The sequence below is a fragment of the Enterobacter cloacae complex sp. FDA-CDC-AR_0132 genome (assembly GCF_003010695.1).
Taxonomy (GTDB): Bacteria; Pseudomonadota; Gammaproteobacteria; order Enterobacterales; family Enterobacteriaceae; genus Enterobacter; species Enterobacter ludwigii.
Genome location: NZ_CP027618.1, coordinates 114,710 through 230,052, shown reverse-complemented (window position 1 = coordinate 230,052; position 115,343 = coordinate 114,710). Strand labels below are relative to the sequence as shown.

The 115,343-nt window shown below is 55.1% G+C and carries 106 protein-coding genes and 1 tRNA gene (2 of these 107 running past the window's edge); 73 read left to right on the top strand and 34 right to left on the bottom strand.

Annotated features, from left to right (window positions below; genetic code table 11):
• On the top strand, nt 1-69 hold the final stretch of the coding sequence (locus tag AM379_RS01085) for an MFS transporter (RefSeq protein WP_032678620.1). Its footprint begins 1,110 nt before the window's first position; the window shows 69 of its 1,179 coding nt (coding positions 1,111-1,179); its start codon lies off the left edge, out of view; its stop codon occupies nt 67-69.
• A gap of 77 nt (nt 70-146) precedes the next feature.
• On the opposite strand, the gene flk is transcribed toward AM379_RS01085, so the two are convergent.
• Nucleotides 147-1,151 (bottom strand): flagella biosynthesis regulator Flk, encoded by a 1,005-nt coding sequence (flk, locus tag AM379_RS01080; protein ID WP_025203569.1) that lies wholly within the window; start codon nt 1,149-1,151, stop codon nt 147-149.
• A 113-nt stretch (nt 1,152-1,264) separates the two neighbouring features.
• Between flk and pdxB the strand changes: the two genes are divergently transcribed.
• The 15 genes from pdxB (at nt 1,265) to hisP (ending at nt 15,334) form a co-directional block, all read left to right on the top strand.
• Nucleotides 1,265-2,401 (top strand): 4-phosphoerythronate dehydrogenase PdxB, encoded by a 1,137-nt coding sequence (gene pdxB / locus AM379_RS01075; RefSeq protein ID WP_025203570.1) that lies wholly within the window; start codon nt 1,265-1,267, stop codon nt 2,399-2,401.
• Nucleotides 2,402-2,468: 67 nt separating this feature from the next.
• Entirely contained in the window at nt 2,469-3,482 is a 1,014-nt protein-coding gene (locus AM379_RS01070) for an aspartate-semialdehyde dehydrogenase (RefSeq protein WP_014171035.1), read from the top strand.
• Nucleotides 3,482-4,294 carry a tRNA pseudouridine(38-40) synthase TruA gene (gene truA, locus AM379_RS01065; protein ID WP_032678619.1) on the top strand — a complete coding sequence of 271 codons (813 nt, stop codon included), beginning with the start codon at nt 3,482-3,484 and terminating at the stop codon, nt 4,292-4,294. The genes AM379_RS01070 and truA overlap by 1 nt, the downstream gene beginning before the upstream one ends.
• A 28-nt stretch (nt 4,295-4,322) precedes the next feature.
• Nucleotides 4,323-4,982 (top strand): DedA family protein, encoded by a 660-nt coding sequence (locus AM379_RS01060; RefSeq protein ID WP_020883122.1) that lies wholly within the window; start codon nt 4,323-4,325, stop codon nt 4,980-4,982.
• A 154-nt stretch (nt 4,983-5,136) separates the two neighbouring features.
• On the top strand, nt 5,137-6,042 hold the full coding sequence (gene accD, locus AM379_RS01055) for an acetyl-CoA carboxylase, carboxyltransferase subunit beta (protein WP_020883123.1): 906 nt from the start codon (nt 5,137-5,139) through the stop codon (nt 6,040-6,042).
• Between the two features lie 67 nt (nt 6,043-6,109).
• On the top strand, nt 6,110-7,378 hold the full coding sequence (gene folC, locus AM379_RS01050) for a bifunctional tetrahydrofolate synthase/dihydrofolate synthase (RefSeq protein ID WP_032678618.1): 1,269 nt from the start codon (nt 6,110-6,112) through the stop codon (nt 7,376-7,378).
• On the top strand, nt 7,368-8,069 hold the full coding sequence (gene dedD / locus AM379_RS01045; protein ID WP_014171030.1) for a cell division protein DedD: 702 nt from the start codon (nt 7,368-7,370) through the stop codon (nt 8,067-8,069). The genes folC and dedD overlap by 11 nt, the downstream gene beginning before the upstream one ends.
• A gap of 211 nt (nt 8,070-8,280) precedes the next feature.
• Nucleotides 8,281-8,769, top strand: coding sequence for a colicin V production protein (cvpA, locus tag AM379_RS01040; protein WP_000262116.1), 489 nt, complete (start codon nt 8,281-8,283; stop codon nt 8,767-8,769).
• Between the two features lie 36 nt (nt 8,770-8,805).
• On the top strand, nt 8,806-10,323 hold the full coding sequence (gene purF, locus AM379_RS01035) for an amidophosphoribosyltransferase (RefSeq protein ID WP_014171028.1): 1,518 nt from the start codon (nt 8,806-8,808) through the stop codon (nt 10,321-10,323).
• An 89-nt stretch (nt 10,324-10,412) separates the two neighbouring features.
• Nucleotides 10,413-10,982, top strand: a complete 570-nt coding sequence (locus AM379_RS01030; RefSeq protein WP_014171027.1) for a UbiX family flavin prenyltransferase — start codon at nt 10,413-10,415, stop codon at nt 10,980-10,982.
• Between the two features lie 290 nt (nt 10,983-11,272).
• The gene (gene argT, locus AM379_RS01025) at nt 11,273-12,055 is read left to right on the top strand and encodes a lysine/arginine/ornithine ABC transporter substrate-binding protein ArgT (protein WP_014171026.1); all 783 of its coding nucleotides are present in this window, start codon (nt 11,273-11,275) and stop codon (nt 12,053-12,055) included.
• 226 nt (nt 12,056-12,281) lie between these two features.
• Nucleotides 12,282-13,064: a histidine ABC transporter substrate-binding protein HisJ gene (hisJ, locus tag AM379_RS01020; RefSeq protein WP_020883126.1), complete on the top strand. Its 783-nt coding sequence runs from the start codon at nt 12,282-12,284 to the stop codon at nt 13,062-13,064.
• 88 nt (nt 13,065-13,152) lie between these two features.
• Nucleotides 13,153-13,839, top strand: a complete 687-nt coding sequence (locus AM379_RS01015) for a histidine ABC transporter permease HisQ (RefSeq protein ID WP_020883127.1) — start codon at nt 13,153-13,155, stop codon at nt 13,837-13,839.
• Nucleotides 13,836-14,552 carry an ABC transporter permease gene (locus AM379_RS01010; RefSeq protein ID WP_008502590.1) on the top strand — a complete coding sequence of 239 codons (717 nt, stop codon included), beginning with the start codon at nt 13,836-13,838 and terminating at the stop codon, nt 14,550-14,552. Before AM379_RS01015 ends, AM379_RS01010 begins: the two co-directional genes overlap by 4 nt.
• 8 nt (nt 14,553-14,560) lie before the next feature.
• Nucleotides 14,561-15,334, top strand: coding sequence for a histidine ABC transporter ATP-binding protein HisP (hisP, locus tag AM379_RS01005; RefSeq protein ID WP_020883129.1), 774 nt, complete (start codon nt 14,561-14,563; stop codon nt 15,332-15,334).
• Between the two features lie 47 nt (nt 15,335-15,381).
• Here hisP and AM379_RS01000 read toward each other — a convergent pair whose 3' ends face one another.
• From AM379_RS01000 to yfcG, 4 genes are all read right to left on the bottom strand, one after another.
• Nucleotides 15,382-15,891 carry a GNAT family N-acetyltransferase gene (locus tag AM379_RS01000; protein ID WP_032678617.1) on the bottom strand — a complete coding sequence of 170 codons (510 nt, stop codon included), beginning with the start codon at nt 15,889-15,891 and terminating at the stop codon, nt 15,382-15,384.
• A 41-nt stretch (nt 15,892-15,932) separates the two neighbouring features.
• Nucleotides 15,933-16,826 (bottom strand): TIGR01777 family oxidoreductase, encoded by an 894-nt coding sequence (locus AM379_RS00995; RefSeq protein WP_032678616.1) that lies wholly within the window; start codon nt 16,824-16,826, stop codon nt 15,933-15,935.
• A gap of 13 nt (nt 16,827-16,839) precedes the next feature.
• Nucleotides 16,840-17,208, bottom strand: coding sequence for a dihydroneopterin triphosphate 2'-epimerase (gene folX, locus AM379_RS00990; RefSeq protein ID WP_020883131.1), 369 nt, complete (start codon nt 17,206-17,208; stop codon nt 16,840-16,842).
• 74 nt (nt 17,209-17,282) lie between these two features.
• A complete protein-coding gene (gene yfcG / locus AM379_RS00985; RefSeq protein WP_020883132.1) occupies nt 17,283-17,912 on the bottom strand; it encodes a GSH-dependent disulfide bond oxidoreductase in 630 nt (209 codons plus the stop codon).
• Nucleotides 17,913-18,052: 140 nt separating this feature from the next.
• Between yfcG and yfcF the strand changes: the two genes are divergently transcribed.
• Genes yfcF through yfcD form a run of 3 tightly spaced genes read left to right on the top strand, consistent with a single transcriptional unit; the run spans nt 18,053 to nt 19,913 of the window.
• Entirely contained in the window at nt 18,053-18,697 is a 645-nt protein-coding gene (gene yfcF / locus AM379_RS00980) for a glutathione transferase (RefSeq protein ID WP_044857736.1), read from the top strand.
• A 54-nt stretch (nt 18,698-18,751) separates the two neighbouring features.
• Nucleotides 18,752-19,303 carry a phosphodiesterase gene (yfcE, locus tag AM379_RS00975; protein ID WP_020883134.1) on the top strand — a complete coding sequence of 184 codons (552 nt, stop codon included), beginning with the start codon at nt 18,752-18,754 and terminating at the stop codon, nt 19,301-19,303.
• Nucleotides 19,304-19,358: 55 nt separating this feature from the next.
• Nucleotides 19,359-19,913, top strand: a complete 555-nt coding sequence (yfcD, locus tag AM379_RS00970) for an NUDIX hydrolase YfcD (protein ID WP_014171016.1) — start codon at nt 19,359-19,361, stop codon at nt 19,911-19,913.
• Nucleotides 19,914-19,916: 3 nt separating this feature from the next.
• Here yfcD and AM379_RS00965 read toward each other — a convergent pair whose 3' ends face one another.
• Nucleotides 19,917-20,936: a LacI family DNA-binding transcriptional regulator gene (locus tag AM379_RS00965; RefSeq protein WP_014171015.1), complete on the bottom strand. Its 1,020-nt coding sequence runs from the start codon at nt 20,934-20,936 to the stop codon at nt 19,917-19,919.
• Nucleotides 20,937-21,174: 238 nt separating this feature from the next.
• Here AM379_RS00965 and AM379_RS00960 point away from each other — a divergent pair, with 238 nt between their 5' ends.
• From AM379_RS00960 to AM379_RS00940, 5 genes are all read left to right on the top strand, one after another.
• Nucleotides 21,175-21,618, top strand: coding sequence for a PTS sugar transporter subunit IIA (locus tag AM379_RS00960; RefSeq protein WP_032678615.1), 444 nt, complete (start codon nt 21,175-21,177; stop codon nt 21,616-21,618).
• A gap of 79 nt (nt 21,619-21,697) precedes the next feature.
• On the top strand, nt 21,698-21,970 hold the full coding sequence (locus AM379_RS00955; protein ID WP_014171013.1) for a PTS sugar transporter subunit IIB: 273 nt from the start codon (nt 21,698-21,700) through the stop codon (nt 21,968-21,970).
• A 21-nt stretch (nt 21,971-21,991) separates the two neighbouring features.
• On the top strand, nt 21,992-23,383 hold the full coding sequence (locus AM379_RS00950; RefSeq protein ID WP_020883137.1) for a PTS ascorbate transporter subunit IIC: 1,392 nt from the start codon (nt 21,992-21,994) through the stop codon (nt 23,381-23,383).
• Nucleotides 23,380-24,210: a transketolase gene (locus tag AM379_RS00945; RefSeq protein ID WP_073396196.1), complete on the top strand. Its 831-nt coding sequence runs from the start codon at nt 23,380-23,382 to the stop codon at nt 24,208-24,210. Before AM379_RS00950 ends, AM379_RS00945 begins: the two co-directional genes overlap by 4 nt.
• A complete protein-coding gene (locus AM379_RS00940) occupies nt 24,203-25,156 on the top strand; it encodes a transketolase family protein (protein ID WP_025203581.1) in 954 nt (317 codons plus the stop codon). The genes AM379_RS00945 and AM379_RS00940 overlap by 8 nt, the downstream gene beginning before the upstream one ends.
• A gap of 44 nt (nt 25,157-25,200) precedes the next feature.
• Here the strand turns inward: AM379_RS00940 and pta are convergent, their stop codons facing one another.
• Nucleotides 25,201-27,342 carry a phosphate acetyltransferase gene (pta, locus tag AM379_RS00935; RefSeq protein WP_014171009.1) on the bottom strand — a complete coding sequence of 714 codons (2,142 nt, stop codon included), beginning with the start codon at nt 27,340-27,342 and terminating at the stop codon, nt 25,201-25,203.
• A 76-nt stretch (nt 27,343-27,418) separates the two neighbouring features.
• The gene (gene ackA / locus AM379_RS00930; protein WP_040018038.1) at nt 27,419-28,621 is read right to left on the bottom strand and encodes an acetate kinase; all 1,203 of its coding nucleotides are present in this window, start codon (nt 28,619-28,621) and stop codon (nt 27,419-27,421) included.
• A 337-nt stretch (nt 28,622-28,958) separates the two neighbouring features.
• Between ackA and yfbV the strand changes: the two genes are divergently transcribed.
• The 4 genes from yfbV (at nt 28,959) to AM379_RS00910 (ending at nt 32,580) form a co-directional block, all read left to right on the top strand.
• Nucleotides 28,959-29,414, top strand: coding sequence for a terminus macrodomain insulation protein YfbV (gene yfbV, locus AM379_RS00925; protein ID WP_008502875.1), 456 nt, complete (start codon nt 28,959-28,961; stop codon nt 29,412-29,414).
• A gap of 92 nt (nt 29,415-29,506) precedes the next feature.
• On the top strand, nt 29,507-30,001 hold the full coding sequence (locus AM379_RS00920; protein ID WP_020883140.1) for a YfbU family protein: 495 nt from the start codon (nt 29,507-29,509) through the stop codon (nt 29,999-30,001).
• 11 nt (nt 30,002-30,012) lie between these two features.
• Nucleotides 30,013-30,672 carry a sugar phosphatase gene (locus AM379_RS00915; RefSeq protein WP_047356572.1) on the top strand — a complete coding sequence of 220 codons (660 nt, stop codon included), beginning with the start codon at nt 30,013-30,015 and terminating at the stop codon, nt 30,670-30,672.
• Nucleotides 30,673-30,747: 75 nt separating this feature from the next.
• On the top strand, nt 30,748-32,580 hold the full coding sequence (locus AM379_RS00910) for an SLC13 family permease (RefSeq protein WP_106503368.1): 1,833 nt from the start codon (nt 30,748-30,750) through the stop codon (nt 32,578-32,580).
• Nucleotides 32,581-32,620: 40 nt separating this feature from the next.
• On the opposite strand, the gene yfbR is transcribed toward AM379_RS00910, so the two are convergent.
• Both yfbR and alaA read right to left on the bottom strand, forming a co-directional pair.
• Entirely contained in the window at nt 32,621-33,220 is a 600-nt protein-coding gene (gene yfbR, locus AM379_RS00905; protein WP_014171003.1) for a 5'-deoxynucleotidase, read from the bottom strand.
• A 93-nt stretch (nt 33,221-33,313) separates the two neighbouring features.
• Entirely contained in the window at nt 33,314-34,528 is a 1,215-nt protein-coding gene (gene alaA / locus AM379_RS00900; protein WP_014171002.1) for an alanine transaminase AlaA, read from the bottom strand.
• A 941-nt stretch (nt 34,529-35,469) separates the two neighbouring features.
• On the opposite strand from alaA, the gene lrhA reads away from it, so the two are divergent.
• The 14 genes from lrhA (at nt 35,470) to nuoN (ending at nt 51,980) form a co-directional block, all read left to right on the top strand.
• On the top strand, nt 35,470-36,408 hold the full coding sequence (lrhA, locus tag AM379_RS00895; RefSeq protein ID WP_025203584.1) for a transcriptional regulator LrhA: 939 nt from the start codon (nt 35,470-35,472) through the stop codon (nt 36,406-36,408).
• A gap of 630 nt (nt 36,409-37,038) precedes the next feature.
• Entirely contained in the window at nt 37,039-37,479 is a 441-nt protein-coding gene (gene nuoA / locus AM379_RS00890; protein ID WP_014171000.1) for an NADH-quinone oxidoreductase subunit NuoA, read from the top strand.
• A gap of 15 nt (nt 37,480-37,494) precedes the next feature.
• Nucleotides 37,495-38,169 (top strand): NADH-quinone oxidoreductase subunit NuoB, encoded by a 675-nt coding sequence (gene nuoB, locus AM379_RS00885; RefSeq protein ID WP_003861482.1) that lies wholly within the window; start codon nt 37,495-37,497, stop codon nt 38,167-38,169.
• A gap of 89 nt (nt 38,170-38,258) precedes the next feature.
• The gene (gene nuoC / locus AM379_RS00880) at nt 38,259-40,061 is read left to right on the top strand and encodes an NADH-quinone oxidoreductase subunit C/D (RefSeq protein WP_014170999.1); all 1,803 of its coding nucleotides are present in this window, start codon (nt 38,259-38,261) and stop codon (nt 40,059-40,061) included.
• 2 nt (nt 40,062-40,063) lie between these two features.
• Nucleotides 40,064-40,564 (top strand): NADH-quinone oxidoreductase subunit NuoE, encoded by a 501-nt coding sequence (gene nuoE / locus AM379_RS00875; protein WP_014170998.1) that lies wholly within the window; start codon nt 40,064-40,066, stop codon nt 40,562-40,564.
• On the top strand, nt 40,561-41,898 hold the full coding sequence (gene nuoF, locus AM379_RS00870; protein WP_014170996.1) for an NADH-quinone oxidoreductase subunit NuoF: 1,338 nt from the start codon (nt 40,561-40,563) through the stop codon (nt 41,896-41,898). The genes nuoE and nuoF overlap by 4 nt, the downstream gene beginning before the upstream one ends.
• A gap of 53 nt (nt 41,899-41,951) precedes the next feature.
• A complete protein-coding gene (nuoG, locus tag AM379_RS00865) occupies nt 41,952-44,678 on the top strand; it encodes an NADH-quinone oxidoreductase subunit NuoG (RefSeq protein ID WP_032678612.1) in 2,727 nt (908 codons plus the stop codon).
• Nucleotides 44,675-45,652, top strand: a complete 978-nt coding sequence (gene nuoH / locus AM379_RS00860; RefSeq protein WP_014170994.1) for an NADH-quinone oxidoreductase subunit NuoH — start codon at nt 44,675-44,677, stop codon at nt 45,650-45,652. Before nuoG ends, nuoH begins: the two co-directional genes overlap by 4 nt.
• A gap of 13 nt (nt 45,653-45,665) precedes the next feature.
• A complete protein-coding gene (gene nuoI / locus AM379_RS00855) occupies nt 45,666-46,208 on the top strand; it encodes an NADH-quinone oxidoreductase subunit NuoI (RefSeq protein WP_003861491.1) in 543 nt (180 codons plus the stop codon).
• Nucleotides 46,209-46,218: 10 nt separating this feature from the next.
• Nucleotides 46,219-46,773: an NADH-quinone oxidoreductase subunit J gene (nuoJ, locus tag AM379_RS00850; RefSeq protein ID WP_014170993.1), complete on the top strand. Its 555-nt coding sequence runs from the start codon at nt 46,219-46,221 to the stop codon at nt 46,771-46,773.
• Entirely contained in the window at nt 46,770-47,072 is a 303-nt protein-coding gene (gene nuoK, locus AM379_RS00845) for an NADH-quinone oxidoreductase subunit NuoK (RefSeq protein ID WP_003861496.1), read from the top strand. Before nuoJ ends, nuoK begins: the two co-directional genes overlap by 4 nt.
• Nucleotides 47,069-48,910, top strand: a complete 1,842-nt coding sequence (nuoL, locus tag AM379_RS00840; protein WP_014170992.1) for an NADH-quinone oxidoreductase subunit L — start codon at nt 47,069-47,071, stop codon at nt 48,908-48,910. Before nuoK ends, nuoL begins: the two co-directional genes overlap by 4 nt.
• A 76-nt stretch (nt 48,911-48,986) precedes the next feature.
• Entirely contained in the window at nt 48,987-50,516 is a 1,530-nt protein-coding gene (gene nuoM, locus AM379_RS00835; RefSeq protein ID WP_014170991.1) for an NADH-quinone oxidoreductase subunit M, read from the top strand.
• A gap of 6 nt (nt 50,517-50,522) precedes the next feature.
• Nucleotides 50,523-51,980, top strand: coding sequence for an NADH-quinone oxidoreductase subunit NuoN (gene nuoN / locus AM379_RS00830; RefSeq protein WP_014170990.1), 1,458 nt, complete (start codon nt 50,523-50,525; stop codon nt 51,978-51,980).
• 102 nt (nt 51,981-52,082) lie between these two features.
• Here the strand turns inward: nuoN and AM379_RS00825 are convergent, their stop codons facing one another.
• Both AM379_RS00825 and rnz read right to left on the bottom strand, forming a co-directional pair.
• Nucleotides 52,083-53,087: a chemotaxis protein gene (locus AM379_RS00825; protein WP_014170989.1), complete on the bottom strand. Its 1,005-nt coding sequence runs from the start codon at nt 53,085-53,087 to the stop codon at nt 52,083-52,085.
• Nucleotides 53,088-53,151: 64 nt separating this feature from the next.
• On the bottom strand, nt 53,152-54,069 hold the full coding sequence (rnz, locus tag AM379_RS00820) for a ribonuclease Z (protein WP_032678611.1): 918 nt from the start codon (nt 54,067-54,069) through the stop codon (nt 53,152-53,154).
• Nucleotides 54,070-54,139: 70 nt separating this feature from the next.
• Between rnz and AM379_RS00815 the strand changes: the two genes are divergently transcribed.
• The 8 genes from AM379_RS00815 to menE all read left to right on the top strand — a co-directional run bounded on the left by AM379_RS00815 (nt 54,140) and on the right by menE (nt 62,060).
• Nucleotides 54,140-54,601, top strand: coding sequence for a GNAT family N-acetyltransferase (locus tag AM379_RS00815; RefSeq protein ID WP_032678610.1), 462 nt, complete (start codon nt 54,140-54,142; stop codon nt 54,599-54,601).
• A gap of 53 nt (nt 54,602-54,654) precedes the next feature.
• Entirely contained in the window at nt 54,655-54,960 is a 306-nt protein-coding gene (gene elaB / locus AM379_RS00810) for a stress response protein ElaB (RefSeq protein WP_020883147.1), read from the top strand.
• Nucleotides 54,961-55,055: 95 nt separating this feature from the next.
• Nucleotides 55,056-56,351 (top strand): isochorismate synthase MenF, encoded by a 1,296-nt coding sequence (menF, locus tag AM379_RS00805; protein ID WP_032678609.1) that lies wholly within the window; start codon nt 55,056-55,058, stop codon nt 56,349-56,351.
• An 88-nt stretch (nt 56,352-56,439) separates the two neighbouring features.
• Nucleotides 56,440-58,110, top strand: a complete 1,671-nt coding sequence (gene menD / locus AM379_RS00800) for a 2-succinyl-5-enolpyruvyl-6-hydroxy-3-cyclohexene-1-carboxylic-acid synthase (RefSeq protein ID WP_032678608.1) — start codon at nt 56,440-56,442, stop codon at nt 58,108-58,110.
• A complete protein-coding gene (gene menH, locus AM379_RS00795) occupies nt 58,107-58,883 on the top strand; it encodes a 2-succinyl-6-hydroxy-2,4-cyclohexadiene-1-carboxylate synthase (RefSeq protein WP_106503366.1) in 777 nt (258 codons plus the stop codon). Before menD ends, menH begins: the two co-directional genes overlap by 4 nt.
• On the top strand, nt 58,880-59,737 hold the full coding sequence (menB, locus tag AM379_RS00790) for a 1,4-dihydroxy-2-naphthoyl-CoA synthase (RefSeq protein WP_014170982.1): 858 nt from the start codon (nt 58,880-58,882) through the stop codon (nt 59,735-59,737). Before menH ends, menB begins: the two co-directional genes overlap by 4 nt.
• Complete coding sequence (menC, locus tag AM379_RS00785; protein WP_032678606.1) at nt 59,737-60,702, top strand: o-succinylbenzoate synthase; 966 nt, start codon at nt 59,737-59,739, stop codon at nt 60,700-60,702. The genes menB and menC overlap by 1 nt, the downstream gene beginning before the upstream one ends.
• Nucleotides 60,699-62,060: an o-succinylbenzoate--CoA ligase gene (gene menE / locus AM379_RS00780; RefSeq protein WP_106503365.1), complete on the top strand. Its 1,362-nt coding sequence runs from the start codon at nt 60,699-60,701 to the stop codon at nt 62,058-62,060. Before menC ends, menE begins: the two co-directional genes overlap by 4 nt.
• Here menE and AM379_RS00775 read toward each other — a convergent pair whose 3' ends face one another.
• Genes AM379_RS00775 through AM379_RS00765 form a run of 3 tightly spaced genes read right to left on the bottom strand, consistent with a single transcriptional unit; the run spans nt 62,061 to nt 65,010 of the window.
• Entirely contained in the window at nt 62,061-63,575 is a 1,515-nt protein-coding gene (locus tag AM379_RS00775) for a tripartite tricarboxylate transporter permease (protein WP_014170979.1), read from the bottom strand.
• Between the two features lie 11 nt (nt 63,576-63,586).
• Nucleotides 63,587-64,018, bottom strand: coding sequence for a tripartite tricarboxylate transporter TctB family protein (locus tag AM379_RS00770; protein WP_020883153.1), 432 nt, complete (start codon nt 64,016-64,018; stop codon nt 63,587-63,589).
• Between the two features lie 11 nt (nt 64,019-64,029).
• Nucleotides 64,030-65,010: a Bug family tripartite tricarboxylate transporter substrate binding protein gene (locus AM379_RS00765; protein ID WP_014170977.1), complete on the bottom strand. Its 981-nt coding sequence runs from the start codon at nt 65,008-65,010 to the stop codon at nt 64,030-64,032.
• A gap of 150 nt (nt 65,011-65,160) precedes the next feature.
• Here AM379_RS00765 and tctD point away from each other — a divergent pair, with 150 nt between their 5' ends.
• The 4 genes from tctD to AM379_RS00745 all read left to right on the top strand — a co-directional run bounded on the left by tctD (nt 65,161) and on the right by AM379_RS00745 (nt 69,194).
• Nucleotides 65,161-65,835, top strand: coding sequence for a transcriptional regulator TctD (gene tctD / locus AM379_RS00760; protein ID WP_014170976.1), 675 nt, complete (start codon nt 65,161-65,163; stop codon nt 65,833-65,835).
• Nucleotides 65,822-67,231, top strand: a complete 1,410-nt coding sequence (locus tag AM379_RS00755) for a sensor histidine kinase (protein ID WP_106503364.1) — start codon at nt 65,822-65,824, stop codon at nt 67,229-67,231. Before tctD ends, AM379_RS00755 begins: the two co-directional genes overlap by 14 nt.
• 129 nt (nt 67,232-67,360) lie before the next feature.
• Nucleotides 67,361-67,900 carry a YfaZ family outer membrane protein gene (locus AM379_RS00750; protein WP_106503363.1) on the top strand — a complete coding sequence of 180 codons (540 nt, stop codon included), beginning with the start codon at nt 67,361-67,363 and terminating at the stop codon, nt 67,898-67,900.
• Between the two features lie 94 nt (nt 67,901-67,994).
• Nucleotides 67,995-69,194 (top strand): nicotinamide mononucleotide deamidase-related protein YfaY, encoded by a 1,200-nt coding sequence (locus AM379_RS00745; RefSeq protein WP_106503362.1) that lies wholly within the window; start codon nt 67,995-67,997, stop codon nt 69,192-69,194.
• A 33-nt stretch (nt 69,195-69,227) separates the two neighbouring features.
• On the opposite strand, the gene glpC is transcribed toward AM379_RS00745, so the two are convergent.
• Genes glpC through glpA form a run of 3 tightly spaced genes read right to left on the bottom strand, consistent with a single transcriptional unit; the run spans nt 69,228 to nt 73,250 of the window.
• Nucleotides 69,228-70,418 (bottom strand): anaerobic glycerol-3-phosphate dehydrogenase subunit GlpC, encoded by a 1,191-nt coding sequence (gene glpC / locus AM379_RS00740; RefSeq protein ID WP_020883157.1) that lies wholly within the window; start codon nt 70,416-70,418, stop codon nt 69,228-69,230.
• Nucleotides 70,415-71,632 carry a glycerol-3-phosphate dehydrogenase subunit GlpB gene (gene glpB / locus AM379_RS00735; protein WP_032678600.1) on the bottom strand — a complete coding sequence of 406 codons (1,218 nt, stop codon included), beginning with the start codon at nt 71,630-71,632 and terminating at the stop codon, nt 70,415-70,417. Before glpB ends, glpC begins: the two co-directional genes overlap by 4 nt.
• Nucleotides 71,622-73,250: an anaerobic glycerol-3-phosphate dehydrogenase subunit A gene (gene glpA, locus AM379_RS00730; RefSeq protein WP_032678599.1), complete on the bottom strand. Its 1,629-nt coding sequence runs from the start codon at nt 73,248-73,250 to the stop codon at nt 71,622-71,624. The genes glpB and glpA overlap by 11 nt, the downstream gene beginning before the upstream one ends.
• A gap of 255 nt (nt 73,251-73,505) precedes the next feature.
• On the opposite strand from glpA, the gene glpT reads away from it, so the two are divergent.
• Both glpT and glpQ read left to right on the top strand, forming a co-directional pair.
• On the top strand, nt 73,506-74,858 hold the full coding sequence (gene glpT / locus AM379_RS00725; RefSeq protein WP_025203601.1) for a glycerol-3-phosphate transporter: 1,353 nt from the start codon (nt 73,506-73,508) through the stop codon (nt 74,856-74,858).
• A gap of 11 nt (nt 74,859-74,869) precedes the next feature.
• Nucleotides 74,870-75,922: a glycerophosphodiester phosphodiesterase gene (gene glpQ / locus AM379_RS00720; protein ID WP_032678598.1), complete on the top strand. Its 1,053-nt coding sequence runs from the start codon at nt 74,870-74,872 to the stop codon at nt 75,920-75,922.
• 48 nt (nt 75,923-75,970) lie between these two features.
• Here glpQ and yfaE read toward each other — a convergent pair whose 3' ends face one another.
• The 4 genes from yfaE to ubiG all read right to left on the bottom strand — a co-directional run bounded on the left by yfaE (nt 75,971) and on the right by ubiG (nt 80,768).
• Nucleotides 75,971-76,225 (bottom strand): class I ribonucleotide reductase maintenance protein YfaE, encoded by a 255-nt coding sequence (gene yfaE / locus AM379_RS00715; RefSeq protein ID WP_014170967.1) that lies wholly within the window; start codon nt 76,223-76,225, stop codon nt 75,971-75,973.
• Nucleotides 76,225-77,355: a class Ia ribonucleoside-diphosphate reductase subunit beta gene (gene nrdB / locus AM379_RS00710; protein ID WP_014170966.1), complete on the bottom strand. Its 1,131-nt coding sequence runs from the start codon at nt 77,353-77,355 to the stop codon at nt 76,225-76,227. The genes yfaE and nrdB overlap by 1 nt, the downstream gene beginning before the upstream one ends.
• Before the next feature lie 51 nt (nt 77,356-77,406).
• Nucleotides 77,407-79,692: a class 1a ribonucleoside-diphosphate reductase subunit alpha gene (gene nrdA, locus AM379_RS00705; RefSeq protein WP_020883162.1), complete on the bottom strand. Its 2,286-nt coding sequence runs from the start codon at nt 79,690-79,692 to the stop codon at nt 77,407-77,409.
• A gap of 347 nt (nt 79,693-80,039) precedes the next feature.
• A complete protein-coding gene (gene ubiG, locus AM379_RS00700) occupies nt 80,040-80,768 on the bottom strand; it encodes a bifunctional 2-polyprenyl-6-hydroxyphenol methylase/3-demethylubiquinol 3-O-methyltransferase UbiG (RefSeq protein WP_014170964.1) in 729 nt (242 codons plus the stop codon).
• Between the two features lie 146 nt (nt 80,769-80,914).
• Here ubiG and gyrA point away from each other — a divergent pair, with 146 nt between their 5' ends.
• Both gyrA and rcsC read left to right on the top strand, forming a co-directional pair.
• A complete protein-coding gene (gyrA, locus tag AM379_RS00695) occupies nt 80,915-83,551 on the top strand; it encodes a DNA topoisomerase (ATP-hydrolyzing) subunit A (RefSeq protein ID WP_014170963.1) in 2,637 nt (878 codons plus the stop codon).
• Between the two features lie 135 nt (nt 83,552-83,686).
• A complete protein-coding gene (rcsC, locus tag AM379_RS00690; RefSeq protein WP_032678597.1) occupies nt 83,687-86,533 on the top strand; it encodes a two-component system sensor histidine kinase RcsC in 2,847 nt (948 codons plus the stop codon).
• Between the two features lie 90 nt (nt 86,534-86,623).
• Here rcsC and rcsB read toward each other — a convergent pair whose 3' ends face one another.
• The gene (rcsB, locus tag AM379_RS00685) at nt 86,624-87,274 is read right to left on the bottom strand and encodes a response regulator transcription factor RcsB (RefSeq protein WP_006176468.1); all 651 of its coding nucleotides are present in this window, start codon (nt 87,272-87,274) and stop codon (nt 86,624-86,626) included.
• Nucleotides 87,275-87,290: 16 nt separating this feature from the next.
• Nucleotides 87,291-89,963 (bottom strand): phosphotransferase RcsD, encoded by a 2,673-nt coding sequence (gene rcsD, locus AM379_RS00680; RefSeq protein ID WP_032678596.1) that lies wholly within the window; start codon nt 89,961-89,963, stop codon nt 87,291-87,293.
• A gap of 743 nt (nt 89,964-90,706) precedes the next feature.
• Between rcsD and AM379_RS00675 the strand changes: the two genes are divergently transcribed.
• From AM379_RS00675 to mgtE, 6 genes are all read left to right on the top strand, one after another.
• Entirely contained in the window at nt 90,707-91,822 is a 1,116-nt protein-coding gene (locus AM379_RS00675; RefSeq protein WP_014170959.1) for a porin OmpC, read from the top strand.
• 113 nt (nt 91,823-91,935) lie between these two features.
• Nucleotides 91,936-92,991: an FAD:protein FMN transferase ApbE gene (apbE, locus tag AM379_RS00670; RefSeq protein WP_032678595.1), complete on the top strand. Its 1,056-nt coding sequence runs from the start codon at nt 91,936-91,938 to the stop codon at nt 92,989-92,991.
• Nucleotides 92,992-93,063: 72 nt separating this feature from the next.
• Complete coding sequence (ada, locus tag AM379_RS00665) at nt 93,064-94,122, top strand: bifunctional DNA-binding transcriptional regulator/O6-methylguanine-DNA methyltransferase Ada (protein WP_106503361.1); 1,059 nt, start codon at nt 93,064-93,066, stop codon at nt 94,120-94,122.
• Complete coding sequence (gene alkB / locus AM379_RS00660; RefSeq protein WP_020883168.1) at nt 94,122-94,772, top strand: DNA oxidative demethylase AlkB; 651 nt, start codon at nt 94,122-94,124, stop codon at nt 94,770-94,772. The genes ada and alkB overlap by 1 nt, the downstream gene beginning before the upstream one ends.
• A gap of 75 nt (nt 94,773-94,847) precedes the next feature.
• Nucleotides 94,848-96,491, top strand: coding sequence for a multidrug ABC transporter permease/ATP-binding protein (locus tag AM379_RS00655; RefSeq protein WP_014170954.1), 1,644 nt, complete (start codon nt 94,848-94,850; stop codon nt 96,489-96,491).
• 147 nt (nt 96,492-96,638) lie between these two features.
• Complete coding sequence (gene mgtE, locus AM379_RS00650; protein ID WP_032678593.1) at nt 96,639-98,075, top strand: magnesium transporter; 1,437 nt, start codon at nt 96,639-96,641, stop codon at nt 98,073-98,075.
• On the opposite strand, the gene AM379_RS00645 is transcribed toward mgtE, so the two are convergent.
• Entirely contained in the window at nt 98,038-99,327 is a 1,290-nt protein-coding gene (locus AM379_RS00645; protein WP_032669916.1) for a SulP family inorganic anion transporter, read from the bottom strand. The two genes, mgtE and AM379_RS00645, sit on opposite strands and share 38 nt — an antisense overlap.
• Before the next feature lie 187 nt (nt 99,328-99,514).
• Here AM379_RS00645 and mqo point away from each other — a divergent pair, with 187 nt between their 5' ends.
• Complete coding sequence (mqo, locus tag AM379_RS00640) at nt 99,515-101,167, top strand: malate dehydrogenase (quinone) (RefSeq protein WP_032678592.1); 1,653 nt, start codon at nt 99,515-99,517, stop codon at nt 101,165-101,167.
• Nucleotides 101,168-101,260: 93 nt separating this feature from the next.
• Here the strand turns inward: mqo and eco are convergent, their stop codons facing one another.
• Nucleotides 101,261-101,764, bottom strand: a complete 504-nt coding sequence (eco, locus tag AM379_RS00635; protein ID WP_032678591.1) for a serine protease inhibitor ecotin — start codon at nt 101,762-101,764, stop codon at nt 101,261-101,263.
• A gap of 209 nt (nt 101,765-101,973) precedes the next feature.
• Here eco and AM379_RS00630 point away from each other — a divergent pair, with 209 nt between their 5' ends.
• From AM379_RS00630 to AM379_RS24295, 4 genes are all read left to right on the top strand, one after another.
• A complete protein-coding gene (locus AM379_RS00630; RefSeq protein ID WP_010433451.1) occupies nt 101,974-102,234 on the top strand; it encodes a DUF2534 family protein in 261 nt (86 codons plus the stop codon).
• Between the two features lie 136 nt (nt 102,235-102,370).
• Nucleotides 102,371-103,558 (top strand): MFS transporter, encoded by a 1,188-nt coding sequence (locus AM379_RS00625; protein ID WP_106503359.1) that lies wholly within the window; start codon nt 102,371-102,373, stop codon nt 103,556-103,558.
• A 623-nt stretch (nt 103,559-104,181) separates the two neighbouring features.
• The gene (locus AM379_RS00620; protein ID WP_032678589.1) at nt 104,182-105,141 is read left to right on the top strand and encodes a hypothetical protein; all 960 of its coding nucleotides are present in this window, start codon (nt 104,182-104,184) and stop codon (nt 105,139-105,141) included.
• Nucleotides 105,142-105,259: 118 nt separating this feature from the next.
• The gene (locus AM379_RS24295; protein WP_236900321.1) at nt 105,260-105,610 is read left to right on the top strand and encodes a hypothetical protein; all 351 of its coding nucleotides are present in this window, start codon (nt 105,260-105,262) and stop codon (nt 105,608-105,610) included.
• 306 nt (nt 105,611-105,916) lie between these two features.
• On the opposite strand, the gene AM379_RS00610 is transcribed toward AM379_RS24295, so the two are convergent.
• The 5 genes from AM379_RS00610 to AM379_RS00590 all read right to left on the bottom strand — a co-directional run bounded on the left by AM379_RS00610 (nt 105,917) and on the right by AM379_RS00590 (nt 108,950).
• Entirely contained in the window at nt 105,917-106,243 is a 327-nt protein-coding gene (locus tag AM379_RS00610; RefSeq protein ID WP_032679718.1) for an NIPSNAP family containing protein, read from the bottom strand.
• Nucleotides 106,244-106,367: 124 nt separating this feature from the next.
• Nucleotides 106,368-106,607 carry a DinI family protein gene (locus AM379_RS00605; RefSeq protein WP_014170944.1) on the bottom strand — a complete coding sequence of 80 codons (240 nt, stop codon included), beginning with the start codon at nt 106,605-106,607 and terminating at the stop codon, nt 106,368-106,370.
• A 186-nt stretch (nt 106,608-106,793) separates the two neighbouring features.
• Nucleotides 106,794-106,870: transfer RNA gene (locus AM379_RS00600), tRNA-Pro, on the bottom strand.
• A 72-nt stretch (nt 106,871-106,942) separates the two neighbouring features.
• Entirely contained in the window at nt 106,943-108,703 is a 1,761-nt protein-coding gene (gene yejM / locus AM379_RS00595) for an LPS biosynthesis-modulating metalloenzyme YejM (protein WP_020883177.1), read from the bottom strand.
• A 19-nt stretch (nt 108,704-108,722) separates the two neighbouring features.
• Entirely contained in the window at nt 108,723-108,950 is a 228-nt protein-coding gene (locus tag AM379_RS00590) for a YejL family protein (RefSeq protein ID WP_001135586.1), read from the bottom strand.
• A gap of 134 nt (nt 108,951-109,084) precedes the next feature.
• Between AM379_RS00590 and yejK the strand changes: the two genes are divergently transcribed.
• The gene (gene yejK, locus AM379_RS00585) at nt 109,085-110,092 is read left to right on the top strand and encodes a nucleoid-associated protein YejK (protein ID WP_014170942.1); all 1,008 of its coding nucleotides are present in this window, start codon (nt 109,085-109,087) and stop codon (nt 110,090-110,092) included.
• Nucleotides 110,093-110,146: 54 nt separating this feature from the next.
• Here yejK and rplY read toward each other — a convergent pair whose 3' ends face one another.
• Both rplY and AM379_RS00575 read right to left on the bottom strand, forming a co-directional pair.
• Entirely contained in the window at nt 110,147-110,431 is a 285-nt protein-coding gene (gene rplY, locus AM379_RS00580) for a 50S ribosomal protein L25 (RefSeq protein WP_014170941.1), read from the bottom strand.
• Nucleotides 110,432-110,556: 125 nt separating this feature from the next.
• Nucleotides 110,557-112,317 (bottom strand): DEAD/DEAH box helicase, encoded by a 1,761-nt coding sequence (locus tag AM379_RS00575; protein ID WP_020883178.1) that lies wholly within the window; start codon nt 112,315-112,317, stop codon nt 110,557-110,559.
• A 151-nt stretch (nt 112,318-112,468) separates the two neighbouring features.
• Here AM379_RS00575 and rsuA point away from each other — a divergent pair, with 151 nt between their 5' ends.
• The 3 genes from rsuA to AM379_RS00555 all read left to right on the top strand — a co-directional run bounded on the left by rsuA (nt 112,469) and on the right by AM379_RS00555 (nt 115,013).
• A complete protein-coding gene (gene rsuA / locus AM379_RS00570; RefSeq protein ID WP_014170938.1) occupies nt 112,469-113,176 on the top strand; it encodes a 16S rRNA pseudouridine(516) synthase RsuA in 708 nt (235 codons plus the stop codon).
• A 15-nt stretch (nt 113,177-113,191) separates the two neighbouring features.
• Nucleotides 113,192-114,388, top strand: coding sequence for a Bcr/CflA family multidrug efflux MFS transporter (locus tag AM379_RS00565; RefSeq protein ID WP_049023590.1), 1,197 nt, complete (start codon nt 113,192-113,194; stop codon nt 114,386-114,388).
• Nucleotides 114,389-114,668: 280 nt separating this feature from the next.
• Nucleotides 114,669-115,013 (top strand): YejG family protein, encoded by a 345-nt coding sequence (locus AM379_RS00555; RefSeq protein WP_014170936.1) that lies wholly within the window; start codon nt 114,669-114,671, stop codon nt 115,011-115,013.
• 3 nt (nt 115,014-115,016) lie between these two features.
• Here the strand turns inward: AM379_RS00555 and yejF are convergent, their stop codons facing one another.
• A protein-coding gene (gene yejF, locus AM379_RS00550; protein ID WP_106503358.1) for a microcin C ABC transporter ATP-binding protein YejF crosses the window boundary here: on the bottom strand, nt 115,017-115,343 show its end. Its footprint extends 1,263 nt past the window's final position; the window shows 327 of its 1,590 coding nt (coding positions 1,264-1,590); its start codon lies beyond the right edge, outside the window; it ends in the stop codon at nt 115,017-115,019.

Sequence of the window (115,343 nt, the reverse complement as noted above, 5' to 3'; positions counted from 1 at the left end):
TTCCTGGCGGGCGCGGTTGCAGCGGTTGTGGGCATTGTGGTGACGCTGGTGGCTTTTCGGCAGTCTTAGCTAGTTAAGTGCCGGGGCGACATGCCTTCCCCGGTGTGCTGTCGGCCCGGCAGGCGTAGCGCCACCGGGCGAAACCGTTATGCGACCAGCCAGAAAATCGCCAGTGCAATCATTAACGCAATAAACATCAACCCTGGACGGGCAGAGAGGGTTCTGAACGTTTCCACCACCGGCGCAAACAGCGGATTGTAGATTGGCTGAATGTTTCGTGCTTCCGGCACGCCCCCTTCGCGTTCGGCGCGGCGAACGAAAATCTGATTGAGCACATCCTGCACCTGCGCGGTGGTCAGTACCGTTTGCGGTGTGGCCTGCCAGGTTTGCTGGGCGTAATCACGAATGGCGTCAAATTCGTTCGGCTCCAGCGGCTGCTTAAGTGCCGCCTGAACCGTGTGCAGGGTTGGAGCGGTCTGGGTGCTGAGCGTCTGACGCGCCTGTAGCCAGGTCACCAGATGCGTAAACTGTTTCGCCGGGATCAGCTCGCCCGCTTTTACGCCGGAGAGTTCCAGCATTGATTGCCAGATAAGCTTCGTTGGTTCGCCGGTGGCGGCGGCCAGCTTGGTCACCATCTGCTTGAGCGTGTTGTGCTCGGCAGGCAGCAGCGGACGCTCGGTCGCAGGGCGTTGCTGAGGCTGTGGAATTGACAGCTGATTGGTTTGCAGCAGCGTCAGTACGGTTTTGAGCTGTTCCGGGGTCAGCTGGCTCAGGGCGGTCTGACCAAACTGCTGGCGAATAAAATCACTCACCGCCTGGCGGTTATTTCCCTGGCCCAACAGCTCGGTCAGCTGCGAGACAATCTGGCGCGTGCTGTGATTCTGCTGTGCAGTATCAATCCGCTGGTTCAGGTTTTGCTCGGCAGCAGGGAAATGGCGCGACTGCAAAGGTGCGTCGTTCCTGACACCTAAATCGTGCTTTACCCCAGCCCAGACTTCCGCGTTTTGCTGCGACGTCAGCGCGATCAGACGCGTGATCAGTCGCTCCAGCACGGTGCGCTGTTGTGTGGATAGCGGTTGTTCGCCTGCAACGTTTGGCGTGACAGGGCCTTCACCCGGAGGGCGCGGCGGCGTACCTGAAATGGGCTGCATCGTCAAAAATCCTTAAAGTCAAAACTCAGCGTAAACCTGGCAGACGTATATGCCTGGCGGCCAGATTATGGCACACTTGACGGGTTTTCTTCCTCTCAAACAGGTACTCAGACGTGAAAATCCTCGTTGATGAAAATATGCCTTATGCCCGCGAGCTCTTTAGCCGCCTCGGCAACGTTAAGGCTGTCCCGGGTCGGCCGATCCCGGTAAACGAGCTGGATGATGCAGACGCGCTGATGGTGCGCTCGGTAACCAAAGTAAATGAGGCGTTGCTCTCCGGCAAAGCGGTGAAATTTGTCGGGACCGCAACGGCAGGGACGGATCATGTGGATGATAAATGGCTTAAGCAGGCGGGGATCGGTTTTTCAGCCGCGCCGGGCTGCAACGCCATTGCGGTCGTGGAATATGTCTTCTCCTCCCTGCTGATGCTGGCAGAGCGCGACGGTTTTGCGTTGCAGGACCGTACCGTCGGGATTGTTGGTGTGGGCAACGTGGGCGGGCGCCTGCATAAACGTCTTGAGGCGTTAGGCATTCGCACCCTGCTGTGCGATCCGCCGCGTAAAGACAACGGTGATGAAGGCGACTTCCGTTCGCTGGATGAACTGGTTGCACAGTGCGATGTGATCACTTTCCATACGCCACTGTTTAAAGAGGGGCCTTATAAGTCGCTGCACCTTGCTGACGAAGCCCTGATCCGTCGTCTGAAGCCTGGCACTATTCTGATAAATGCCTGCCGGGGCCCGGTGGTCGATAACCTTGCGTTGCTGAAATGTCTGGACGAGGGGCAAGCGCTTAGCGTGGTGCTGGACGTCTGGGAGCCGGAGCCTGAGCTTAACGTTGCGCTGCTTAACAAGGTGGACGTCGCAACGGCGCATATAGCCGGTTATACCCTTGAAGGAAAAGCCCGCGGCACGACGCAGGTCTTTGAGGCCTATAGCGCCTTTATCGGCCATCCACAGCAGGTGGCGCTGGATACCTTACTGCCTGCGCCTGAATTTGGCCGCATTACCCTGCACGGGCCACTCGATCAGGCAACGCTGAAACGACTGGTCCATTTGGTGTATGATGTGCGCCGCGATGACGCGCTGCTGCGTAAAGTGGCGGGTATTCCGGGTGAGTTTGATAAGCTGCGCAAGAACTATGTTGAGCGCCGCGAGTGGTCTTCCCTGTATGTGATTTGCGACGACGCAACGGCTGCGACGCAGCTGCATAAACTGGGTTTTAACGCCGTTCATCACCCGGCACATTAATGTCTTCTTAATGCTCCCTGTTGGATACTCCGACAGGGACGCTTTTTTATTTCTGGAGTAAACCACCATGTCTGAAGGCTGGAACATTGCCATTTTAGGTGCCACGGGTGCCGTGGGTGAAGCCCTGCTCGAAACCCTTGCTGAGCGTCAGTTCCCGGTGGGTGATATCTATGCGCTGGCGCGTACAGATAGCGCGGGTGAACATCTGCGTTTTGGCGGTAAATCTGTCATGGTTCAGGATGCGGCCGGGTTCGACTGGACTCAGGCGCAGCTGGCGTTTTTTGCAGCCGGTGCTGAGGCTACGGCGTCTTACATTGAAGAGGCCACCAACTCGGGTTGTCTGGTGATTGACTTAAGCGGCCTGTTCGCGCTTGAGCCGGATGTGCCGCTGGTGGTGCCGGATGTGAACCCGTTTGTGCTGGCAGACTACCGTAACCGCAACGTTATCGCCGTACCGAACAGCCTGACCAGTCAGCTGCTTACCGCGCTGAAACCGCTGATCGATGAAGGCGGCCTGTCGCGTATCTTCGTCACCAGCCTGCTGTCTGCGTCTGCCAACGGCAAGCAAGCGGTTAACGCGCTAGCCGGGCAGAGCGCGAAATTGCTGAGCGGCGTTCCGATTGATGAAGACGACTATTTTGGTCGCCAGCTGGCGTTTAACATGCTGCCACTGCTGCCGGATCGCGAAGGCAGCGTGCGCGAAGAACGCCGTATTGTCGATGAAGTCCGTAAAATTCTGCAGGATGACGGCCTGATGATCTCTGCCAGCTGCGTGCAGTCTCCTGTCTTCTACGGCCACGCGCAGATGGTTGGTTTTGAAGCGCTGCGCCCGCTCGCCGCAGAAGAAGCGCGTGACGCGTTTGGTCGCGGTGAGGATATCGCCCTCTCCGAAGAGAGTGAGTTCCCGACGCAGGTTGGTGATGCGACCGGTAGCGCACATCTGTCTGTTGGCTGCGTGCGTAACGATTACGGAATGCCTGAGCAGATCCAGTTCTGGTCAGTTGCCGATAACGTTCGCTTTGGCGGTGCGCTGATGGCGGTGAAAATTGCGGAGAAACTCGTGCAGGAGTACCTGTACTGATGTCAGAAGTGGATCACAAGCCCGTTCATAAAATTGCCCTCGGTATTGAGTACGATGGCAGTAAGTATTATGGCTGGCAGCGTCAAAATGAGGTGCGCAGCGTCCAGGAAAAACTGGAAAAAGCGCTCTCACAGGTGGCGAACGAACCGATAAGCGTTTTCTGTGCCGGGCGTACGGATGCCGGCGTTCACGGCACGGGGCAGGTGGTTCATTTTGAAACCACCGCTGTGCGAAAGGACGCTGCATGGACGCTGGGGGTGAATGCGAATTTACCTGGAGACATTGCGGTTCGTTGGGTTAAAGATGTTCCCGAAGATTTTCATGCGCGTTTCAGCGCCACCGCGCGCCGTTACCGCTATGTCATCTACAATCAGCGTCTACGTCCGGCGGTGTTAAGCCAGGGCGTGACGCATTTTTATGAACCGCTTGATGCTGAACGTATGCATCGTGCGGCGCAGTGTCTGATTGGTGAAAATGACTTTACCTCGTTCCGTGCGGTGCAGTGCCAGTCCCGTACGCCGTGGCGTAATGTCATGCACATAAACGTCAGCCGTTATGGCGCGTATGTGGTGGTGGATATCAAAGCCAATGCCTTTGTACATCATATGGTGCGGAACATTGTGGGCAGCCTGATGGAAGTGGGTGCCGGACACCAGCCGGAGAGCTGGATTGCAGAACTGCTGGCAGCGAAGGACAGAACGCTTGCGGCAGCCACGGCGAAAGCGGAAGGGCTGTATCTGGTCTCGGTAGACTATCCGGATCGGTTTGACCTGCCGAAACCGCCAATGGGCCCGCTGTTTTTAGCGGACTAATCAAAGGTGCAATTAAGGCTTAGACAAAATGGACGTAATACGTTTTTTGATTGATTTCATCCTGCATATTGATGTTCACCTGGCGGAGCTGGTCGCGCAGTACGGCGTCTGGGTTTACGCTATTCTGTTCCTCATTCTGTTCTGTGAAACCGGTCTGGTTGTCACCCCGTTCCTGCCGGGGGATTCACTGCTGTTCGTGGCCGGCGCGTTATCCGCGTTACCGACTAACGATTTGAATGTGCATCTGATGGTTGTGTTGATGGTTATCGCCGCGATTATTGGTGATGCGGTGAACTACACGATTGGGCGGGTGTTTGGTGAGCGGCTTTTCAGCAATCCGGACTCGAAAATTTTCCGTCGCAGCTATCTCGATAAAACCCATGCGTTCTATGAACGCCATGGCGGCAAAACCATTATCCTTGCCCGTTTTGTGCCTATTGTGCGTACATTTGCACCGTTTGTGGCGGGAATGGGGCATATGTCCTATCGTCACTTTGCGGCATATAACGTTGTTGGCGCGCTGCTGTGGGTGTTGCTGTTTACCTATGCCGGCTACCTGTTTGGCGATCTCCCGGTGGTCCAGGAAAACCTTAAGTTACTGATTGTAGCGATTATTGTGCTTTCGGTACTGCCTGGGGTTATTGAGATTATTCGTCACCGACGTGCGGCAGCAAAGCAAGCGAAGTAAATGCATACTGGCGGTTCGACCACTTTTTTATCCAAAGTTTCGGGCTGTTATGTTTTAATGTGCAACATTCATGGTCTGTTGGAGGCAAAAATGGCATTATTCGCCTCTTATAGCAAAACTGGCATACGACCAGGTTCAGGCAGAAAGGTTATCAATGAGCTGGATTGAACGAATTAAAAGCAACATAACCCCGACTCGTAAAGCGAGCATTCCTGAAGGGGTATGGACGAAGTGTGATAGCTGCGGCCAGGTTCTGTACCGCGCAGAGCTGGAACGCAATCTTGAGGTGTGTCCGAAATGTGACCACCACATGCGTATGACGGCGCGTAATCGCCTGCATAGCCTGCTGGACGAAGGTTCTCTGGTAGAACTGGGTAGCGAGCTTGAGCCAAAAGACGTGCTGAAGTTCCGTGATTCCAAAAAATACAAAGACCGTCTGGCCTCTGCACAGAAAGAGACCGGCGAGAAAGACGCGCTGATCGTCATGAAAGGCACCCTGCACACGATGCCGGTGGTGGCTGCCGCGTTTGAGTTTTCCTTTATGGGTGGCTCAATGGGCTCTGTCGTGGGTGCGCGCTTCGTGCGTGCCGTTGAGCAGGCGCTGGAAGACAACTGCCCGCTGATCTGCTTCTCCGCCTCCGGTGGTGCACGTATGCAGGAAGCGCTGATGTCGCTGATGCAGATGGCGAAAACCTCTGCTGCGCTGGCGAAAATGCAGGAGCGCGGTTTGCCGTACATCTCCGTGCTGACCGACCCGACGATGGGTGGCGTTTCCGCAAGCTTTGCCATGCTGGGCGATCTGAACATCGCTGAGCCGAAAGCGCTGATCGGTTTTGCGGGTCCACGCGTTATCGAACAGACCGTACGTGAAAAACTGCCGCCGGGTTTCCAGCGCAGTGAGTTCCTCATCGAGAAAGGCGCTATCGACATGATCGTCCGCCGTCCGGAGATGCGCCTGAAACTGGCAAGTATCCTGGCGAAGCTGATGAATCTGCCAGCGCCGAACCCGGACGAGCCGCGCGAAGGCGTGGTGGTACCGGATCAGGAACCCGAGGCCTGATAACTGAAAAGGGCAGGGCCGGATGGCGCTGCCCTTTTGCTTTCTCAACTGTTAATGACCGGGCATCATGGAAAATAAAAGCATTCCCCAAGCCACGTCGCCCCTGGCCGCGTGGCTTTCTTATCTGGAAAACCTGCACAGTAAAACCATCGATATGGGGCTTGAGCGCGTAAGCCAGGTTGCCGCGCGTCTCGACGTACTGAAACCAGCGCCGTTTGTGTTCACCGTTGCCGGAACGAACGGTAAAGGCACGACGTGCCGCACGCTGGAATCTGTCCTGATGGCAGCAGGCTATAAGGTTGGCGTTTACAGCTCTCCACACCTCGTGCGGTATACCGAGCGGGTGCGTGTGCAAAATCGCGAGCTGCCGGAATCAGCGCATACCGCCTCTTTCGCGGAAATTGAAGCTGCGCGCGGTGAAATTTCATTAACCTATTTTGAATACGGCACCCTGTCGGCACTGTGGTTGTTTAAGCAGGCGCAACTGGACGTGGTGATTCTGGAAGTCGGCCTCGGCGGGCGTCTTGATGCCACCAACATGGTGAATGCGGATGTGGCCGTCGTGACCAGCATTGCGCTGGATCATACCGACTGGCTGGGGCCGGATCGCGAAAGCATTGGTCGCGAGAAAGCCGGGATTTTCCGGGCGAATAAACCTGCCGTGGTCGGCGAGCCGGATATGCCGCACACCATTGCAGAGGTGGCGAATGAGACGGGTGCGCGTCTGCTGCGCCGTGGCGTAGAGTGGCAGTATGAGGTTCAGGCAGACGGCTGGCGCTTTAGCGATGCGCAGGGCGCACTGGACAACCTGCCATTGCCGCAGGTGCCGCAGCCTAACGCGGCAACCGCGCTGGCGGCACTGCGCGCAAGCGGTCTGGCGGTGAGCGAGCAGGCGATTCGCGAGGGCATTGAGCGGGCGATTCTGCCCGGGCGTTTCCAGATTGTCAGCGAGTCACCGCGCCTGATCCTCGATGTGGCGCACAACCCGCATGCCGCGGCGTATCTCGCGGGACGTCTCAAATCGTTACCAAAAACCGGGCGCGTGCTGGCGGTTATCGGTATGCTTCATGATAAAGATATTGGCGGTACGCTGGCCTGCATGGAGAGTGTGGTCGATAGCTGGTATTGTGCTCCTCTGGAGGGGCCACGCGGGGCGACCGCTGAGCAGTTGATGGAACATCTCGGCAAAGGCGCAATCTATAATAGCGTGGCTCAGGCCTGGCATGCCGCGATGGCGGATGCTAAACCAGAAGATACCGTGCTGGTGTGTGGTTCGTTCCACACGGTGGCACATGTCATGGAAGTGATGGACGCGGGGAGAACCGGTGGCGAGTAAGTTTCAGAACCGTTTAGCAGGAACAATAGTGCTGGTGGCGCTGGGAGTCATTATTCTCCCGGGCCTGCTCGACGGGCAGAAAAAGCACTATCAGGATGAGTTTGCAGCCATTCCTCTGGTACCGAAACCGGGCGATCGCGACGAGCCGGATATGCTGCCTGCGGCGACACAGGCCCTTCCTGCTCAGCCGCCGGAAGGCGCAGCGGAAGAGGTTCGCGCGGGCGATGCGGCTGCGCCGTCTCTTGATCCGTCTCGTCTGGCGGCGAGCAACACCAACGATATCGATCCGGTACCGGTTCCGGTCGTGCAGCCTAAACCGGCTGAGAAACCGAAGCCGGTCGAAAAAACGCAGCCGAAACCGCAGCGTGATAAAACGAGCGAACAGCTTGCCGCAGCGACTGAGACACCGCCTCCGGCGAAACCGGCTCAGCAGGAAGCCGCACCGACGGGCAAAGCCTACGTCGTGCAGCTGGGTGCGCTGAAAAATGCCGATAAGGTCAATGAGGTGGTGGGTAAACTGCGCAGTGCGGGATATCGTGTTTACACTTCACCTTCCACGCCGGTACAGGGTAAAATTACCCGTATTCTCGTGGGGCCAGAAGCGTCCAAAGATAAGCTTAAAGGATCGCTGGGTGAGCTGAAGCAGATCTCCGGCCTGAGCGGTGTGGTGATGAGCTACAGCGCGAACTAACCCCTCCCTCACCCTTATCCTTTCTATGAGGAGAGGGTGGGGGGAAGAGTGACGGCAGACGTCCACAGAGACGTAAAAAGCCACGGCGTTGAACATTTTTTCAGCGCCTTTTTTATTTACGCGCGGGAAGGAAATCCCTACGCAAACGTTTTCTTTTTCTGTTAGAATTCGCCCCGAACTGGATGACAGGGCGTTAAATCGTGGGACACATATGGTCTGGATTGATTACGCCATCATTGCGGTGATTGGTTTTTCCTGTCTGGTTAGCCTGATCCGTGGCTTTGTTCGTGAAGCGTTATCGCTGGTAACCTGGGGTTGTGCTTTCTTTGTTGCCAGTCATTACTACACTTACCTGTCTGTCTGGTTCACGGGCTTTGAAGATGAACTGGTCCGAAATGGAATCGCTATCGCGGTGCTGTTTATCGCGACGCTGATTGTCGGCGCTATCGTAAATTACGTGATAGGTCAGCTGGTCGAGAAAACCGGTCTGTCAGGAACAGACAGGGTACTCGGGATCTGTTTCGGCGCACTACGAGGCGTGCTGATTGTGGCCGCGATCCTGTTCTTCCTGGATACCTTTACCGGGTTCTCCAAAAGTGAAGACTGGCAAAAATCGCAGCTCATTCCAGAGTTCAGTTTCATCATCAGATGGTTCTTTGACTATCTGCAAAGCTCGTCGAGTTTCTTGCCCAGAGCGTAATGCGCTCTGAGATGTGGCTTAACGAGGAAAAGACGAATGTGCGGTATTGTCGGTATCGCCGGTTTCATGCCGGTAAACCAGTCGATTTATGACGCGTTAACGGTGCTTCAGCACCGTGGGCAGGATGCTGCGGGTATCATCACCATTGATGCAAACAACTGCTTCCGTTTACGTAAGGCGAATGGTCTGGTAAATGATGTGTTTGAAGCCCGCCATATGCAGCGTCTGCAAGGTAATATGGGGATCGGTCACGTTCGTTATCCTACTGCTGGCAGTTCCAGCGCCTCTGAGGCTCAGCCTTTCTACGTCAACTCACCGTATGGCATCACGCTTGCCCACAATGGCAACCTGACCAACGCGCACGAGCTGCGTAAGAAGTTGTTCGAAGAGAAACGTCGCCACATTAACACCACCTCTGATTCTGAAATTCTGCTCAATATCTTTGCCAGCGAGCTGGATAACTTCCGTCACTACCCGCTGGAAGCAGACAACATTTTTGCCGCCGTTGCCGCGACTAACCGCCAGATCCGTGGTGCGTATGCCTGCGTGGCGATGATTATCGGCCACGGGATGGTTGCCTTCCGCGATCCAAACGGCATCCGCCCGCTGGTGCTCGGTAAGCGCGATCTCGGTGATGGTCGTACCGAATACATGGTTGCCTCTGAAAGCGTGGCGCTGGATACCCTGGGCTTCGAGTTCCTGCGTGATGTTGCGCCTGGCGAAGCGGTCTATATCACTGAGAAGGGCCAGCTGTTCACCCGCCAGTGTGCTGACAACCCGGTGAGCAATCCGTGCCTGTTTGAATATGTTTACTTCGCCCGTCCGGACTCGTTTATCGACAAGATTTCCGTCTACAGCGCGCGCGTGAACATGGGGACAAAACTTGGCGAGAAGATTGCCCGCGAATGGGACGATCTGGATATCGACGTCGTTATTCCTATTCCGGAAACGTCCTGCGATATCGCTCTGGAAATCGCCCGCATTCTGGACAAGCCATACCGTCAGGGGTTTGTGAAAAACCGCTACGTTGGTCGTACCTTTATCATGCCGGGTCAGCAGCTGCGCCGTAAGTCCGTGCGTCGTAAACTGAACGCAAACCGCGCTGAGTTCCGCGACAAAAACGTCCTGCTGGTGGATGACTCCATCGTTCGCGGCACCACCTCAGAACAGATTATTGAGATGGCGCGCGAAGCGGGTGCGAAGAAAGTGTATCTGGCCTCAGCCGCACCGGAAATTCGTTTCCCGAACGTGTACGGCATCGATATGCCAACCGCCAATGAGCTGATCGCTCACGGTCGTGAAGTGGACGAAATTCGTCAGATCATCGGTGCCGACGGCCTGATTTTCCAGGATCTGAACGATCTTATCGACGCAGTACGCGCTGAGAACCCGGATATTCAGCAGTTCGAATGCTCCGTGTTTAATGGCGTTTACGTGACGAAAGACGTTGACCAGCAGTACCTCGACTACCTTGATTCGCTGCGCAACGACGATGCGAAAGCCGTCCAGCTGCAAAACGATCTCGAAAGTTTAGAGATGCACAACGAAGGTTGATGTCTGTGCAAGTGAGGGCATTTGCCCTCACTTGCAACTCCCCGCAAAATCCTGCACAGTCTGCCCTGAAATCAGTTAGGGCGAAAATCATGAAACGACTCATTGTTGGGCTCAGTGGTGCCAGTGGCGCGATTTACGGCGTACGTCTGTTACAGGTGCTGCGCGACGTGGCAGAAGTGGAAACGCATCTGGTCATGAGCCAGGCGGCACGTCAGACCCTCTCTCTTGAAACCGACCTCTCACTGCGTGATGTCCAGGCGCTGGCGGATGTGGTTCACGATGCCCGCGATATCGCCGCCAGCATCTCCTCTGGCTCGTTTAAAACGGCGGGCATGGTTATCCTGCCTTGTTCCATTAAAACGCTCTCTGGCATTGTAAACAGCTATACCGACACGCTGGTGACCCGCGCCGCGGACGTGGTGCTGAAGGAGCGCCGTCCTCTGGTTCTCTGCGTGCGGGAAACGCCGCTGCACCTGGGACATCTGCGTTTAATGACTCAGGCTGCTGAACTCGGCGCGGTGATCATGCCACCGGTACCGGCGTTCTATCACCGACCCGTTTCACTGGATGATGTGATTAATCAGACGGTTAACCGCGTTCTCGATCAGTTTGATATCGACCTGCCTGAAGACCTTTTCACCCGCTGGCAGGGTGCCTGAATCTGTGCACCCACAGCGTGCATGAAAAGATAACGTGCCCTGTTTCAGGGCAATTATGCAACGGCGATCATATCCTCGACATTTAATTCGCTTTTTCCCTTTTTCTCTTTCCGGTTCGTTCGGCAGACCTGCTATCTTTCACCATTAAGGCAATATCGCAACGTTTTATTAACATATTTAACGTCGAACTTTTCACCAGACGGCAATGTGGCATAAGACCTGCAAGAGAAGCCTGCAACACAACACACAACACAATACATAATAAAATCACGGTACTTGAGGGTAAATGTATGAAGAAGACGGTTCTGGCTCTGTCTTTGCTGGTGGGGTTAAGTGCGGCAGCAGGTAGCTACGCAGCGCTTCCACAGACAGTTCGTATCGGTACAGACGCAACCTACGCGCCATTCTCTTCCAAGGATGCGAAAGGCGATTTCGTTGGGTTTGATATCGATCTGGGAAATGAAATGTGCAAACGCATTGCGGTGAAATGCACATGGGTGGGCAGCGACTTTGATGCGTTAATCCCGTCGCTGAAAGCCAAGAAAATCGACGCCATTATCTCTTCTCTCTCTATCACCGAAAAACGTCAGCAGGAGATTGCCTTCTCTGACAAGCTTTACGCTGCAGATTCACGTCTGATTGCCGCTAAAGGCTCCCCGATTCAACCCACCATCGACTCGCTGAAAGGCAAGCATGTCGGCGTGCTTCAGGGCTCAACGCAGGAAGGGTTTGCCAATGCGAACTGGCGTGAAAAGGGCGTCGATGTGGTGGCGTACCAGAACCAGGATCTGATCTACTCTGACCTGGCGGCAGGCCGTCTGGATGCGGCATTCCAGGATGAAGTCGCCGCGAGCGAAGGCTTCCTGAAACAGCCAGCGGGCAAAGAGTACGCTTTTGCTGGCCCGTCCGTGAAAGACAAAAAGTACTTTGGTGACGGTACGGGTATCGGCCTGCGTAAGGACGATACCGAGCTGAAAGCCGCCTTCGACAAAGCGTTTGCTGAGCTGCGTAAAGACGGTACCTACGACAAACTGGCGAAGAAATACTTCGACTTCAACGTCTACGGTGACTAATACCTGACGACAATGCACTGCTGAGGTGCATTGTCGGGCGGGATGATCCAACATGGTGCAATTAATGCACTGTATTGGATCGCTGTGTGCATACTTACGCATTTATAATGCAAAAAATCCCGGCTCAAAGGCATTATTCTTTGCCTGACGGAGGGGATTGATGGCACATTAGCACCACCCCGTCGTCGTAAAAATCCCGTATGTAGACAGTTTGTTGAGGACAGATATGAAAAAACTAGTATTGTCACTTTCTCTGGTGCTGGCCTTTTCCAGCGCCACCGCGGCATTCGCAGCAATTCCGCAGAAAATTCGAATCGGTACCGATCCTACCTATGCACCGTTCGAATCGAAGAATTCTAAAGGTGAATTGGTTGGTTTTGACATCGATCTGGCCAACGAACTGTGCAAACGCATCAAAGCGCAGTGTACCTACGTTGAGAACCCACTGGACGCGCTGATCCCGTCGCTGAAAGCGAAAAAAATCGACGTGATTATGTCCTCGCTCTCCATCACTGAAAAACGCCAGCAGGAGATTGCTTTCACGGACAAACTCTACGCGGCAGATTCACGTCTGGTTGTCGCCAAATCTTCCGACATTCAGCCCACTCTCGAGTCGCTGAAAGGCAAACGCGTGGGCGTGCTGCAGGGGACCACTCAGGAAACCTACGGTAACGAACACTGGGCGCCGAAAGGGATTGAAATCGTCTCTTATCAGGGCCAGGAAAATATCTACGCTGACCTGACGGCAGGTCGCATTGACGCAGCGTTCCAGGATGAAGTCGCGGCGAGCGAAGGCTTCCTGAAGCAGCCGGTCGGCAAAGACTATAAGTTTGGCGGTCCATCCATCAAGGATGTGAAGTTGTTTGGTGTAGGCACCGGTATGGGCCTGCGCAAGGAAGACAACGAACTGCGTGAAGCGCTGAACAAAGCGTTTGCCGAAATGCGCGCTGACGGCACGTACGAGAAAATTGCGAAAAAATACTTCGATTTCAATGTTTACGGCGGCTAATCGCCCCGTCAAATAACGTGCAGCCCCTCCCACTGTGGGAGGGGAAAAGACACGGTTCCACCACTCACGATACGACAGGGCTCGCGGTATGCTGTACGGATTTTCTGGCGTTATTTTACAGGGCGCGCTTGTCACCCTTGAGCTGGCTCTCAGCTCCGTGGTGCTGGCGGTGCTGATAGGTCTGGCGGGCGCAGGGGCGAAGCTTTCGGCTAACAAGCCGCTGGCGCTGATTTTTGAAGGCTATACGACGCTGATTCGCGGTGTTCCCGATCTGGTGCTGATGCTTCTGATCTTTTACGGTCTGCAGATTGCGCTTAACAGCGTGACGGACGCAATGGGTATGGGACAAATCGATATCGACCCGATGGTGGCCGGTATTATTACGCTCGGTTTTATCTACGGGGCCTACTTCACCGAAACCTTCCGCGGCGCGTATATGGCTGTGCCGAAAGGCCACATTGAAGCGGCAACCGCATTCGGTTTCACCTCCTCACAGACGTTTCGTCGAATCATGTTCCCGGCCATGATGCGCTATGCGCTTCCAGGTATCGGTAACAACTGGCAGGTTATTCTTAAGGCAACCGCGCTGGTCTCTCTGCTTGGCCTGGAAGATGTGGTGAAAGCGACCCAGCTTGCCGGCAAAAGCACCTGGGAGCCGTTCTACTTTGCGGTGGTATGTGGCGTAATCTATCTGGTCTTTACGACCGCCTCCAATGGTGTGCTGCTTTTGCTCGAACGTCGCTACTCCGTGGGTGTGAAGAGGGCTGATCTGTGATTGAGATTATTCAGGAATACTGGAAATCGCTGCTGTGGACAGATGGCTATCGCTTCACCGGCGTTGCCATTACGCTCTGGCTTCTGATCTCCTCCGTGGTGATGGGCGGCATTCTGGCGGTATTTCTTGCCATTGGTCGTGTGTCGAACAATAAATTTATCCAGTTCCCAATCTGGCTGTTTACCTATGTGTTTCGCGGTACGCCGCTGTACGTGCAACTGCTGGTGTTCTATTCGGGGATGTACACGCTTGAGATCGTAAAAGGCACTGAAATGCTCAATGCGTTCTTCCGCAGCGGTCTGAACTGTACGGTGCTGGCATTGACGCTCAATACCTGCGCCTATACCACCGAGATTTTCGCAGGGGCGATTCGCTCTGTCCCGTACGGTGAAATTGAAGCGGCGCGTGCGTACGGCTTCTCCTCCGTGAAGCTTTACCGTTGCATCATTCTGCCGTCGGCGCTGCGTATTGCGTTACCGGCGTACAGTAACGAAGTGATTCTGATGCTGCACTCCACGGCGCTGGCCTTTACCGCCACGGTGCCGGACTTACTGAAGATTGCCCGGGATATTAACTCGGCAACCTATCAGCCGTTTACCGCATTCGGTATTGCGGCAGTGCTTTATTTGATAATTTCATACGTCCTGATTAGCCTGTTCCGTAAGGCAGAAAAACGCTGGTTGCAGCATATAAAACCTTCTTCGACGCACTGAGAATGATGATGGCTGAGAACAAATTAAACGTTATTGATCTGCACAAACGCTACGGCGAACATGAAGTGCTGAAAGGGGTGTCGCTGCAGGCAAACGCGGGCGATGTCATCAGTATTATCGGCTCATCCGGCTCCGGTAAAAGTACTTTCCTGCGCTGCATTAACTTCCTCGAAAAACCGAGCGAAGGCTCAATTGTGGTGAGCGGGCAGAACATCAATCTGGTGCGTGACAAAGACGGCCAGCTGAAGGTGGCGGATAAAAATCAGCTGCGTCTGTTGCGTACGCGCCTGACGATGGTTTTCCAGCACTTTAATCTCTGGAGCCATATGACGGTGCTGGAGAACGTAATGGAAGCGCCAATCCAGGTGCTGGGTCTCAGCAAACAGGACGCCCGCGACCGTGCGGTGAAATACCTGGCGAAAGTGGGTATTGATGAGCGCCAGCAGATGAAGTATCCGGTACATCTGTCCGGCGGGCAGCAGCAACGTGTATCCATTGCCCGCGCGCTGGCGATGGAGCCGGAAGTCTTACTGTTCGACGAACCGACCTCCGCGCTGGACCCGGAACTCGTTGGCGAAGTGCTGCGCATCATGCAGAAGCTGGCCGAAGAGGGCAAAACGATGGTGGTGGTGACGCACGAGATGGGCTTTGCCCGGAACGTCTCTAACCACGTCATCTTCCTGCATCAGGGTAAAATCGAAGAGCAGGGGCATCCCGATGAGGTGTTAGCGAACCCGCAAAGCCCGCGTCTGCAGCAGTTCCTGAAGGGGTCTTTGAAGTAGGTTTTGCCTTTCCCCTCTCCCTGTGGGAGAGGGCCGGAGTGTGGGCATCAGACCGCACCACACTCCAGTCGATACACCCAGTCGTCATACCGCACACCGTTAATCTCATACGCTTTTTCCAGCACCTGCGTGCGCACAAAACCCGCTTTCTCCAGTACCCGGACTGACCCGCCGTTGTCTGCCAGCACATATGCGTTAATCGCCTTTACACCCGTCTGGTTAAATGCGTAGTCACACACCGCGCGCAGTGCCTCACTGGCGATGCCCTGGCCCTGCGCGGCAGGCACGACCGTATAGCCGATATCCGCCTCTTCACGATTTTCAGCGCTGATTTGCAGGCCGATATCGCCCAGCGGGGTCTCTTCATCGCGTAAGCGGATAACGAACACATGCGCTGCCGTCAGACGTGCGGCAAACAGGCGTCGGGTCTCTTTTTCCGGGGCGATAGCGGCCATATACTGCATGATGGCGCGATCCTCGCGCAGGGCACGGAAAAAAGGCCAGTCAGTGGGTTCGAAGGGCGTGAGATGGAGCCGGGGAGTGGTAATGGTTGCCATAGATATGCCATTTCGTCGGAACATGGCATATCACTGTAACATTATCTCACCACATCCCCCAGCGCCTCTTCTAAGTCATACCAGCGGAACGCAAACCCGGCCGCTTCCAGCCGTTTTGGCAGGGCCCGTTGCCCGCCTAACACCAGCACGGACGCTTCACCCATCATCAGGCGGATCATCGTAGCAGGCACGCGCAAAATCGCCGGACGATGCAGGGCATGTCCGAGAGCATGGGCAAACTGTTCATTTCGTACCGGGTAGGGCGCAACCATATTAAACGGCCCGCGCAGATCGTTATCCAGCAGCCAGAGAATACCGTTGACCATATCGTCGATATGGATCCACGCCAGATACTGACGGCCATTGCCGATTGGCCCGCCAAGACCGAGCCTGAAAGGGGGGAGCATCTTCGCCAGAATGCCGCCTTTCGGGGCAAGGACCACACCGGTGCGTAGCAGGCAGACGCGGGTATGATCGCTTTGCGCAGCACAGGCGATACGCTCCCACTGGGCGCAAAGTTTATGGGTGAACTCGTTGTGGGGCGGCTCTTCTTCCGTTACCACCACCTCGCCGAGATCGCCGTAATACCCTACGGCGGAACCCGAAATGAGAACCGACGGCGGGGTATGACTGTTACGGATAAGCTCAACCAGCTTTTCGGTGAGGGTCCACCGGCTGCTGCACAAGAGCTGTTTTTGCTCTTCCGTCCAGCGCTTATCGGCGATCGGTTCGCCTGCCAGGTTGATGACGGCGTCAAACCCGTCCAGATTCTGCTGCTCGGCCAGATTTCTCCAGATGTCGATACCTGCGCCCAGCACCTGGCGCGCTTTCTCTGGACTGCGCGTCACCACGGTAATGTCGTGATGCAACGCCTGCAGACGCGCAATGAGATGGCGACCAATCAGGCCGGTACCGCCGGTCAGCAAAATCTTCATACAACCTCCAGGGTTACGCCTGGCGTTGCCAGCTTAACGTCATCGAGACGGAATCGGCGTAACGCAGGGCGTGAAGTTTATCGATCTCTACTTCAGCATAAGTGACCCAGTGATGATCGCGTGCGATGTCGAGCACATCCTGAGTTAATTTTTCCAGTAAAGAGAAGCGGTTGTTTTCCACGTACTGGATGATTTTTTTGGTTATCGTGCGGTAGTTCAGCGCATCATTAATATCTTCGCTGGCCCGCGCTTTCTCAGCCGGGTAGTGGATAACCACATTAATCACGATATCCTGACGGTTGGCGATCTCTTCCTCTTTGATACCGATGAAGGTGCGTAGGCGTAAATTTTTTATACGAATAATAGCGTCATGCTGTGACATTGCAGGTCTTCTCCGTGTCAGAATTTCCTTCACATAATACATGAGAGCCACTCCGGCACACACCAGCCACCGGCTTAAATTTGCTGGATTTTTTGCATGGCGCGTTCGGTGGCCGGACGCGTGCGGATTCGTTCAAACCAGTTGTTCACCGCCGGGTAAGACGCCAGGTCAATGCGGTGCTTTTCATGGGTATTCACCCAGGGCCAGCAGGCAATGTCGGCGATGCTGTAATGATCCCCACCGAGCCACGGTGCTTTCTCCAGCCGACGGTTCAGAACGCCGTATAACCGCTGGGTTTCCACCTGATAGCGTTCGATAGCATAAGGAATCGGCTGCGGTGCGTAGGCGGTAAAATGGTGGTTTTGTCCGAGCATCGGCCCCAGACCGCTCGTCTGCCAGAAAAGCCACTGCAGCGTGTGGTGACGCTCGCGCAGCTCTCCGCTCAGCAATTTGCCTGTCTTCTCTGCCAGATAGAGCAATATTTCTCCGGATTCAAACAGGCTCAACGGCTTGCCCCCATCGGCAGGATGGTTATCAATAATGGCCGGGATTTTATTGTTTGGCGATATAGCCAGAAAGAGAGGACTGAACTGATCGCCTTTGCTGATATCCACGCGAATGATCCTGTAATCCAGTTCGGCTTCCTCAAGAAAGAGGGTGATCTTATGGCCGTTCGGGGTAGGGGCATAATAAAGGTCGATCATTCTCAACTCCTGTCAGTGAAAATAGTGACGCCATGAAAAATGAGTATAGGTGGTTGTTGTAAATCGTGAGTTTTCATCAAGTGACAGCGAGGCAAAGAGATTATATGTTGAATGAAAACCGATCAGCCGATGAGGATGTTATGAACCAGCCCGTAATCACGTTATGGTCCGATGCAGATTTCTTTTCTCCCTATGTTCTGAGCGCGTATGTGGCGCTGGCCGAAAAAGGACTGTCATTTACGCTAAAGACGGTGGATCTGGACGGCGGTGAACATCTGAAACCACAGTGGCAGGGCTACGCCCTGACCCGTCGCGTGCCGGTGCTGGACATTGATGGCTTCGCGCTGAGTGAATCGTCGGCGATCGATGAGTATCTGGAAGATCGGTTCGCACCACCTGAGTGGGAGCGCATCTACCCTCACGATCTGCAAAAACGTGCCCGCGCTCGTCAGATCCAGGCGTGGCTGCGCAGCGATCTGGTGCCGATTCGCGTGGAACGCTCCACGGATGTGGTGTTTGCCGGGGTGAAAAAACCGGCGCTGAGTAAAGACGGTGCGGCCAGTGCCCAAAAACTGATCGATACCGCGACTTCTCTGCTGGCTCATGGTAATCCGAATTTATTCGGCGAGTGGTGTATTGCCGATACCGATCTGGCGCTGATGCTGAACCGTCTGATCCTCAATGGGGATGAGGTGCCTCAGCTGCTGGTGGATTATGCCGCGTTTCAGTGGCAACGCGCCTCAGTGCAGCGCTATGTGGCACTCTCCGCTAAGCGGGCGGGCTGATATAGCCTGACGCTTCAGGTATGATAGGGCAGTCTGATTTCCAGGGAGTGACTGATGAAACTGATGTTTGCGTCTGATATCCATGGTTCGCTGCCCGCGACCGAGCGTGTTCTTTCTCTGTTTGCTCAAAGCAGGGCGCAATGGCTGGTGATTCTGGGGGATGTGTTAAATCATGGTCCGCGCAATGCGCTGCCGGAAGGCTATGCACCGGCGCAGGTAGCGGAAAAACTCAATCAGTATGCTTCGCGCATTATCGCCGTTCGCGGTAACTGCGACAGTGAAGTGGACCAGATGCTGCTGGATTTTCCCATCACTGCCCCCTGGCAACAGGTGCTGATGGAAAATAGCCGTCTGTTCCTGACCCATGGTCATCTTTTTAGCCCGGAAAATCTCCCGGCACTGGCGGCTGGCGATGTCCTGGTTTACGGTCATACTCATATTCCGGTGGCAGAAAAACGCGGCGAGATATATCACTTTAACCCCGGTTCGGTCAGCATACCGAAAGGTGGAAATTCAGCAAGCTATGGCATGCTCGATGAGAATACGTTAAGCGTAATCGCACTTAATGATCAGCAAGTTATTGCGCAAATAGCGATTAATCCGTAAGTTACACCTCAACTGCAAACGCGCCGAAAGAGCGCTTAGACGAGAAGGTTTCCCGATGGTGGAGCAGAGTCATTTGGCAAGTACAGAGTGGGTTGACATTGTCAACGAAGAGAATGAAGTGATCGCGCAGGCCAGCCGCGAACAAATGCGCGCGGAGCGTCTGCGTCACCGTGCGACATACATCGTTGTGCATGACGGGATGGGCAAAATTCTGGTTCAGCGCCGCACGGACACCAAAGATTTTCTCCCTGGTATGCTGGATGCAACTGCAGGCGGCGTTGTTCAGGCGGATGAAGTTCTGCTGGACTCCGCGCGTCGTGAAGCGGAAGAAGAGTTAGGGATTGCCGGCGTGCCGTTTGCCGAGCATGGTCAGTTCTATTTCGAGGACGAGCATTGCCGCGTCTGGGGCGGGCTGTTTAGCTGCGTTTCCCATGGCCCGTTCGCCCTGCAGGAAGAAGAAGTGAGCGAAGTGAACTGGATGACGCCGGAAGAAATTACCGCGCGTTGCGACGAGTTCACCCCGGATTCGTTAAAAGCGCTGGCGCTGTGGATGACCCGCAACGCTAAAAACGAATCCACGAAAGCGGAAAAAGAGGAAGAGGCGGAGTAAGCCTCAACAGCTCTCCCGCAGACACAGGCTGGACGCGATAGGTTTATGATCGCGCCAGTCTCCATCATTCAGACGTTCCAGTAACGCGCGTCCCGCTTCAATCCCAATCTTACGATGTGGCACAGCCATGGTCGTCAGCGGTGGCTGACAGACCCGGCTGACGTCGCTATCGCCAAAACCTACCACGGCCAGATCGTCCGGTACTTTTATACGCCGACGCTGGCATTCATAAAGTGCCCCGCAGGCCAGTTCATCCGACACGCACACCAGTGCATCCAGCTCCGGCCACGCCAGCAGGAACTCCGGCAGTTGCGCCGCACCCGTGGAAAAACTCGGTGGCATGGCGGCGTTAATCACCCGGTTTGGTGACATATGGTGGCGAAGCATCGCTTTGTACCAGCCCTGTAAATGCTGCTGGAAAATCCACTGCTCCTGGTTAGCGCACAGCAGGCCAATATTCTGGTAGCCACGCTTAATAACCATCTCCGTCAGTTCGTACATCGCCGCGACGTTATCAATCCCGATATTCATATCGATAGGATCGGCGCGCATGGCCCCCATTTCCATGACCGGAATGGAGGCGTTTTTCAGCCAGTGGCGGACAGTATCGGAGTGTTCAACGCTGAGCAAAATCGCAGCGGCAATGTTCGACGCCAGCAGCGTCTCCAGCAATTTTTCTTCCTGCTCGAGTCGATGCTGTGATTCGGCCAGCATGATCTGGTATCCGGCAGGCTGCAGTACCTGCTGAAGCCCGGCGAACATCTCCGAGCAACCGGATTCGGAGAGATTAGGAACGACCATCGCAATCGTCCATGACGATGCCGAGGCCAGCGCGCTGGCAGCGAGATTAGGCATGTAACCCAATTCCTGTACAGCGGCTTCTATTTTTTCTCGCAGTTTATCGGAAACCTGTTCAGGCGTGCGGAGTGCACGGGACACGGTCATCGTGCCCACCCCGGCAAGCTGTGCGACATCGGCGAGTGTCACTTTACCGGTACTGCGCCGTTTTCGGGTTAGAGACATACACCTTCCTGCTGACCAGACGCGTTTTTATTATCATCCTTCGTTTCACGTGAAACGCAGTATACGCCTTAAATCCCTTTTTTTGCTGTGAATTCACACCATGATTACAATTTGATAGCGCTATCACACTTCTGAATGTTAGCGATTGGTAGCGCTATCTTTGTGATCCCGATCGCAGTCAATAAGGGATGTGTTGAATAAAGTTTGCTCATCTTTTGCATTGTGGCGGGACGGAGAAATGCTGAAAAAGTGGATATATGATACAACCATCACGCTGCAGGAGAGCGTGGAAAGCTGGCCGCAGGCGCTGGAAATATGCGCGAAACCGTTGCTGAATCTGCAGGTGATTGGCCCGGAATACGTGACGGCCATCATTGAGCAGCATCATGCATTAGGACCTTATTATGTGCTGGCACCAGGGCTGGCCATGCCGCATGCGCGGCCGGAAGAGGGGGCCAAAGGATTAGGCCTCTCATTATTAAAACTGAAAAAGGGAGTCTCTTTTGGTGCCGGCGAGTTCGATCCCGTGGATGTTATTATTATGCTCGCGGCGCCGGATAAACACAGTCACATCGACATGATCTCTGCCCTCGCTGAATTATTTTCCAGCGACGACGATATGGCTGAATTGCATCAGGCGAATACCCTGGAGGACATTAAAACGATTATTGACCGCTTCTGATTTAATTCTCTCATCCGATTTATCACAACATTACGTTTAGCGTGATGGGGCGTGCTCTACTCAAAAAAAGGGGACAACAATGAAAATTATGGCTATTTGCGGTTCAGGCCTGGGCAGTAGTTTTATGGTCGAAATGAATATTAAAAAGGTGCTCAAGAAGCTGGCCATTGACGCCGACGTTGAACACTCCGATCTCTCCTCGGCAACGCCGGGTGCCGCCGATCTTTTCGTGATGGCGAAGGACATTGCCGCCAGTGCCAGCGTGCCGGAAAGCCAGCTGGTGGTGATCAACAACATCATTGATATCAACGAACTCGAAGCGCAGCTCCGCGCCTGGTTCGACAGACAATAATCCTGATAAGGCGAGGTGGATATGTTTATCCTTGAAACGCTGAATTTCGTTGTTGATATATTAAAAGTCCCGTCGGTGCTGGTGGGCTTAATAGCCTTAATTGGCCTGGTCGCTCAAAAGAAATCTTTTTCTGATGTGGTGAAAGGGACCATTAAAACCATACTCGGTTTTATTGTGCTCGGCGGCGGGGCCACGGTGCTGGTTGGGTCATTAAATCCGTTAGGCGGAATGTTTGAACACGCCTTTAATATTCAGGGCATTATTCCCAATAACGAGGCAATTGTTTCCATTGCGCTGGAGAAATACGGTGCCTCTACCGCGCTGATTATGGCATTCGGTATGGTGGCAAATATCATTGTCGCCCGCTTTACGCGTCTGAAGTATATCTTCCTGACCGGGCATCATACCTTCTACATGGCATGCATGATTGGGGTCATCCTCACCGTGGCGGGCTTTGAGGGCGTTGGTCTGGTCTTTACCGGGTCGCTGATCCTCGGTCTGGTGATGGCCTTCTTCCCGGCGCTGGCGCAGCGTTACATGAAGCGCATTACCGGCAACGATGACATCGCTTTTGGTCACTTCGGTACCCTGGGCTATGTTCTCTCCGGCTGGATTGGCAGTAAGTTCGGCAAAGGCTCTCGCTCGACTGAAGAGATGAACCTGCCGAAGAACCTGAGCTTCCTGCGCGACAGCTCTATCTCCATCTCGCTGACCATGATGATCATCTACCTGATCATGGCGGTGAGCGCCGGGCGTGACTACGTTGAGGCGACCTTTAGCGGCGGTCAGAACTACCTGGTCTATGCCATCATCATGGCCATCACGTTCGCCGCGGGGGTGTTCATCATCCTGCAGGGTGTGCGCCTGATTCTGGCGGAAATCGTCCCGGCCTTTACCGGCTTTTCTGAAAAACTGGTGCCGAATGCACGTCCGGCTCTGGACTGCCCGGTTGTCTATCCGTATGCGCCAAATGCGGTGCTGATTGGCTTCCTGTTCAGCTTCCTTGGCGGGCTTGTGGGTCTGTTTATCTGTGGGCAGTTCAGCTGGGTGCTGATTCTGCCTGGTGTGGTGCCGCACTTCTTCACCGGCGCTACCGCGGGCGTGTTTGGTAACGCCACCGGGGGACGTCGTGGAGCGATGATTGGTGCGTTTGCCAACGGCCTGCTGATCACCTTCCTGCCGGTTCTGCTGCTGCCGGTGCTGGGGGCAATTGGATTTGCCAATACCACGTTCTCGGACGCTGACTTTGGCGCTGTCGGGATCGTGCTGGGTAACCTGGCGCGCTTCCTGTCGCCGCTTGCCATCACCGGCCTTGTTGTGGCGTTGTTCGCACTGCTGGTGGCGTACAACGTATTCGCTAAAAACAAATCTGCGGGCGATAACGCGCAGGAAAACACCGGAGCCAAATCATGAATGAGAATGAGATAACCCATCTGGCGCGTCAGATCCGCCTTGAAACGCTGAAAATGCTGACCCAGCTGGGCTTTGGTCACTACGGCGGCAGTATGTCGGTTGTTGAAACCCTGGCCGTGTTGTACGGAGCAGTGATGAAAATTGACCCGGCCGACCCGGACTGGCCAGAGCGTGACTACTTTGTCTTGTCAAAAGGACATGCTGGTCCCGCGCTGTACAGCACCCTGGCGATCAAAGGCTACTTCCCGATGGAAGAACTGAGCACGCTGAACCAGAACGGTACGCGTCTGCCGAGCCATCCGGACCGGCTAAAAACGCGCGGGGTGGATGCCACCACCGGCTCGCTGGGGCAGGGGATTTCCATCGCCGGTGGAATGGCGCTGTCGCATAAGCTGGCGGGACGCCCCAACCGGGTTTTCTGTATCGTCGGCGACGGCGAGCTGAACGAAGGGCAGTGCTGGGAAGCGTTCCAGTTTATTGCACACCATCGACTGAATAGCCTGACGGTATTCGTTGACTGGAACAAACAGCAGCTTGATGGCGAACTCGACGACATTATCTGTGCGTTCGATCTGGAAGGAAAATTCCGTGCCTTCGGGTTTGACGTGGTGACGGTGAAAGGAGATGACATTCCGGCACTGCTGGAGGTGACATCGCTGGTTCCGGCGGCGGATGCTCGCCCGCTGGTGGTGATCCTCGACAGTATCAAAGGGCAGGGCGTGCCGTATCTGGAGCAACTGAGTAACTCGCACCATCTGCGATTAACCGCCGAGAGCAAGGCGGCCCTCAACGAGACGATTCGCCAACTGGAGGCTTCACATGATTAAGGTTGCACCTGCAGGTCAGAAAGACGCCGTTGAGATGCGTAAAGTCTACGCGGGGTTTGTGGCACAGCAGATTGAAGCCGGGAGCGACATTATCGCCCTCGAGGCGGATCTGATGAGCTCAATGGCGATGGATGGCGTGGCACGTGATTATCCGCAGCATGTGATTAACTGCGGCATCATGGAAGCTAACGTTATGGGGACGGCGGCGGGGCTGTCGCTGACCGGACGCAAGCCGTTCGTGCATACCTTTACCGCCTTCGCCAGCCGTCGCTGTTTCGACCAGCTGTTTATGTCCCTGGACTACCAGCGTAACAATGTGAAGGTCATTGCTTCAGATGCCGGCGTGACGGCCTGTCATAACGGCGGCACGCATATGTCGTTTGAAGATATGGGCATCGTGCGGGGGCTTGCCCATTCGGTGGTGCTGGAGGTAACGGATGCGGTGATGTTTGAAGATGTACTGCGCCAGCTTATTGACCTCGAAGGTTTCTACTGGGTGCGTACCATCCGTAAGCAGGCCCCGAGCGTGTATGCGCCGGGTTCGACATTTACGCTTGGCAAGGGCAACGTACTGCGCGAAGGCAGTGATATCACCCTGATTGCCAACGGCATTATGGTGGCGGAAGCGCTTGAAGCGGCGCGTCAGCTCGAACAGGAGGGCGTCAGCGCCGCGGTGATCGATATGTTTACCCTTAAGCCGATTGACCGGATGCTGGTGAAAAACTACGCCGAGAAAACCGGACGTATCGTGACCTGCGAAAACCACAGCATTCATAACGGGCTGGGATCGGCAGTGGCGGAAGTGCTGGTGGAAACCTGTCCGGTGCCGATGCGTCGGGTGGGCGTGAAGGAGCGTTACGGCCAGGTGGGGACACAGGACTTCCTGCAGAAGGAGTATGGCCTGACGGCACACGACATTGTGTCGGCGGCGAGGGAGTTGTTGTAAATAAAAAAGGCGACCTTCGGGTCGCCTTTTTAGTCAGTAACGTATTACTGCTGTTGTGAAGACTGGATCGCGGTCAGAGCGATGGTGTAGACGATATCGTCAACCAGCGCGCCACGGGACAGGTCGTTCACAGGTTTGCGCATACCCTGCAGCATTGGCCCGATGGAGATCAGGTCTGCAGAACGCTGCACCGCTTTGTAGGTGGTGTTACCGGTGTTCAGATCCGGGAAGATGAACACGGTAGCGCGACCCGCAACCGGTGAGTTCGGTGCTTTGGATTTCGCAACGTCAGCCATAACCGCGGCATCATACTGCAGCGGACCGTCGATCATCAGGTCAGGACGTTTTTCCTGTGCCAGACGTGTCGCTTCACGGACTTTCTCTACATCGCTACCTGCACCAGAAGTACCGGTGGAGTAGGAGAGCATTGCCACGCGAGGTTCAATACCGAAGGCAATCGCGGAATCGGCAGACTGAATAGCAATCTCAGCCAGCTGCTCTGCAGTTGGATCCGGGTTGATCGCACAGTCACCGTAAACGTAAACCTGTTCAGGCAGCAGCATGAAGAACACGGAAGACACCAGAGAACTGCCTGGCGCCGTTTTGATCAGCTGCAGCGGTGGACGGATGGTGTTCGCCGTGGTGTGAACCGCACCGGAAACCAGACCGTCAACTTCGTCCTGCTCCAGCATCAGCGTGCCCAGCACAACGTTGTCTTCAAGCTGCTCACGCGCTACGGCTTCGGTCATGCCCTTGCTCTTACGCAGCTCAACCAGGCGCGCAACATAGCTTTCGCGAACCACTTCCGGGTCGACGATTTCAATACCTGCACCCAGCTCAACGCCCTGAGAGGCAGCAACGCGGTTAATTTCATCCGGGTTACCCAGCAGCACACAGGTCGCGATGCCGCGCTCTGCACAGATGGCAGCCGCTTTAACGGTACGTGGTTCGTCGCCTTCTGGCAGAACAACACGTTTGCCCGCTTTACGCGCCAGCTCGGTCAGCTGGTAACGGAAGGCCGGAGGAGACAGACGACGGCTGCGCTCGGAGGTCGCCGTCAGGGATTCAATCCAGTCTGCGTTGATGTAGCCCGCCACGTATTCCTGCACTTTTTCGATACGTTCATGGTCATCAACCGGCACTTCCAGGTTGAAGCTCTGCAGGCTCAGAGAGGTCTGCCAGGTGTTGGTGTTCACCATAAAGACTGGCAGGCCAGTGGCGAACGCACGTTCGCACAGCTTGCTTACGCGTGGATCCATCTCGTAAGCGCCGGTCAGCAGAATGGCACCGATTTCCACACCGTTCATCGCGGCCAGGCACGCAGCAACCAGCACGTCAGGACGGTCAGCGGAGGTCACGAGCAGAGAGCCTGCGCGGAAGTGTTCCAGCATGTGCGGAATGCTACGCGCACAGAAGGTCACAGACTTCACGCGGCGGGTATTGATGTCGCCTTCGTTAATCACGGTAGCGTTCAGGTGACGCGCCATGTCGATTGCACGGGTAGCAATCAGGTCGAAGCTCCATGGCACCACGCCCAGTACTGGCAGCGGGCTGGAATCCTGCAGAGTCGCCGGATCAACTTTAACCACTTTCGCTTTAGAAGAGTCATCGAAGATTTCGGACAGGTCAGGACGGGTACGACCTTGTTCATCAACCGGTGCGTTCAGTTTGTTAACGATAACGCCAGTGATGTTGGTATTTTTCGCGCCGCCGAAGCTGCTGCGGGTCAGTTCGATACGCTCTTTCAGCTGTTCCTGGTTATCGGTACCCTGGGACATGACGAACACGATTTCCGCATTCAGCGTTTTCGCGATTTCGAAGTTCAGAGACTGTGCGAACTGGTGTTTGCGGGTCGGGACCAGGCCTTCAACCAGCACCACTTCCGCGTCTTGCGTGTTAGCGTGATAGTTGGCGATGATCTCTTCCATCAGCACGTCTTTCTGGTTGCTGGACAGCAGAGATTCAACGTGGCTCATCTTCAGCGGTTCAGCCGCTGGCAGATTGGAGTTCTTACGCACGATGGTGGTGGTCTGGTCTGGCGCATCGCCACCGGCACGAGGCTGGGCGATAGGCTTAAAGACGCTCAGACGAACGCCTTTGCGTTCCATAGCACGGATAACGCCAAGGCTGACGCTGGTCAGACCGACGCTGGTTCCGGTAGGGATCAGCATAATAGTACGGGACACGGTTTATCCTCTTTCGTTACCGCCGACAGGGGGCGGGCTACAAAACAGCACCGCCAGCATTGCTGGCGGTGTGGAATCAGGCAGTCAGGCGGTGCGCGTCTTGCGCGATGACCAGCTCTTCGTTAGTTGGGATAACGATAGCCGGACGGGTGCCTTCTTTGTTGATGAAGCCAGACTTGCCGAAGCGGGCAGCCAGGTTACGCTCGTGGTCAACTTCGAAGCCCAGAACGCCCAGTTTACCCAGGGACAGTTCACGAACCATTGCCGCGTTCTCACCGATACCACCGGTGAAGATTACCGCGTCCAGACGACCGTCCATCAGCGCAGTGTAAGAGCCGATGTACTTCGCCAGACGGTGGCAGTAAACGTCCATTGCACGTTTAGCGTCTGCTTTTTCTGCGTAGTTGTCTTCAACATAACGGCAGTCGCTGGTGACTTCGGTCAGACCCAGCAGGCCAGACTCTTTGGTCAGCATTTTGTTGATCTGATCAACGCTCATGCCCAGGGTGTCGTGCAGGTGGAAGATGATAGCCGGGTCGATGTCACCGGAACGGGTACCCATCACCAGACCTTCCAGCGGGGTCAGACCCATGGATGTATCAACACATTTACCGTTGCGGATGGCAGAAACAGAACCACCGTTGCCCAGGTGGCAGGTGATGATGTTAACTTCTTCAACCGGCTTGTTCAGCACTTTAGCGGCTTCCTGAGTCACATAGAAGTGGCTGGTGCCGTGCGCGCCGTAGCGACGAACGCCGTGCTCTTTGTACAGGCTGTACGGCAGGGCATAGAGGTAAGATTCTTCCGGCATGGTCTGGTGGAACGCAGTGTCGAACACAGCCACGTTTTTGTCTTTCAGCTGCGGGAAGGATTTCAGCGCTTCAGCGATACCGATCAGGTGAGCTGGGTTGTGCAGCGGTGCGAAAGAGGCAGAGTCTTTAATGCCCTGAATAACCGTTTCGTCGATAACGACGGAACTGGTGTATTTTTCGCCGCCGTGGACGATACGGTGACCAATCGCAGTCAGCTGAGCAGACAGTTCTGGTTTTTGTGCCAGAATAGTGTTAACGATAAAGTTCAGCGCTTCACTGTGAGCGGCGCCTGCACCTAAAGCCGCTTCCTGTTTGCTGCCGTCCATCTTCCACTTGATACGTGCTTCAGGCAGATGGAAACATTCGGCCAAACCAGAGAGGTATTCGTCACCGTTGAGCGCATCGATGATGGCGAATTTCAGTGAGGAGCTACCGCAGTTCAGAACCAGTACTAACTTACTCGACATGGAAGTACCTATTATTGATACGTGGCTAAAAAAACGTCAGGGAGTCTAAAAGCGTAACGCATAATGACTCAGACATTTATGATTAACATCATGCCAAACGAACATTGTGGCATGATGGAAGAAATACATATGATTTTATGCCATTTTGAACATTTTTCAGCCAATGGCATAATATGCGATAATTTGACGAGTTAATGGTTCTCGTCTAAGGGCCTATCAGGCTGGCACAGAATACCCGATACGGGGTGCTGATGACAAAATATTTTGAACGTTGTCATAGCCTGTTGTGGTTTTGCGCGAAAATTTTAATTTTTATATGTGAAGTTGAGGTACAGCCATGTCGACACCAGAGAACCCGTCCGTGAATTTTTTCAGTCTGTTTCGTCGGGGACAGCATTACGCAAAGACGTGGCCAATGGAAAAGCGCCTTGCGCCCATGTTTATTGAGAATCGCACGATCCGCGCCACGCGCTATGCGATTCGCTTTATGCCACCTGTCGCCATCTTTACGCTCTGCTGGCAAATCGCGCTGGGCGGGCAGCTTGGCCCGGCCGTTGCGACGGCACTTTTCGCGTTAAGTCTGCCGATGCAGGGTCTGTGGTGGTTAGGTAAACGTTCTATCACGCCACTCCCGCCTTCTATTTTACACTGGTTTTATGAAGTTCGCGGGAAACTGGAGGAAGCCGGGCAGGCGCTTGCCCCGGTCGAAGGCAAGCCCGATTACCAGGCGCTGGCTGACACGCTCAAGCGCGCTTTTAAGCAACTCGACAAAACATTCCTCGATGACTTGTGATTGATCATCGAAACGACGAATAAAAGAAGGCACAGTAACTCACCGTTACCGTGTCTTTTTTTTACAGTGCAATGCGCTACAGGAGTCGAAAGATGGAAATGACCCATGCTCAACGTCTGATTTTGTCCAACCAGTACAAAATGATGACTATGCTTGATCCCGATAACGCTGAGCGCTACAGCCGCCTGCAGACAATCGTCGAACGTGGCTTTGGTTTGCAGATGCGTGAACTGGACCGTGAGTTTGGTGAGATGAAAGAAGAAACCTGCCGCACCGTGATCGACATTATGGAGATGTATCACGCCCTGCATGTTTCCTGGACCAATCTCAAAGATCAGCAGTCCATTGACGAACGTCGCGTCACCTTCCTGGGCTTTGATGCCGCAACGGAAGCGCGTTATCTGAGCTATGTGCGTTTTATGGTGAACACGGAAGGGCGCTATACCCATTTTGACGCGGGCACACACGGCTTCAATGCGCAGACCCCAATGTGGGAAAAATATCAGCGCATGCTGAGCGTCTGGCACGCCTGCCCGCGCCAGTACCATTTAAGTAACAATGAGATTCAACAAATTATTAATGCCTGACGGAGGTGCTTGTGCAGTGTAGAGGTTTTCTGTTTGATTTGGACGGTACGCTGGTGGATTCGCTGCCGGTTGTGGAGCGTTCATGGTGCCATTGGGCGGACAGACATGGCATTGACCATCAGGAAGTACTGAATTTTATCCATGGCAAACAGGCCATAACCTCATTGCGGCACTTCTTAGCAGGACGTTCTGAGGAAGAGATTCAGGCGGAGTTCAGCTATCTTGAGCACATTGAAGCCACCGACACGGATGGCATCACAGCGCTGCCGGGGGCGCGTGAACTGCTTGAACATCTGAACGAAGCACAAATCCCGTGGGCGATCGTCACCTCCGGCTCGGTGCCCGTTGCCCATGCCCGCCACAAGGCCGCAGGGTTACCGACGCCCGAAGTGTTTATCACGGCAGAGCGCGTGAAGCGCGGCAAGCCTGAACCGGATGCCTTTTTACTCGGTGCCGAACTGCTTGGCCTGGCACCAGCCGATTGCGTGGTGGTGGAGGATGCTGCAGCAGGCGTCCTGGCGGGGTTGAACGCCGGAAGCCACGTTATCGCCGTTAACGTTCCGGCGGGTTCACCCCGCCTGAACGAGGCGGATCTGGTGCTTAACACGCTGACGGCGATTAACGTTGCGAAGGCACCGGACGGAGTTGTAACCGTCTCGCTTAAAATGTAATCCCATGATTTAGCCCCACATTGTTGGGGCTTTTTTATGGCAAAATTTTGTCTCCTCCACTGACAAGGATATGTTGTGAACGGTGAACTGATTTGGGTCCTGAGCCTGCTTTTAATCGCCATCCTTCTCTTTGCCTCAGGCAAGGTGCGCATGGATGCCATCGCCTTGTTTGTCATCGTTGCCTTTGTGCTGAGCGGTACGCTCACGCTGCCGGAGGCTTTCTCCGGATTTTGTGATCCCAACGTTATCCTGATTGCCGCCCTGTTTATTATTGGCGACGGACTGGTGCGCACTGGCGTGGCGACCATTATGGGGTCGTGGCTGGTCAAGGTGGCCGGCAACAGCGAAACCAAAATGTTGATCTACCTGATGCTGACGGTTGCCGGGCTGGGGGCTTTTATGAGCTCCACGGGCGTCGTCGCCATCTTTATCCCGGTGGTGCTGAGCGTCTCCATGCGGATGCAAACCTCGCCGTCGCGCCTGATGATGCCTCTGAGCTTTGCCGGTCTTATCAGCGGGATGATGACGCTGGTGGCGACCCCGCCGAACCTGGTCGTCAACAGTGAGCTAATCCGCGAAGGGTTTGAAGGCTTTAGCTTTTTCAGCGTGACCCCACTTGGACTGGTGATTCTGGTGCTGGGCGTGGTCTACATGCTGTTAACCCGTTTTGCCCTGAAGGGGGAAAAACAGGATAAAAGCAAAGACGGCTGGAAACGACGGACCTTCCGCGATCTGATCAAAGAGTACCGTCTGACCGGGCGGGCGCGCCGTCTGGCTATCCGCCCCGGCTCGCCCCTCATTGGCCAGCGTCTTGACGACCTGAAGCTGCGCGAGCGCTATGGCGCGAACGTGATCGGTGTAGAGCGCTGGCGTCGTTTTCGGCGGGTGATTGTTAACGTCAACGGGGTGTCGGAATTCCGTGCACGCGACGTTTTGCTGATTGATATGTCCACCGCCGATGTCGATTTGCGCGAGTTTTGCAGTGAACAGTTGCTGGAACCCATGGTGCTACGTGGGGAGTATTTCTCAGACCAGGCGCTGGATGTCGGCATGGCCGAAGTGTCGCTGATCCCGGAATCAGAATTACTGGGTAAAACCGTGCGCGAAATCGGCTTCAGGACCCGCTATGGGCTAAACGTGGTGGGCTTAAAGCGTGATGGCGTGGCGATGGAAGGGGCGGTAGTGGATGAGCCTATCCTGCTCGGTGATATCTTCCTGGTCGTCGGCAACTGGAAACTGATCGGTCAGCTCGGGCAGAAAGGCCGCGACTTTGTGGTACTCAATATGCCGGTTGAAGAGAGCGATGCTTCTCCGGCGCACAGCCAGGCACCGCATGCGATTTTTTGCCTGGTGTTGATGGTCGCACTGATGCTGACTGACGAAATTCCAAACCCCATTGCGGCCATTATCGCCTGTCTTCTGATGGGGAAATTCCGCTGTATTGATGCCGAAAGCGCCTACAAAGCCATTCACTGGCCGAGCATCATTCTGATTGTCGGGATGATGCCCTTTGCCCTGGCGTTACAAAAAACCGGTGGGGTGGATTTGATCGTCAAGGGACTCATGGACGCAGGCGGTGGATACGGGCCTTACATGATGCTGGTCTGCCTGTTTATCATGTGCGCCACGATAGGCCTGTTTATCTCCAATACGGCCACGGCCGTCCTGATGGCACCCATTGCACTGGCGATGGCGAAATCAATGGGGGTTTCGCCGTACCCGTTTGCCATGATCGTCGCTATGGCGGCATCTGCAGCGTTTATGACTCCGGTCTCGTCACCGGTCAATACGCTGGTGCTTGGCCCGGGAAATTACAAATTCAGTGATTTTGTGAAGATAGGCGTGCCCTTCACCGTGCTGGTGATGGTGGTGTGCGTGATACTGATTCCCGTACTGTTCCCGTTTTAAACCCTAATGCCGGGTAGCGATGTCGCGACCCGGCATACCGTCAGAGAGGGGAGTCCTGACTGATCTCGTCCAGCGACAAATGGAAGCTCGGCACAAACACCTGCATGAAATAATCCATCTCTTCGCTGCGGCGTGATTCCAGCGTTTTTTCCAGACGCGTTTTCGCCAGCAGAAATTCGTTATTCCCCGCGGACAGCTCTTCCAGACATTTCAGGTAAGCGCATAGCGCATCCGCCTGCTTAACCAGTAATTTTTCCTCTTCCGTGTACTGATGCTCATCAATCAGCGGCTCAAAAATATCGCGCAGCTCGTCCGGCACCATGTCGATCAGTTTCTGCTGAGCAATCTTCTCAATGGCCTTATATTCCTGGGCTATCTGCGAGTTGAAATATTTCACGGGTGTCGGTAAATCCCCGGTCAGCACTTCCGAGGCATCGTGATACATCGCCAGCAGGGCAATACGCTCAGCGTTAACCTGCCCGTTGAATTTCCGGTTTTTAATGGCAGCCAGAGCGTGAGCGACCATCGCAACCTGCAGACTGTGCTCCGACACATTCTCGGTGCGGACATTGCGCATCAGCGGCCAGCGGTTGATCAGTTTAAGGCGGGAGAGGTGGGCAAAGAAATGACTCTGACTCATAGGTTACCTTTTGTCTTCACTGCGACAGACTTCATTGTGCGGGGAGGGGAGGCAAGATGCAAATCAGGCTACCGAAGTAGCCTGATTTTAAGATTACTGGTGGTAACCTGAGAGGAAACGTCCAAAGCGGCTGATGGCCATCTCGAGGTCATCTTCACGCGGCAGGGTAACGATACGCACGTGATCCGGCCACGGCCAGTTAAAGGCGGTACCCTGAACCAGCAGCACTTTTTCCTGCAGCAGGAAATCGAGCACCATCTTCTGGTCGTCATGAATATTAAAGCGTTTCGCGTCGATTTTCGGGAACATGTAGAGCGCGCCGTTCGGCTTCACGCAGGAGACGCCTGGAATATCGTTGATAAGCTCCCACGCGCGGTTACGCTGCTCATATAAACGCCCGCCTGGCACGATAAACTCGCTGATGCTCTGATAGCCGCCGAGTGCGGTCTGGATAGCATGCTGCGCCGGCACGTTGGCACATAAACGCATAGAGGCGAGCATTTCCAGCCCTTCAATATAGCCTTTCGCATGTTTTTTCGGGCCGTTTAAGACCATCCAGCCCTGACGGAAACCGGCCACACGGTAGGTTTTAGACAGGCCGTTAAAAGTCACGGTCAGCAGGTCCGGAGCCAGTGCGGCGATAGAGTGGTGCTGCGCCGCGTCATACAGGATCTTGTCGTAAATTTCGTCGGCAAAGATGATCAGGTTGTGCTGGCGGGCGATCTCCACGATCTCCATCAGCAGCTCTTTTGAGTAGACCGCGCCCGTTGGGTTGTTCGGGTTAATAATAACGATGCCGCGCGTGCGTGGGGTAATTTTCGCACGAATATCATCGAGATCCGGGAACCAGTCAGAGGACTCGTCGCAAAGATAGTGCACGGCTTTACCGCTGGACAGGGATACGGCCGCCGTCCACAGCGGATAATCCGGCGCGGGAACCAGCATTTCGTCACCGCTGTTCAGCAGCGCCTGCATGGCCTGCACGATCAGCTCAGAGACACCGTTGCCGATATAGATATCTTCAACGGTAACATCACGCATATCGCGCGCCTGGTAGTGCTGCATGATGGCTTTTCGTGCGGAGTAAAGTCCTTTTGAATCGCAATAGCCTTGCGCAGTAGGCAGGTTGCGGATCACATCAACCAGAATTTCATCCGGCGCTTCAAAACCAAATGGCGCAGGGTTACCAATGTTGAGTTTTAGAACCTTATTGCCTTCTTCTTCAAGGCGTTTAGCCTCTTTCAGAACCGGGCCACGGATGTCGTAACAGACGTTATCTAGCTTGCTGGATTTTTCGATAGGGGACATGAACCTTTAACCTTTTCGCGATTGTTGCCACTCCCTGCCGTGGAAGTCAGCACGGAATAATGTACTCCCCCCTCGCTGCGTTTTGAAGGGCGGGCAGGAGAAGATTTTGTGGAGTGAATGAAAATGGTGTGAATCTTTTTCGCTATCAGCGAACAATTTAACTGACGTAAAGTAAGGTTAATGGTGTGAAAGTAGGTTTATTGTGCTGTTAAATAATATAAATGTTGTATATTGTTCTGATAAAAATAAATAATATCCGCAACCTGCGTGGCAGTTACGCTGAGTGACCTTTCGTAAAACCTGAATGCTTCGTTACGTGGGGTTGTAATAGTGTGCATTGGCTAAAAGTTACTCATGTGAAATTAATGTTAAGTGTTATTAATGAATGGCCTTAATCTAAATTAAAATTTATTTATTATTAACCAACAAAATGCAACTTTAGTTAATTTTAATAAAATTAGTTGAGAAGCTTAACAACCCTCATAAATCCTCAATATTGCAATAAGACTTATAAATAAAGTGGATTTGGGTTAAGATGTCTTTCAGGAAAGCTGGGCACAGATACATATGTTTTGTATTTGTGGAACAGGTTTTCTGAATTAATTGATTGTTATTGTTAGAGTTATCTCTGGCCGGAATGGGTTAAACATCTCCTGCTACGTTGACAGCACTGCGAGAAAGATGGCAGAAAGGGTGTATCACCCTTAATGGAATTTACATAAACCTGCAAACATCTAAATATCCTGAACGTTTAAGAGAATAAAAATAACGTCATGAAACGTGCTTTCTGACTGTTGATATTAAAACAGCACAATAACTATCTGTCAGGCAGTCTGCCGGGCCGGGATGCGAGGGAAAACCTTCAGAGGGAATTGCTTAACTGTTACACACACAGCTTCAACCCGGGCAGCTCCGCACGAGCAACCTGAAAGTGAAAAGATATGATAAATGCAAATCGTCCGATAATGAATCTCGACCTCGATCTGCTGAGAACGTTTGTTGCGGTCGCCGATCTCAACACTTTTGCAGCTGCTGCTGCCGCCGTTTGCCGAACCCAGTCCGCCGTTAGCCAGCAAATGCAACGGCTGGAACAACTGGTTGGTAAAGAGCTCTTTGCCCGTCACGGGCGTAATAAGCTCTTAACGGAACACGGTATTCAGCTTCTGGGTTATGCCAGGAAAATACTTCGCTTTAATGACGAAGCATGTATGTCATTAATGTATAGCAACCTGCAAGGGGTGCTAACGTTAGGTGCGTCTGATGAGTCAGCAGACACAATATTGCCATTTCTTCTCAATCGAATTAGTTCGGTTTATCCGAAGCTTGCGCTGGACGTTAGCGTAAAACGAAATGCTTTTATGATTGAGATGTTAAATGAGAATAAGGTCGATCTGGTGGTGACCACGCACCGTCCAGGGCAATTTAATTGCCTGACGTTGCGCACGTCTCCGACGCATTGGTATTGCGCCGCTGAATATGTGCTGCAAAAAGGTGAGCCAATTCCATTGGTATTACTGGATGATCCGAGTCCGTTCCGCGATATGGTGTTGGCGGCGCTCAATGAGGCCAATATTCCATGGCGTCTGGCTTATGTGGCTTCCACATTGCCAGCGGTACGTGCTGCCGTGAAAGCGGGGCTTGGAGTAACGGCCCGTCCGGTAGAAATGATGAGCCCGGATCTGCGCGTACTGGGTAAATCAGATGGTCTTCCTGCTTTGCCTGATACGGAGTATCTGCTCTGCCACAATACGTCCAGCAATAACGAACTGGCGAAAGTCGTGTTCGAGGCGATGGAAAACTACCATAATCCATGGCAGTTCGAACATGTTACCTCCGAAGGGGGGGATGATTCCCTGATCGTTGAAGGGGACTTTGAGTGATCGACAGCTCAAAATTCTGGTAACAATTTGTAAATGTAAAAAAAAGCCACTCACGCGATTTTCGCCTGCAGTGGCTTTTTTTTGGCAGTAATACCCGCGATCACCGCGTGGATTTTTAGGATAGTGTCTATTTATCAGTGAGATAAATGCTTTTGTTCAAATGTTGTGCGTTTCCCGTTCAGTCTCCCTCCAGCTCGCCTCGATGTTAATAAAACAGGAAATATGTTGCTGGTTTTTTGGGTGAATTAACAAAAGCGTGTCTCAGATCAAGAAAATACTCCTCTTTGGGGGGAGGAATCGTTGGCAAATCCTGTCAAAATAGGAGGGTTATTTTTTTTACTTCCAAAACGGACACGATTCAACAACATGCATTTGACGTAAACTCAGGTACCCACCAGGGTTAAAGGGCACCAAATGTTAATGAGAATCGCTCGATGTAATTTAATGTGAAGAAACCTTTGTTAAAGTTGACAAAAGGTTATAGAAAGGAGTAAAAAACCCCATCATTTTGCTGTCTACGTCTCATTTCTGACAGTTAGTGTAAGGTTTTTCGTTCCTCCCCATGAATCGATGTGATGCCCATCTGCCAGCAAGAGCAGTGTCGTAGGTATCACTTTTGATGAGTAAGCAATGAGTATGTCAACATCCACAGAAGTCATCGCTCATCACTGGGCATTCGCAATCTTTCTTATTGTAGCCATTGGCCTGTGCTGCCTGATGTTAGTCGGCGGCTGGTTCCTGGGCGGTCGCGCCCGTGCAAGGCACAAGAACACACCTTTCGAATCAGGTATTGATTCAGTAGGTTCCGCTCGCTTACGCCTGTCTGCCAAGTTCTATCTGGTAGCCATGTTCTTCGTCATCTTTGACGTGGAAGCGCTTTACCTTTTCGCATGGTCAACTTCCATCCGCGAAAGTGGTTGGGTGGGCTTTGTCGAGGCCGCAATTTTCATTTTAGTGTTACTGGCCGGTCTGGTTTATCTGGTGCGTATTGGCGCGCTTGACTGGACGCCTGCGCGTTCACGTCGTGAACACATCAACCCGGAAAACAGTATCTCTAATCGTCAGCAGTAACAGCGAGGCAATAAGATGGATTATACGCTCACCCGCATAGATCCTAACGGTGAGAATGACCGTTACCCCCTGCAAAAACAGGAGATCGTAACCGACCCCCTGGAGCAAGAAGTCAATAAAAGCGTGTACATGGGCAAACTCGAGCATGCCATGCACGATATGGTCAACTGGGGTCGTAAGAACTCCATCTGGCCTTACAACTTTGGCCTTTCTTGCTGCTACGTTGAAATGGTGACGTCATTCACTGCGGTGCATGACGTTGCGCGTTTTGGGGCAGAGGTACTGCGTGCTTCCCCACGTCAGGCTGACCTGATGGTGGTGGCAGGTACATGCTTTACCAAGATGGCACCTGTTATTCAGCGTTTGTATGACCAGATGCTGGAGCCAAAATGGGTTATTTCCATGGGCGCATGTGCAAACTCTGGCGGTATGTACGACATTTATTCCGTCGTACAGGGCGTAGATAAGTTTATTCCAGTGGATGTTTACATCCCGGGTTGTCCGCCGCGTCCGGAAGCTTACATGCAGGCGCTGATGCTGCTGCAGGAGTCTATCGGTAAAGAACGTCGTCCGCTCTCCTGGGTGGTTGGCGATCAGGGTGTTTACCGCGCCAACATGCAGTCTGAGCGCGAGCGTAAACGCGGCGAACGTATTGCAGTAACCAATCTGCGTACGCCTGACGAAATTTAATTTGCGCCTGTGGGCATGGAGTAAACCTTCGCATATCACTACTCAAATAGCGCGAAGCCACGCCCTACAGTCACCACGGACCATTTGCAATGGTGAACAATATGACCGACTTAACCGCGCAAGAAGCCGCCTGGCAAACACGGGATCATCTGGATGACCCTGTCATTGGCGAACTGCGCAACCGTTTTGGGCCGGATGCCTTTACTGTTCAGGCGACCCGCACCGGGGTACCCGTTGTTTGGGTGAAGCGTGAGCAATTACTGGAAGTGGTCGATTTCCTCAAGAAATTGCCAAAACCTTACGTCATGCTGTTTGACTTACACGGCATGGATGAACGTCTGCGTACGCACCGCCAGGGTCTCCCTGCTGCGGATTTTTCCGTTTTCTACCACCTGATCTCAATAGACCGTAATACGGATATCATGCTCAAGGTGGCATTGTCTGAAAACGACATGCATCTGCCGACGATCACTAAACTTTTCCCGAACGCTAACTGGTATGAGCGTGAAACCTGGGAAATGTTCGGGATGACCTTCGACGGCCACCCGCATCTGACGCGCATCATGATGCCGCAGACGTGGACCGGCCACCCGCTGCGTAAAGACTATCCGGCACGTGCGACTGAATTCGACCCGTTTGAGCTGACGAAAGCCAAGCAGGATCTGGAGATGGAAGCGCTGACCTTCAAGCCGGAAGACTGGGGCATGAAACGCGGGACGGAAAACGAGGACTTCATGTTCCTCAACCTCGGTCCAAACCACCCCTCTGCGCACGGTGCTTTCCGTATTATTCTTCAGCTTGATGGCGAAGAGATTGTCGACTGCGTACCGGACATCGGTTACCACCACCGTGGTGCTGAGAAGATGGGCGAGCGTCAGTCCTGGCACAGCTACATTCCGTATACCGACCGTATCGAGTACCTCGGCGGTTGCGTAAACGAAATGCCTTACGTGCTGGCCGTTGAGAAACTGGCAGGTATCACCGTACCGGATCGCGTTAACGTCATCCGCGTGATGCTCTCCGAACTGTTCCGTATCAACAGCCACCTGCTGTATATCTCCACGTTCATTCAGGACGTTGGCGCGATGACCCCGGTCTTCTTTGCCTTTACCGATCGTCAGAAAATCTACGATCTGGTAGAAGCCATCACCGGTTTCCGTATGCACCCGGCCTGGTTCCGTATCGGCGGTGTGGCACACGATCTGCCGCGCGGCTGGGAGCGTCTGCTGCGTGAATTCCTCGACTGGATGCCAAAACGTCTGGCTTCTTACGAGAAAGCCGCACTGCGTAACACCATCCTGAAAGGCCGTTCCCAGGGCGTTGCAGCCTACGGTGCGAAAGAAGCGCTGGAGTGGGGTACGACAGGTGCGGGTCTGCGCGCAACCGGTATTGATTTCGACGTGCGTAAAGCCCGTCCTTACTCTGGCTATGAAAACTTCGACTTCGAAGTCCCGGTTGGCGGCGGTGTTTCCGACTGCTACACCCGCGTGATGCTGAAAGTTGAAGAGTTGCGCCAGAGTCTGCGCATCCTTGAGCAGTGCCTCAACAACATGCCGGAAGGCCCGTTCAAGGCGGATCACCCGCTGACGACGCCGCCGCCGAAAGAGCGCACGCTGCAACATATCGAAACCCTGATCACCCACTTCCTGCAGGTTTCCTGGGGTCCGGTCATGCCGGCGCAAGAATCCTTCCAGATGATTGAAGCGACCAAGGGTATTAACAGTTACTACCTGACCAGTGACGGCAGCACCATGAGCTACCGTACCCGCGTGCGTACACCAAGCTTTGCGCACCTGCAGCAGATCCCGTCCGCCATCCGCGGCAGTCTGGTCTCCGACCTGATTGTGTATCTGGGTAGTATCGATTTTGTTATGTCAGATGTGGACCGCTAATTATGCACGAGAATCAACAACCACAAACCGAGGCTTTTGAGCTGAGTGAAGCAGAACGTGCTGCTATTGAGCACGAGATGCACCACTACGAAGACCCGCGTGCGGCGTCCATTGAAGCGCTGAAAATCGTTCAGAAACAGCGTGGTTGGGTGCCGGATGGGGCGATCTATGAGATCGCAAAAGTGCTGGGCATTCCGGCAAGTGACGTAGAAGGCGTAGCCACGTTCTACAGCCAGATCTTCCGTCAGCCGGTGGGTCGCCATGTGATCCGCTACTGTGACAGCGTGGTTTGTCACATTACCGGTTATCAGGGCATTCAGGCAGCGATTGAGAAAAAGCTCAATATCAAGCCAGGCCAGACCACGTTCGATGGCCGCTTTACGCTGCTGCCAACCTGCTGCCTGGGGAACTGCGACAAGGGGCCGACCATGATGATTGATGAGGATACTCACAGTTATCTGACGCCGGAAGCCATTCCTGACCTGCTGGAGCAGTACAAATGAAAACTGTAATTCGTACTGCTGAAACTCATCCACTGACCTGGCGTCTGCGTGATGACAAACAGCCGGTATGGCTCGACGAATACCAGAGCAAAAACGGCTATGCCGGTGCGCGTAAAGCCCTGGGCGGCATGGCACCGGACGATATCGTCAGTGCGGTTAAAGACGCTGGCCTGAAAGGGCGCGGCGGCGCAGGCTTTTCCACCGGTCTGAAGTGGAGCCTGATGCCAAAAGACGAATCCATGAACATCCGTTACCTGCTGTGTAACGCTGATGAAATGGAACCGGGCACCTATAAAGACCGCCTGCTGATGGAACAGCTGCCGCACCTGCTGGTGGAAGGCATGCTGATCTCCGCGTTCGCGCTGAAAGCGTACCGGGGTTACATCTTCCTGCGCGGTGAATACATCGAAGCGGCTGAAAACCTGCGTCGCGCGATTGCCGAAGCCACTGAAGCGGGCCTGCTGGGTAAAAACATCCTTGGCACCGGTTTCGACTTCGAGCTGTTCGTGCACACCGGGGCAGGGCGTTATATCTGTGGTGAAGAGACCGCACTGATTAACTCCCTTGAAGGCCGCCGTGCGAACCCACGTTCCAAGCCACCGTTCCCGGCAAGCTCTGGCGTCTGGGGTAAACCGACCTGTGTAAACAACGTCGAAACCCTGTGTAACGTCCCGGCAATCCTCGCCAATGGCGTGGAGTGGTATCAGGGCATCTCGAACAGTAAAGATGCCGGTACCAAGCTGATGGGCTTCTCCGGTCGCGTGAAGAACCCTGGCGTCTGGGAACTGCCGTTTGGCACCACTGCACGTGAAATTCTTGAAGACTACGCTGGCGGCATGCGTGATGGCCTGAAATTCAAAGCCTGGCAGCCAGGCGGTGCAGGGACCGACTTCCTGACCGAGGCCCATCTTGATCTGCCGATGGAATTCGAAAGCATTGGTAAAGCAGGCAGCCGTCTGGGTACGGCGCTGGCGATGGCCGTCGACCATGAGATCGGCATGGTATCGCTGGTGCGTAACCTCGAAGAGTTCTTTGCTCGCGAGTCCTGCGGCTGGTGTACACCGTGCCGTGATGGTCTGCCGTGGAGCGTGAAGATCCTGCGTGCTATCGAACGTGGCGAAGGCCAGCCTGGCGATATCGAGACACTTGAGCAACTGTGTCGATTCCTGGGCCCCGGGAAAACCTTCTGTGCCCACGCACCAGGCGCCGTTGAGCCACTGCAGAGCGCGATTAAATATTTCCGCGACGAATTCGAAGCAGGCATCAAGCAGCCGTTCAGCAATACCCATGCCATCAATGGGATTCAGCCGAACCTGCTGAAAGCGCGCTGGTAAAACAGAATTTTGATTAACGCTCAGTTACGACTGAGCCAACTGGAAGCATGCTAATGGCTACGATTCATGTAGACGGCAAAGAGTATGAGGTCAACGGGGCGGACAACCTGCTGGAAGCTTGTCTGTCGCTCGGCCTTGATATTCCGTATTTTTGCTGGCATCCGGCGCTGGGCAGCGTCGGTGCTTGCCGCCAGTGTGCGGTGAAGCAATATCAAAACGCGGAAGACACGCGTGGTCGCCTGGTGATGTCCTGTATGACGCCAGCCACCGAAGGCACTTTTATTTCGATTGATGACGAAGAAGCCAAACAGTTCCGTGAAAGCGTTGTGGAATGGTTGATGACTAACCACCCGCACGATTGCCCGGTCTGTGAAGAGGGCGGTAACTGCCACCTTCAGGATATGACCGTAATGACCGGTCACAGCTTCCGTCGCTATCGCTTTACCAAACGTACCCACCGCAACCAGGATCTGGGGCCGTTCATCTCTCACGAAATGAACCGCTGCATCGCCTGCTACCGCTGCGTGCGTTACTACAAAGATTACGCAGACGGACAAGATCTGGGCGTGTATGGCGCGCATGACAACGTCTACTTCGGTCGTCCGGAAGACGGTACGCTGGAAAGCGAATTCTCCGGTAACCTGGTCGAGATTTGTCCAACCGGCGTCTTCACCGATAAAACCCACTCCGAGCGTTACAACCGTAAGTGGGACATGCAGTTTGCACCAAGCATCTGCCAGCAGTGTTCGCTGGGCTGTAACACCAGCCCGGGTGAGCGCTATGGCGAACTGCGTCGTATTGAAAACCGTTATAACGGTACCGTTAACCATTACTTCCTGTGCGACCGCGGTCGTTTCGGCTACGGCTACGTGAACCTGAAAGACCGTCCACGTCAGCCCGTTCAACGCCGTGGTGATGACTTCATCACCCTGAACGCTGAACAGGCGATGCAGGGCGCGGCAGATATTCTGCGCCAGTCGAAGAAAGTGATCGGTATCGGCTCCCCGCGCGCCAGCATCGAAAGTAACTTCGCGCTGCGTGAGCTGGTTGGGGCGGAAAACTTCTACACCGGTATCGCTCAGGGCGAGCAGGAACGTCTGCAGCTGGTACTGAAAGTGCTGCGTGAAGGCGGTATTCACACCCCAGCGCTGCGTGAAATTGAATCTTATGATGCGGTTCTGGTGCTGGGTGAAGATTTGACGCAGACCGGCGCTCGCGCTGCCCTGGCGGTTCGTCAGGCGGTCAAAGGTAAAGCTCGTGAAATGGCGGCGGCTCAGAAAGTGGCTGACTGGCAGATTGCGGCAATCCTCAACATCGGTCAGCGTGCGAAGCATCCTCTGTTTGTGACAAACGTCGACAACACGCGTCTGGACGATATCGCGGCGTGGACCTACTGCGCGCCGGTTGAAGATCAGGCCCGTCTTGGCTTTGCGATTGCTCATGCGCTGGACAGCAATTCTCCGGCCGTTGAAGGTCTCGATCGCGACCTGCAGAACAAGGTTGATGTGATTGTTCAGGCCCTGGCGGGTGCGAAGAAACCCCTGATTGTTTCCGGGACTAACGCCGGTAGCGCGGAGATCATTCAGGCTGCCGCGAACGTGGCTAAAGCGCTGAAAGGCCGTGGTGCAGACGTTGGCGTGACCATGATTGCCCGTGCGGTGAACAGCATCGGTCTGGGAATGATTGGCGGTGGCTCTCTGGAAGCTGCGTTAAGCGAACTGGAATCCGGTGCCGCTGACGCCGTTGTGGTGCTGGAAAACGACCTGCATCGCCATGCTTCTGCCGCACGCGTTGACGCAGCGCTCTCCAAAGCGCCGCTGGTGATGGTTATTGACCATCAGCGCACCGCGATCATGGACAAAGCGCACCTGGTGCTCTCTGCGGCAAGCTTCGCGGAAAGCGACGGTACGGTTATCAACAACGAAGGCCGCGCACAGCGTTTCTTCCAGGTGTATGACCCGGCGTACTACGACAGCAACACCATAATGCTGGAAAGCTGGCGCTGGCTGCACTCTCTGCACAGCACCGTTCAGAGCCGTGAAGTGGACTGGACGCAGCTCGACCATGTTATCGACGCGGTCGTGGAAAAACTGCCTCAGCTGGCTGGCATCAAAGATGCGGCTCCTGACGCAAGCTTCCGTATTCGTGGCCAGAAACTGGCGCGTGAACCGCACCGTTACAGCGGTCGTACCGCGATGCGTGCCAACATCAGCGTTCACGAACCTCGTCAGCCGCAGGATAAAGACACGATGTTTGCCTTCTCAATGGAAGGGAACAACCAGCCGTCTGCACCGCGCTCTCAGGTTCCGTTCGCATGGGCACCAGGCTGGAACTCCCCGCAGGCATGGAACAAATTCCAGGCTGAAGTGGGCGGCTCTCTGCGCCACGGTGACCCGGGCGTGCGTCTGATTGAAGCTTCCGACACCGGTCTGGACTTCTTCACCACCGTGCCGGCGAGCTTCCATGCGCAGGAAGGGAACTGGCGTATTGCGCCGTACTACCATCTGTTCGGTAGTGACGAATTGTCCCAGCGTTCTCCGGTATTCCAGAGCCGCATGCCGCAGCCGTACATCAAGCTTAACCCGGCAGATGCCGCGAAGCTTGGCGTTAACGCGGGTGCGAACATCGCCTTTAGCTATGATGGCCAGACAATCAGCTTGCCGCTGATTATCTCTGAAAGGCTGACAGCAGGGCAGGTGGGTTTGCCGATGGGTATGCCTGGCATCGCGCCGGTACTGGCGGGTGCGCGTCTTGATAATCTGCAGGAGGCAAAAGCATGAGTTGGTTAACGCCGGATCTTATCGACATCCTGCTGAGCATTCTGAAAGCGATAGTTATCCTGCTGGTGGTCGTCACCTGTGGCGCGTTCATGAGCTTTGGTGAACGTCGTCTGCTCGGTCTGTTCCAGAACCGTTACGGACCGAACCGCGTGGGCTGGGGTGGTTCACTCCAGCTGGTAGCGGACATGATCAAGATGTTCTTTAAAGAGGACTGGATCCCGCGCTTCTCGGACCGCGTGATCTTTACTCTGGCACCGATGATCGCCTTTACCTCGCTGCTGCTGGCGTTCGCGATTGTTCCTGTCAGCCCGACCTGGGTGGTGGCTGACCTGAACATTGGCATTCTGTTCTTCCTGATGATGGCAGGCCTCGCCGTGTATGCGGTGCTGTTCGCGGGCTGGTCCAGTAACAACAAATACTCCCTGCTGGGTGCGATGCGTGCTTCTGCGCAGACGCTGAGCTACGAAGTATTCCTGGGGCTTTCCCTGATGGGTGTGGTGGCGCAAGCCGGTTCATTCAACATGACCGACATCGTCAACAACCAGGCTGACATCTGGAACGTTATCCCGCAGTTCTTTGGTTTTATTACCTTTGCTATCGCGGGCGTGGCGGTGTGTCACCGTCACCCGTTTGACCAGCCAGAAGCCGAACAGGAACTGGCCGACGGTTACCACATCGAATATTCCGGTATGAAATTCGGTCTGTTCTTCGTGGGCGAGTACATCGGTATTGTCACCATTTCCGCGTTGATGGTAACGCTGTTCTTTGGTGGCTGGCATGGCCCGTTCTTACCGCCGTTCATCTGGTTCGCGCTGAAAACCGCGTTCTTCATGATGATGTTCATTTTGATTCGCGCAGCGTTACCGCGTCCGCGTTATGACCAGGTAATGTCCTTCGGCTGGAAAGTGTGCCTGCCGCTGACGCTCATCAACTTGCTGGTAACGGCGGCTGTCATTCTCTGGCAGCAGCCATAAGGGGCTATAGACCATGACCTTAAAAGAATTATTGGTAGGTTTCGGCACTCAGGTACGCAGTATCTGGATGATCGGCCTGCACGCGTTTGCCAAACGCGAAACCCGGATGTACCCGGAAGAGCCGGTATATCTGCCGCCGCGCTACCGTGGCCGTATCGTGCTGACGCGCGATCCGGACGGTTCAGAGCGCTGCGTTGCCTGTAACCTGTGTGCGGTAGCGTGTCCGGTGGGCTGTATCTCTCTGCAGAAAGCAGAGACGGTAGATGGCCGCTGGTATCCTGAGTTCTTCCGCATCAACTTCTCACGCTGCATTTTCTGCGGTCTGTGTGAAGAAGCGTGCCCAACCACGGCGATTCAGCTGACCCCGGACTTCGAACTGGGTGAGTATAAGCGTCAGGACCTGGTGTACGAGAAAGAGGATCTGCTGATTTCCGGTCCGGGCAAATACCCGGAATATAACTTCTACCGGATGGCGGGTATGGCAATCGACGGCAAAGATAAGGGCGAAGCAGAGAACGAAGCTAAGCCTATCGACGTCAAGAGCCTGTTACCGTAAGGAGAGGGCAATGGAATTCGCTTTTTATATCTGTGGCCTTATCGCCATCCTGGCTACGCTGCGAGTGATTACGCACACCAATCCGGTGCATGCGCTGCTGTACTTAATTATCTCGCTGCTGGCTATTTCCGGGGTGTTCTTTGCGCTGGGCGCGCACTTTGCTGGTGCGCTGGAGATCATCGTTTACGCCGGGGCCATCATGGTGCTGTTCGTCTTCGTGGTGATGATGCTGAACCTGGGCGGCTCTGAAATTGAGCAGGAACGTCAGTGGTTAAAACCGCAGGTCTGGATTGGCCCGGCGATCCTGTCGGCCATCATGCTGGTGGTCATTGTTTACGCCATTCTGGGCGTGAATGATCAGGGCATCGACGGCACGCCAATCGGCGCTAAAGAGGTGGGTATTACGCTGTTTGGCCCATACGTCCTGGCGGTTGAACTGGCCTCTATGCTGCTGCTGGCGGGCCTGGTTGTTGCCTTCCACGTTGGCCGCGAAGAGCGTGCTGGTGAGTTGCTGAGCAACCGCACTGACGACCGCGCGAAAAGAAAAACGGAGGAACGCGCATGATCCCCTTAACACATGGACTGATCCTCGCTGCGATTTTATTCGTTCTGGGCTTAACCGGTCTGGTTATCCGCCGCAATCTGCTGTTTATGCTGATCGGTCTGGAAATCATGATTAACGCCTCCGCGCTGGCCTTCGTGGTCGCCGGAAGCTACTGGGGCCAGACCGATGGTCAGGTGATGTACATTCTCGCCATCAGCCTCGCGGCTGCCGAAGCGAGTATTGGCCTGGCGCTGTTACTGCAGCTCCATCGTCGCCGCCAGAACCTGAACATCGATTCAGTAAGTGAGTTGCGTGGATGAACATGCTTGCCTTAACCATTATTTTTCCGCTGATTGGCTTCGTGCTGCTGGCGTTTTCTCGTGGCCGCTGGTCTGAGAATCTGTCCGCTACCGTCGGCATGGGCTCTGTGGGTCTGGCTGCGCTGGTGACAGCGTATGCGGGTATCGACTTCTTTAATAACGGGCGTCAGGCCTTCAGCGTACCGCTGTGGACCTGGATGTCGGTCGGTGATTTCAACATCGGTTTCAACCTGGTGCTGGATGGTCTCTCTCTGACCATGCTCTCCGTGGTAACCGGCGTGGGCTTCCTGATCCACATGTTTGCCTCCTGGTATATGCGTGGTGAAGAGGGTTACTCCCGCTTCTTCGCCTACACCAACCTGTTTATCGCGAGCATGGTTGTTCTGGTGCTGGCCGATAACCTGCTGTTGATGTATCTCGGCTGGGAAGGCGTGGGTCTCTGCTCTTATCTGCTGATCGGCTTCTACTATACCGATCCGAAGAATGGCGCAGCGGCCATGAAAGCGTTTGTCGTGACCCGTGTGGGTGACGTCTTCCTCGCCTTCGCGCTGTTCATTCTCTACAACGAACTGGGCACGCTGAATTTCCGCGAAATGGTAGAACTGGCGCCAGCGCACTTCGCTGCCGGCAATGACATGCTGTGGTGGGCAACGCTGATGCTGCTGGGTGGTGCCGTGGGTAAATCCGCGCAGCTGCCGTTGCAGACATGGCTGGCCGACGCGATGGCAGGTCCAACGCCTGTCTCCGCGCTGATCCACGCCGCAACCATGGTTACCGCTGGGGTCTACCTGATTGCGCGTACGCATGGTCTGTTCCTGATGACGCCGGAAATTCTGCATCTGGTGGGTATCGTTGGTGCGGTAACGCTGGTGCTGGCAGGCTTTGCCGCGCTGGTGCAAACCGACATCAAACGCGTTCTCGCGTACTCCACCATGAGCCAGATTGGTTATATGTTCCTGGCACTGGGTGTTCAGGCATGGGACGCAGCCATTTTCCACCTGATGACGCACGCGTTCTTTAAAGCGCTGCTGTTCCTCTCATCCGGTTCCGTGATTCTGGCCTGCCACCACGAGCAGAATATCTTCAAGATGGGCGGACTGCGTAAGTCCATTCCGCTGGTTTATGTCTGCTTCCTGGTGGGCGGCGCGGCGCTGGCGGCACTGCCGCTGATTACCGCGGGCTTCTTCAGTAAGGACGAAATCCTTGCCGGTGCCATGGCGAATGGTCATATCAATCTGATGGTTGCGGGTCTGGTCGGTGCGTTCATGACCTCCCTGTATACCTTCCGTATGATTTTCATCGTATTCCACGGTAAAGAACAAATTCACGCTCACGCAGGGAAGGGGATTACTCATCACCTGCCGCTGATTGTGCTGCTGGTACTCTCCACCTTCGTTGGCGCACTGATTGTGCCACCGCTGCAGGGCGTACTGCCGGACACCACCGAGCTTGAGCACGGTCGCGTTCTGACGCTTGAAATCACCTCGGGTGTGGTCGCTATCGCGGGCATCCTGATCGCAGCATGGCTGTGGCTGGGCAAACGTACGCTGGTGACTGCCGTTGCCAACAGTGCGCCAGGCCGCCTGCTGGGGACCTGGTGGTACAACGCGTGGGGCTTCGACTGGCTGTACGACATGATCTTCGTCAAGCCGTTCCTGGGCATTGCGTGGCTGCTGAAACGCGATCCGCTGAACTCCCTGATGAATATCCCGGCGATCCTTTCCCGCTTTGCAGGTAAAGGCCTGCTGTTCAGCGAGAACGGTTACCTGCGCTGGTATGTGGCGTCCATGAGCATCGGTGCGGTTGTCGTGCTGGCGCTGCTGATGGTGTTGCGTTGATCGTTAAGTGAATTTTATTCGAATTCGTTGAAAATCAGGCCCCTGCTGGGGGCCTTAAAAAGGAATGTAAATCGCCATGTTACTACCCTGGCTAATATTAATTCCCTTCATCGGCGGCTTCCTGTGCTGGCAGACTGAACGCTTTGGCGTGAAGATGCCGCGCTGGATCGCGCTGATCACCATGGGATTGACGCTCGCGCTTGGTCTGCAACTGTGGTTGCAGGGTGGCTACTCTCTGACGCAGTCTGCGGGGATTCCGCAGTGGCAGTCTGAATTTATTCTGCCGTGGATCCCGCGTTTTGGGATAACCATTCACCTGGCTATCGACGGTCTGTCGCTGCTGATGGTGGTGCTGACGGGTCTGCTCGGCGTTCTGGCGGTACTGTGCTCCTGGCGAGAAATTGAAAAATACCAGGGCTTCTTCCACCTGAACCTGATGTGGATCCTGGGCGGCGTTATCGGCGTGTTCCTTGCCATCGACATGTTCCTGTTCTTCTTCTTCTGGGAGATGATGCTGGTGCCGATGTACTTCCTGATCGCGCTGTGGGGCCATAAGGCGTCCGACGGTAAAACGCGTATCACGGCGGCAACCAAGTTCTTCATCTATACCCAGGCGAGCGGTCTGGTGATGTTGATTGCGATTCTGGCGCTGGTGTTTGTTCACCATACGGCGACCGGTATCTGGACCTTCAACTATGAAGACCTGCTGAAGACCCCGATGTCTCACGGTGTGGAATACCTGCTGATGCTGGGCTTCTTCATTGCCTTCGCGGTGAAAATGCCGGTGGTTCCCCTGCACGGCTGGCTGCCAGACGCGCACTCACAGGCGCCAACGGCGGGTTCCGTTGACCTGGCGGGGATCTTGCTGAAAACCGCGGCCTACGGTCTGCTGCGTTTCGCTCTGCCGCTGTTCCCGAATGCGTCCGCTGAGTTCGCGCCAATTGCGATGTGGCTTGGTGTGATCGGTATCTTCTACGGTGCCTGGATGGCCTTCACGCAGTACGACATTAAACGTCTGATTGCGTACACCTCCGTTTCCCACATGGGCTTTGTACTGATTGCCATCTACACCGGCAGCCAGCTGGCTTACCAGGGTGCGGTTATCCAGATGATTGCGCACGGTCTGTCCGCAGCCGGTCTCTTCATCCTGTGTGGTCAGCTGTACGAACGTCTTCACACCCGTGACATGCGTATGATGGGCGGTCTGTGGAGCAAAATTAAATGGCTGCCAGCGCTCTCTATGTTCTTCGCGGTGGCCACGCTGGGTATGCCAGGCACCGGTAACTTCGTCGGCGAATTTATGATTCTGTTCGGCAGCTTCAAAGTGGTGCCGGTCATTACCGTGATCTCCACCTTTGGTCTGGTGTTCGCTTCCGTTTACTCGCTGGCGATGCTGCATCGCGCTTACTTCGGTAAAGCGAAGAGCGAAATTGCTGCAAAAGAACTGCCGGGGATGTCGCTGCGTGAGCTGTTCATCATCCTGCTGCTGGTCGTACTGCTGGTGCTGTTGGGCTTCTTCCCGCAGCCAATTCTGGATACCTCGCACTCCGCGATGGGGAATATCCAGCAGTGGTTTGTTAATTCTGCTTCTACTACAAGGCCGTAATTCGCCATGACAATAACTCCACAACAACTGATCGCGCTGCTACCGCTGCTGATCGTCGGATTGACGGTGGTGGTTGTGATGCTCTCCATTGCGTGGCGACGCAATCACTTCCTGAATGCCACGCTGTCGGTCATCGGTCTGAACGCCGCATTAGTCTCTCTCTGGTTTGTTGGCCAGGGCGGGGCGATGGACGTCACTCCACTGATGCGCGTTGACGGCTATGCCATGCTGTACTCGGGTCTGGTTCTGCTGGCGAGCCTGGCAACCTGTACGTTTGCGTACCCATGGCTGGAAGGCTACAACGACAACAAAGAAGAGTTTTACCTGCTGGTACTGATTGCCGCGCTGGGCGGTATTCTGCTGGCGAATGCGAACCATCTGGCTGCGCTGTTCCTCGGTATTGAGCTTATCTCTCTGCCGCTGTTCGGTCTGATTGGTTACGCTTTCCGTCAGAAACGTTCTCTGGAAGCGAGCATCAAGTACACCATTCTGTCTGCTGCCGCGTCGTCTTTCCTGCTGTTTGGTATCGCGCTGCTGTACGCACAGTCCGGAAACCTCTCTTTCATGGCGCTCGGCAAGAGCCTCGGCGACGGTATGCTGCACGAACCGCTGCTGCTGGCGGGTCTGGGCATGATGATTGTTGGCCTTGGCTTTAAGCTCTCTCTGGTTCCGTTCCACCTGTGGACGCCAGACGTCTACCAGGGCGCGCCTGCTCCAGTCTCAACCTTCCTGGCGACGGCGAGCAAAATCGCTATCTTCGGGGTGGTGATGCGTCTGTTCCTGTACGCGCCGGTGGGTGACAGCGAAGCGGTTCGCGTGGTGCTGGGTATCATCGCGTTTGCTTCCATCATCTTCGGTAACCTGATGGCGCTGAGCCAGACCAATATTAAACGTCTGCTGGGCTACTCATCTATCTCCCATCTGGGCTACCTGATGGTGGCACTGATTGCGCTGCAGAGCGGTGAGATGTCGATGGAGACCGTCGGTGTTTACCTGGCCGGTTACCTGTTCAGCAGCCTCGGCGCGTTCGGCGTGGTGAGCCTGATGTCCAGCCCGTACCGTGGTCCGGATGCAGATTCCCTGTTCTCCTACCGTGGTCTGTTCTGGCACCGTCCGATTCTGTCCGCCGTTATGACAGTAATGATGCTCTCTCTGGCGGGTATTCCGATGACGCTGGGCTTTATCGGTAAGTTCTACGTGCTGGCAGTGGGTGTGCAGGCACACCTGTGGTGGCTGACGGCGGGCGTGGTTATCGGCTCTGCAATCGGTCTCTACTACTACCTGCGTGTGGCCGTGAGTCTGTATCTGAGTGCACCTCAGCAACTGAACCGCGATGCGCCGCGTAACTGGCAGTACAGCGCCGGTGGTATCGTGGTACTGATCTCCGCGCTGCTGGTACTGATCTTCGGTATCTATCCACAGCCGCTGATCACCATCGTGCAGCACGCGATGCCGCTGATGTAATCACGTTGCTGTTTGACCGCAGTGAATAAAAAAACCCGCCTCGGCGGGTTTTTTGTTGGCTTGCGGCCTTGCCCTGTCGGGAAGGCGTGAGCCTGCTGAAAGTTAAGCCAGCTGTTTACGGCTAATCAGCGGACCGTCAATCTTCTTCATTGACCGATCCAGAACTTCTTCAATGACTGACGAGAGTTCATTGAGTTCAAACTTTGCCACGTAACCGTCGGCTTTCACCTTACGAATATGATCTTCGTTAGCATTGCCGGAGAGGGAAGAGTGGATCACCACCGGAATATCTTTCAACAGCGGATCGGTTTTGATTTTACGCGTCAGGGTAAAGCCGTCCATCTCCGGCATTTCCAGGTCGGTCAGCACCAGTGCAATCTTATCGGTAATCGGCACACCTTCAGCCTGAGCCTGCGCCGCCAGCACGCTAATTTTCTCCCACGCGTCTTTGCCGGTGATATGCAGCTGCGCCGGGATCTCCATCGCCTGCAGACCTTTTTCCAGCATCGAGCGTGCCACTTTAGAGTCTTCGGCGACAATCGCGACGGCACCGGGCTTGATGTGGAATTTCGTGGTCTTCAGATCCGTGGCATGCAGGTCGTGGTTGGCCGGGGTGATGTCATACAGGATCTGCTCAACGTCGAGCACCATCGCCAGCTCATTGGTATCGGTCTTCTCATCCAGACAGGCGATACTGGTGATGTACCGCCCGCTGACGGCAGTTTCCGCCGCGTGCACCTGCTTCCAGTCAAGACGCATGATGTTCTCAACGGATTCCACCGCAAAAGCCTGCACGCTGCGGGCATATTCCGTGATCAGCAGGATGTTCAGCCCGGTGGTTGGCTTACAGCCCGCCACGGCAGCCAGGTCGATTACCGGGATAACCTGATCGCGAATATTCACCATGCCCATCAGCGGTGATTTCATCCCGGCGGGTTTCGTGAACTCTGGCATCGGCACAATTTCACGCAGCTTAAAGACGTTAATGCCAAACAGCTCGGATTTATTTGCGTTCAGAGAGGTGCCAAGACGGAACAGCAACAGTTCAAAACGGTTCGACAGGGTGAGATTCGCCCTGTCATCAATATCTTTCTGGAAATTATCCATTCTACCCTCGAGAGAAATGCTGACCTTTTAATCGTTATCGGCACTCTGAGAGAAAAATGAAGGACTAAACGCTGACCTTAGCGAAATCTTCGGCCAGCTCACATTCCTGGAACCGTTCACGGCACTCTGCCAGCAGGCGTTCACAGCCCCGGGCATCGTAGCGCGAGCTGACATGGGTGACGATCAGTTTCCCGACGCCCGCGTCACGCGCAAGCTGCGCCGCCTGGTACGTAGAGCTATGGCCCCGGCTGTTGGCTTTCTCTTCCATCGCCGCCTCGAGGGTGGCTTCATGCACCATGAGATCCACACCCTGCGCCAGCAGCAACGCCGACGGGCACGGGGCCGTGTCGCCAAAAATCGCCAGTTTTTTCCCGGGCTGCGGGGCGGCGAGGTAATCCTGCCCGTTGATGACGCGCCCGTCTTCTAGCGTCACGGTTTCGCCCTGCTTCAGACGCTGGAACAGCGGCCCGGGTTTAATCCCGTCGGCCAGTAACGCCGACGCATTGAGCGCGCCGGGTTTATCCTGCTCCTCAATGCGATAACCATAGCACTCTACCGGATGGCTCAGGGGTTGGGCTGTCACCCGATACACACCGTCATCCAGCACCAGACCGGCGGTTATCTCCACCACCTCCAGGGGATAATCTGTCCATGAGCCGCTCAGGCGCAGCGTGGTGTCGACAAATTCCCGGATACCCGCAGGCCCGTAAATCGTCAGCGGGTTGGCATTGCCCGCCATTGAGCGGCTGCACAGCAGGCCAGGCAGGCCAAACAGATGGTCGCCATGCAGATGGGTAATGAAAATGTTATCCAGTTTGCCGGGATGATACGGGGTATGTAACAGCTGATGCTGCGTTCCTTCACCGCAGTCAAAAAGCCATAATCCACCCCGCGTCGGGTGCTGCAAATCCAGCAGAATCGCGGTCACATTTCGTGATCGGGTTGGCACTCCAGCGGACGTACCGAGAAAAATCAGTTCCATAACGTAATCAGCCCTTTGCCGAACGGGGAGGGGTTTAGTATAACGTGAGGAACCCAGGAAGGAGACTGACATGATCCAGTGGCAAGATTTACACCATAGTGAGCTCACGGTAACGTCACTTTACGCGCTGCTTAAACTGCGTTGCGAAGTGTTTGTTGTTGAACAAACCTGCCCGTATCAGGATATCGATGGCGATGATCTTATTGGTGAGAATCGCCATATTCTTGGCTGGCGGGACAACGCGCTGGTGGCGTATGCGAGGATTCTGAAAAGCGAAGACGATTTTGAGCCTGTCGTGATTGGTCGCGTGATTATCAGCGGCAACGCGCGTGGTGAAAAACTGGGCTATCAGCTGATGAAAAAAACGCTGGAAGCGTGCCAAAAACAGTGGCCGGACAAGGCGTTATATCTGGGCGCGCAGGCGCACCTGCAACCGTTCTATGGGCATTTTGGGTTTACCCCCGTGACGGACGTGTACGATGAGGACGGTATTCCACACATCGGCATGGCGCGGGAAGCGAAACAGGCGTAATGGCGAGTCGTTGGCTATAGTTAGCGGACTGGTGTACTAACATGGAGAAAAATATGTCATTTCAATCCTGGGATACCCGTATCGATGACGACCTGGCCTTGCTGAGCGAAACGCTGGAAGAGGTGTTACGTTCGTCGGGCGACCCTGCCGATCAGAAATATATTGAGCTGAAAGCCCGTGCCGAAAAAGCGCTGGATGATGTTAAAAATCGCGTCAGCCATGCTTCGGACAATTACTACTACCGCGCGAAAAAGGCGGTATACCGTGCCGATGATTACGTCCATGAAAAACCATGGCAAGGCATCGGGGTAGGGGCAGCTGTCGGGCTGGTGTTGGGGCTGCTTTTAGCCCGCCGTTAACGTTCCTTATACGGTTAACCACTCCCTATACGTGGGTACTGCTATTTATGGTCAGTACCCCGTATAATATGCGGTTTTAACAGGGAGAGGTTCGCGTGAATTCGATTTCCACCGCGCTGGAGCATCTGCGTAGCCAGCTTACGCAAGCGTTACCCACTGCACCCGGTTTACATCACTTCGACGTCTCTTTCCCGTTAAACGACGCCTTCGATCCCCTGGCCTGGTTGGGCGTTCAGCATTGCTATCCTCAGTTTTACTGGCAACAGCGTAACGGTGATGAAGAACTTGCTGCGCTTGGTGCCGTCGCGCATTTCTCCTCTCTGGCATTTGCCTCACAGTTTTTGCAGGCGCATGATGCGGCCCGTGACACGCGTATCTGCGGCCTGAATGCGTTTAATCCCGAGCAGGGCAGTCTGTTTTTACCGCGTCTGCTGTGGCGACGTACCGCCGGACAGGCCACGTTACGCCTGCAGCTGTGGAGCGACAGTTCACTTCACGATGATGCCCGCGCCGCGCTGGATTTTCTCCAGCAGCTCGGTGAGGCAAGACCCATTCGTCCGCTGTCCGTTGAGGTTGTGCAGGAAAAGCATCATCCGGAACAACCCGAATGGCTGCGCCTTATCCGCAAGGCAACCCAGACCATCGCTCGCGGTGATTTTGAAAAGGTGGTGCTCGCCCGGGCAACCGACCTGCAGTTTAAGCACTCTGTTAACCCTGTCGCACTGATGGCTGCCAGCCGCGCCCTGAACCTGAACTGCTACCATTTCTGCATGGTATTCGATGCCAGCAACGCGTTTCTCGGCTCGACCCCCGAGCGCCTGTGGCGCAGACGCGGCAAGCTGCTGCGCACGGAAGCGCTGGCAGGCACCGTCGCCAGCCATACCGATGATAAACAGGCTGAACGGCTGGGCGACTGGCTGATGAACGACGACAAAAATCAGCGAGAAAATATGCTGGTGGTGGAAGATATTTGCCAGCGGCTCCAGCACCATACCCAGACGCTGGAGGTGCTGCCCGCCCAGGTTGTACGGCTGCGTAAAGTACAGCATCTGCGTCGCTGTATCTGGACCGAGCTCAAACACGCTGACGATGCACAATGCCTGCATGTTCTGCAGCCCACGGCGGCCGTCGCCGGCCTGCCGCGTCAGGCGGCGCGCGACTTTATCTACCACAACGAGCCGTTCGACCGCGAGTGGTACGCAGGTTCTGCCGGGTATTTATCCCCTGAACAAAGCGAGTTCTGCGTGGCGTTGCGTTCTGCCCGTGTTTACGAAGACGCCCTGCGGCTGTACGCCGGGGCAGGAATTGTCAGCGGCTCTGACCCGGAGCAGGAGTGGCAGGAGATAGAAAACAAAGCGGCCGGACTGCGCTCTCTGCTCCTAAGGGATTAATACTGATTCGCGCAATCCCGATTCATATCAAAATTCCAATTTTTTCTATTATTTATACTGTGTCGCATTCTTGATACCGGACAATCTCATGTCAGTAAGTTCTTTTAACCGACGCTGGGCGGCGGTGATCCTTGAAGCCCTGACTCGCCATGGCGTCAGGCACGTGTGTATTGCACCGGGTTCTCGTTCAACGCCGCTGACGCTGGCGGCCGCTGAAAACCGGGCATTTATTCACCACACTCATTTTGATGAACGCGGGCTTGGCCATCTGGCGCTGGGGCTGGCGAAAGTCAGCAACGAGCCTGTGGCGGTGATTGTGACCTCCGGTACCGCGGTGGCAAACCTCTATCCGGCGCTGATCGAAGCCGGATTAACCGGGGAGAAACTGATCCTGCTGACCGCGGATCGTCCCCCCGAGCTTATCGACTGTGGCGCCAACCAGGCCATTCGTCAGCCGGGCATCTTTGCCTCGCATCCTTCACAGGCAATCGCGCTACCGCGTCCTACTCAGGATATTCCGGCAAGCTGGCTGGTCTCGACAATCGATCATGCCATCGGGACACTGCGCAGCGGGGCGCTGCATATTAACTGTCCGTTTGCCGAACCGCTGTATGGTGAAATGGATGACACCGGTCTTGAATGGCAGCGCACCCTGGGTGAGTGGTGGCAAAGTGAAAAGCCGTGGCTGCGTGCACAACCGCATCCTGAAAGCGCCAGACAACGTGACTGGTTCTTCTGGCGGCAGAAGCGTGGCGTGGTGGTTGCCGGGCGCATGAGCGCCGCGCAAGGCAAGCTGGTTGCGGAATGGGCGCAAACCCTTGGCTGGCCGCTGATTGGCGACGTGCTTTCCCAGACCGGTCAGCCGCTGCCGTGTGCCGACCTCTGGCTGGGGAATGCGAAGGCGGTCACCGAGCTTTCGCAGGCGCAGATTATTGTCCAGCTCGGCTCAAGCCTGACCGGTAAACGGTTACTGCAGTGGCAGGCAACCTGTGATCCAGAAGAGTACTGGCTGGTGGACTCACTGGAAGGGCGGCTCGACCCGGCACACCATCGTGGTCGTCGTCTGGTCAGTGAGATTGACGCCTGGCTTGCACTCCATCCGGCTGAAAAACGCAAGCCCTGGGCCGTTGCGATCCCGGCGCTTTCGGAACAGGCCTGGGCGTTAACCCAGGCGAGCTGCGAAGCATTCAGTGAGGCCGGGCTGGCACACCGTATTCGTCAGTATCTGCCCGAGCAGGGGCAGCTCTTTGTCGGCAACAGTCTGGTGGTTCGCCTGATAGATGCCTTTTCAAAGCTGCCAGCCGGTTACCCGGTCTACAGTAACCGGGGGGCCAGCGGCATTGACGGGTTGATCTCCACGGCGGCGGGCGTACAGCGTGCCAGCGCGAAGTCTACGCTGGCGATCGTCGGCGATCTCTCCGCGCTGTACGACCTCAATGCCCTGGCGCTGCTGCGTCAGGTTTCGGCACCGTTTGTGCTGATTGTGGTTAACAACAACGGTGGACAGATTTTCTCCCTGCTGCCCACCCCGCAGAGCGAACGTGAGCGTTTCTATCTGATGCCCCAGAACGTGCAGTTTGAACACGCCGCGGCAATGTTCAGCCTGAAATACCATCGCCCGGAAAGCTGGGAGGCGCTTGATGCGGCCCTCAGCAGCGCCTGGCGACAGCCCGGTGCGACGCTGATCGAACTGGTGGTGAACGATGCTGACGGCGCGCAGAAACTGCAAAGCCTGCTGGCCCAGGTAAGCCACCTGTGATCCTCGCGGGCGTGCAGCAGGCTGGAAAGCCGGGTTATCCCTGGCTGGTCTTTTTGCACGGTTTTTCCGGGGATTGCCGCGAGTGGCAGACGGTCGGGGCGGCGCTGAGCGATTACCCGCAGCTGTATCTCGACCTGCCGGGGCACGGTGATTCCGGCAATACTGGCGTGACCGGGTTAGAGGAGATGAGCGATTTGCTGACCCGAACCCTGCTTAGTTACAACATACTGAATTTCTGGCTGGTGGGGTACTCCCTCGGCGGCCGCATTGCGATGTTCCATGCCTGCCAGCAGCCAGAGGGGCTGAAGGGCATTATTGTGGAAGGCGGCCATCCCGGGCTACAGGACGCCGGTGAGCGGAGTGCGCGGCTGGCATCCGATCGCCGCTGGGCGCGGCGCTTTCGTACCGAGGCGCTCGACGTGGTTTTCACTGACTGGTACCGACAACCCGTATTTGCTTCCCTGACGGACGTTCAGCGGCAGGCGCTTATTCGCCTGCGTAGCCAGAACAATGGCGCGACTCTGGCGATGATGCTCGAGGCCACCTCGCTGGCCGTGCAGTCTGATTTGCGTCCGGCACTGAGCGCCTGCAACGTCGCTTTTGATTATTTATATGGTGAACGTGATGAGAAGTTCAAAGCCCTTGCGGCTGAACTGCACGCCGTACGCCATGCGATCCCCCATGCCGGACACAACGCCCACCGGGAAAACCCCGCTGCGGTTGCTGCGAGTCTGGCTCAGATACTGCGTCTTCGAATAAAGGACTCTCTATGATCTATCCTGATGAACACATGCTCTATGCGCCGGTTGAATGGCAAGACTGCTCCGAAGGTTACTCCGACATTCGTTACCACAAATCCGCAGACGGCATTGCCAAAATCACCATCAACCGCCCGCAGGTGCGTAACGCGTTCCGTCCGCTGACCGTCAAAGAGATGATTCAGGCGCTGGCAGACGCGCGCTATGACGACAACATCGGTGTTATCGTCCTGACCGGCGAAGGTGAAAAAGCGTTCTGTGCCGGTGGCGATCAGAAAGTGCGCGGCGATTACGGCGGATACCAGGATGACTCTGGCGTTCACCACCTGAACGTGCTCGATTTCCAGCGCCAGATCCGCACCTGTCCAAAACCGGTGGTGGCGATGGTGGCAGGCTACTCCATCGGCGGCGGCCATGTGCTTCACATGATGTGTGACCTGACCATTGCCGCAGAGAACGCCATCTTTGGCCAGACGGGCCCGAAAGTGGGTTCGTTCGATGGTGGCTGGGGGGCTTCCTACATGGCTCGCATTGTCGGTCAGAAAAAAGCCCGCGAAATCTGGTTCCTGTGCCGTCAGTACACTGCTCAGGAAGCGCTGGATATGGGCCTGGTGAACACCGTGGTGCCAATTGCCGACCTCGAGAAAGAGACCGTGCGCTGGTGTCGTGAAATGCTGCAAAACAGCCCAATGGCGCTACGCTGCCTGAAAGCGGCCCTGAATGCCGACTGTGACGGTCAGGCAGGTCTGCAGGAGCTGGCAGGTAACGCCACCATGCTGTTCTACATGACCGAAGAAGGGCAGGAAGGTCGCAACGCCTTTAACGAAAAACGCCAGCCTGACTTCAGCAAATATAAACGGAATCCGTAATGCGTCGCGCGCAGGTTTACCGCTGGCAGATACCGATGGACGCGGGCGTGGTGCTGCGTGAACGGCGGTTAAAAACCCGTGATGGCATGCTGGTGCATTTGCAGCAGGGCGAGCAGGAAGGCTGGGGCGAGATTTCGCCGCTGCCGGGTTTTAGCCTTGAATCGCTGGATGACGCGCAGGCGGTATTGCTGGCGTGGGCCAGTGAGTGGCGTGAGGGCGCGAACCCGGCGTTGCCGGAGGTGCCTTCCGCGGCTTTTGGTATTAGCTGCGCGCTGGCGGAGCTGGACGGTAGCTTGCCTGCAGAGGCTAATTACCGCGCGGCACCGCTCTGTACGGGCGATCCGGATGAACTGTTTGCGCTGCTCGCCGCCATGCCGGGCGAGAAAGTGGCGAAAATCAAAGTCGGTCTCTATGAAGCGGTGCGCGATGGGATGGTCGCTAACCTCTTACTGGAAGCATTGCCCGACCTGCATCTGCGTCTGGATGCTAACCGCGCCTGGACGCCGCTGAAGGCGCAGCAGTTCGCGAAGTACGTAAACCCGGCGTACCGCAGTCGCATCGCGTTTCTGGAAGAGCCGTGTAAAACCCGCGACGATTCCCGGGCGTTTGCCCGTGAAACCGGCATTGCCATCGCGTGGGATGAAAGCCTGCGTGAAGACGGCTTTGCGTTTGTCGCCGAACCGGGTGTCCGCGCGGTGGTCATTAAACCGACGTTGACCGGCAGCCTTGCTAAGGTACGTGAGCAGGTCGCGGCGGCCCATGCCGCCGGGCTGACGGCGGTCATTAGCTCTTCGATTGAGTCCAGCCTGGGGCTAACTCAACTGGCGCGCATTGCCGCCTGGTTAACGCCAGACACTGTCCCCGGTCTCGATACGCTGAACCTGATGCAAAATCAGCTTATCCGTCCGTGGCCAGACAGCACGCTGCCGCTCCTTGACGTTGAGGGGCTGGAGCCGTTGCTATGAGTTTTACCGACTGGCCGTGGCGACACTGGTGCGCGCAGTATGCTGATAAACCGGCCCTGAGGCTGAACGATGAGACGCTCAGCTGGCAACAGCTGTGTGCGCGCATCGACAGACTGGCCGCAGGCTTTCAGCTGCAGGGTGTGCAGGAGGGCGACGGCGTACTGCTGCTGGCGCATAATCACCCGCAAACCCTGATGGCGTGGCTGGCATTGCTTCAGTGCGGGGCACGTATTCTTCCCGTTAACCCGCAGCTGCCGCATCCGCTGCTGGACGTGTTGCTCCCGCAGATGACGCTGCGCTTTGCCCTGGTGCTGGACGGCGTCTACGACGGGCTGGTGGCACTCAGCATGCGCGAGGCGCCGGGCGGGTGTCGCGTGGCGTGGCAACCATCGCGGCTGGCTTCCATGACGCTGACATCCGGTTCAACCGGTTTACCCAAGGCGGCGGTCCATACCTGTGCCGCCCATCTTGCCAGTGCACGCGGCGTGCTTTCGCTGATGCCCTACGGCGATGAAGACGACTGGCTGCTCTCCCTGCCGCTGTTTCATGTCTCCGGGCAGGGGATTTTGTGGCGCTGGTTGCAGGCCGGCGCGCGCTTAACCGTCCGCGAGAAGCAGCCGCTGGCGCAGGCCCTGCAGGGCTGTACGCATGCCTCACTGGTACCGACGCAGCTCTGGCGTCTGCTTAATGCACACCAGCCTGTCGCGCTGAAAGCCGTACTGCTTGGCGGGGCCGCGATCCCCGTTGATCTGACTCAGCAGGCGAGCCAGCGGGGGATCCGCACTTTCTGTGGCTACGGTCTGACGGAGTTTGCCTCAACGGTTTGCGCCAAAGAGGCGGACGGTGAACCGGACGTCGGCGCTGCGTTGCCGGGCAGAGAGGTGCGGGTGGTTGACGGTGAAGTGTGGATCAAAGCGCAAAGTATGGCCGCAGGTTACTGGCGGGACGGTGCATTGATTCCGCTGACCAATGCTCAGGGCTGGTTTGCCACCCGCGATCGCGGGGAATGGCATGACGGGCGCCTGACGATCCTTGGCCGAATGGACAACCTCTTTTTCAGCGGGGGCGAAGGGATCCAGCCGGAAAGCCTTGAGCGGGTTATTGCCCGTCATCCGCAGATAAACCAGGCGTTTATCGTCCCACTCGATGACGCCGAGTTCGGTCAGCGTCCGGTGGCGGTGGTGGAGTGTGAACCGGGAACCGATATCACCGGCTTCCCGGCATGGGTGCAGGGTAAACTGGCGCGCTTTGAGCAGCCGGTGCACTGGCTGATGCTGCCGGCAGAGCTTAAAAATGGCGGGATTAAGATCTCCCGCCAGGCATTAAAACAGTGGGTCACCCGTCTGTTGAAAGGATAATCAACCGATATCCGGTGCCGGTTTGCGCTGGCGGCGACGCAGCAGACGCAATACCGGCGGAACCACAATCACCAGGATGGCCATCGCTAACAGCACCTTCGTCACGCTGCTGTCCCACAGAATAGACATATTGCCGTTGCTGATGGACAAGGCGCGGCGCAGGTTCTGCTCCAGCATCTCTCCCAGCACAAAGCCTAAAATCAGCGGTGACATCGGGAAGTGCATCTTACGCAGGATGTAGCCCAGTACGCCAAGCAGCACCATCAGCACCAGATCGAAAGTGGTGCTGTGTACCGCATACACCCCCACCGCAGAGACGGCCGCGATAGCCGGCACCAGGAACCACAGGGGAATTGTCAGCATCCGGGTGAACAGACCAATCAGCGGAATGTTCATGACCAGCAGCATCACGTTGGCGATCAGCAGCGCTGCAATCAACCCCCAGACAATATCCGGCTGCTCGGTAAACATGGCCGGTCCAGGCGTAATGTTATAGAGCGTCAGCGCGCCCATCATCACCGCCGTGGTGCCCGAACCCGGTACGCCAAGGGTCAGCATCGGGATAAACGAACCGCAGGCCGAGGCGTTATTCGCAGCCTCTGGTGCCGCTACCCCGCGAATGTCCCCCTTGCCGAAGCTGTCACTGTTGCCGCTGAGCTTTTTCTCGGTCATGTAAGTGATGGCGCTGGCGATGGTGGCCCCGGCCCCCGGCAGAATGCCGACGAAGAAGCCAATCACCGACGAACGCAGCGTCGCGCCGATACACTGTGCGCCCTCTTTGGCACTGAAAAGCATGCGGCCCGTTTTACGCACCAGCGTCTGTCCGCTGCTGGTATGTTCCAGCATCAATAAAATTTCAGAGACCGAGAACAGGCCAATCACGACCACGATAAACTGCACACCGTCGGAAAGGTGCACGCTGTCAAAGGTAAAGCGATAAACCCCGGTGTTGGCATCCACGCCGACGGTGGCTAACCCTAAACCAATCAACGCGGACAAAAACGATTTCAGCGGATTCTGCGCCATCATGCTGCCGAGACAGGCGATGGCAAAGACCATCAGCGCAAAATACTCTGCCGGACCAAACGCCAGCGACCACTGGGCCAGCGCAGGGGCAAAAAGAATGATACCGCCGATGGCAATCAGCGAACCACAAAACGAACTGACCGCGGAGATGGACAGCGCCACGCCACCGCGACCCTGCCGTGCCATCGGGTAGCCATCCAGCGCGGTCATAATGGCCGCCGCATCGCCTGGCACGTTCAGCAGGATGGATGAAATACGCCCGCCATATTCACAGCCGATATACACCGTCGCCAGCAGGATCAGCGCCGATTCCGCAGGCAGATGCAGGGCAAACGCCAGCGGGAGTAAAATGGCGACGCCGTTAATCGGCCCAAGGCCGGGCAGCAGACCCACAATGGTCCCGACAAAGCAGCCGATCAGGGCTATCACCAGGTTTTCGGGGGTCATCGCCACGGCGAACCCCTGCGAGAGATAAATCCAGGTATCCATAGCGTGCTCCGTTAATTAAACCATGCGCCGAGCGGTAAGGTCACATCCAGCAGGCGGTCAAAGGCAAACCACAGCAAGATCCCCATTACCGCGCCGGAAATCCCCGCCGCCGGGAGGGTGGCGTTAAACAGCATGCCGATCACCATCGTCAGGATGGCGGTTGCCACCGGAAAGCCGAGCCACTCAAAACCCCAGGCGTACATCAGCAGAACGATGACCATCACCAGCAGACGCTGCAGAATACGGCGCGGTGGCCACTCTACGGTATCCGGATGACGGAGCAGCAGGGCCACCGAGCAGAGCAGCATCAGTCCAACAATGCCCATCGGGAAGGGGCGCGGCCCCACCGGTTCATAGCTGTATTCGCTGTGGATCTGCCAGGCGACGAACATCCCACCGACGCAGAGCAGCAGCCAAATCCCGGCAAAAATACGATCGCTCATACCGCCTCCGGTTATTTGGCAAGGCCAAAGGCTTTCGCCTGTTCGCGATAGTCATTGACCTGTTTTTTGACGTACTCATCCAGCGGTTTGCCGCTCAGGTTGAACTCAAACAGCCCGCGCAGATCGCGCTGCTTTTTAAACGCTTCGGTCTGCTGGAGTTTATTGAAGGTTTCGACCCACCACTGATATTCGGCATCGGTCACTTTTGGCCCGACGAAGAAACCGCGGATAATCGGCCAGACCAGGTCATAGCCCTGTTCTTTTGCGGTAGGGACGTTCGCCAGCTGGCCCGGCAGGCGGTTCTCAGAGAAGACCGCCAGCACGCGGATTTTATCGCCGTTCAGGTAGGGCACCATTTCACTGAGATCGCCGGATACCGCCTGAACGTGATTTCCCATCAGCGCCGTCACCGGTTCGCCGCCCCCTTCAAACGCCACGTAGCGCATCTTGTGAGGATCAACCTTCGCCTGCTGTGCCAGCAGGGCGGCTTTCATCCAGTCCTGGCTGCCGATGGAGGCACCGGCGCCAATCACCACGCTGTTCGGATCTTTTTCCATGGCGGTCAGCAGGTCTTTCAGGGATTTCCACGGTGAATCCGCGCGCACGGCAATCATGCCGTAGTCGGTACCGACGGTTGCCAGCCAGCGCACGTCATCCACGCCGTAGCGGCCAAACTTCCCCTGAGACAAGTTCAACAGCGAGCCACCGGAGAAAGCCACCACCGTGCCGGCTTCCGCAGGGCGTTGCGCGACAATCGCGTTGTACGCAACGGCACCCACGCCGCCGGGCATATAGGTCACGCGCATGGGTTTTGCGATAGCGCCGGTCTCCAGCATGCTGACCTGAATGAGTTTGCAGGTGAGATCGAAACCGCCGCCGGGTTTCGCCGGCGCGATGCACTCGGTGCGGGACGGGGCATCCTGCGCCTGAACGACAGAGGCACTTATCATCAATACGCTTGCAGCAAGAGTCGAAAGTAATTGTTTTTTCATCGTTTATCCTCACGCCGGAGTTCCGGGAGTACGGGTACGGGTCTTTTTTCTGATTATGTGAACCACCTTGTAGCGGTTCCGTTGCGTGATTGTTAAAACAATAACCTTTCATTTCCCTTTCAATGCGACACCAACTTTACAGGATGTGATATGCGTCTCTTACTCGCGGAAGATAATCGTGAGCTGGCTCACTGGCTGGAGAAAGCGCTGGTGCAGGAGGGCTTTGCCGTGGACTGCGTTTCTGACGGGCGCGCCGCCGACCATCTGCTGCAGGGAGAAAGCTATGCGGTTGCCATCCTGGACATCGGAATGCCCGGCTTTGACGGTCTGGAGGTCGTGCATCGTCTGCGTAAACGCGGTCAGACGCTGCCCGTCCTGTTTCTCACCGCGCGCAGCAACGTGGCGGACCGGGTGAAAGGGCTCAACGCCGGGGCGGATGATTATCTGCCGAAACCGTTTGAGCTGGAGGAGCTTGACGCGCGGCTGCGCGCCCTGTTGCGCAGAAGCGAAGGGCGAACGCAGGAGCGTCAGCGCCTTGGGGAGCTGGAATATGACGACGAAGGCTTTTTCCTGCTGCGCGACGAGCCTCTGTCGCTCACGCCGCGTGAACTGTCGCTGCTGAAGGTGTTGATGCATCGCCGGACCCGCCCCGTATCCCGGCAGCAGCTGTTCGATCAGGTGTTTAGCCTGAATGACGACGTCAGCCCGGAGAGTATCGATCTCTATATTCATCGTCTGCGCAAAAAGCTCAGCGGTAGCGGCGTGAGGGTCACCACCCTTCGCGGACTGGGTTATGTGCTGGAGTGCGGCGATGAGGTGGGTTAAGCCGCAGTCGCTTTACCTGCAGCTGCTGCTGTTTCTTGGGCTTCCGTTGCTGTTGCTGTGGGGATTGTCGGCATTTAACAGCTATGTCAGCGCATTGCAGGCGGCCACGCAGGCTTACGACCGCACGCTGTTATCCTCTGCCCGAACAATATCGGAACGGCTGGAGGTTCACGACGGCAGGCTGGGCGTGAATGTTCCCTGGGTGGTGCTCGACAGCTTTGAACTCAATATGAACGACCGGCTCTATTATAAAGTGGTCGATCCCGACGGGCGGGTGATCTCGGGTTATGACGATCTCCCCCGGATGCCCCCGGCAACATCCCGTACCACGCTCTATCCGGCGCTGGCCTGGTTTTATCACACCGAATACCGCGGGCAGGCGATCCGTGTCGCGCGTCTGCTGCAGCCCGTCAATGAAGGGAATATCGTCGGCATGGCGGAGATTTATGTCGCGGAGACGCTCCAGTCCCGCCGCTATCTCGCCAGTCAGTTGCTCTTTTCATCATGGGTCTCTCAGGGATTGCTGGTGCTGCTGACCCTGGTGCTGACCGCGTGGTTGTTGCGTCGCGTACTGCGCCCAATGCGCCAGCTCTCTTCGCTGATGGTGCGCCGTGATCCAGGCCTGCTCGCGCCGCTGCCGGAGTTGTTGCCCTGGTCTGAGACCCGGCTGCTGATTGTGGCGTTCAACCGCTATATCGACAGGCTGCGCGGCGTGCTGTCGCGTCAGGAACGCTTCAACGCGGATGCCTCGCATCAGCTCAAAACCCCGCTGGCGGTGCTGAAAACCCAGGTCTCCGTTGCCCTGACGCGTCAGGATCCCGCCCTGTGGCAGGAGAGCCTGCGGGCAATGAATGCGACCCTGGATGACACCATTGTACTGACCGAACGGCTGCTGCAGCTTTCCGCGGTGAAGCGTAAGGAGCAGGGGGAGGGCCAGTTTGCGCCGGTGGATTTGGTTCAGGTGGTGCAAAACAGCTGCTTCTCCCGGCTGGCGCAGGCGCGCAGTAAAGCGATTGACCTGGGCTATGACGGTCGGCAACAGCCGGTCATGATCGAAGGCGATGACGTGCTGCTGGGGGAGTTGTGCGCCAACCTGCTGGAGAATGCGATCAAATATACCCCTGCAGAAGGGACAGTGACCGTGTTCCTGCGAACAGATCAGGGCGCCGTTGAGCTGAGCGTGGAGGACAGTGGTCCGGGCATCGAAGAGGACCAGATCCAGCAGGCGATGCTGCCTTTCCACCGGCTGGATAACGTCGGAGATGCCGCCGGGTCAGGGATCGGGCTGGCGCTGGCCGCTGATATTGCCCGTCTGCACCGAAGTCCTTTGCAGCTGACGCGCAGCGAAACGCTGGGTGGCCTGAGCGTTAAAATGCGTTTTCTGCTGCTCACGTAAAAAAACACCGGGTATCAAATCGTTACAAACTACTCGCCTGCCGCACGCAGAGTGCTTGATCCCCGGGCGACTCAGGTTAAAATCTCGCGGTTTTGGGACTTCTCTATAAAATTGTGCGGGATCACGACAATGAAAAAAGTGGCATTAGTGGGCTTAGGCCTGATGGTTGTTTCTTCGGCGGCGAACGCCATCAGCTTCAACGGCTCGGCGGGTCAGGATTATACTCACCTCGGCTTTGGCCTTGGGACCGAGACCTCCGGTCTGGCGATGACCGGCGGCTGGACACATAACGATGACGATGGCGATGCGGCAAGCCTCGGCCTGGGTCTGAACATTCCGCTTGGCCCGTTCCTGGCCACCGTGGGCGGTAAGGGGATTTACACTAACCCGAACGACGGTGATGAAGGTTACGCGGCGGCGGTAGGCGGCGGCCTGCAGTGGAAAATTGGTGATAGCTTCGGCCTGTTCGGCGAGTATTACTACTCACCGGATTCGCTCTCCAGCGGTATCGACAGCTATGAAGAAGCCAACGTGGGCGCGCGCTGGACCATCATGCGTCCGATTACGATTGAAGCAGGCTATCGCTATCTGAACCTGGCGGGTAAAGACGGCAACCGCGACAACGCACTGGCTGACGGCCCGTACGTGGGGGTCAGCGCAGGGTTCTAATCACGCCGGCGCGGCATTCTGTCGCGCCAGTTTCTCTCTTCTCCCGACATCCATTTGCGCTATAGTGTTTTGACCATATAAGCGGGAGAACACAATGATTAACGTGGAGATGTTATCCACCGGCGACGAAGTGCTGCATGGACAAATTATTGATACCAATGCTGCCTGGCTTGCCGATCTTTTCTTTGAGCAAGGATTACCGTTAACGCGTCGCAATACGGTGGGCGACAATCTTGAGTCACTGGTGAATGTGCTGCGTGAGCGTAGCGAACACGCCGACGTGTTGATTGTGAACGGCGGGCTCGGTCCCACCAGCGACGATCTCAGCGCCCTGGCCGCCGCGACCGCAAAAGGTGAAGGGCTGGTGCTTCATGAAGAGTGGCTGGCGCAGATGGAGCGTTTCTTCTCCGAACGTGGCCGTGTTATGGCACCCAGCAACCGCAAGCAGGCGGAAATTCCCGCCAGCGCCGAACTGGTCGATAACCCCGTGGGTACCGCGTGTGGGTTTGCCATTACGCTGAACCGCTGCCTGATGTTCTTCACGCCGGGCGTACCGTCAGAATTTAAAGTGATGGTTGAGCAGCAGATCCTGCCGCGCCTTCGCGAACGTTTTACCCTGCCTGAGCCTCCGCTCTGCCTGCGTCTGACCACGTTTGGCCGTTCCGAAAGCGATCTGGCCCAGAGTCTTGATCATCTTTCCCTGCCACCCGGTGTCTCAATGGGCTACCGCTCCTCCATGCCCATCATTGAACTCAAGCTGACAGGACCGGCCTCAGAGAAGGCGGCGATGCTGGCGCTCTGGCCGGAGGTGCAGCGCGTGGCAGGTGAAAGTCTGATCTTTGAAGGCACCGAGGGGCTGCCGGCGCAGATTGCGTCGCATCTGCAGTCTCGCCAGCTGAGCGTGACCTTAAGCGAACAGTTCACCGGCGGCCTGCTGGCGCTACAGCTGTCGCGCGCCAGTGCGCCGCTGTTGGCCAGTGAAGTGGTGCCGTTCCAGCAGGAAACGCTGGCGCAGACCGCGCGCTGGGCTTCGGAAAGAAGGGTGAAACATTTTGCTGGCCTGGCGCTGTTTGTGGGGGGGCTGGATGAGGAACATCTCAACTTTGCGCTGGCGACGCCGGAAGGCACGTATGCTTTGCGGGTTAAAATGAGCATTACTCGCCACAGTCTGGTGGTACGCCAGGAGGTCTGCGCCATGATGGCGCTGAACATGCTGCGCCGCTGGCTGAAGGGTAAAGAGGTGGCCAGCGAGCACGGCTGGATTAATGTTGTCGAATCGCTGTTTGTTGAGTGATGCCTTTGCCGGGGCGTTTTGCCCCGGCACGGTTTAGCCCAGCGCCTTCGCCAGCAGAGTGATCGGATGCTCGCAGCGCTTGCTGGTAGACATCTCTATCTGCCACTTGCAGGTTTCGCAGTCGGTGACCACGATGTCTGCGCCGCTCTCTTCAATCTGGCGAAACAGCGGGGCGCCGATCGCCTGTGACGTTTCGTAGTTTTCCCGCTTAAAGCCGTAAGTGCCTGCGATGCCGCAGCAGCGCGAGTCCAGCACCGTCAGCTCCAGCCCCGGAATGAGCCGCAACAGCTCAAGCGTATAGAGCGACCAGCCCATTTTCTCCATATGACACGGTGTGTGATACACCACTTTCAGCGGTAGTTCCCGCAGCGGCAGCGTCTGCCCGCTGTCCAGTTTGCGCCACAGGAAACGCGTCGCCAGCTCAATGTGCTCGCGCAGACCGGTGTTATCCACGTCCAGCAGGTGCGGATACTCATCACGCAGGGTGAAGGTACAGGTGGACGAGGTGGCCAGTACCGGAATTCCTTTATCAACGATGGCCTCGCGCAGGGACGTGACGTTGCTTTTGGCTTGTTTGCGCGCCTTATCGGTAAAACCGTTGGCAATCAACGGCACACCGCAGCACTTCTCTTTATTCAGGAGCTGCACGCCGGTCCCCATCGCGTTGAGTACCTTCAGCAGATCTTTTCCCAGTTGCGGGTGGTTGTAGTTGACATAGCAGCCGTGGAAGAACGCGACCTGATCGGTGTACTGCGCCTGTTCCGCTGCCACGGATGTATACCAGCGTCGGAAGGTACCGTGAGAGTATTTTGGCAGGCTGCGGTGGTGGTCTATCTTCAGCGTCGCATCCAGCAGTTTTCGCACCGGCTTGAGAGACGTTGCAGCATTCACCAGCGGGGCAAAAGGCGTGGAGACACTGCCCATCAGGTCGGTGTGACTCAGGATCGCATCGCGCAGGGACGGCTTTTGCGTGCTGTAACGCGCGCGGGCTCGCTGGATGATATCGCCGATCTTCACGTCCGACGGACAGGCCACTTCGCAACGTTTACAGTTGATGCAGTATTTCAGCGCCTCATCGTACAGCGCACCGTCTTTAAGACGCAGGCGCTCGCCGTCAGGCCCGGCCTGTTTCGGGCCCGGGTAGCGCGGATTCACACCGCTGACCGGGCAGACGGTGGTACAAACTGTGCATTTGATGCAGCTTTCAAACCGGGTATCGTTCATTGCTCAGCCTCCATGCGCTGGCCAATTTGCTCTGCCACATACAGCGCCGTGATGGCGCAGACCCCGCCGCCGCAACCCTGAGCGATGGGATCGTATCCCCCCAGAAGAGAGCCAATGGCATAGAGATTACTGACCGGCTGACCAGAAAGTCGCGGGTGCAGTTGCTTATCGACAATCACGCCGAACTGCTGCCAGGGTTGTGGGGTGAAGAAATCACTCTGATACCAGTCCGCGCGGGAGGGCGTTTGCCGGACATCCAGCCCCATAATGGCCTCCTGGATGCCGTCCCGACGGCTCAGCAGCCCGTTGCTGAAGAAACTGCCGCTTGCCAGCACCGTATAACGCGCGCGAAGCGGAATATCAGCGTGATTACGCGTCCAGACTTCGCTCACCGAACCATCCGTCAGGGTGATTTTTTTCACCTCGTCACCCGCCATCCACACGCCACCCTGAGCGATAAACCGCCGCTGAAGCTGGGTATGCAGGCGAATGCCGGGGACAGAAGGGGGAAGCGTCGGCAGCAGGCCAAGCGAGCAGGGCAGGCGATCCGAGAGCCAGCGCCAGAGCCGGTTGTCGCTTAAGCCAAAGCAGGCGGGCATAAACAGCGTGTCGCAACCTTCGGCAAGCGGCCGGAGCGCGGCATACAGCAGCGGCCATTTATCGTCGTTATCGAGAAAACGGGCAATATTCACCGCGCGAAACTCGCTCGGGTTGTCGCGCAGGACGTCAAGCTCAGGAAGCTCTATCTCAGCCGTTTGTGCGTTCACGCCCTGGCGACAGAGCGATGCCGCAGCGAGGTGGGGCTGGAAATCAAGAAAACCGCTAATACCCACGACCAGGACCCGTCCTGCGTTGAAGGGGGCAACAGGCACCTCTTCCGGGCTGAGCCAGGCAGAGCGCAGGGTGCCGAGCGGAGTAACCCGATGATGATTTTTCCGGGCGTTACCCTGCAGCCGTGCGCCGCACTCGGCCAGAAGGGTTTCGGCTTCATGGGCGAAGCGGTCGACGGTGTCTCTGCCCGTCAGGTTATAGGGATGCTCTGGCGGCAGGGCATCGCGATATGCCTCATCCAGCAGATCCAGCGAACCCGACGAGAAGTGCAGTGCGCTCTGGCCCCGGGTGATGATGGCGCAGCGCAGCCCCTGCTTCGTTAGCCTGATACCACAGAGCAGACCCGCCAGCCCACCACCGACAATCACGGTATCAAATTTCATCCTGTTGCTCCTTTTCAAGACCGCACAGCCCCTGGTAGACCCAGCGGGTAAACTCGCTTTCACGCAGGGCATCACCCCAGGCGACAGGCTGAATACCTTTCCAGCGTTCGTTCAGGAAATCACTGAGTTGTGCCAGCGACTGGGTGGCAGTGGTGGTATGAAAACGTTGTAACAACCCGGCGGCACGGCAGGCGCACAGCTCACCCTGGCAGGTGCCCATGCCCACGCGGGTGCGCCGACGTAAATCAAGCAGGCTGTTGACGGTCAGATTCTCCACGGCGTATTGCACTTCACCCGCCGTGACGGCTTCGCATTCACACACCAGGCTACGGCTCAGCCGTCCTTCCCCCAGCCAGACTGGCGTGCGGTCTCCGTGGCGATAGATGGCGGAACCGCGCAGGGGGGCGGAAAGGGAGATGATTTTTTGCAGCGTTTTCTCGGTGGACTGACGCGAGCCGGGCAGAGGTTGCTCTGCGGTCACACACCGTTCGCTATTACCCAGCTTGCGGCAGACGGCATCGGTTGCCCACTCGGCCATCAGGCGGTAAGTCATCAGCTTGCCGCCGGTGATGGTGATAAACCCGTCCAGGCCATCGCGTGCGGCGTGGTCGAGCAGCACGATGCCACGGCTGACGTTGCGCCCGCTCGGGTCGTTATCGCTCGCCACCAGAGGGCGCACGCCGGCATAGGCGCGAAGAATTCGGGTCTGCGCCATCACGGGAGCCAGCTTTTCCCCTTCGCGCAGCAGGATATCCACCTCGTCGGCGGTCACGCGGTTGTAATCAATCTCGCTATAGTCCACGTGGGTTGAAGTGGTGCCGATAAGCGAAATGGTATCGCCCGGCACCAGGATGTCGGCATCAGAAGGTTTGCGGCAGCGGTTGATCACGTGGTTGTTAATGCGGTGGTCGAGGATCAGCAGCGAGCCTTTTGCCGGGAACATGCGCACAGACAGCTCGGCGTACTCCGCGATGCGTTGCCCCCAGATCCCCGCCGCGTTGACCACCACGGCGGCGTACAGTTCGCCATGCTCCTTATACTGCGTATCAAAAACACGTACGCCGCAGACGCGGTTCCCTTCCCGGATAAGCCCGGTCACTTCCTGCCCGGTCAGAACCTGTGCGCCGTGTTCACGGGCGTCCAGCATGTTCGCGGCGGTCAGGCGGAAAGGGTCAACCGTGCCGTCCGGGACCTTCACCGCACCGATAAGGGCCGGGTTGACAGACGGTTCCAGGCGACGCGCGAGTTCGGGGTCGATGACGTCAGCCTCAATCCCTGCAGCGCGGCAGGCGGTCACAAAGGTTGGCTGAAATGAGAGATCGTCTTCGGGAAGCGTAATGAACAGACCGTTGGTCGGTTCAATGCAGTGGCGGGCAATGCGTCTGAGGATCTGGTTTTCAGCAATGCATTCCCGCGCGGATTCGGGGTCGGTCACCGCGTAACGGGCACCACTGTGCAGCAGGCCATGATTGCGCCCGGTTGCGCCCGTCGCAATGTCATGGCGCTCCAGAAGCGTGACGCTCAGCCCACGCAGGGCGCAGTCGCGTGCGATGCCGGCGCCGGTCGCGCCACCGCCAATGATAATCACATCGCTGTAGCGAGGATCGTGAATTGTCATTGTTATCCCTCTGTGTTCGTTTTTTACCATTTAGCCACATCAAAACTGTGGTTTGTTTGATTTCGAACATAAACGAACGAAATTCGAAAGTGAAACGTGATTCCATGCGCTTTTCTGCGCACATTGTCATATTTCTGTAACAATTTGTGCGTTGATTCACAGTAACAATCACCGTGATTTCTTAACATCGCCGCCTCTCTGGAGTGTGGGGCAGTTAAACCCCTGTAAATTCAATACCTGGCCACGGAGGCTGTCATGCTCAGTATCTTCAAACCTGCGCCGCATCGGGCGCGTCTGCCAGAGGCAGAAATTGATCCGCTATACCGTCGTCTGCGTTGGCAAATCTTCCTGGGGATCTTCTTCGGGTACGCGGCGTACTACCTGGTACGTAAAAACTTTGCGCTCGCCATGCCGTATCTGGTGGAGCAGGGCTTTTCTCGTGGCGATCTGGGGTTCGCGCTGTCGGGGATCTCTATCGCCTACGGTTTTTCCAAATTCATCATGGGTTCAGTGTCCGATCGCTCGAATCCACGCGTGTTCCTGCCTGCGGGTCTGATCCTGGCGGCAGCGGTGATGCTGTTCATGGGCTTTGTGCCATGGGCAACCTCCAGCATCGCCGTGATGTTCGTGCTGCTGTTCCTCTGTGGCTGGTTCCAGGGAATGGGGTGGCCGCCTTGCGGGCGCACCATGGTGCACTGGTGGTCGCAGAAAGAGCGTGGCGGCATCGTGTCGGTGTGGAACTGCGCGCATAACGTCGGTGGCGGTATTCCACCTCTGCTGTTCCTGCTGGGGATGGCGTGGTTTAACGACTGGAAAGCCGCGCTTTATATGCCTGCCTTTGGTGCCATTCTGGTGGCGGTTATCGCTTTCGCCCTGATGCGTGACACGCCGCAGTCCTGTGGCCTGCCGCCGATTGAAGAGTACAAAAACGACTATCCGGATGATTACAGCGAGCAGCATGAAGAAGAGCTGACGGCCAAACAGATCTTCATGAAGTACGTCCTGCCCAACAAACTGCTGTGGTATATCGCGGTGGCCAACGTCTTCGTGTACCTGCTGCGTTACGGCATCCTCGACTGGTCACCTACCTATCTGAAAGAGGTGAAGCATTTCGCGCTGGATAAATCCTCCTGGGCTTACTTCCTCTATGAGTACGCCGGGATCCCGGGGACGCTGATTTGCGGCTGGATGTCGGACAAAGTGTTCCGGGGTAACCGTGGTGCGACGGGCGTCTTCTTTATGACGCTGGTGACCATTGCCACCGTGGTTTACTGGCTCAACCCGCCGGGTAACCCGTCAATCGATATGGCCTGTATGATCGTCATCGGCTTCCTGATTTACGGCCCGGTGATGCTGATTGGTCTGCATGCCCTGGAGCTGGCGCCGAAGAAAGCGGCAGGTACGGCGGCCGGCTTTACCGGTCTGTTCGGTTACCTTGGCGGTTCGGTCGCGGCGAGCGCCATTGTGGGCTACACCGTTGACTTCTTCGGCTGGGACGGCGGCTTTATGGTGATGATTGGCGGTAGCGTGCTGGCGGTGCTGCTGTTGATTGTGGTGATGATTGGTGAAAAACGTCATCACGCCGAAATGCAGGCGCGTCGTCAATAAGGAGAAGGCTGATGAAATTAACTTACGTAGCAACGGGCCTGCTGCTGGCGGGCCTGATGACAGGCTCAGCGCTGGCTAACGAGAAAATGGTTATCGCCCATCGCGGCGCAAGCGGCTATCTGCCAGAGCACACGCTCCCGGCAAAAGCGATGGCCTATGCGCAGGGGGCAGATTATCTCGAGCAGGATCTGGTGATGACCCGTGACGACCAGCTGGTCGTCCTTCATGACCACTATCTTGACCGCGTGACGGACGTGGCTGAGCGTTTCCCGGCCCGCGCCCGCAAAGATGGTCGCTACTACGCCATTGACTTTACGCTGGATGAGATTCGTTCGCTGAAGTTTACCGAGGGTTTCGAGGTTGAAAACGGCAAGAAGGTGCAGGTCTATCCGGGACGTTTCCCGATGGGTAAATCTGATTTTCGCATTCATACCTTCGAAGAAGAGATTGAGTTTGTTCAGGGACTGAACCACTCAACCGGGAAAAACATCGGCATCTACCCGGAGATAAAAGCGCCGTGGTTCCACCATCAGGAAGGGAAGGACATTGCCGCGAAGACGCTGGACGTGCTGAAAAAGTACGGCTACACCAGCAAGCGCGACAAAGTCTATCTGCAGTGTTTTGACGCCGCTGAGCTGAAGCGCATTAAAACCGAGCTGGCGCCAAAGAGAGGGATGGATCTCAATCTGGTACAGCTGATTGCCTACACCGACTGGAATGAAACTCAGGAGAAACAGCCCGACGGCACGTGGGTGAATTACAACTACGACTGGATGTTTAAGCCGGGCGCAATGAAACAGATCGCGCAGTACGCCGACGGTATCGGACCGGATTACCATATGCTGGTGGCGGAAGGCTCAACGCCAGGCCACGTCAAGCTGACGGCAATGGTGAAAGAGGCGCACGCCAGCCATATGCAGGTTCATCCGTATACGGTGCGTGCGGACCAGCTACCGGCTTATGCGACGGACGTAAACCAGCTGTACGACGTGCTGTATAACCAGGCCGGGGTGGACGGGCTGTTCACCGATTTCCCGGATAAAGCCGTGCAGTTTTTGAAGTAAAAGAAAAAGGGCCGTAAGGCCCTTTTTTATGTCGCCCGGAGGGGCGGTTTACATCTCAATCTCTATATCGCCTTTTGCCCGGCAGCAGCAGGGCAAAATTTCACCTTCGTTGATGAAGGCCAGCGGTTCGGTCAGCCAGTCCACTTGTCCGGCGACTAAACGGCAGCGACATGAGCCGCAATAGCCTGAGCGGCATTGATACTCCACTTCAACCTGATGCGCCTCAAGCGCAATCAACAGGGAAGGGTGTTCTTCCCGGCACAGCACTTCGGTACCGGAAAGGCTAAGCGTTACGCGGCTCATCAGAGCTGGAAGTCGCTCAGGTCGTCGGTGTTAACTTCAGAGTCAATCTGCCCGACCAGATAAGAACTGACTTCCACTTCCTGTGGCGCAACCTGCACGTTATCGGATACCAGCCAGGTGTTGATCCACGGAATTGGGTTAGAGCGGGTTTTGAACGGCAGCTCAAGCCCGACCGCCTGCATACGGATGTTGGTGATGTACTCAACATACTGGCACAGGATGTCTTTGTTCAGGCCAATCATGGAGCCGTCGCGGAACAGGTAGTCTGCCCACTCTTTCTCCTGCTGAGCGGCCAGCACGAACAGGTCATAGCACTCCTGTTTGCACTCTTCGGCAATCTCAGCCATCTCCGGATCGTCTGTACCGCTGCGCAGCAGGTTCAGCATATGCTGGGTGCCGGTCAGGTGCAGGGCTTCGTCACGGGCGATCAGACGGATGATTTTGGCATTACCTTCCATCAGCTTGCGTTCCGCAAAAGCGAAGGAGCAGGCGAAGCTCACGTAGAAGCGGATGGCTTCCAGTGCGTTAACGCTCATCAGGCACAGGTAAAGCTGTTTCTTCAGCGCGCGCAAGCTCACGGTGACGGTTTTGCCGTTCACGGTGTGGGTGCCTTCGCCCAGCAGATGCCAGTAGCTGGTCATCTCGATCAGTTCGTCGTAGTAGTGCGCAATACCTTCAGCACGTTTCTGGATCTGCTCGTTAGTGACGATATCGTCAAACACCACCGCCGGATCGTTAACGATGTTGCGGATAATGTGGGTGTAAGAGCGGGAGTGGATGGTCTCAGAAAACGCCCAGGTTTCCACCCAGGTTTCCAGCTCCGGAATGGAGATCAGCGGCAGCAGCGCCACGTTCGGGCTACGGCCCTGAATGGAGTCCAGCAGCGTCTGGTACTTCAGGTTGCTGATGAAGATATGCTTTTCGTGCTCCGGCAACGCCTGGAAATCGATACGATCGCGAGAGACGTCAACTTCTTCCGGGCGCCAGAAGAAGGAGAGTTGCTTTTCAATCAGCTTTTCGAAGATGTCATATTTTTGCTGATCGTAGCGTGCCACGTTGACCGGTTGCCCGAAGAACATCGGCTCTTTGAGCTGGTCGTTTTTCGTCTGTGAAAAGGTGGTGTATGCCATGAATTGGAGTCCTGTCTTACGAAATAAAGGCGGGGATATCCCCGCCCTTCATTAGATCTTACATGCGCCGCTTTCGCAGCCATCGTCCTGGATTGACGGTGCCATGTCATCCTGAGCGTCTTCCGCACCATCACGGGTGTTGTGATAGTACAGGGTTTTCACACCAAATTTGTAGGCGGTGAGCAGGTCTTTCAACAGTTGCTGCATCGGTACCTTGCCAGACGGGAAGCGCGTCGGGTCGTAGTTGGTGTTAGCAGAAATCGACTGGTCGATAAACTTCTGCATGATCCCCACCAGCTGCAGGTAACCGTCGTTGTTTGGCATTTCCCACAGCAGCTCGTAGTTGTCTTTCAGCAGCTCGTAGTCAGGCACAACCTGACGCAGGATACCGTCTTTCGACGCTTTAATGCTGACGTGGCCGCGCGGTGGTTCAATACCGTTGGTGGCGTTAGAGATCTGCGAAGAGGTCTCAGACGGCATCAGGGCAGACAGCGTGGAGTTACGCAGGCCGTGAGTCTTGATGGATTCACGCAGCGCTTCCCAGTCCAGATGCAGCGGTTCGTTAGAAATCGCATCCAGGTCTTTCTTGTAGGTATCGATCGGCAGAATGCCTTTCGCATAGGTGGTTTCGTTGAACCACGGGCACGCGCCTTGCTCTTTCGCCAGCTCGTTGGAGGCTTTCAGCAGGTAGTACTGAATCGCTTCGAACGTTTCGTGGGTCAGGTTGTTCGCGCTGCCGTCGGAGTAACGCTTACCGTGTTTCGCCAGCCAGTAGGCAAAGTTGATAACGCCGATACCGAGGGTACGACGGCCCATTGCTCCACGTTTTGCCGCCGGGATTGGGTAGTCCTGGTAATCCAGCAGGGCATCCAGCGCACGCACGGCCAGCACCGCCAGCTCTTCCAGCTCTTCCAGGCTCTTGATAGCGCCCAGGTTGAAAGCAGAGAGGGTGCAGAGCGCGATTTCGCCGTTTTCGTCGTTAACATCTTCCAGCGGTTTGGTCGGCAGGGCGATTTCCAGGCACAGGTTAGACTGGCGCACTGGCGCAACCACCGGGTCAAACGGGCTATGGGTGTTGCAGTGGTCAACGTTCTGAATGTAGATACGGCCGGTAGAGGCACGTTCCTGCATCATCAGGGAGAACAGGTCAACCGCCTTAACGCGCTGCTTACGGATGCTGTCGTCTTTTTCGTATTTGGTGTACAGACGCTCGAACTCATCCTGATCGGCGAAGAACGCGTCATACAGGCCCGGAACGTCGGACGGGCTGAACAGGGTGATGTCTTCACCTTTCAGCAGACGGGTGTACATTAGCTTGTTGATCTGTACGCCGTAGTCCATGTGACGAACGCGGTTGCCTTCAACGCCACGGTTGTTTTTCAGTACCAGCAGGCTTTCCACTTCCAGGTGCCACATTGGGTAGAACAGGGTGGCTGCACCACCGCGTACGCCGCCCTGAGAGCAGGATTTTACCGCGGTCTGGAAGTGTTTGTAGAACGGGATACAGCCGGTGTGGAACGCTTCACCGCCGCGAATCGGGCTACCCAGTGCACGGATGCGACCGGCGTTGATGCCGATACCGGCACGCTGGGAGACATATTTCACGATGGCGCTGGAGGTCGCGTTGATGGAATCCAGGCTGTCACCACACTCGATCAGGACGCATGAGCTGAACTGACGGGTTGGGGTGCGCACGCCAGACATGATTGGCGTAGGCAGAGAAATCTTGAACGTGGAAACCGCATCGTAGAAACGCTTCACGTATTCCAGACGGGTGTCACGCGGGTAGTTAGAGAACAGGCAGGCGGCCACCAGAATATAGAGGAACTGGGCGCTTTCGTAGATCTCACCGGTCACACGGTTCTGAACCAGGTATTTGCCTTCGAGCTGCTTCACCGCCGCGTAAGAGAAGTTCATGTCGCGCCAGTGATCGATAAACCCGTTCATCTGCTCGAACTCTTCTTCCGTATAGTCTTCCAGCAGATGCGTGTCGTATTTACCCAGCTCAACCATTTTCACCACGTGATCGTAAAGCTTTGGCGGCTCAAACTGGCCGTACGCTTTTTTACGCAGGTGGAAAATCGCCAGACGTGCAGCGAGGTACTGATAATCCGGGGCTTCACGGGAAATGAGATCCGCCGCAGCCTTGATGATGGTTTCGTGGATATCAGATGTCTTGATGCCATCGTAGAACTGAATGTGAGAGCGCAGTTCAACCTGGGAGATAGATACGTTATTCAGTCCTTCTGCTGCCCAGTCGAGAACACGATGGATTTTGTCCAGATTGATACGCTCGGTGGTACCGTCGCGCTTAGTCACCAGCAGACTCTGATTCATGTGGGTTTTACCTGTCCGTGAAATAAAAAATATCCCCCGCTTATCCACAGATCCGTCTTGTGACTAACTCTGTGGATAAATACTACATATAGGGGGTTTGCGATAAGAAAAACGCTATATGGTGAGTATTCTAGTATCGAATCTTTTCAGCACAAGGGTTGATTTTGACGTTAAATTGAGGTTGTCAAAGGGTAAAAAAGGCTAAGTCCTCGTACCGTAAGGCCTGGAAGAGATGTCAATAATTAAGAAAAAAAATTCAAAATTTGATCGAGTGCTGATTTCTTCAACGGGAGGTCAGAATTGCGCAACATGATGTCGCGCAATCTTTATAAGAATAATGGATGACGTCAGTCGTTTTTGGCGGTTGTATGCAACATATAGTTAACATCTACACCCGGTGCGAGTTTGAATTTATCGGTCAATGGATTGTAATGCAGACCGGTGATGTGCTGCTCCTTGAGCCACGTTTGATCAACCCAGCTCAGTAATTCAGCAGGCTTGATGAATTTCTTCACGTCGTGCGTGCCTTTTGGCACCATACGCAGCACATACTCCGCCCCGACGACCGCCATCAGCCAGGCTTTTCCGTTTCGGTTGATCGTCGAGAAGAAGACCTGGCCGCCCGGTTTCACCAGTTTTGCACAGGCGTGAACCACGGACTGGGGGTCGGGAACGTGCTCCAGCATCTCCATACAGGTCACCACGTCGTACTGATGGGCATGCTTTGCCGCATGTTCTTCGACGGTTTCCTGCACATATTCCACCTGCACTCCAGATTCCAGCGCATGAAGACGGGCAACCTGCAGCGGTTCAAAGCCCATATCCAGACCGGTGACGGTGGCCCCTTCGCGCGCCATGCTTTCTGCCAGAATGCCGCCGCCGCAGCCGACGTCGAGCACTTTCTTACCGAACAGGCCGCCGGAACGCTCCGCGATATAGCCCAGACGCAGCGGGTTAATGCGGTGCAGAGGTTTAAACTCACCTTCGAGATCCCACCAGCGGGATGCCACCGCTTCGAATTTGGCAATCTCTTCATGGTCAACGTTGTGAGCCACCGGGGATTTTTCGGCATTCATGGGCGCTTTTACTCCTTATTTTGCAAGACTTCGGAGTATATCAGCCCGCGCGGTTGAATAAAGCTTATTGGTTTACCTCAATCACCGCGGCTGTGTTATAATTTGCGACCTTTGAATCCGGGATACAGTAGAGGGATAGCGGTTAGATGAGCGACCTTGCGAGAGAAATTACACCGGTTAACATCGAGGAAGAGCTGAAGAGCTCCTATCTGGACTATGCGATGTCGGTCATTGTTGGCCGTGCGCTGCCGGACGTCCGCGATGGCCTGAAGCCGGTACACCGTCGCGTACTATACGCCATGAACGTATTGGGCAATGACTGGAATAAAGCCTACAAAAAATCTGCCCGTGTCGTTGGTGACGTAATCGGTAAATACCATCCCCATGGTGATTCCGCGGTGTACGACACTATCGTCCGAATGGCGCAGCCATTCTCGCTGCGTTACATGCTGGTAGATGGTCAGGGTAACTTTGGTTCTATCGACGGCGACTCCGCCGCGGCAATGCGTTATACGGAAATCCGTCTGGCGAAAATTGCCCATGAGCTGATGGCTGACCTGGAAAAAGAGACGGTTGATTTCGTTGATAACTATGACGGCACGGAACGCATTCCGGACGTTATGCCAACGAAAATCCCTAACCTGCTGGTGAACGGTTCGTCCGGTATCGCCGTCGGTATGGCAACCAACATTCCACCGCATAACATCACGGAAGTGATCAACGGCTGCCTGGCCTATATTGAGGATGAAGACATCAGCATTGAAGGGCTGATGGAACACATCCCGGGTCCAGACTTCCCGACGGCGGCGATCATCAACGGTCGTCGTGGTATTGAAGAAGCGTACCGCACCGGACGTGGCAAGATTTATATCCGTGCCCGCGCCGAAGTGGAAGCGGACGCCAAAACCGGCCGTGAAACCATCATTGTTCACGAGATCCCGTATCAGGTGAACAAAGCGCGTCTGATTGAAAAAATCGCCGAGCTGGTAAAAGAAAAACGTGTTGAAGGCATCAGCGCGCTGCGTGACGAATCTGATAAAGACGGCATGCGCATCGTGATTGAAATCAAACGCGACGCGGTGGGCGAGGTTGTACTGAACAACCTGTATTCCCAGACTCAGCTCCAGGTCTCCTTCGGTATCAACATGGTTGCATTGCACCATGGTCAGCCGAAGATCATGAACCTGAAAGATATTCTGAGCGCGTTTGTGCGTCACCGCCGTGAAGTGGTGACTCGCCGTACTATTTTCGAACTGCGTAAAGCCCGCGACCGTGCACACATCCTTGAAGCGCTGGCCGTTGCACTGGCAAACATCGACCCAATCATTGAGTTGATTCGCCGTGCACCAACCCCTGCGGAAGCGAAAGCGTCTCTGATTGCCCGTCCGTGGGATCTGGGCAACGTGGCCGCCATGCTGGAACGCGCTGGCGACGATGCTGCGCGTCCTGAGTGGCTGGAGCCTGAGTTCGGCGTGCGTGACGGTCAGTACTACCTGACTGAACAGCAGGCCCAGGCGATTCTGGATCTGCGTCTGCAGAAACTGACCGGCCTTGAGCACGAAAAACTGCTCGACGAATACAAAGAACTGCTGGAACAGATTGCCGAGCTGTTGCATATCCTGGGTAGCGCAGAGCGCCTGATGGAAGTGATCCGTGAAGAGCTGGAACTGGTCCGCGATCAGTTCGGCGATGAGCGTCGCACCGAAATCACGGCGAACAGCTCTGATATCAACATTGAAGATCTGATCAACCGCGAAGATGTGGTGGTCACCCTGTCTCACCAGGGCTATGTGAAGTATCAGCCGCTGACCGACTACGAAGCACAGCGTCGTGGCGGTAAAGGCAAATCGGCAGCACGTATTAAAGAAGAAGACTTTATTGACCGTCTGCTGGTGGCAAACACCCATGACACGATCCTCTGCTTCTCAAGCCGTGGTCGTCTGTACTGGATGAAGGTCTATCAGCTGCCAGAAGCGAGCCGTGGTGCGCGTGGTCGTCCAATCGTGAACCTGCTGCCGCTGGAAGCGAACGAACGTATCACCGCGATTCTGCCTGTACGTGAGTACGAAGAAGGCGTGAACGTCTTTATGGCGACCGCCAGCGGTACCGTGAAGAAAACCGCGCTGACCGAATTCAGCCGTCCACGTTCTGCCGGTATCATCGCGGTGAACCTGAACGACGGTGACGAACTGATTGGCGTTGACCTCACCTCCGGTTCCGATGAAGTGATGCTGTTCTCCGCCGCCGGTAAAGTGGTGCGCTTCAAAGAGAACGCGGTTCGTGCAATGGGCCGTACTGCAACAGGTGTTCGTGGTATCAAACTGGCCGGTGAAGATACCGTCGTTTCCCTGATCGTTCCGCGCGGTGAAGGTGCTATCCTGACCGTCACGCAGAACGGCTACGGTAAACGTACTGCCGAAAGCGAATACCCGACCAAGTCTCGTGGCACGCAGGGCGTTATCTCTATCAAGGTTACCGAGCGCAACGGATCCGTTGTGGGTGCGGTACAGGTAGACGATGCCGACCAGATCATGATGATCACGGATGCCGGTACGCTGGTGCGTACACGCGTATCTGAGATCAGCGTGGTTGGCCGTAATACTCAGGGTGTGATCCTCATCCGTACCGCGGAAGATGAAAACGTCGTGGGTCTGCAGCGTGTAGCTGAGCCTGTGGATGACGAAGAGCTCGACTCCATCGACGGTAGCGTCGCAGAAGGTGATGATGAAATCGCACCAGAAGCCGATACCGAAGATGATGCAGCGGATGACGCTGACGAGTAATGTCTCCTGATGCAAAAAGGGCCGGTTTCCGGCCCTTTTCTTTTGCACAAGCAGATAAGTGAACGTTGCGACAAGGCGCGTTTACCGCTACCTTAACCACATTCTTTTTGACCCCGACGGCGGAGCCTCGCCCCTTTGAAATACCTCGTCTCCTTTCGTACCACGCTGAAAGTCTCTCGCTATCTGTTTCGGGCGCTGGCGCTCTTGCTTTGGTTGCTGGTGGCATTATTGTCGGTGTTTTACATCGTTAACGCCCTTCATCAGAAAGAAGCGGAGATCCGCCAGGAGTTTAACTTAAGCTCCGATCAGGCCCAGCGCTATATTCAGCGAACGTCCGACGTGATGAAGGAGCTGAAGTACATTGCCGAGAATCGGCTGACCGCGGAAAACGGCATTCTTGCCATCCGTGGGCGTAATGACAAAACCGAAGTACCGAATTTCGAGCCGCTGTTTCCGGATTCCGATTGCTCTGCGATGGGCAGCACCTGGCGTGGTTCACTGGAGTCGCTCTCCTGGTTTATGCGCTACTGGCGTGACAACTTTTCCGCCGCCTATGATCTGAACCGCGTCTTCCTGATTGGCAGTGAAAATCTCTGCATGGCCGACTTTGGCCTGCGCGATGTGCCCGTTGAGCGCGATGATGCGCTGAAAAGCCTGCACGAACGTATTGTGAAATATCGCAATGCGCCGCAGGACGAGCGCGGGAATAACATCTTCTGGATAAGCCAGGGGCCACGCATGGGCGTGGGCTATTTCTACGCCCTCACGCCGGTCTATCTGGGCAATCGTCTGCAGGCGCTGCTGGGGATTGAACAGACCATTCGCATGGAAAACTTCTTCACGCCGGGCAGTCTGCCGATGGGCGTGACCATTCTGGATGAAAACGGACATACCCTGATCTCACTTGCCGGTCCGGATAATCGACTGAACGTCGATCCGCACTGGATGCAGGAGCGGTCGTGGTTTGGCTATACCTCAGGCTTCCGTGAGCTGGTGCTTAAAAAGAGCTTGCCGCCTTCGTCGCTGAGTATTGTCTATTCGCTGCCCGTGGATATGGTGCTTGAGCGGATCCGCATTCTTATCATGAACGCGATTTTGCTGAACCTGCTGGCCGGGGGGGCGCTGTTTACCCTGGCGCGAATGTATGAGCGCAAAATCTTTATACCCGCCGAAAGCGACGCCCAGCGGCTGGAAGAGCACGAGCAGTTTAACCGCAAGATTGTCGCCTCGGCGCCGGTGGGGATCTGCATCCTGCGCACGCAGGACGGGACCAATATCCTCAGTAACGAGCTGGCGCATAACTACCTGAACATGCTGACGCATGAGGACCGACAGAGGCTGACGCAGATTATCTGTGGCCAGCAGGTGAACTTCGTTGACGTGCTGACCAGCACGCACACGAACCTGCAAATCAGCTTTGTGCACTCCCGCTATCGTAATGAGAACGTGGCAATTTGCGTCCTGGTAGACGTCTCGGCGCGTGTGAAGATGGAAGAGTCGTTGCAGGAGATGGCGCAGGCCGCCGAGCAGGCCAGCCAGTCGAAATCCATGTTCCTTGCCACCGTCAGCCACGAGTTGCGTACCCCGCTGTACGGGATTATCGGTAACCTTGATCTTCTCCAGACCAAAGAGCTGCCGAAAGGGGTCGATCGCCTGGTGACGGCGATGAATAACTCCTCCAGCCTGCTGCTGAAAATCATCAGCGATATTCTCGATTTCTCCAAAATTGAGTCGGAGCAGCTGAAAATTGAGCCGCGGGAGTTCTCTCCGCGCGAGGTGATGAACCACATCAGCGCCAACTATCTGCCGCTGGTGGTGCGTAAACAGCTGGGCCTCTACTGCTTTATTGAGCCGGACGTGCCGCTGACGCTGCATGGCGATCCGATGCGTCTGCAGCAGGTCATTTCTAACCTGCTCAGTAACGCCATTAAATTTACCGATATCGGCTGCATTGTGTTGCACGTGTGTCGGGCAGGGGACTACCTGAGTATTCGCGTGCGTGATACCGGCGTGGGTATCCCGGCGAAGGAAGTGGTGCGTCTGTTTGACCCGTTCTTCCAGGTCGGTACCGGCGTACAGCGTAACTTCCAGGGGACCGGGTTGGGTCTGGCGATCTGTGAGAAGCTCGTGAGCATGATGGACGGCGATATCTCCGTTGATACCGAGCCAGGCATGGGCAGCCAGTTTACTATCCGCATTCCGCTCTATTCTGCCCAGTACCCGGCAAAAGCGGTGGTGGACGGCCTGAGCGATAAGCGCTGCTGGCTGGCAGTACACAATGCCTCACTAAATGATTACCTGACGGCGCTTCTTACCCACAGCGGCGTGCGCGTGTCCCGCTATGAAGGGCAAACGCCGGATGTCGACGACGTGCTGATCACCGACGAGGTGCTGGAACAACCCTGGCAGGGCAGAGGGGTGGTTCACTTCTGCCGTCGCCATATCGGTATTCCGGTCGAACGAGCTCCGGGTGAATGGGTGCACAGCGTGGCGACGCCGCATGAGCTCATGAGCCTGCTGGCACGTATCTACAGCGTGCAGCTGGAAGATAGCGATGGGGCGACGGAATTGCCGTCACCGGATGCGCTGGCATCGCTGAATGACGATATGATGATTCTGGTGGTGGATGACCATCCGATTAACCGTCGCCTGCTGGCAGACCAGCTGGGTTCGCTTGGCTATCAGTGCAAAACCGCCAATGACGGCGTGGATGCGCTGAACGTGCTGAGTAAAAACCACATTGATATCGTTCTTAGCGACGTCAACATGCCGAATATGGATGGCTACCGTCTGACGCAGCGTATACGCCAGCTTGGCCTGACGTTGCCGGTCGTGGGCGTGACGGCGAATGCGCTGGCGGAAGAGAAACAGCGCTGTCTGGAGTCAGGGATGGACAGTTGTCTGTCGAAACCGGTGACGCTGGACGTCCTGAAACAGACGATTTCCGTGTATGCGGAGCGGGTCAGAAAAGCGAGAGAATAAAAAAAGGCCCGTCAGGGCCTTTTTTGTTGTTTCCCTCACACGCCGGGAGGGGGGGGAAGTGAGGCCATCAGGCCGCACACCCGGTAAACATCAATCCTTATCCGACGCGCTCAGCGTAACGGAGGAGAGATAGTTCAGCAGCGCAATATCGTTATCCACACCCAGTTTCATCATTGCTGATTTCTTCTGGCTACTGATGGTTTTAATACTGCGGTTCAGCTTCTTGGCAATCTCGGTGACCAGGAAACCTTCGGCGAACAGGCGCAGAACTTCGCTCTCTTTCGGAGACAGGCGTTTGTCGCCATAGCCACCGGCGCTGATTTTTTCCAGCAAACGAGAGACGCTTTCAGGCGTGAACTTCTTGCCTTTCTGCAGAGCTGCGAGCGCTTTTGGCAGATCGGTCGGCGCACCCTGTTTCAGCACAATCCCTTCGATATCCAGATCCAGCACGGCGCTGAGAATGGCCGGGTTGTTGTTCATGGTCAGAACAATGATCGAAATGTCCGGGAAGTGACGTTTGATATATTTGATGAGTGTGATCCCATCACCGTATTTGTCCCCAGGCATGGAGAGATCGGTGATGAGCACATGCGCATCAAGCTTTGGGAGGTTATTGATCAGTGCTGTAGAGTCTTCAAATTCACCGACTACATTCACCCACTCGATCTGTTCAAGTGATTTGCGAATACCGAACAGTACAATCGGATGGTCATCGGCAATAATTACGTTCATATTGTTCATGTATAAGGCTACCTTGCTACAGCAAGCTTTTGACGTAGGCGTCAATGTCGCTGATGTATTTTTCAATGCCAGAGGCATCTTTCTCACGAATTAGATGTTCCAGCGTTTCACATAACTGCTTGCCGGGAACCAGATTAAGCATGGCAAACACCCCTTTAAGCCGGTGTGCTGTCTGTGCCAGCGCTGCAAAATCATTCGCAGCGGACTCAGTATACAACCGCTTAACATCATCTGGTACTGTATCAACAAAGAGTGAATAGTATCCGCTGGCGTGAAGCTCGGCATTTTCATTGCCGCCTAACGGTGATTCCGCTATCTCTTCCTGCGCCAGTTGCTCTTCTATTAGTTGTAGTACAGCTTCCTGCATCGCATTGCTTATATTAAAGTTGACGCGCAGCTGGCCTGGGCCGATTTTTCGCACGCCTGGCTCATCATCGCTTAAAAGCAAGCCGGAGGCAGTAAGATTAGACGGATTATCAGTTAAAAACAGATCAAATTCTTGACTTGAGAGTCTTTCATCCGGCGTTATGCAGGCCGCGCCCCAGTTTTCTAACTGACGAACCACAATATTGCGGATCTCATTCGAGGTCACATCCACCATCACGACCACATCATCCAGCAGGCGTTCTTCGTCTTCTTCCTGTGGATTCGCCGCCATTTTAACGTGCAGTGAGTAACGCGTGCCAAGTGATTCGCGGGCCTTGATATTCAGATGGCCACCGAGCTTACGTGCCAGCTGATCGCACAGCCAGAAGGTCAGGGCATTGGCCTTGCCGTAATGATCGCTCTGGGTGTCATTCAGGAACGGGAAATGCAGATTATCGATTTCACTTGTCGTTACGCCTTCCCCGGTATCCAGGATACGGAACGTCAGGCGATCTTCAGCCGACTCGTCGGTACTGACTTCCAGGGTGATCTTGCCGATCTGGGTGGTGGTGACGGCGTACTGAATAATCATCAGCAGAATGCGACGCAGCGCTTCGCGATCGCCGTGACGTTCATCATTCGCCGGTAAATGGTTATTGATCAGCAGCTGCAGCCCTTTGCGCTTAATCACGGGCAGGACCTCAGGCACCACTTCATCGATCAGATTCTGGATAGAGAAGAGGGTCGGCGTTCCTTTCCAGAAATCATTTTCGAGCATATTCGCCAGCTGGATCTCATCTACCATGCGCACCAGCGAGTCGGCCTGGCAGGCAAGCTGATGACTTTCCGATGTATTCAGCGCCGCCGCCTGGGTCGCCAGCATTTTTAACGGCTTCTTGAAGGCATCACCAATATTTTGCATAAAGGCAGCGCGCCCCTGCTGGTTTTTCTCATACAGACGTTGTGCCTGCTTGAGCTTTTTATTCACCAGCACTTCACGATCCTGATCGCGGATGATGAAGATCTGCGTGCGGGAGGCGATCTGGCTGCGGAACTGTCGGATCTCATACAGCTCGTTATTAATGGTGGCCTGAATCACGCCCTGATGTTGATCCGCCATAGCGGTGATGTTCTGCAGATTGAGATGAGGCAGCAGGTGGTCAGCAATTTTATTGCTCATCACCGTACGGTTGGCTTCCTGATCGTGAACCAGCACCCCAAGCGGCAGCACGGAAATAATCTCTTCATTCAGCGCGCGCAACACGCGCAGTTCGTTACTGGTTCCTGCCGGGACCGGAGCGGCATCGCTTTGACGCCCTGACTGGAAGCGGAACGTGCTGTAGCCAAACAGCGCCAGCGCCAGCAGGCCGATATTCAGCAGCAGGGGCAGCAGGATATTTTGCAGCGTATCAAGCAGCAGGGTGCCGAACGGCACTTGCCACACCAGACGCATACCGGTTGAGTTCAGCGAAGAGGCAATTTCGATTTTCGAGCCGTTAAAGGAGATCGATACGCTCTCTGCGGCCTCTTTATCCGATGCGGCACGCATATTCTGAGTGCTGCTGTCCGGCTCCAGACGGAAGCTGTCGAGCGGCATATCCGGTGGAATCAAGTCATTGATAGGCAAATCAAAGGCCACTACCGTTGCCAGATGGCCTGGCTGGTTAAAGGTGGTACGCAGCGTAAAGTAATGGCCATTCTGCCAGGCGAGGCGGCGCAGAGATGAGAAGCTCTCACGTTCATCAAGGGCGTTCGCCTGCTGCAGCATTTCTGCCCGGCGGGAATCGACAATGGTGCCCACAGTCGTCTCTTTGAAACCGGAAGAGAGATCTTTTAGCGGCAGGGTTGAGATCAGGATCATGCTGTTGTCCTGACCGTTCAAATAGTACATCGACCACGGCACCGTCTCGGCACCCCAAAGGGTATCAAGATAGGTTGAGATGCGCTGGGTCATCTCAAGCGTCGCGCTGTCATGAGAGCCGAAGATCAGCGCTTCGGTTTTGCGCTGTGGTTTTTCCAGATAATAGACGTCCTGCTTCAGGCGAGTCTCCTGAAGCCCGTCTCCGGAGGAGGTTGCCGGCGCGGCCGCGATGTTGTCGTAAATCTGCCAGGTTGCATAGCGCCAGGTATCAATGCGCTTGTGGACGGCGTGGGTGATATCAACAACCTGATAGCTCTTGTCCTTCAGCCAGGCGTTAACCGCGCTCTGAACCATAACCCCCATTGTGACTAGCAGCACAACGATCAAAAGAAGAAAGAAACGGGTGATGCTCCCGGGTAAGAGGGAGAATTTGCTCGGAGCGGTAGTTTCAGTCTGACTCATTGATATCTTTAACCCGTAATGGTCGTGCTCTATGGCGATAGGGCAGTATAAAGGGTAATACCTGAATTTCCAGCGTCACGCTCTTTGAACCCGCCACTTTTTCGACTGACAATATCGGAGAACGCCATTGCATGAAACATGTACAAAGCGAGTGAGCGTGTACAAATAAAAAACGATACATACCGGTAAATAGCACGAATTAACAAGAAATTGAGATTTGCAGTAATGACGCGGTTCTCGAGGAGAGAGGAAACGAATTTAGTTAATAGTCGTTACAATTTCAGTGCGGTAGCACAAAAAAACGCATGCTACGTAAAGAAAGGTAAAAAAAAACCGAATGCCAGGCATTCGGTAGAATTAGGGATAAACAGACATTCAAATCTGAATGACGGTAATAAATAAAGTTAATGATGATAGCGAGAGTTATTTTAGAGATAACGGCCGATCTTGTTTTGTCATTCAGTGCTGTAAATATTTTTAATGTAGTTTACTGAATTTAAATGTTTTTTCTTCTCGCTTGATGATAAGTGCTAAATTCTTAAGCTCTCTGTGCTTTGTAAAAGTTCCTTGATATTTACATTTTGAAACATGTTTATCGTGAAATGAAACATTTTCAAAGTTTTCGTATCATATTCCCGTTGGATTATTCTGTAATTTTGCGGAGAATGAAATTGCCGACTGGTTAATGAGGGTTAATCAGTAAGCAGTGGCAATTATAAGGCATATAACAGAGGGTTAATAAAATGAAAGTTAAAGTACTGTCCCTCCTGGTACCAGCTCTGCTGGTGGCAGGCGCAGCAAATGCGGCTGAAATTTATAACAAAGATGGCAACAAATTAGATCTGTACGGCAAAGTTGATGGTCTGCACTATTTCTCTGACGACAAGAGCAATGATGGCGACCAGACTTACATGCGTCTTGGCTTCAAAGGCGAAACCCAGGTTAACGATCAGCTGACCGGTTACGGCCAGTGGGAATACCAGATTCAGGGCAACACCTCTGAAAGCGACAACCAGTCCTGGACGCGTGTGGCGTTTGCGGGTCTGAAATTCGCTGACGCGGGTTCTTTCGATTATGGTCGTAACTACGGTGTGATCTACGACGTAACGTCCTGGACTGACGTTCTGCCAGAATTTGGCGGCGACACCTACGGTGCAGACAACTTCCTGCAATCCCGTGCTAACGGCGTAGCAACCTACCGTAACCAGGACTTCTTCGGTCTGGTTGATGGCCTGAACTTTGCTCTGCAGTATCAGGGTAAAAACGGCAGCGTAAGCGGTGAAAACGATTCCGGTCGTAGCACCCTGAAACAGAACGGTGACGGTTACGGCGCGTCTGTGACCTACAACCTGGGCGAAGGCTTCAGCATCGGTGGTGCGATGTCTTCTTCTAAACGTACTGCTGACCAGAACGACACCACTAACCTGGCGCTGAAAGGCGAAGGCGATCGTGCTGAAGTTTACTCTGGTGGCCTGAAATACGACGCCAACAACATCTACCTGGCGGCGCAGTACTCTCAGACCTATAACGCAACCCGTTTTGGTAACTCTCAGAGCAGCAGCGACATTTACGGCTTTGCTAACAAAGCACAGAACTTCGAAGTGGTTGCTCAGTACCAGTTCGACTTCGGTCTGCGTCCATCCGTGGCTTACCTGCAGTCCAAAGGTAAAGACATCGAAGGTTACGGCGATCAGGATCTGCTGAAATATGTTGATGTTGGTGCGACTTACTACTTCAACAAAAACATGTCCACCTACGTTGATTACAAAATCAACCTGGTTGATGAAAATGAATTCACCCGTCAGGCGGGTATCGGTACTGATGATATCGTAGCGCTGGGTCTGGTTTACCAGTTCTAATCGCTTCATCGTGTGACAAAGGGGGCCTTATGGCCCCTTTTTCGTGCCTTTTCGGTTCTTACAATTCACCCTTTTGGTGTACTCTTGCCGCCCTGGCATGAGGATAATAATGAATGGACATGACTTTTTTACGCGCCAGCTTCCTGGCTATACTTTTTTTCCTGACAGCATGTGACTCTTCCACGCCTGTGGCCAAAACGGATGCTCCCGCGGCGACGGTGCTGGAAGGCAAAACGATGGGCACATTCTGGCGTGTCAGCGTGATGAATCTCGATAAGACACGCGCTGAAGAGCTTCGCAGCAAAATTCAGTCGCAGCTGGACGCCGACGATCAGCTTCTTTCGACCTACAAAAATGACTCTGCGCTGATGCGCTTTAACCTCTCCACCAGCACTTCCCTGTGGCCGGTGAGCGAAGCAATGGCCGATATCGTGACCGAATCAATGCGCGTGGGCTACAAGACCAACGGCGCGATGGACGTGACCGTGGGGCCGCTGGTTAACCTGTGGGGGTTTGGCCCGAACAAGCAGCCTGTCACCACGCCTGACCAGGCGGCGATAGATGACGCCCGGGCCCGGACAGGGTTGCAGCACCTGACGGTGATCAACCAGTACGGACAACAGTACCTGCAAAAAGATATTCCCGATCTGTTTGTTGATCTGTCGACGGTAGGGGAAGGGTATGCGGCAGATCATCTGGCCGCGCTGATGGCCCAGGAAGGTATTTCACGTTACCTGGTGTCCGTGGGCGGTGCGTTAGTCAGCCGCGGCATGAATGCCAGCGGTAATCCGTGGCGGGTGGCGATTCAAAAACCGACCGACCAGCAAAACGCCGTACAGGCGATTGTGGATATCAACGGCCACGGTATCAGCACCTCCGGGAGTTACCGTAACTATTATGAGCTCGACGGGAAGCGGATTTCGCATGTCATCGATCCGCAGACCGGTCGCCCAATCGCGCATAATCTGGTCTCGGTGACGGTCATTGCCCCCACCGCGCTGGAAGCCGATGCCTGGGATACCGGTTTAATGGTCCTCGGTCCGGAGAAAGCCAAAGAGGTGGTCCGCCAGGAAGGACTGGCTGTCTATATGATCACCAAAGAGGCTGATGGCTTCAAAACCTGGAGTTCGCCGCAGTTCGACAGCTTCCTGGTAAGTGATAAGAATTAAAAAGCAAGGTTGCGGGTTTTTAATCAGTGGCACTCGGGCACGCTGTATGTATGCTTGTAAGAGGAGCTGATGATGAAAAACCCGACCTTTACTACCGATGACGATCGCTGGCTGGCCGTGCTGGCTCGCGATCCGCGTGCTGACGATCAGTTTGTCTTTGCCGTGCAAACGACGGGGATCGTTTGTCGTCCGTCCTGCCGTGCCCGCCACGCGTTACGTAAAAATGTCCGCTTCTACCCCGATGTAGATCATGCCCTTCAGGCAGGGTTTCGCCCGTGTAAACGCTGTCAGCCGGACAAACGCGATCCGCAGGAACAGACGCTGGCAAAAGTTGAACATGCCTGCCGTCTGCTGGAGCGCGATACCGCGTTAACGCTGGAAATGCTGGCGCAGCAGGTCGCCATGAGTCCTTTCCACTTCCACCGCTTGTTTAAGTCCGTTACCGGTATGACGCCTAAAGCCTGGCAACAGGCGGCGCGGGTACAACGCCTGCGTACCGCGCTTGCGCAGGGGAACAAAATTACCGATGCCGTGCTGGCCGCCGGGTTTCCTGACAGCAGCAGCTATTATCGTCAAGCCAACGCTGCGCTGGGCATGACGGCGAAGCAGTACCGCAAAGGGGATGTGGCGGTGCGTTATGCGATTGGTGAGTGTTCGTTAGGCCGTTGCCTGGTGGGTGAAAGCGAGCGCGGGATCTGCGCGATTCTGCTGGGTGACGACGATGCGACATTAACCGAGGAGCTTTTGACGCTGTTTCCCAAAGCAGAGCGAGAAACGCTGGAAGGAGAATTCGCCCGGCGTATTGAGCGGGTGATTAGCGCTATCGATGACCATACCGTGCCGCTGGCACTTCCGCTGGATATTCGGGGCACCGCTTTCCAGCAGCGTGTGTGGCAGGCGCTTCGTGACATTCCCCGCGGTGAAACGGCAAGTTATCGCCAGGTGGCGCAGACGATCGGTAGCCCAGGCGCTGTCCGTGCGGTGGCGGGAGCCTGTGCCGCAAATAAACTGGCCGTTATCATCCCCTGCCACCGTGTTGTTCGTCACGACGGTGCGCTTTCGGGCTACCGCTGGGGGACAGAACGAAAGGCGTTGTTACTGAAACGTGAGGCAAAGAACCCGGAGGGATAATGCTCGATCTTTTTGCAGATGCGGAACCCTGGCAGGAGCCCCTTGCGCCCGGCGCGGTGATCCTGCGCCGCTTTGCGCTTTCCCGCGCGGCGGCGCTGCTTGCCGGCATCGATGAGGTGGCGGCGGTCTCGCCGTTTCGACACATGGTGACGCCCGGGGGGTACACCATGTCGGTGGCGATGACGAACTGCGGAGAACTGGGCTGGGCGACAAACGCGCAGGGCTATGTATATGCCCCGGGCGATCCTGTAACCGGCCAGCCATGGCCGCCGATGCCTGACGTTTTTCGGGCGCTCTGCCATGACGCCGCCGTTGAAGCGGGCTATGCCGACTTTCGCCCGGATGCCTGTCTGATTAACCGCTACGCCGTGGGGGCAAAGCTCTCGCTGCATCAGGACAAGGATGAACCCGATCTGCGCGCGCCGATCGTCTCGGTATCCTTAGGCCTGCCCGCGGTCTTCCAGTTTGGCGGATTACGCCGTAACGATCCGCTGAAACGGCTCATGCTGGAGCACGGTGATGTGGTGGTTTGGGGCAGGGAATCGCGGCTTTTTTATCACGGCATTCAGCCCCTCAAACCGGGAGTACATCCTCAGACCGGCGAGTTCCGTCTTAACCTGACGTTCCGGCAGGCATCCCGTGGCCAATAAAAATAAGAATTATTCTTGATGTAACCGTCCGGCAGTTTAAACTGCTGGCTGATTTTTATTGCCCGGATTGCCTGCATGCAACTACTTCTCCTCGTCTGGCGTCAGTATCGCTGGCCCTTCATTGCCGTCATGGCGTTAAGCCTCGCCAGCGCCGCGTTAGGTATCGGCCTGATCGCGTTTATTAACGTGCGCTTGATTGAAATGGTCGATACCTCACTCGCCGTCCTGCCGGAGTTTCTTGGCCTGCTACTGCTGTTGATGGCGGTGACGCTCGGCTCGCAGCTGGCGCTGACGGCGCTGGGACACCATTTCGTTTTCCGTCTGCGCAGTGAATTTATCAAGCGTATTCTGGACACGCAGGTAGAACGCGTTGAGCAGCTTGGAAGTGCCTCCCTGCTGGCAGGGCTGACCAGCGACGTGCGCGCCATTACCATTGCCTTCGTTCGTCTGCCGGAGCTGGTGCAGGGCATTATTTTGACCTTTGGTTCGGCGGCGTATCTCGCCTGGCTCTCCACAAAAATGCTGGCGGTCACTGCGCTGTGGATTGTTATCACCATCTGGGGCGGTTTTCTGCTGGTGTCGCGCGTCTATAAACACATGGCGGTGCTGCGTGAAACCGAGGATAAGCTCTATAACGATTACCAGACCGTGCTGGAAGGGCGTAAAGAGCTGACCCTGAATCGCGAGCGTGCCGAGCATATCTTTAACCATCTCTATATTCCCGATGCCCGCGAATACCGGCATCACATCATTCGCGCCGATACCTTCCACCTGAGCGCGGTGAACTGGTCGAACATTATGATGTTGGGCGCCATTGGCCTGGTCTTCTGGATGGCGAACAGTCTGGGATGGGCGGATACCAACGTCGCGGCGACCTATTCACTGACGCTGCTGTTTTTACGTACACCGCTCCTCTCCGCCGTGGGCGCATTGCCAACGTTGCTGAGCGCTCAGGTGGCGTTTAACAAGCTCAATAAATTCGATCTCGCACCGTTTAAAGCCGAATTCCCACGCCCGCAGGCCTTCCCGAACTGGCAAACCCTGGAACTGCGTAACGTCATGTTCCGCTATCAGGACAACGCTTTTTCCGTCGGACCGGTAAACCTGACGATTCATCGCGGCGAACTGCTGTTCCTGATTGGCGGTAACGGTAGCGGGAAATCCACGCTGGCGATGCTGCTCACCGGTTTATATCAGCCGCAATCGGGCGAGATTTTGCTGGATGGCAAAGCGCTGAGCGCGGAGAAACCTGAGGATTATCGCAAGCTCTTCTCGGCAGTCTTCACCGATGTCTGGCTCTTTGATCACCTGCTGGGGCCGGAAGGGCAGCAGGCTAACCCTGCGCTGGTGGAGAAATGGCTTGGGCAACTGCAGATGTCCCATAAGCTTGAGCTTCAGGACGGTAAAATCCTGAACCTGAAACTCTCGAAGGGGCAGAAAAAGCGCGTGGCGCTGCTGCTGGCATTGGCTGAAGAGCGTGACATCATCCTGCTTGATGAATGGGCGGCAGACCAGGACCCGCATTTCCGCCGCGAGTTTTATCAGGTGTTACTGCCGCTGATGAAGGCGATGGGCAAAACTATTTTCGCCATCAGCCATGACGATCACTACTTCATTCATGCCGACCGTCTGCTGGAGATGCGCGACGGCAAGCTCAGCGAGTTGACCGGCGAGGAGCGCGATGCAGCGTCTCGTGATGCGGTAGCGCGCACGGCCTGATGTCTCGTCTGACCCTCTCCGACCGGGAGAGGGGATAAAATCGCGGCCGATGTGCCGCTTTTTTATGCATCCCGTCCCGTTGTTTATTCTTATTTACATATCCCCGCGCTATGCTTAATGCCATCTCATTTCATGGATTTATGATTGATGTCGGTATTAAAGAAAAACAGCGCCCGGCAGCGTGACCAGGAACGTGCGCGTCTCATCTGGCTTCTCACGACCGATAAAGCGGTCACGTCTGCGTTACTGGGAAAACTGACCCTGGCTGAGCAATATGATGTCGGCACTTTAGCCGACGATATTGCTGAGGTAGGTGCACTGGTTGCCCATTTGCCTCCGCCCGACCTGGCGGATACCCTCGAAGCACTTCCCTCGGAAGAGCGTCACGCCCTGTGGCGTCTGGTGCAGGATCACGAGCGCGGGCAGGTGCTGCTGGAGGCGTCGGAAAACGTCTGGGATGATCTTATCTATGAGATGAGCGACCGGGATATTCTTGATGCCCTGCAAACGCTGGATATCGACGAGCAGATTTACCTTGTTCAACACCTGCCGCGTAACCTGACCGGCCGACTGCTGGCCTCGCTGCCTGCCGATGAGCGGGCGCGCGTGCGCCAGGTGATGCACTACGATAAACACAGCGTTGGCGCAATTATGGAGTTTGGCGTCATCACGGTGCGCCCGGACGTCACGCTCGGCACGGTGCAGCGCTATTTACGCCGCCTGGGCAGTATGCCCGACAACACCGATAAACTGTTCGTGACCTCGCGGGATAAAACCTTGCTTGGTGAGCTGGAGCTGAAAACGATCCTGCTCAACAGCACTCAGCGGCGGGTGAGCGAGGTCATGGAAAACGAGCCGATGGTCTTCTCGCCGGAGGATGACGCGGAAAAAGCCGCGCGTACCTTCGAACGTGACGACCTCGTGAGTGCGGCGGTCGTGGACTCGGTCGGCAAGCTGATGGGACGTCTGACAATCGATGAGATCGTTGACGTGGTCTACGAAGAGACCGATAACGATCTGCGTGCGCTTGGTGGGATCAGCGCCGAAGATGACGTCCATGCCTCCGTGGGCAAGGCGGTCAAAACCCGCTGGGCCTGGCTTGCCATTAACCTCTGTACCGCGTTTATCGCCTCCCGCGTGATTGATGGCTTCGAACACACCATTTCGCAGCTGGTCGCGTTAGCCTCGCTGATGCCGATTGTGGCCGGGATAGGCGGCAACACCGGCAACCAGACCATCACCATGATTGTTCGCGCGCTGGCGCTGGAGAACATTCAGCCGGGTAACTTTGCCTTCCTGATCTTCAGAGAGATGGGCGTGGCGCTGATTAATGGCCTGGTGTGGGGCGGAATTATGGGCGGCATTACCTGGTGGCTGTACGACGATATGGCATTAGGCGGCGTGATGATGCTGGCGATGGTGCTGAACCTGCTGGTTGCGTCGATGATGGGCGTCATCATCCCGTTGACGATGACAAAACTCGGGCGCGACCCCGCAGTGGGGTCGAGCGTGATGATCACTGCCATCACCGATACGGGCGGCTTCTTTATTTTTCTTGGGCTGGCAACGCTTTTTCTTCTTTAACCCGACGCTTAATTCGGGCGGGAAGGAGTGCCATCACGATAATCCCGCCCAGCACGCCAATGGCCAGGTTACCGGTTGATACCGTGGCTGCAACGGTCACCAGCATCACGACCGTTTCCGCAAGGGGGGCATTTTTCACCGTCGCGGGCTGCAGGCTATGCCAGCTGAAGGTTTTGACGGCGACAATCGCCATAATCCCGGCCAGCACGGCCATCGGGATGCTGGCCATCACTTCACTCAGCGCCGTCACCAGCACCAGAAGCACCAGACCGGCCGCAACAGTGGAAATGCGGCTGCGGCCTTTGCCCATCTCCACGTTGACGATGGTTTGACCAATCATGGCGCAGCCTGCGATACCGCCATACCAGCCGGCCAGAATGTTACCGATGCCCAGACCAATGCTTTCGCGGCGCTTGCCGGACGGGGTCGCCGTCAGCTCATCCACCAGTTTTGCCGTCAGCAGCGACTCCAGCAGGCCCACAAACGCAATGCTTAATGCGCATGGCCAGATAATGCTCAGCGTATCGGTGTTCAGCGGGACAAGCAGCTGCGTCAGCCCGGGCAGGCCACCGCTCATGGTGCCTTCGTCACCCACGGTCGGCAGGATTTGCCCGGTGGTCACGGTAAACAGGGTTAACACCACAATGGCAATAAGCGGCGCGGGGATACTTTTGATATAGCGGGGCACCCAGAGGACGATCAGCAGCGTCAGCACGAACAGGCCCACAATCAGCGGGCTTCGGCTCCAGAAATGGGGAACCTGGGCGAAGAAAATCAAAATACCGAGCGCGTTAACAAACCCGGTCATCACCGACTGCGGAATAAAGCGCATCAGTCGCGCCATACCGAGCACGCCGAAGAGGATCTGGATCGCCCCGGCCAGCAGAACGGCCGGCAAAATGTACTGCACGCCATGCTGATGCACCATCGGGCCAATCACCAGCGCCACGGAACCCGCTGCCGCCGTGACCATTGCCGGGCGGCCGCCGAGCACGGACAGGGCAAGACACAGCACCACGGAAGCAATCAGGCTGACTTTAGGATCAACCCCTGCCACGACAGAAAACGAAATCACTTCAGGAATAAGCGCCAGGGCAGTAATCACGCCCGCCAGCGTTTCACGCATCAGCAGCCGGGGAGAGCGTAACACCGAGGCGACATGGCCTTCATGGGGTAAAGAAGAATCGGGTAATGACATAACACTTCGCAGGTTAGGGCAGGCTTCCGTGCGCGCGATCACAAAACGCAACATACTAGCCAGAAAAGCCGCCTTTTGCCAGCCGCATAGGTAATCCCTCACAAACAATCCATCATTAAATTTCACAATTACAATAATTTCTTAACCTTTAAACACCATTTAAAAGTTGTTACCGTTCCCGCGCAGCTTTTTTCACCTGCAATTTCCACGCATCACGCACTTTTACACTAAGGCATAAATTATGAAAAAAATGACTGCCATGCTCTTGTCTCTGGCCGTGGGGCTGAATACCGTCTCAATGGCGGCAAAAGCTGACACGCCAAAAGAGCAGGAAACGGACGTCCTTTTAATTGGTGGCGGTATTATGAGCGCCACGCTGGGAACCTATCTGCAAGAACTGCAGCCAGACTGGTCTATGACCATGGTCGAGCGCCTCGATGGCGTGGCGCAGGAGAGCTCGAACGGCTGGAACAACGCCGGTACGGGCCATTCGGCACTCATGGAACTGAACTACACACCGCAGAAAAAGGACGGTTCCATTAGTATCGAGAAGGCGGTTGAGATCAACGAAGCATTCCAGATTTCTCGCCAGTTCTGGTCTCACCAGGTGAACAGCGGCGTAATGCACGATCCGCACTCCTTCATCAACACCGTGCCGCACATGAGCTTTGTGTGGGGCGAGCAGAACGTTAACTTCCTGCGTGCGCGCTATGCGGCTCTGCAGCAGAGCACGCTGTTCCGCGGCATGAAATACTCCGAAGATCACGCGCAGATTAAAGAGTGGGCTCCGCTGGTCATGGAAGGTCGTGACCCGAACCAGAAAGTTGCCGCGACCCGTACTGAAATTGGTACTGACGTGAACTACGGCGAAATTACCCGCCAGCTGGTAGGTTCCCTGCAGAAAAAAGAGAACTTTAATCTGCAGCTCAGCACCGAAGTGCGTGGCTTCAAGCGCAATGCGGATAACAGCTGGAGCGTGACCGTTGCCGATCTGAAACACAATGAAGAAGAGCACGTCATCAAGGCGAAGTTTGTCTTTATTGGTGCGGGCGGCGCGGCGCTGAAACTGCTGCAGGAAACCGGTATTCCGGAAGCGGACGATTACGCAGGCTTCCCGGTGGGCGGTCAGTTCCTGGTGTCTGAAAACCCGGAAGTGGTGAATCGTCACCTGGCAAAAGTCTACGGTCAGGCTTCCGTTGGTGCGCCACCCATGTCCGTTCCGCACATCGACACCCGCGTGCTTGACGGTAAACGTGTGGTGCTGTTCGGGCCATTCGCGACCTTCTCCACGAAGTTCCTGAAAAACGGTTCCCTGTGGGACCTGCTGAGTGCGACCACCACCTCTAACGTTAAGCCCATGATGGACGTCGGTCTGGATAACTTCGATCTGGTGAAATACCTGATTAGCCAGGTGATGCTCTCTGACGATGAACGCTTTGACGCGCTGAAAGAGTACTATCCGCAGGCGAAGAAAGAAGACTGGCGTTTATGGCAGGCGGGTCAGCGTGTACAGATCATCAAACGCGATCCGAAAGAGGGCGGTGTACTGCGTCTGGGTACCGAAGTGGTCAGTGACAAAGAAGGCACTGTTGCTGCGCTGCTGGGTGCGTCACCGGGGGCTTCTACCGCTGCGCCAATCATGCTGCATCTGATGGAAAAAGTGTTTAAAGACAAAGTTGCCAGCCCGGAATGGCAGGCAAAACTGAAAACCATTATTCCTTCTTACGGCACTAAGCTGAACGGTAACGTTGACGCGACGGAACAGGAACTGGAATACACCAGCCGCGTTCTGCAGCTGCAATATGTGAAGCCGCAAGCTGCTGCTGACGCAGCACTAAAGGCAGAGCTGAAGCCTCAGGCGGAAAACAAACCGGTCGCGGATATCGCACTCTGATGTGAAAAAGCCGGGTAGCGTTAGCGCTTACCCGGCTTATTAAACCGCACAGTATCATGGCCGGGTCAGGCGAAATCGCCACACGGCTTATCCTTAACGGACTTCTGCGGTGCCCGTCTCTTCTTCCGCCTTCCACACGCGATATTTCACTTCCACGTTTGCAGGCGTATAAACGACGATTGGCAGCTTGCTGTTATAGCGCAGCAGACTGTTGTCACCCAGATACGCGGTAACAAATTTCTTCTCTTTCTTGCCATCCGGGCAGGCCATCATGGTCGAAACCGGAGACGTCACTTTATCAAAGACGTAATAGTCGTAGCCCCAACCTTCCAGGGTTTTGCTTTCCAGCTGACCGCCCAGACGGTGCTGGTTGCAGTCCACTTCCAGCGTCTGGCCAATTAACAGTTCCACTTTGAAATTCGCTTCATCCTGCTGAGCGGGTAACTGAATGACCTGACGCTTCATCCCTTTTTCCGCTTGCGGATAAGGCGCTACTTTTTCCAGAGGCTGCGCTTTAGGGGGGTCGCTGGCGAAAGCGCTGGTGCTAACGCATGCGGCGGCAATCAGGGCAATGGCAAATTTAGGTGCTTTTTTCACAGTCATTCCTTTATGTCAAACTATCAGGCACAGGTTAACATAATGTTCGTGAATGGTTAGTGTAATTTACTTACATTTTCAATATTGGCAGCGTATAAAACTCTATTAATGCGCAATGAGTGGTTGTTTGTACTGTATTGGAGTCTGGCGGCAGATCGTGTTATTTTAAGCGCCACATAATGTTATTCATCTGTGAAGGGAAGAGAGAGATGGTACGTGCAAAACTGAAAACACCTGAAGGCCGCAAGTTCCTGTTGGCGTTACTGGTTGTGTTTATGATTGCTGCCGCGTGCGTTGGGCGGGCAACCATTGTTGGCGTTATTGAACAATACAACATTCCTCTCTCTGCCTGGACGACCAGCATGTATGTCCTGCAATCAGCGATGATCTTTGTTTATAGCCTGGTGTTCACCGTGCTGCTTGCCATTCCGCTGGGTATTTTCTTCCTGGGTGGGCGTGATAAACACTAAACGCCTTTCCAGCGATAAAAAAGCCAGCCTGAGCGCTGGCTTTTTTATTGGCTCGTTGTTCTTCCTCAGGTTTTTTAATCCGTCGTATCCTATTCTGTAAGCAGTCAGGCCACTGTTTTCAGAGCAGGAGTTACAGATGCTTTCCAGATTTACGGTACTCAGCCGGATCCCTCGTGGGGTCTGGGTAGTGGGTGGCGTCAGTATGTTGATGGACATCTCGTCAGAGAGTATCCACAGCCTGCTTCCACTGTTTATGGTGACTATGCTTGGAACGAGCGTGTTGGTTATCGGCCTGATTGAAGGGCTCGCGGAGGCTACCGCTCTCTTTATCAAAGTCTTTTCGGGGGCGATTAGCGACTATCTTGGCAAGCGTAAAGGGCTGGCGCTACTCGGGTATGGCCTCGGTGCGCTGAGCAAACCCTTTTTCGCCCTCGCATCCTCTTCGGGGATGGTTTTAGGCGCGCGCCTGATGGATCGTGCGGGGAAGGGGATCCGCGGTGCTCCACGGGATGCACTGGTCGCAGATATCACCCCGCCGGAACTGCGCGGGGCGGCATATGGCCTGCGTCAGTCTATGGATACCACCGGCGCATTTCTGGGGCCACTACTGGCCGTGGGGTTAATGCTGCTGCTACACAATGATTTTCGCGCGGTTTTCTGGATAGCCCTGATCCCCGGCTTTCTTTCGGTTGCGCTGCTGTATTTCGGCCTGAAGGAGCCGAAAACCCCTGTCGAACATAAACGCACTAATCCCATCAAAAGAGAGAATTTAACGCGGCTGGGAAAATCGTGCTGGTGGGTCATTGGCCTGGGGGCGGTATTCACACTGGCACGTTTTAGCGAGGCTTTTCTTGTCCTCCGTGCGCAACAGTCTGGCGTTCCCCTGGCCTTAATCCCGCTGGTGATGGTGGTGATGAACGTGATCTATTCTTTCTCGGCCTATCCGTTTGGCAAACTCTCTGATGGTATGAGCCATACCCGGCTTCTGCAGTGGGGACTAGTCGTATTGATTGCCGCTGATATCGTTCTGGCCCTGAGTACCCACTGGATCGGTATTATTGTCGGCGTTGCGCTCTGGGGCATGCATATGGGGATGACTCAGGGGCTGCTGGCCGCGATGGTGGCCAAAACAGCGCCTGCGGATTTGCGCGGTACGGCGTTTGGTCTTTTTAGTCTGGTCAGCGGGGTCGGGTTACTGATGGCCAGCGTGGGTGCCGGCGCTATCTGGGAACTGTGGGGCGCAGAATATACCTTTTATGCCGGCGCGGTGATTTGTTTGCTGACGCTGCTTTATCTGCGTAAAACGCCTGCCGAAGTGCGGTAAGAATACGGTTATTAAAATGCTTGTCTTTTTTTAGTCGTACGAATCAGGGCTGGACAGCATTCATGCTGATTCAACCAGCCCTGTCATCAATTGCAATAAATTCCTGCCTCTGTAATTAGACCCCACGCTATACCGCCACGTTGTTCAATTATCACATCTCTTATCGCGTGAAATCCGGGTATATATCCCTCTCTGCATTGCTGACCGTGTCTGGCTTGGGGCCGCACCAGCTACGCAGGGACAGAGTGCTTTATCCAGGGTGAGGGATGCTTTCGTTACGTCAATGCACGTGCACTGAAACATTATTTCACTTTTTTATGCAGGATAATGAACCGGAAAAATTCACCATCTGAGTGTTATCCACTAAAAAAATGATTTGTTGCGATAACAATAGAGATGTTTTGAAGCGAATTAACAGGGAAATATAGTGGCTGAGTTGATTGTTATTTCTACGATTTGAATTAGGGATATTGATAAATATCAAAAGTGTAATCGTTTACAGTCGTTATTATGCGCGGTTTGAAGTGCTTGTTTCGTTTGTTGAAAAAAGTCCCCGACATGTGCCGGGGTAGTTAATTGTTGTTTCTGTTTTCCCTTAACGTAAATTAAAGGTAATTATTGTAATGAACCGCCATTCTATCATTTCTTTATCTGTAATAATTGCGCTTTCATGCGGAAGTGTGAACGCCTTCGCTTCTAATTTCATGACCATGGATGAAAAAGCCACTGCTATTCAGTCGATTCGCAATGAAGCCAATCAGGCCATGGAGGATAAGCAGGCTGCATTAAAGGCTTACAATGCCGACCGTTCACCTGAAAATATGGCCCGTTTAGGGGACATCGAAAACAGCTTACGCACTGCAGGCGATCGTATTAATGCAGTACAGGCAACTGAAATGGCTCCCGATGCGCCGCGACCTGTAACACAAAGAACGCCGCAACCCCTGCAGCAGAAAACGCCACACATTACGGGCACGACTTACCGGAACGCTGTAATTTCAATGCAGCAAGTCACAACAGGGCCAGCCTTACCTGCAGGAACTGCCGTTAACACCCCTGACGCCACCAAAATGTCTGCAGTGGCTGCGCCACAAATCACAGGCACAACTTACCGCGCCGCAGTGGTATCTATGCAGCAAGCGACAACAGGTCCAGCCTTACCCGCTGGCACGGCGGTTACTGCGCCCTCGCTTACTCATACTCCAGCCACCACGAAAGCACCTGATAACGTTACAAGTGTTGCCATAACAAAAGACACGGGCTCGATTAACGTTGCTGTGTCCAGTATGAAGCCGGGGACGCCTGTGAATATCACTGTTAACGGTGTCACTACTACCACCACCGCAGGGGAGATCGCCAAAGTCGATCCGAATGTGCAAATCGCAGTTCCGCATGTAGACGCGTTGATCGTCTCTCAGCGTCAGGGAAGCGATCATAGCCGTAATAACTCACGACATGAGCATGGAACGGGGAACGGCAGCAACAATGCAGCCAACAGCAACAGCGCCCACGGCTTAGGCGGTGGCAATCATATTGGTGGTGGTAGCGCGCAGTCTGGCTCCAGAAACGTGGGTCACTGGTGATAGTCAATCTCTTGATGGGTTGGTTTTTGGGGGTTGTCAGTGGCTGGTGTATGGCTGGAATAGTGGCAAACCTGAAAGAAATCAGGCGACAACATGTCGAATTTGGGAAGTATTTTAAGTGAAACCCTTAAAAAAAGTGTTACTGATGAAAAAGGCTCGGTGGATATTAATCATTCTGGCAGCGGTGACTACAACAGGATGTAGCATTGCTTCTCAACCCGAAACGGATGCATTAAGCACCCGGCCTTTCATGGGGGGGAACGGTAAACGTGTTGCGGCAATGTCAGATTTTCAAATCTGCGAGGCGTTGGGCTATGCACAGGCCCACCACGAAACGAAAGTTTACAACACGCTTTCCGCATTGTTGGAGCAACGCCAACAGGCGGGCACGCTCAGGATCGCTCAGGGTGATTGCACCGCAGCAGCGCTAAACGTCATCAATGAGGAAAAGGCCAAAGTGAAACCGTAACGCATCAGGGGGGCCTAAACGGGCCCCTTTTTTTCCAGTAAGTTACATCACACCCATTTCCCTTTGCAGAAATACAAAAACAACCCGGAAGGGTTGGTTTTCAAGAATATGTTGGTCGGAAAAACGCTTCTTGGGGATGTCCTCATGTGGCTTATGAAGACATTACAAACATCGCGGTGTGTTAATCAATGGGGAGCAGGGTAGGGTTAGATATGTATCAGCTCAGACTCGTTTTGGCTGTCTCAATACACCGAACCAAACCTAATATGGCAGTAAACGCTCAATCGCGACGTAACAGATTTGGACTTACACTCGTAGCCCATCCACACTTACTCGTGGCAGATCAATTACTGTCTTAATGCTTGTTTCAATGCAGTCAATGATGGACTCACGAGGCCCGCAGCGCCAGTCTGCGCTCGCATAGAAAGAATTAAGCACCGTATTCATATTTTCAATACTTTCAAAGGCTCGAATGAGATAGTAGCAATCAAGATCGTGCAGAGAGTGACCAAACGACACCACATCGATGCCGTGGCGTTGATGTAGAGGAACGCTAATTTCTGCCATGACGTTATGAAAAAATGGTCCGGTGCCTTTGTGTAAATTGTATTGCAGTATCTCGACTGTTTTCATCATCACTGCTCCAGACGTTGGTGTATCGCACTAAGTCGATTGTCCAATGTTATTGTGTTACACAAAGGAAAATTATCAGCTAAAGTCCGCGCCAGTACATTCGATATGAGGGCTTCAAAGAAATTTATTCATTTGTAAGCCACATATCAGACTCTTCAAACATATCCTCCAGCATGCGGTTCAACTTTTCACGATCGCTTTTGCTGGCATCGCTATTGAGTCCGTTAGCCTGCATAGGCTTAACCTTCACTTCAGCATCAGGGAAGATGTTATGCACTCGCTTCGTAAGCTCGGCCAATATAATTTCTCTGGCTCCATCCAGGCCCTGAACATTTCGCTTATCGTAAACCAATTCAACAAACATAAAACCTCCGTAATAACTTCAAGTGGGGGAGGTATTTTTACTGTAAAAATATACAGCGTCAAGCGTGGCGGAGTGTTTTAAGGGGGGGTTGTCGACCGTTGGTGCTGAAACTACAGGTACTAATTCCCATCAGAAATTAAGCAATAAAAAAACCAGCCATAACCGGCTGGTTTTAAAGAGTATTTTTGGTCGGCACGAGAGGATTTGAACCTCCGACCCCCGACACCCCATGACGGTGCGCTACCAGGCTGCGCTACGTGCCGACGCATAAAAAGAATACTACTCGATTCCGTTTTGAATGCAAGGGAATCTGTTGCTAACTGGTTTATAATTAATCAGTTAGCGATAAAGCGCTTCTCATCCGTCAGAACCTGCAGCAGCAGGCTCAGCTGCGGTTTTTGGTCTTTCAACCGCTCACCCTGCAGATTATACGTCTGATACTTCCCATTGTTGTTCAGCACCAGCGTCAGCGCTGGCGTAGTCACCACCAGCGTGCTCTCTCCGGCAGCCGTCACCCAGTTATGGCGGCGGGTGGCACTGAAGAGATCCTGCCCCTGTGAATATTCGTTTGCTGGCGTGCTGACGTGCAGCAGACGTTGCATCAGGGTCGTCATCACATCTTTATGTTCAGTCAGCATATTAATGCGCTGCGCCGGCGTTCCCGGCCAGTGGATCACCAGCGGAACATGCAGATTTGGACGCGACCACTCCATGCTCTTCGTCTCGTCACCCAACGGGATACCATGACCGGCCGTGACGATCACGACGGTGTTATCCAGCTTGCCAGACTCGCGCAACGCGTCGAGCACGCGGCCGATTTGTGCATCCACATCACCGGCAGCGCGGCTATAGCGGCGCGCAAAGCTTTTCTGATTCGTGTCCTCAAGGTTGGTGCCGTTTAAGGCAACCCACGAGAACCAGCGGTTATCTTCCTGGGCGTAGCGTTGCAGCCAGCTTATCCACTGACTGGCGGTCTGTTCATCTGTCTGGCTCTGTGCCGCCGGCAGTGAGAAGTCTGACAGCAGCGCCTGGCGATAGAGCGCGCTGTTAAAGCCATCCGAAGAGAATAGCCCTAACTGATAACCCTGCTGATTAAGTCCGGTGATCAGTGCCGCAGGAATACGGGCGGACAGCACGCCGTCCATGTATCCGGCTGAAATACCGTAGAACAGACCAAAGATACCCGCGTCGGTCGAGTTACCGGAACTCATATGCTGTGTAAACGTCACGTTCTTACTGGCGAAATCAGCCAGAGCAGGCATCTGCTTCTCGTAACGTGAATAATTCAGGCCATCGACGGTGATTAACAGGACGTTTTGCCCGCGGCCCATATCGCGATAGCGTAGTTCGCTCAGCGGATACTGAACGCTGACCGCTTCCGGATTACCCTGTTCGACCAGACGGCGCTGATACTCCTGCGCATCCAGCAGGCCGTGTTTTTCGAGGAAACGGCGGGCCGTCATCGGATAAGAGAGCGGCAGGTTAGCGCGCTGCATGGTAATAGGGCGATAGAAGTTCGCATCCGCCCAGATATACATGATGTGCGAGCTAATAAAGGAGACGAAAAAGAGCGTCGCAACGGGCTTCGCGTAATGGCGGCGCCGGGTCAGGCTGCGCAGTTTTTGCCAGCTCCAGGTGGCAAACAGCATCTCAATAAGCAGGATCACCGGAACGCTGATAAACATCAGCTGCCAGTCACGGGCCGTTTCGTTTTGATCCGGGTTGATCACCAGTTCCCAGACGATGGGGTTGAGATGCAGGTGAAAACGGGTAAAGACTTCGCTGTCGATAAGCAGCAGCGTTATCCCCGCCGTCGCGAGGATAGCGGACAAGAAACGCATGAGCCGCTGCGACATGACGATAAACGTCAGGGGGAACAGGATCAGCAGATAGGTGGCGAAAACCAAAAAGCTAAAGTGACCCACAACGCTCATCCAGGAGTAAATACGCCCGGTTAGCGTTGTCGGCCAGTCTGCGACAAACAGATAACGACAGCCAATGACCGTCGCTAACAGAATGTTGAACAGGGCAAACCAGTGTCCCCAACTGACCATCTGGGAGACTTTTTCACGGTAGCGCTGACGATTCGTCACCATAAACTGTTGTTCGTTTCCCTTAATGGGCCTGGTCGTCGCTGACGGAGGACTGTAACGCCTGGGCGAAAGATTTGGCGATCGCCTGACGCTGAGCCGGAGCAACGCTGGTATTGATAAGGTTGGTGACCATATTTCCCAAAACCATCAGGGAGAGATCGGTCGGCGTTTTATGTTTTTCCAGTACGTTGACCAGCTCACTGAGCAGTTGTTCAACGTGTTCATCACTGTAGCGGGAATGTTGTGGCATAAATCAAAATCAGTTTGTTGATGAAAGGGCAACATATTACCGTAGCGACAGCTTTTTTTCCCCTTTTTTATCTGTTGTTGCACACATGACCTGGTGGTGGTTGAATACCGCCCGGTCTAAAAGGAGAGTTTATCATGAGTCTGGAAATCAACCAGATTGCCTTGCACCAGCTTATCAAGCGTGATGAGCAAACCCTTGAAGTGGTGCTTCGCGATTCGTTACTGGAACCCACGGCGACCGTTGTGGAAATGATGGCGGAGTTGCACCGCGTCTACAGTGCTAAAAATAAAGCCTATGGTCTGTTCAGCGAAGAGAGCGAACTGGCTGATAGTCTTCGTCTGCAGCGTCAGGGCGAAGAGGATTTCCTGGCGTTTAGCCGCGCCGCCACCGGACGTCTGCGTGACGAACTGGCAAAATACCCGTTCGCAGACGGCGGTATCGTCCTGTTCTGTCACTATCGTTACCTGGCAGTAGAGTATCTGCTGGTCACCGTGCTGAACAATTTAAGCAGCATGCGCGTGAATGAGCAGTTGGATATCAGCTCTACCCATTATCTTGATATCAACCATGCGGATATCGTGGCGCGTATCGATTTAACCGAGTGGGAAACGAACCCGGAATCGACCCGCTACCTGACCTTCCTGAAAGGCCGCGTCGGCCGTAAAGTGGCTGATTTCTTTATGGACTTCCTCGGCGCCAGCGAAGGTCTTAACGCCAAAGCGCAGAACAAAGGGCTGCTGCAGGCGGTTGACGACTTTACCGCTGAAGCGCAGCTCGATAAATCTGAGCGTCAGACCGTGCGCCAGCAGGTGTACAGTTACTGCAACGAACAGCTGCAGGCGGGAGAAGAGATTGAGCTGGAGTCGCTGTCAAAAGAGCTGGCGGGCGTCAGTGAAGTCAGCTTCCAGGAATTTACTGCTGATAAAGGCTATGAGCTCGAAGAGAGCTTCCCGGCGGATCGCAGTACGCTGCGACAGCTCACTAAATTTGCCGGTAGCGGCGGTGGGTTGACCATCAACTTTGATGCCATGCTGTTGGGTGAACGCATCTTCTGGGATCCGGCCACCGATACGCTGACCATTAAAGGCACGCCGCCGAACCTGCGCGATCAGCTTCAGCGCCGCACCTCTGGCGGGAAATAACAGGCATAAAAAAAGCCCCGCAGAAGCGGGGCTTTTTTTTCGACGTGTTTGCGATTACGCGCGAACGAAGTCGATGTGAGTGACTTTTGGCTTGAACGCGTGACGCTGAACAGCCTGAACTTTCACTTTTTCTTCTTTACCGCCAACAACGATGGTCAGAACTTCGCTGTAGAATTCAGGTTTGTTCTGCAGGTTCCACACTTTGTCGTGATCCAGTTCGATTGCAACTGGAGCAGCTTCGCCACCGTAAACGATAGCCGGGAACTTGTTAGCGTTACGCAGGCGGCGGCTCGCACCCTTACCCTGCACGTTACGTACTTCTGCTTCGATAGTAAACATTGATTTCTCTCTGTATTTTAAACCCTACTACAGGCGACCCAGCAGCAGGTGAGTGTTCTGCTTCACGGATATGAAGCGGGCGGCATTTTATACTCAAATGCCCCTCACATCAATGAAAAGTCCCCTTAACCGCGTAATTCGTTGGCGCGACGAAAACGGCCTTCGTAATCAAACACCTTTTCCCGAACCTGCCAGAACTGTCCTTTCATACGAGCCACAACAAAATCCGGGTGGCGCAGTAACACCTGCTGGCGCACGATATCGGCCACGGTAATCCAGCGCAGCGGTACACCGGGCGTACGGGTGTGCGGGCGAATAAAGAGTTGTTCGAAGGCCATACGCTGGGCAGGCGTATGTACCCTGAAGCGCTCGCTGACGTCTGCGCCGTCTTCATCGTAATAGGTGATTTTCAGCCACTCGCCTTTGTCATCCGCGCCGGGTTGCAGTGCCATACCGGAACAGCGCAGCACCAGCGCATCTTTTAACTTCAGCGCTGCTTTTAGCATGTCATCAGGATCGACCAGAACCGTATCGCATTCGCGACAGCGACGGGCGGCAATATCGTTTTCCGCATTGCACTGCGGGCAGTTTTTAAAGCGGAAACGGAAATCGCACTGTTCGCGATGTCCTTCGTCATCTTCAAACCAGCCCTGACAGCGGCGGCCAAAATGTTCAATCAGCGTGCCGTCTGCGGTGGTTTTACCCCAGAAGGTATTGGCAAAACCACAGGCAGGGCAAAAGACCTGAACGGGGACGTTGTCGCTTTTGCCTTTTGGCGTGCCGACTTCCGGAGAGTAGAGATCGTGCGGGTTACCGGCGTAATCCAGAATAAGACAGTCGGTTTTCCCGGGCGCCAGGCGCAGGCCGCGGCCCACAATCTGCTGATAAAGACTGACCGATTCGGTCGGACGTAAAATGGCAATCAGATCGACATGCGGGGCATCAAACCCGGTGGTTAACACCGACACGTTCACCAGATAGCGGAATTGTTGCGCTTTGAAGGCGTCGATCAGGCGGTCGCGCTCCGGCCCGGGCGTCTCGCCGGTGATTAAGGCCGCGTCCTCGGCGGGCAGCAGCCCGGTAATTTCTCGCGCATGCTCCACGGTGGCGGCAAAGATCATGACCCCTTTGCGCGTCGCGGCGAACTCTTCTATCTGGCTAATGATATGCGGGGTAATGCGCTTTTGCTTTTTCAGCTCCTGGTTCAACTCCGCTTCGCTGAATAACCCGTTGCTCTGCGCCTGTAACCGGCTGAAATCGTACTGCACCACCGGCATGTCCAGCCGCTCGGGCGGCGTCAGGTAGCCATGCTTGATCATGTAGCGCAAAGGAAGTTCATAGATACAGTCGCTGAACAGCGCTTTCTCATCGCCGCGCACCATACCGTGGTAATGGTAGCGATAGATCCAGCCTTTACCCAGGCGAAACGGGGTTGCCGTCAGGCCAAGCAGCCGAAGGTGCGGGTTCACCTCTTTCAGGTGAGTGAGGATTTGCTGATACTGGCTGTCGTCGTCATCGCTGATGCGGTGACACTCGTCGACAATCAGCAGCGAAAATTCACTGCGAAACAGATCAAGGTTGCGGGCCACCGACTGTACGCTGCCAAAGACCACTTTGCCGTGGCTCTCTTTACGCTTTAGCCCGGCAGCGAAAATGTCAGCTTCCAGCCCGAGCGCGCAATACTTGGCATGGTTTTGCGCCACCAGCTCTTTGACGTGGGCCAGCACCAGCACGCGTCCGCGTGCCAGACGCGCCAGTTCGGCGATCACCAGGCTTTTGCCAGCACCGGTCGGAAGCACAATGGCCGCCGGTGCCTGGTGTTTACGAAACCAGGCGAGAGTGGCGTCAACGGCTTCCTGCTGATAAGGACGAAGTGTAAAAGTCATGGGGTCTCGGTTTAGTTATTTCGCATATAGTATGCCACGAAACTTTTTCCCTTGAGTGGCGCAACCAGACCATTATACTGAGCCATTCCAGACTGCTTCTTTTTCGGACCTGTTGTCCGACTTCCAGCACCATTAAGGCTAAAAAGATTTCATGCGACTTGATAAGTTTATCGCTCAGCAACTCGGCGTAAGCCGCGCTATTGCCGGGCGTGAAATTCGCGCCAGCCGCGTTACCGTGGATGGCGACATTGTGAAAGACACTGCGTTCAAACTCCAGCCTGACCATCAGGTTGAATATGACGGCAACCCGCTGACCCAACAGCACGGGCCGCGCTATTTCATGCTCAATAAGCCGGAAGGCTATGTCTGTTCTACGGACGATCCGGATCATCCAACGGTGCTTTATTTCCTCGACGAACCGGTCGCGCACAAGCTGCATGCCGCTGGCCGTCTCGATATCGACACCACCGGGCTGGTGCTGATGACCGACGACGGGCAGTGGTCGCACCGTATCACGTCTCCCCGTCATCACTGCGAGAAGACGTATCGGGTGACGCTGGAGTCTCCGGTCGCGGATGACACGGCAGAACAATTTGCCAACGGCGTTCAGTTGCATAATGAAAAAGATCTGACCCGGCCTGCAGTGCTTGAAGTGATCGCGCCTACCGAGGTTCGTCTGACCATCAGTGAAGGGCGCTACCATCAGGTGAAGCGTATGTTTGCCGCGGTGGGTAACCACGTTGTCGGTCTGCATCGTGAACGTATTGGCGCAATTGAACTCGATCCTGAGCTGGCGCCCGGCGAATATCGCCCGTTAACGGAAGAAGAGATCGCCAGCGTTGGTCTGCCTTCGCATTAATTTCAGGAGAACTCTGTGACCACCAGGCCACACTCGTCATTCAAAATCGTCTTCATTCTTGGCCTGCTGGCCATGCTGATGCCGCTGTCTATTGATATGTATCTGCCTGCGCTGCCGGTTATTTCCGCGCAGTTTGGCGTACCGGCAGGCAGCGCGCAGATGACGCTCAGCACCTATATTCTCGGTTTTGCCCTCGGTCAGCTGTTTTATGGCCCGATGGCGGACAGCTTTGGCCGCAAGCCCGTTATTCTTGGCGGGACCCTGATTTTTGCAGGGGCGGCGGTGGCCTGTGCGCAGGCGCAAACCATCGATCAACTGATTGTCATGCGCTTTTTCCACGGTCTGGCGGCGGCAGCGGCAAGCGTGGTGATCAATGCCCTGATGCGCGATATCTACCCGAAAGAAGAGTTCTCCCGGATGATGTCGTTCGTGATGCTGGTGACGACGATTGCACCGCTGGTGGCCCCTATGGCCGGTGGTGCGGTACTGGTATGGTTCAGCTGGCATGTGATTTTCTGGATCCTGGCGCTCGCCGCGCTGCTGGCCTCGGCAATGATCTTCTTCTTTATTGATGAAACGCTACCCGCGGAGCGCCGACAGAAGTTCCACATCCGAACCACAATGGGGAATTTCGCCTCACTGTTTCGCCATAAGCGCGTGCTGAGCTATATGCTGGCGAGCGGTTTCAGCTTCGCCGGGATGTTCTCATTCCTGAGCGCCGGGCCGTTTGTCTATATCGAACTGAACCATGTTTCTCCGCAGCACTTCGGTTATTACTTTGCGCTTAACATCGTCTTCCTGTTCATTATGACCATCATTAACAGCCGCTTTGTCCGCCGAGTCGGGGCGTTGAACATGTTCCGCGCCGGGCTTTGGATCCAGTTTGTGATGGCTATCTGGCTGGTGCTGAGTGCTTTTACAGGCATGGGCTTCTGGGCGCTGGTGGTGGGGGTTGCGGCCTTCGTCGGCTGCGTGTCGATGGTTTCCTCCAATGCGATGGCGGTGATCCTCGACGAATTCCCGCATATGGCAGGCACCGCCTCGTCGCTGGCCGGAACATTCCGCTTTGGCATCGGCGCCATCGTCGGGGCGTTACTGTCGATGGCCACGTTTAATACGGCCTGGCCGATGCTGTGGGCGATGGCGTTTTGTGCAACCAGCTCCATTCTTTTCTATCTCTACGCCAGTCGGCCGCGAAAGGTGGCCAGCTAACGCGCAAATAAGGCCCAATCAGGGCCTTTTTTGTTGACACACATCAACCAAAGCTGCGTTCGTTTACCCTGTGTTTGTTTCTTTTATGTAAAATCTATTTGTGTAAAAAGTCACATCATTGTATTTAAAAAGGTTGAGTTAGATCGCAGAAACGGGTACATATAGCGCCGACGCGAGCCAGAACACCTATAAAAAAGCGCCGAATAGTGCAGGCTGGCGATGATGTGTTACTATAAATGTAAATAAATTGTGAAGTAAATTTTGCTTCCGGGGAACGAACGTGAATACATTACAACTCTCCATAGTCCATCGCTTGCCCCAGAGCTATCGCTGGTCGGCGGGTTTTGCAGGTTCGAAAGTTGAACCGATTCCGCAAAGCGTCGCGGGTTGCGAGAATTGTCTGGTTGCACTTAAGTTGCTGAGCCCGAGCGACGAAAATGCATGGCGAGTCATGGAGCGTCTCAGCGAGGCCCTGACGGATATTGAAGTGGACAGCTCCGTACTGGAGTGTGAAGGTGAACCCTGCCTGTTCGTGAAAAGCCAGGATGAATTTGCCGCGACCTGCCGTCTGAAAAACTTTGGTGTTGCTATCGCTGAGCCTTTCTCGGGCCAGTATCCTTTCTGAGCGCTAGTCTGCGGACAACAGCTGGCGCGTGTAGCTCTGCGTTGGCGCAGCAAATACGCGCTGGCACTCTCCCTGCTCGACCACTTCTCCCTGTCGCAACACAATCACCTGATGGCATAACGCCCGCACAACCTGTAAATCATGGCTGATAAAGATATAGGCCAGCCTGTGCTTTTCCTGCAATCCTTTCAGTAATGCCAGGATTTGAGCCTGAACGGTTCTGTCCAGCGACGACGTTGGTTCATCCAGAATGATCAGCTCCGGTTTGAGGATCAGCGCGCGGGCAATGGCGATACGCTGGCGCTGACCGCCGGAAAATTCAGCCGGGTA

Coding starts and splice junctions, on each gene's coding strand:
- nuoN (WP_014170990.1), top strand. CDS start 50,523: ATGACAATAACTCCACAACAACTGATCGCGCTGCTACCGCTGCTGATC.
- rcsB (WP_006176468.1), bottom strand. CDS start 87,274: ATGAACAATATGAACGTAATTATTGCCGATGACCATCCGATTGTACTG.
- AM379_RS00620 (WP_032678589.1), top strand. CDS start 104,182: ATGAACCGCCATTCTATCATTTCTTTATCTGTAATAATTGCGCTTTCA.
- rsuA (WP_014170938.1), top strand. CDS start 112,469: ATGCGACTTGATAAGTTTATCGCTCAGCAACTCGGCGTAAGCCGCGCT.
- nuoC (WP_014170999.1), top strand. CDS start 38,259: ATGGTGAACAATATGACCGACTTAACCGCGCAAGAAGCCGCCTGGCAA.
- nuoH (WP_014170994.1), top strand. CDS start 44,675: ATGAGTTGGTTAACGCCGGATCTTATCGACATCCTGCTGAGCATTCTG.
- AM379_RS01060 (WP_020883122.1), top strand. CDS start 4,323: ATGGACGTAATACGTTTTTTGATTGATTTCATCCTGCATATTGATGTT.
- glpC (WP_020883157.1), bottom strand. CDS start 70,418: ATGAACGATACCCGGTTTGAAAGCTGCATCAAATGCACAGTTTGTACC.
- alaA (WP_014171002.1), bottom strand. CDS start 34,528: ATGTCCCCTATCGAAAAATCCAGCAAGCTAGATAACGTCTGTTACGAC.
- mqo (WP_032678592.1), top strand. CDS start 99,515: ATGAAAAAAATGACTGCCATGCTCTTGTCTCTGGCCGTGGGGCTGAAT.
- nuoF (WP_014170996.1), top strand. CDS start 40,561: ATGAAAACTGTAATTCGTACTGCTGAAACTCATCCACTGACCTGGCGT.
- nuoE (WP_014170998.1), top strand. CDS start 40,064: ATGCACGAGAATCAACAACCACAAACCGAGGCTTTTGAGCTGAGTGAA.
- yejM (WP_020883177.1), bottom strand. CDS start 108,703: ATGGTGACGAATCGTCAGCGCTACCGTGAAAAAGTCTCCCAGATGGTC.
- AM379_RS00920 (WP_020883140.1), top strand. CDS start 29,507: ATGGAAATGACCCATGCTCAACGTCTGATTTTGTCCAACCAGTACAAA.
- AM379_RS00955 (WP_014171013.1), top strand. CDS start 21,698: ATGAAAATTATGGCTATTTGCGGTTCAGGCCTGGGCAGTAGTTTTATG.
- AM379_RS00965 (WP_014171015.1), bottom strand. CDS start 20,936: ATGTCTCTAACCCGAAAACGGCGCAGTACCGGTAAAGTGACACTCGCC.
- tctD (WP_014170976.1), top strand. CDS start 65,161: ATGCGTCTCTTACTCGCGGAAGATAATCGTGAGCTGGCTCACTGGCTG.
- AM379_RS00765 (WP_014170977.1), bottom strand. CDS start 65,010: ATGAAAAAACAATTACTTTCGACTCTTGCTGCAAGCGTATTGATGATA.
- hisJ (WP_020883126.1), top strand. CDS start 12,282: ATGAAAAAACTAGTATTGTCACTTTCTCTGGTGCTGGCCTTTTCCAGC.
- glpT (WP_025203601.1), top strand. CDS start 73,506: ATGCTCAGTATCTTCAAACCTGCGCCGCATCGGGCGCGTCTGCCAGAG.
- yejK (WP_014170942.1), top strand. CDS start 109,085: ATGAGTCTGGAAATCAACCAGATTGCCTTGCACCAGCTTATCAAGCGT.
- nrdA (WP_020883162.1), bottom strand. CDS start 79,692: ATGAATCAGAGTCTGCTGGTGACTAAGCGCGACGGTACCACCGAGCGT.
- glpA (WP_032678599.1), bottom strand. CDS start 73,250: ATGACAATTCACGATCCTCGCTACAGCGATGTGATTATCATTGGCGGT.
- yfaE (WP_014170967.1), bottom strand. CDS start 76,225: ATGAGCCGCGTAACGCTTAGCCTTTCCGGTACCGAAGTGCTGTGCCGG.
- menC (WP_032678606.1), top strand. CDS start 59,737: ATGCGTCGCGCGCAGGTTTACCGCTGGCAGATACCGATGGACGCGGGC.
- lrhA (WP_025203584.1), top strand. CDS start 35,470: ATGATAAATGCAAATCGTCCGATAATGAATCTCGACCTCGATCTGCTG.
- nuoK (WP_003861496.1), top strand. CDS start 46,770: ATGATCCCCTTAACACATGGACTGATCCTCGCTGCGATTTTATTCGTT.
- cvpA (WP_000262116.1), top strand. CDS start 8,281: ATGGTCTGGATTGATTACGCCATCATTGCGGTGATTGGTTTTTCCTGT.
- purF (WP_014171028.1), top strand. CDS start 8,806: ATGTGCGGTATTGTCGGTATCGCCGGTTTCATGCCGGTAAACCAGTCG.
- AM379_RS01000 (WP_032678617.1), bottom strand. CDS start 15,891: ATGGCAACCATTACCACTCCCCGGCTCCATCTCACGCCCTTCGAACCC.
- AM379_RS00775 (WP_014170979.1), bottom strand. CDS start 63,575: ATGGATACCTGGATTTATCTCTCGCAGGGGTTCGCCGTGGCGATGACC.
- nuoB (WP_003861482.1), top strand. CDS start 37,495: ATGGATTATACGCTCACCCGCATAGATCCTAACGGTGAGAATGACCGT.
- nuoM (WP_014170991.1), top strand. CDS start 48,987: ATGTTACTACCCTGGCTAATATTAATTCCCTTCATCGGCGGCTTCCTG.
- AM379_RS01015 (WP_020883127.1), top strand. CDS start 13,153: ATGCTGTACGGATTTTCTGGCGTTATTTTACAGGGCGCGCTTGTCACC.
- glpB (WP_032678600.1), bottom strand. CDS start 71,632: ATGAAATTTGATACCGTGATTGTCGGTGGTGGGCTGGCGGGTCTGCTC.
- mgtE (WP_032678593.1), top strand. CDS start 96,639: ATGTCGGTATTAAAGAAAAACAGCGCCCGGCAGCGTGACCAGGAACGT.
- AM379_RS00645 (WP_032669916.1), bottom strand. CDS start 99,327: ATGTTGCGTTTTGTGATCGCGCGCACGGAAGCCTGCCCTAACCTGCGA.
- AM379_RS00750 (WP_106503363.1), top strand. CDS start 67,361: ATGAAAAAAGTGGCATTAGTGGGCTTAGGCCTGATGGTTGTTTCTTCG.
- AM379_RS00950 (WP_020883137.1), top strand. CDS start 21,992: ATGTTTATCCTTGAAACGCTGAATTTCGTTGTTGATATATTAAAAGTC.
- nuoJ (WP_014170993.1), top strand. CDS start 46,219: ATGGAATTCGCTTTTTATATCTGTGGCCTTATCGCCATCCTGGCTACG.
- AM379_RS01030 (WP_014171027.1), top strand. CDS start 10,413: ATGAAACGACTCATTGTTGGGCTCAGTGGTGCCAGTGGCGCGATTTAC.
- nuoI (WP_003861491.1), top strand. CDS start 45,666: ATGACCTTAAAAGAATTATTGGTAGGTTTCGGCACTCAGGTACGCAGT.
- menB (WP_014170982.1), top strand. CDS start 58,880: ATGATCTATCCTGATGAACACATGCTCTATGCGCCGGTTGAATGGCAA.
- AM379_RS00770 (WP_020883153.1), bottom strand. CDS start 64,018: ATGAGCGATCGTATTTTTGCCGGGATTTGGCTGCTGCTCTGCGTCGGT.
- yfcE (WP_020883134.1), top strand. CDS start 18,752: ATGAAACTGATGTTTGCGTCTGATATCCATGGTTCGCTGCCCGCGACC.
- AM379_RS00995 (WP_032678616.1), bottom strand. CDS start 16,826: ATGAAGATTTTGCTGACCGGCGGTACCGGCCTGATTGGTCGCCATCTC.
- AM379_RS00590 (WP_001135586.1), bottom strand. CDS start 108,950: ATGCCACAACATTCCCGCTACAGTGATGAACACGTTGAACAACTGCTC.
- AM379_RS00605 (WP_014170944.1), bottom strand. CDS start 106,607: ATGTTTGTTGAATTGGTTTACGATAAGCGAAATGTTCAGGGCCTGGAT.
- yfbV (WP_008502875.1), top strand. CDS start 28,959: ATGTCGACACCAGAGAACCCGTCCGTGAATTTTTTCAGTCTGTTTCGT.
- rplY (WP_014170941.1), bottom strand. CDS start 110,431: ATGTTTACTATCGAAGCAGAAGTACGTAACGTGCAGGGTAAGGGTGCG.
- AM379_RS00575 (WP_020883178.1), bottom strand. CDS start 112,317: ATGACTTTTACACTTCGTCCTTATCAGCAGGAAGCCGTTGACGCCACT.
- ackA (WP_040018038.1), bottom strand. CDS start 28,621: ATGTCGAGTAAGTTAGTACTGGTTCTGAACTGCGGTAGCTCCTCACTG.
- AM379_RS00675 (WP_014170959.1), top strand. CDS start 90,707: ATGAAAGTTAAAGTACTGTCCCTCCTGGTACCAGCTCTGCTGGTGGCA.
- folC (WP_032678618.1), top strand. CDS start 6,110: ATGGAAAATAAAAGCATTCCCCAAGCCACGTCGCCCCTGGCCGCGTGG.
- flk (WP_025203569.1), bottom strand. CDS start 1,151: ATGCAGCCCATTTCAGGTACGCCGCCGCGCCCTCCGGGTGAAGGCCCT.
- AM379_RS00610 (WP_032679718.1), bottom strand. CDS start 106,243: ATGAAAACAGTCGAGATACTGCAATACAATTTACACAAAGGCACCGGA.
- nuoL (WP_014170992.1), top strand. CDS start 47,069: ATGAACATGCTTGCCTTAACCATTATTTTTCCGCTGATTGGCTTCGTG.
- yfcF (WP_044857736.1), top strand. CDS start 18,053: ATGAACCAGCCCGTAATCACGTTATGGTCCGATGCAGATTTCTTTTCT.
- yfcD (WP_014171016.1), top strand. CDS start 19,359: ATGGTGGAGCAGAGTCATTTGGCAAGTACAGAGTGGGTTGACATTGTC.
- AM379_RS00825 (WP_014170989.1), bottom strand. CDS start 53,087: ATGGATAATTTCCAGAAAGATATTGATGACAGGGCGAATCTCACCCTG.
- hisP (WP_020883129.1), top strand. CDS start 14,561: ATGGCTGAGAACAAATTAAACGTTATTGATCTGCACAAACGCTACGGC.
- rnz (WP_032678611.1), bottom strand. CDS start 54,069: ATGGAACTGATTTTTCTCGGTACGTCCGCTGGAGTGCCAACCCGATCA.
- AM379_RS00945 (WP_073396196.1), top strand. CDS start 23,380: ATGAATGAGAATGAGATAACCCATCTGGCGCGTCAGATCCGCCTTGAA.
- AM379_RS00960 (WP_032678615.1), top strand. CDS start 21,175: ATGCTGAAAAAGTGGATATATGATACAACCATCACGCTGCAGGAGAGC.
- AM379_RS00755 (WP_106503364.1), top strand. CDS start 65,822: ATGAGGTGGGTTAAGCCGCAGTCGCTTTACCTGCAGCTGCTGCTGTTT.
- AM379_RS00625 (WP_106503359.1), top strand. CDS start 102,371: ATGCTTTCCAGATTTACGGTACTCAGCCGGATCCCTCGTGGGGTCTGG.
- accD (WP_020883123.1), top strand. CDS start 5,137: ATGAGCTGGATTGAACGAATTAAAAGCAACATAACCCCGACTCGTAAA.
- AM379_RS00815 (WP_032678610.1), top strand. CDS start 54,140: ATGATCCAGTGGCAAGATTTACACCATAGTGAGCTCACGGTAACGTCA.
- folX (WP_020883131.1), bottom strand. CDS start 17,208: ATGTCACAGCATGACGCTATTATTCGTATAAAAAATTTACGCCTACGC.
- alkB (WP_020883168.1), top strand. CDS start 94,122: ATGCTCGATCTTTTTGCAGATGCGGAACCCTGGCAGGAGCCCCTTGCG.
- elaB (WP_020883147.1), top strand. CDS start 54,655: ATGTCATTTCAATCCTGGGATACCCGTATCGATGACGACCTGGCCTTG.
- nrdB (WP_014170966.1), bottom strand. CDS start 77,355: ATGGCATACACCACCTTTTCACAGACGAAAAACGACCAGCTCAAAGAG.
- AM379_RS00940 (WP_025203581.1), top strand. CDS start 24,203: ATGATTAAGGTTGCACCTGCAGGTCAGAAAGACGCCGTTGAGATGCGT.
- glpQ (WP_032678598.1), top strand. CDS start 74,870: ATGAAATTAACTTACGTAGCAACGGGCCTGCTGCTGGCGGGCCTGATG.
- AM379_RS00745 (WP_106503362.1), top strand. CDS start 67,995: ATGATTAACGTGGAGATGTTATCCACCGGCGACGAAGTGCTGCATGGA.
- apbE (WP_032678595.1), top strand. CDS start 91,936: ATGGACATGACTTTTTTACGCGCCAGCTTCCTGGCTATACTTTTTTTC.
- argT (WP_014171026.1), top strand. CDS start 11,273: ATGAAGAAGACGGTTCTGGCTCTGTCTTTGCTGGTGGGGTTAAGTGCG.
- truA (WP_032678619.1), top strand. CDS start 3,482: ATGTCAGAAGTGGATCACAAGCCCGTTCATAAAATTGCCCTCGGTATT.
- AM379_RS00655 (WP_014170954.1), top strand. CDS start 94,848: ATGCAACTACTTCTCCTCGTCTGGCGTCAGTATCGCTGGCCCTTCATT.
- nuoG (WP_032678612.1), top strand. CDS start 41,952: ATGGCTACGATTCATGTAGACGGCAAAGAGTATGAGGTCAACGGGGCG.
- ubiG (WP_014170964.1), bottom strand. CDS start 80,768: ATGAATGCCGAAAAATCCCCGGTGGCTCACAACGTTGACCATGAAGAG.
- ada (WP_106503361.1), top strand. CDS start 93,064: ATGAAAAACCCGACCTTTACTACCGATGACGATCGCTGGCTGGCCGTG.
- rcsD (WP_032678596.1), bottom strand. CDS start 89,963: ATGAGTCAGACTGAAACTACCGCTCCGAGCAAATTCTCCCTCTTACCC.
- yfbR (WP_014171003.1), bottom strand. CDS start 33,220: ATGAGTCAGAGTCATTTCTTTGCCCACCTCTCCCGCCTTAAACTGATC.
- menD (WP_032678608.1), top strand. CDS start 56,440: ATGTCAGTAAGTTCTTTTAACCGACGCTGGGCGGCGGTGATCCTTGAA.
- AM379_RS00630 (WP_010433451.1), top strand. CDS start 101,974: ATGGTACGTGCAAAACTGAAAACACCTGAAGGCCGCAAGTTCCTGTTG.
- nuoA (WP_014171000.1), top strand. CDS start 37,039: ATGAGTATGTCAACATCCACAGAAGTCATCGCTCATCACTGGGCATTC.
- yfcG (WP_020883132.1), bottom strand. CDS start 17,912: ATGATCGACCTTTATTATGCCCCTACCCCGAACGGCCATAAGATCACC.
- AM379_RS01070 (WP_014171035.1), top strand. CDS start 2,469: ATGTCTGAAGGCTGGAACATTGCCATTTTAGGTGCCACGGGTGCCGTG.
- menE (WP_106503365.1), top strand. CDS start 60,699: ATGAGTTTTACCGACTGGCCGTGGCGACACTGGTGCGCGCAGTATGCT.
- gyrA (WP_014170963.1), top strand. CDS start 80,915: ATGAGCGACCTTGCGAGAGAAATTACACCGGTTAACATCGAGGAAGAG.